At 58.9% G+C, this 101,471-nt stretch carries 79 protein-coding genes, 1 tRNA gene and 1 pseudogene (1 of these 81 running past the window's edge); 50 read left to right on the forward strand and 31 right to left on the reverse strand.

Annotated features, from left to right (window positions below):
• A protein-coding gene (locus tag JOD69_RS08620) for a cytochrome P450 (protein WP_240506944.1) crosses the window boundary here: on the reverse strand, nt 1-1,065 show its 5' portion. Its footprint begins 138 nt before the window's first position; the window shows 1,065 of its 1,203 coding nt (coding positions 1-1,065); it begins with the start codon at nt 1,063-1,065; its stop codon lies off the left edge, out of view.
• Nucleotides 1,066-1,274: 209 nt separating this feature from the next.
• On the opposite strand from JOD69_RS08620, the gene JOD69_RS08625 reads away from it, so the two are divergent.
• Nucleotides 1,275-2,012, forward strand: a complete 738-nt coding sequence (locus tag JOD69_RS08625) for a TerC family protein (protein ID WP_086134118.1) — start codon at nt 1,275-1,277, stop codon at nt 2,010-2,012.
• 25 nt (nt 2,013-2,037) lie between these two features.
• Entirely contained in the window at nt 2,038-2,463 is a 426-nt protein-coding gene (locus tag JOD69_RS08630; protein ID WP_086134119.1) for a universal stress protein, read from the forward strand.
• Between the two features lie 217 nt (nt 2,464-2,680).
• On the opposite strand, the gene JOD69_RS08635 is transcribed toward JOD69_RS08630, so the two are convergent.
• Nucleotides 2,681-4,756, reverse strand: coding sequence for a TonB-dependent receptor (locus JOD69_RS08635; RefSeq protein WP_210023893.1), 2,076 nt, complete (start codon nt 4,754-4,756; stop codon nt 2,681-2,683).
• 626 nt (nt 4,757-5,382) lie between these two features.
• On the opposite strand from JOD69_RS08635, the gene ftsH reads away from it, so the two are divergent.
• The 9 genes from ftsH (at nt 5,383) to JOD69_RS08680 (ending at nt 16,066) form a co-directional block, all read left to right on the forward strand.
• Nucleotides 5,383-7,299 (forward strand): ATP-dependent zinc metalloprotease FtsH, encoded by a 1,917-nt coding sequence (ftsH, locus tag JOD69_RS08640; protein ID WP_156879779.1) that lies wholly within the window; start codon nt 5,383-5,385, stop codon nt 7,297-7,299.
• Nucleotides 7,300-7,600: 301 nt separating this feature from the next.
• Entirely contained in the window at nt 7,601-8,941 is a 1,341-nt protein-coding gene (glmM, locus tag JOD69_RS08645; RefSeq protein WP_077730577.1) for a phosphoglucosamine mutase, read from the forward strand.
• Nucleotides 8,942-9,012: 71 nt separating this feature from the next.
• Entirely contained in the window at nt 9,013-9,396 is a 384-nt protein-coding gene (gene gloA, locus JOD69_RS08650; protein WP_077730578.1) for a lactoylglutathione lyase, read from the forward strand.
• 127 nt (nt 9,397-9,523) lie between these two features.
• A complete protein-coding gene (gene hfq, locus JOD69_RS08655) occupies nt 9,524-9,769 on the forward strand; it encodes an RNA chaperone Hfq (RefSeq protein WP_077730579.1) in 246 nt (81 codons plus the stop codon).
• Nucleotides 9,770-9,831: 62 nt separating this feature from the next.
• Complete coding sequence (gene hflX, locus JOD69_RS08660; RefSeq protein ID WP_086134121.1) at nt 9,832-11,106, forward strand: ribosome rescue GTPase HflX; 1,275 nt, start codon at nt 9,832-9,834, stop codon at nt 11,104-11,106.
• Nucleotides 11,107-11,313: 207 nt separating this feature from the next.
• Nucleotides 11,314-12,489: an FtsH protease activity modulator HflK gene (gene hflK, locus JOD69_RS08665; RefSeq protein WP_077730581.1), complete on the forward strand. Its 1,176-nt coding sequence runs from the start codon at nt 11,314-11,316 to the stop codon at nt 12,487-12,489.
• A complete protein-coding gene (hflC, locus tag JOD69_RS08670; protein ID WP_086134122.1) occupies nt 12,489-13,349 on the forward strand; it encodes a protease modulator HflC in 861 nt (286 codons plus the stop codon). Before hflK ends, hflC begins: the two co-directional genes overlap by 1 nt.
• A 185-nt stretch (nt 13,350-13,534) precedes the next feature.
• Nucleotides 13,535-14,728 carry an ATP phosphoribosyltransferase regulatory subunit gene (locus JOD69_RS08675; protein WP_086134123.1) on the forward strand — a complete coding sequence of 398 codons (1,194 nt, stop codon included), beginning with the start codon at nt 13,535-13,537 and terminating at the stop codon, nt 14,726-14,728.
• 45 nt (nt 14,729-14,773) lie between these two features.
• Entirely contained in the window at nt 14,774-16,066 is a 1,293-nt protein-coding gene (locus tag JOD69_RS08680; protein ID WP_086134124.1) for an adenylosuccinate synthase, read from the forward strand.
• Between the two features lie 14 nt (nt 16,067-16,080).
• On the opposite strand, the gene JOD69_RS08685 is transcribed toward JOD69_RS08680, so the two are convergent.
• Nucleotides 16,081-16,165: transfer RNA gene (locus tag JOD69_RS08685), tRNA-Leu, on the reverse strand.
• Nucleotides 16,166-16,330: 165 nt separating this feature from the next.
• Here JOD69_RS08685 and rnr point away from each other — a divergent pair.
• Both rnr and rlmB read left to right on the forward strand, forming a co-directional pair.
• Nucleotides 16,331-18,571, forward strand: coding sequence for a ribonuclease R (gene rnr / locus JOD69_RS08690; protein ID WP_086134125.1), 2,241 nt, complete (start codon nt 16,331-16,333; stop codon nt 18,569-18,571).
• Nucleotides 18,568-19,323 (forward strand): 23S rRNA (guanosine(2251)-2'-O)-methyltransferase RlmB, encoded by a 756-nt coding sequence (gene rlmB, locus JOD69_RS08695; protein WP_077730585.1) that lies wholly within the window; start codon nt 18,568-18,570, stop codon nt 19,321-19,323. Before rnr ends, rlmB begins: the two co-directional genes overlap by 4 nt.
• On the opposite strand, the gene JOD69_RS08700 is transcribed toward rlmB, so the two are convergent.
• Nucleotides 19,320-19,520: a hypothetical protein gene (locus JOD69_RS08700; protein ID WP_156879782.1), complete on the reverse strand. Its 201-nt coding sequence runs from the start codon at nt 19,518-19,520 to the stop codon at nt 19,320-19,322. The two genes, rlmB and JOD69_RS08700, sit on opposite strands and share 4 nt — an antisense overlap.
• A gap of 323 nt (nt 19,521-19,843) precedes the next feature.
• Here JOD69_RS08700 and mtnA point away from each other — a divergent pair, with 323 nt between their 5' ends.
• The 3 genes from mtnA (at nt 19,844) to JOD69_RS08715 (ending at nt 23,032) form a co-directional block, all read left to right on the forward strand.
• A complete protein-coding gene (gene mtnA, locus JOD69_RS08705) occupies nt 19,844-20,878 on the forward strand; it encodes an S-methyl-5-thioribose-1-phosphate isomerase (protein WP_086134126.1) in 1,035 nt (344 codons plus the stop codon).
• Nucleotides 20,879-21,110: 232 nt separating this feature from the next.
• The gene (gene serS / locus JOD69_RS08710; RefSeq protein ID WP_086134127.1) at nt 21,111-22,385 is read left to right on the forward strand and encodes a serine--tRNA ligase; all 1,275 of its coding nucleotides are present in this window, start codon (nt 21,111-21,113) and stop codon (nt 22,383-22,385) included.
• A gap of 242 nt (nt 22,386-22,627) precedes the next feature.
• Nucleotides 22,628-23,032 (forward strand): septal ring lytic transglycosylase RlpA family protein, encoded by a 405-nt coding sequence (locus JOD69_RS08715; protein WP_086134128.1) that lies wholly within the window; start codon nt 22,628-22,630, stop codon nt 23,030-23,032.
• Nucleotides 23,033-23,101: 69 nt separating this feature from the next.
• Here JOD69_RS08715 and JOD69_RS08720 read toward each other — a convergent pair whose 3' ends face one another.
• The gene (locus tag JOD69_RS08720; protein ID WP_077730589.1) at nt 23,102-23,425 is read right to left on the reverse strand and encodes a DUF2845 domain-containing protein; all 324 of its coding nucleotides are present in this window, start codon (nt 23,423-23,425) and stop codon (nt 23,102-23,104) included.
• Between the two features lie 103 nt (nt 23,426-23,528).
• Here JOD69_RS08720 and erpA point away from each other — a divergent pair, with 103 nt between their 5' ends.
• Nucleotides 23,529-23,864 carry an iron-sulfur cluster insertion protein ErpA gene (erpA, locus tag JOD69_RS08725; protein WP_077730590.1) on the forward strand — a complete coding sequence of 112 codons (336 nt, stop codon included), beginning with the start codon at nt 23,529-23,531 and terminating at the stop codon, nt 23,862-23,864.
• Nucleotides 23,865-23,991: 127 nt separating this feature from the next.
• On the opposite strand, the gene JOD69_RS08730 is transcribed toward erpA, so the two are convergent.
• The 5 genes from JOD69_RS08730 to coxB all read right to left on the reverse strand — a co-directional run bounded on the left by JOD69_RS08730 (nt 23,992) and on the right by coxB (nt 29,252).
• Nucleotides 23,992-24,348 carry a hypothetical protein gene (locus tag JOD69_RS08730; protein ID WP_077730591.1) on the reverse strand — a complete coding sequence of 119 codons (357 nt, stop codon included), beginning with the start codon at nt 24,346-24,348 and terminating at the stop codon, nt 23,992-23,994.
• Nucleotides 24,349-24,354: 6 nt separating this feature from the next.
• Nucleotides 24,355-26,877 carry a cbb3-type cytochrome c oxidase subunit I gene (locus JOD69_RS08735; RefSeq protein ID WP_077730592.1) on the reverse strand — a complete coding sequence of 841 codons (2,523 nt, stop codon included), beginning with the start codon at nt 26,875-26,877 and terminating at the stop codon, nt 24,355-24,357.
• 10 nt (nt 26,878-26,887) lie between these two features.
• Nucleotides 26,888-28,045, reverse strand: coding sequence for a sodium:calcium antiporter (locus tag JOD69_RS08740; protein ID WP_210023894.1), 1,158 nt, complete (start codon nt 28,043-28,045; stop codon nt 26,888-26,890).
• Between the two features lie 91 nt (nt 28,046-28,136).
• Nucleotides 28,137-28,436 carry a putative quinol monooxygenase gene (locus tag JOD69_RS08745; protein WP_086134129.1) on the reverse strand — a complete coding sequence of 100 codons (300 nt, stop codon included), beginning with the start codon at nt 28,434-28,436 and terminating at the stop codon, nt 28,137-28,139.
• Nucleotides 28,437-28,523: 87 nt separating this feature from the next.
• Entirely contained in the window at nt 28,524-29,252 is a 729-nt protein-coding gene (gene coxB / locus JOD69_RS08750; protein ID WP_168183806.1) for a cytochrome c oxidase subunit II, read from the reverse strand.
• 192 nt (nt 29,253-29,444) lie between these two features.
• Here coxB and JOD69_RS08755 point away from each other — a divergent pair, with 192 nt between their 5' ends.
• From JOD69_RS08755 to JOD69_RS08780, 6 genes are all read left to right on the forward strand, one after another.
• Nucleotides 29,445-29,981 (forward strand): cytochrome c, encoded by a 537-nt coding sequence (locus JOD69_RS08755; protein ID WP_205780781.1) that lies wholly within the window; start codon nt 29,445-29,447, stop codon nt 29,979-29,981.
• A complete protein-coding gene (locus JOD69_RS08760; protein ID WP_133718174.1) occupies nt 29,954-30,349 on the forward strand; it encodes a c-type cytochrome in 396 nt (131 codons plus the stop codon). The genes JOD69_RS08755 and JOD69_RS08760 overlap by 28 nt, the downstream gene beginning before the upstream one ends.
• Nucleotides 30,350-30,494: 145 nt before the next feature.
• The gene (locus JOD69_RS08765) at nt 30,495-31,637 is read left to right on the forward strand and encodes a Do family serine endopeptidase (protein WP_348529950.1); all 1,143 of its coding nucleotides are present in this window, start codon (nt 30,495-30,497) and stop codon (nt 31,635-31,637) included.
• Between the two features lie 175 nt (nt 31,638-31,812).
• Nucleotides 31,813-32,316: a beta/gamma crystallin domain-containing protein gene (locus JOD69_RS08770; RefSeq protein WP_086134131.1), complete on the forward strand. Its 504-nt coding sequence runs from the start codon at nt 31,813-31,815 to the stop codon at nt 32,314-32,316.
• Nucleotides 32,317-32,386: 70 nt separating this feature from the next.
• Complete coding sequence (locus JOD69_RS08775) at nt 32,387-33,568, forward strand: efflux RND transporter periplasmic adaptor subunit (protein ID WP_210023895.1); 1,182 nt, start codon at nt 32,387-32,389, stop codon at nt 33,566-33,568.
• A complete protein-coding gene (locus JOD69_RS08780) occupies nt 33,568-36,639 on the forward strand; it encodes an efflux RND transporter permease subunit (RefSeq protein WP_086134133.1) in 3,072 nt (1,023 codons plus the stop codon). Before JOD69_RS08775 ends, JOD69_RS08780 begins: the two co-directional genes overlap by 1 nt.
• Before the next feature lie 258 nt (nt 36,640-36,897).
• Here the strand turns inward: JOD69_RS08780 and JOD69_RS08785 are convergent, their stop codons facing one another.
• On the reverse strand, nt 36,898-37,644 hold the full coding sequence (locus JOD69_RS08785) for a phosphatase PAP2 family protein (protein WP_086134134.1): 747 nt from the start codon (nt 37,642-37,644) through the stop codon (nt 36,898-36,900).
• Nucleotides 37,645-37,862: 218 nt separating this feature from the next.
• On the opposite strand from JOD69_RS08785, the gene JOD69_RS08790 reads away from it, so the two are divergent.
• Nucleotides 37,863-38,984, forward strand: coding sequence for an AI-2E family transporter (locus JOD69_RS08790; RefSeq protein WP_240502533.1), 1,122 nt, complete (start codon nt 37,863-37,865; stop codon nt 38,982-38,984).
• Nucleotides 38,985-39,378: 394 nt separating this feature from the next.
• Here the strand turns inward: JOD69_RS08790 and JOD69_RS08795 are convergent, their stop codons facing one another.
• Both JOD69_RS08795 and JOD69_RS08800 read right to left on the reverse strand, forming a co-directional pair.
• Nucleotides 39,379-39,921 carry a MarR family transcriptional regulator gene (locus JOD69_RS08795; protein ID WP_205781047.1) on the reverse strand — a complete coding sequence of 181 codons (543 nt, stop codon included), beginning with the start codon at nt 39,919-39,921 and terminating at the stop codon, nt 39,379-39,381.
• A 114-nt stretch (nt 39,922-40,035) separates the two neighbouring features.
• Nucleotides 40,036-40,947, reverse strand: coding sequence for a carbohydrate kinase (locus tag JOD69_RS08800; RefSeq protein WP_086134135.1), 912 nt, complete (start codon nt 40,945-40,947; stop codon nt 40,036-40,038).
• A 293-nt stretch (nt 40,948-41,240) separates the two neighbouring features.
• Between JOD69_RS08800 and JOD69_RS08805 the strand changes: the two genes are divergently transcribed.
• The 16 genes and pseudogenes from JOD69_RS08805 to JOD69_RS08880 all read left to right on the forward strand — a co-directional run bounded on the left by JOD69_RS08805 (nt 41,241) and on the right by JOD69_RS08880 (nt 64,942).
• Nucleotides 41,241-42,416: an N-acetylmuramoyl-L-alanine amidase gene (locus JOD69_RS08805; RefSeq protein WP_086134136.1), complete on the forward strand. Its 1,176-nt coding sequence runs from the start codon at nt 41,241-41,243 to the stop codon at nt 42,414-42,416.
• A gap of 400 nt (nt 42,417-42,816) precedes the next feature.
• Nucleotides 42,817-43,842 (forward strand): 2-oxoglutarate and iron-dependent oxygenase domain-containing protein, encoded by a 1,026-nt coding sequence (locus JOD69_RS08810; protein WP_086134137.1) that lies wholly within the window; start codon nt 42,817-42,819, stop codon nt 43,840-43,842.
• Nucleotides 43,843-44,694: 852 nt separating this feature from the next.
• Complete coding sequence (locus tag JOD69_RS08815) at nt 44,695-47,025, forward strand: DUF3604 domain-containing protein (RefSeq protein WP_210023896.1); 2,331 nt, start codon at nt 44,695-44,697, stop codon at nt 47,023-47,025.
• Complete coding sequence (locus JOD69_RS08820) at nt 46,995-47,984, forward strand: peptidyl-prolyl cis-trans isomerase (RefSeq protein ID WP_210023897.1); 990 nt, start codon at nt 46,995-46,997, stop codon at nt 47,982-47,984. Before JOD69_RS08815 ends, JOD69_RS08820 begins: the two co-directional genes overlap by 31 nt.
• Before the next feature lie 14 nt (nt 47,985-47,998).
• The gene (locus tag JOD69_RS08825) at nt 47,999-48,979 is read left to right on the forward strand and encodes a HupE/UreJ family protein (RefSeq protein WP_210023898.1); all 981 of its coding nucleotides are present in this window, start codon (nt 47,999-48,001) and stop codon (nt 48,977-48,979) included.
• Nucleotides 48,980-49,165: 186 nt separating this feature from the next.
• Nucleotides 49,166-49,822, forward strand: coding sequence for a hypothetical protein (locus JOD69_RS08830; protein WP_210023899.1), 657 nt, complete (start codon nt 49,166-49,168; stop codon nt 49,820-49,822).
• Nucleotides 49,823-50,728: 906 nt separating this feature from the next.
• Nucleotides 50,729-58,546 (forward strand): PKD domain-containing protein, encoded by a 7,818-nt coding sequence (locus JOD69_RS08835; protein ID WP_210023900.1) that lies wholly within the window; start codon nt 50,729-50,731, stop codon nt 58,544-58,546.
• A 36-nt stretch (nt 58,547-58,582) separates the two neighbouring features.
• Nucleotides 58,583-58,945, forward strand: a complete 363-nt coding sequence (locus JOD69_RS08840) for a hypothetical protein (RefSeq protein WP_077730713.1) — start codon at nt 58,583-58,585, stop codon at nt 58,943-58,945.
• Between the two features lie 121 nt (nt 58,946-59,066).
• On the forward strand, nt 59,067-60,050 hold the full coding sequence (locus tag JOD69_RS08845; RefSeq protein ID WP_077730712.1) for an RHS repeat-associated core domain-containing protein: 984 nt from the start codon (nt 59,067-59,069) through the stop codon (nt 60,048-60,050).
• A 2-nt stretch (nt 60,051-60,052) separates the two neighbouring features.
• A complete protein-coding gene (locus JOD69_RS08850; protein WP_077730711.1) occupies nt 60,053-60,343 on the forward strand; it encodes a hypothetical protein in 291 nt (96 codons plus the stop codon).
• A 153-nt stretch (nt 60,344-60,496) separates the two neighbouring features.
• Nucleotides 60,497-61,477, forward strand: coding sequence for an RHS repeat-associated core domain-containing protein (locus JOD69_RS25215; RefSeq protein WP_139841061.1), 981 nt, complete (start codon nt 60,497-60,499; stop codon nt 61,475-61,477).
• 16 nt (nt 61,478-61,493) lie between these two features.
• Nucleotides 61,494-62,075 (forward strand): hypothetical protein, encoded by a 582-nt coding sequence (locus JOD69_RS08860; RefSeq protein WP_077730709.1) that lies wholly within the window; start codon nt 61,494-61,496, stop codon nt 62,073-62,075.
• 91 nt (nt 62,076-62,166) lie between these two features.
• Nucleotides 62,167-63,294: an RHS repeat-associated core domain-containing protein gene (locus tag JOD69_RS08865; protein ID WP_077730708.1), complete on the forward strand. Its 1,128-nt coding sequence runs from the start codon at nt 62,167-62,169 to the stop codon at nt 63,292-63,294.
• Between the two features lie 76 nt (nt 63,295-63,370).
• Nucleotides 63,371-63,865: a hypothetical protein gene (locus JOD69_RS08870; RefSeq protein WP_139841062.1), complete on the forward strand. Its 495-nt coding sequence runs from the start codon at nt 63,371-63,373 to the stop codon at nt 63,863-63,865.
• A 77-nt stretch (nt 63,866-63,942) separates the two neighbouring features.
• Nucleotides 63,943-64,311, forward strand: a pseudogene (locus JOD69_RS08875) (RHS repeat domain-containing protein); the annotation flags it as partial.
• A gap of 274 nt (nt 64,312-64,585) precedes the next feature.
• Nucleotides 64,586-64,942 carry a hypothetical protein gene (locus JOD69_RS08880; protein WP_077730705.1) on the forward strand — a complete coding sequence of 119 codons (357 nt, stop codon included), beginning with the start codon at nt 64,586-64,588 and terminating at the stop codon, nt 64,940-64,942.
• 318 nt (nt 64,943-65,260) lie between these two features.
• Here JOD69_RS08880 and JOD69_RS08885 read toward each other — a convergent pair whose 3' ends face one another.
• The 6 genes from JOD69_RS08885 to JOD69_RS08910 form a co-directional block, all read right to left on the reverse strand.
• On the reverse strand, nt 65,261-66,682 hold the full coding sequence (locus tag JOD69_RS08885) for a sodium:alanine symporter family protein (protein WP_086134144.1): 1,422 nt from the start codon (nt 66,680-66,682) through the stop codon (nt 65,261-65,263).
• 504 nt (nt 66,683-67,186) lie between these two features.
• Nucleotides 67,187-70,507 carry a PAS domain S-box protein gene (locus JOD69_RS08890; RefSeq protein ID WP_086134145.1) on the reverse strand — a complete coding sequence of 1,107 codons (3,321 nt, stop codon included), beginning with the start codon at nt 70,505-70,507 and terminating at the stop codon, nt 67,187-67,189.
• Nucleotides 70,508-71,379: 872 nt separating this feature from the next.
• Entirely contained in the window at nt 71,380-72,147 is a 768-nt protein-coding gene (locus tag JOD69_RS08895) for an alpha/beta hydrolase (RefSeq protein WP_077730701.1), read from the reverse strand.
• On the reverse strand, nt 72,134-73,399 hold the full coding sequence (locus tag JOD69_RS08900) for a glycosyltransferase (protein WP_168183810.1): 1,266 nt from the start codon (nt 73,397-73,399) through the stop codon (nt 72,134-72,136). The genes JOD69_RS08895 and JOD69_RS08900 overlap by 14 nt, the downstream gene beginning before the upstream one ends.
• 5 nt (nt 73,400-73,404) lie before the next feature.
• On the reverse strand, nt 73,405-74,241 hold the full coding sequence (locus tag JOD69_RS08905; protein WP_086134148.1) for an HAD-IIB family hydrolase: 837 nt from the start codon (nt 74,239-74,241) through the stop codon (nt 73,405-73,407).
• Nucleotides 74,238-76,700, reverse strand: coding sequence for a sugar phosphate nucleotidyltransferase (locus tag JOD69_RS08910; protein WP_077730698.1), 2,463 nt, complete (start codon nt 76,698-76,700; stop codon nt 74,238-74,240). Before JOD69_RS08910 ends, JOD69_RS08905 begins: the two co-directional genes overlap by 4 nt.
• Before the next feature lie 221 nt (nt 76,701-76,921).
• On the opposite strand from JOD69_RS08910, the gene JOD69_RS08915 reads away from it, so the two are divergent.
• The 3 genes from JOD69_RS08915 (at nt 76,922) to JOD69_RS08925 (ending at nt 82,814) form a co-directional block, all read left to right on the forward strand.
• The gene (locus tag JOD69_RS08915) at nt 76,922-79,339 is read left to right on the forward strand and encodes a sucrose synthase (protein ID WP_086134149.1); all 2,418 of its coding nucleotides are present in this window, start codon (nt 76,922-76,924) and stop codon (nt 79,337-79,339) included.
• 137 nt (nt 79,340-79,476) lie between these two features.
• Nucleotides 79,477-79,986, forward strand: coding sequence for a MarR family transcriptional regulator (locus tag JOD69_RS08920; protein ID WP_086134150.1), 510 nt, complete (start codon nt 79,477-79,479; stop codon nt 79,984-79,986).
• A 362-nt stretch (nt 79,987-80,348) separates the two neighbouring features.
• Nucleotides 80,349-82,814 carry a mechanosensitive ion channel domain-containing protein gene (locus JOD69_RS08925; RefSeq protein WP_168183811.1) on the forward strand — a complete coding sequence of 822 codons (2,466 nt, stop codon included), beginning with the start codon at nt 80,349-80,351 and terminating at the stop codon, nt 82,812-82,814.
• A 578-nt stretch (nt 82,815-83,392) separates the two neighbouring features.
• On the opposite strand, the gene JOD69_RS08930 is transcribed toward JOD69_RS08925, so the two are convergent.
• The 10 genes from JOD69_RS08930 to JOD69_RS08970 form a co-directional block, all read right to left on the reverse strand.
• The gene (locus JOD69_RS08930; protein WP_086134152.1) at nt 83,393-83,944 is read right to left on the reverse strand and encodes a hypothetical protein; all 552 of its coding nucleotides are present in this window, start codon (nt 83,942-83,944) and stop codon (nt 83,393-83,395) included.
• A 180-nt stretch (nt 83,945-84,124) separates the two neighbouring features.
• Nucleotides 84,125-85,360, reverse strand: a complete 1,236-nt coding sequence (locus JOD69_RS08935; RefSeq protein ID WP_086134153.1) for a patatin-like phospholipase family protein — start codon at nt 85,358-85,360, stop codon at nt 84,125-84,127.
• 54 nt (nt 85,361-85,414) lie between these two features.
• A complete protein-coding gene (locus tag JOD69_RS08940; RefSeq protein ID WP_086134154.1) occupies nt 85,415-85,588 on the reverse strand; it encodes a YqaE/Pmp3 family membrane protein in 174 nt (57 codons plus the stop codon).
• Between the two features lie 252 nt (nt 85,589-85,840).
• Nucleotides 85,841-85,990 (reverse strand): hypothetical protein, encoded by a 150-nt coding sequence (locus JOD69_RS08945; RefSeq protein WP_168183812.1) that lies wholly within the window; start codon nt 85,988-85,990, stop codon nt 85,841-85,843.
• Between the two features lie 266 nt (nt 85,991-86,256).
• Nucleotides 86,257-86,490 (reverse strand): glycine zipper domain-containing protein, encoded by a 234-nt coding sequence (locus tag JOD69_RS08950; RefSeq protein ID WP_077730689.1) that lies wholly within the window; start codon nt 86,488-86,490, stop codon nt 86,257-86,259.
• A 57-nt stretch (nt 86,491-86,547) separates the two neighbouring features.
• Nucleotides 86,548-86,670 (reverse strand): hypothetical protein, encoded by a 123-nt coding sequence (locus JOD69_RS25035; protein ID WP_280858955.1) that lies wholly within the window; start codon nt 86,668-86,670, stop codon nt 86,548-86,550.
• Nucleotides 86,671-86,689: 19 nt separating this feature from the next.
• The gene (locus JOD69_RS08955) at nt 86,690-87,697 is read right to left on the reverse strand and encodes a formylglycine-generating enzyme family protein (RefSeq protein WP_205781048.1); all 1,008 of its coding nucleotides are present in this window, start codon (nt 87,695-87,697) and stop codon (nt 86,690-86,692) included.
• 27 nt (nt 87,698-87,724) lie between these two features.
• Nucleotides 87,725-90,079 carry an arylsulfatase gene (locus JOD69_RS08960; protein WP_086134156.1) on the reverse strand — a complete coding sequence of 785 codons (2,355 nt, stop codon included), beginning with the start codon at nt 90,077-90,079 and terminating at the stop codon, nt 87,725-87,727.
• Between the two features lie 266 nt (nt 90,080-90,345).
• The gene (locus JOD69_RS08965; RefSeq protein WP_077730687.1) at nt 90,346-91,092 is read right to left on the reverse strand and encodes a hypothetical protein; all 747 of its coding nucleotides are present in this window, start codon (nt 91,090-91,092) and stop codon (nt 90,346-90,348) included.
• Between the two features lie 90 nt (nt 91,093-91,182).
• On the reverse strand, nt 91,183-91,758 hold the full coding sequence (locus JOD69_RS08970) for a MarR family transcriptional regulator (protein WP_086134157.1): 576 nt from the start codon (nt 91,756-91,758) through the stop codon (nt 91,183-91,185).
• A gap of 498 nt (nt 91,759-92,256) precedes the next feature.
• Between JOD69_RS08970 and JOD69_RS08975 the strand changes: the two genes are divergently transcribed.
• The 5 genes from JOD69_RS08975 to JOD69_RS08995 all read left to right on the forward strand — a co-directional run bounded on the left by JOD69_RS08975 (nt 92,257) and on the right by JOD69_RS08995 (nt 97,516).
• Complete coding sequence (locus JOD69_RS08975; protein WP_086134158.1) at nt 92,257-93,621, forward strand: lysine 2,3-aminomutase; 1,365 nt, start codon at nt 92,257-92,259, stop codon at nt 93,619-93,621.
• A 560-nt stretch (nt 93,622-94,181) separates the two neighbouring features.
• Nucleotides 94,182-95,006, forward strand: coding sequence for a hypothetical protein (locus JOD69_RS08980; RefSeq protein ID WP_086134159.1), 825 nt, complete (start codon nt 94,182-94,184; stop codon nt 95,004-95,006).
• Nucleotides 95,007-95,104: 98 nt separating this feature from the next.
• Nucleotides 95,105-96,100 carry an HAD family hydrolase gene (locus tag JOD69_RS08985; RefSeq protein WP_077730683.1) on the forward strand — a complete coding sequence of 332 codons (996 nt, stop codon included), beginning with the start codon at nt 95,105-95,107 and terminating at the stop codon, nt 96,098-96,100.
• Between the two features lie 402 nt (nt 96,101-96,502).
• Nucleotides 96,503-97,114, forward strand: coding sequence for a DUF4136 domain-containing protein (locus JOD69_RS08990; protein WP_139841064.1), 612 nt, complete (start codon nt 96,503-96,505; stop codon nt 97,112-97,114).
• A gap of 60 nt (nt 97,115-97,174) precedes the next feature.
• Nucleotides 97,175-97,516 carry a sulfatase/phosphatase domain-containing protein gene (locus JOD69_RS08995; RefSeq protein ID WP_086134160.1) on the forward strand — a complete coding sequence of 114 codons (342 nt, stop codon included), beginning with the start codon at nt 97,175-97,177 and terminating at the stop codon, nt 97,514-97,516.
• Nucleotides 97,517-97,748: 232 nt separating this feature from the next.
• Here the strand turns inward: JOD69_RS08995 and JOD69_RS09000 are convergent, their stop codons facing one another.
• Nucleotides 97,749-98,090 (reverse strand): PadR family transcriptional regulator, encoded by a 342-nt coding sequence (locus JOD69_RS09000; protein ID WP_086134161.1) that lies wholly within the window; start codon nt 98,088-98,090, stop codon nt 97,749-97,751.
• Between the two features lie 80 nt (nt 98,091-98,170).
• Complete coding sequence (locus JOD69_RS09005) at nt 98,171-99,532, reverse strand: APC family permease (RefSeq protein ID WP_086134162.1); 1,362 nt, start codon at nt 99,530-99,532, stop codon at nt 98,171-98,173.
• Nucleotides 99,533-99,801: 269 nt separating this feature from the next.
• Between JOD69_RS09005 and JOD69_RS09010 the strand changes: the two genes are divergently transcribed.
• Nucleotides 99,802-100,158: a DsrE family protein gene (locus JOD69_RS09010; RefSeq protein WP_086134163.1), complete on the forward strand. Its 357-nt coding sequence runs from the start codon at nt 99,802-99,804 to the stop codon at nt 100,156-100,158.
• Nucleotides 100,155-101,261, forward strand: coding sequence for a cytochrome c peroxidase (locus JOD69_RS09015; protein ID WP_086134164.1), 1,107 nt, complete (start codon nt 100,155-100,157; stop codon nt 101,259-101,261). The genes JOD69_RS09010 and JOD69_RS09015 overlap by 4 nt, the downstream gene beginning before the upstream one ends.
• The last annotated feature ends 210 nt before the right edge of the window (nt 101,262-101,471 follow it).

Raw genomic sequence — 101,471 nt, forward strand, 5'->3', positions numbered from 1 at the left:
GAGCCGGGCTCCCAGGCAGTAGTGCATGCCGCCCCCGAAGGACAGCGGTTTTTGCGGAAGTTCGGCGCGTTCGATCAGGAATCGCTCGGGTTCTTTGAACACGGCCGGATCGCGGTTGGCTGCACCGAGATTGATGTAGACCGTCTCTCCTTGCTTGATCGTTACCGCCCCGACGGCGACATCCTGCATGGCAACGCGAGCGGCGATATGAACGGAAGTCTCGTAACGAAGACACTCGTTCACGGCTTGCGGCAGCAATGACGGGTTTCCTCGAAGCAAATCCAACTGCTCGGGATGCCGAAATAGTGTCAATAGCGCATTGCCAATCATATTGGCCGTGGTTTCGTGCCCCGCCAGAAACAGTAGCGCCATATTGGCGATGATTTCATCCTCGCTCAACCGATCTTCGCCTTCCCCGGCCTGAAGGAGCAAGGAAACCAGGTCATTGCCAGGATTTTTGCGACGTTCGCGGCAAATTTCGCGGAAATAGCGGTCGAATGCGTGCGAGGCCCGGTTGGCGGCGTCGATTTCGTCGGCACCGATCGGACTCAATTCGAACACCTTGACCAGTGCTTGGGTGTCGGCGAGGAATCGGAGGCTGTCCTCGAGATGTATATCGAGAAGTGCGCAGATGATCCGGACTGGAAGCGGATAAGCGAATGTATTGACCAAATCGGCGCGGCGGCTATCGATAAAGCCGTCTATCAGCCGATGAGTTTCCCGCTGGGCCAGATAGCGCAGCTCGGGGGCCTGTTTCACGCCGAAAGCTTTGCTGACGAGCGTGCGCAGCCGCGTGTGCTCCGGAGGGTTCATCAGCAGCATGAACCGATTCACCATCTGAAAGGCCGGCTCCATGACGGCGTCCTTTCCGTAGCGGCGGGCGACTCCCGCCAGAAAATCCTTGCCGAAGCGAGCGTCGCGGAGAATTCGGTTGGCATCCTGGTAGCGTGTCGCCAGCCAGATGCCGGGCATGAGCGGACAAATCGGTGCGTCACTGCGCAACTTGGCATAGGCCGGATAAGGATCGGCAAAGAAGGCGGGGGAGTCGAGATTGATGTTGAGCACGGTGTCCAATTCTGTCCAAGAGGTTGTTGGAGACGATCGAAGATACCCGATCCACGACGGATCCATAAACGGGAGATTTTTTCCGGCACAGTTCGCTCCTCGACCGGTTGCTTGCTACTTCGCCGTCACGCGGTGAAAATATCTTCTTTTAAGGATGTTCGAAATTTCCTTCCCTCATCAGGACCACACCTCGGCCGGAAGCAATAATCATGTCAGGACTTTTTGTCGATCCTCAGTTCTGGATCGGACTCGGCGAGATTATCGTCGTCAATATCATTCTCTCGGGCGACAACGCGGTGGTCATCGCTCTCGCCGCGCGTTCACTCCCGGAACAACAGCGCAATCTCGCCATAGTCTGGGGGTCGGTTGCCGCCATTTTGATGAGGGTTGTCCTCACCATAGTCGCAGTGGAAATGTTGCGGCTTCCTTATTTGAAGATCATCGGCAGCGTGCTGCTGTTCTGGATTGCCGTGCAGTTGCTATTGCCCGAGGGCGACGGCGGCGAGGGTGTCGACGACCACGATAATCTTATCGCTGCGATCCGGACGATCTTGATTGCCGATCTGGTCATGAGCCTCGACAACGTTATCGCAGTTGCCGCGGCGGCGAAAGGCAACGTACTGCTCCTGATACTCGGTCTGGCGATCAGTATTCCCCTAGTGATTTTCGGCAGCACCGTCATTCTGCGCTTGATGGACCGATTCCCGGTAATCATTGTGCTCGGGGCCGCTTTGCTCGGTTTCGTATCGGGCGAAATGCTGGTCACCGATCCGGCGTGGCCTGGGCCGGAGGGCCATTGGCTGCATGACGTGATCCCCTTTGTCGGTGCCGTTCTAGTGGTCTTGGCCGGCAAGTGGTTGGCGCAGCGTAAAGCGACGACGGTACCGCACCGAGTAGTGGATCTCGCCGCCGAAGACGAGCAGCCGAAATCGGGCAAAACGGGCTGACGCCACCTATTCCAGGAGAATACGAATGTTAAGAGTATTGGTTCCGGTCGATGGCTCCGAAAATTCGATCCGCGCCGTCGATCACGTGCTCAAAAAGGCAGCCTGGTACAAGGAGTCGCTGGAGATCCATCTCCTTAACGTCCAGCATCCGCTGCACGGGGAGGTACGTATGTTCCTCGATGCCGAACAGATCCGCGCTTTTCATCATGACGAGGGAACCAAGGCGCTAGAGTCGGCTCGTAAGATCTTGGATGGAGCCGGGCTTCCCTACATCGTTCATATCGGTGTCGGCAATCCGGCCGAGGTGATCGTACAGTACGCCAAAGAGAAGGCGTGCGATCAGATCGTCATGAGCGCCCGCGGCCTTGGTTCGGTCGCGGCTCTGCTCATGGGGTCGGTAGCGACCAAGGTCATCCATCTGAGCGAAGTGCCGGTTTTGCTTGTGAAGTAACCCCGTAGATGCGTGATCGCTCCGCCGCGTCATAATATGGATTGTGCGCGGCATGAACGGGTGCGGGCGCTCGTGACGTTCTCGCCTATCCAGGTTTCAAAGTGACTTGACGATCAGCCCGTTAGACTACAGGGCGACGGGGCTTGCAACCGAACGCGTCGGATTGCAAACCCCGTTATTTCATTTTGTCGATATCGAGTACTATCCGGCCGCTACGTTAAAACCGGTATTCCACGCCACCGAAGAAAGCCCGTCCATCGCCCGGATAAAACTGCGCCGCATCGCGTCCGTCGGCATTGGCGATGACGCCAGTGGTTGCCGCATATTTTTCGTCGGTCAGGTTCTTCGCCTCGAAGTAGGCGGAAAATCCTTGTTTGGTCCTGTAGCCAGCTCGGAAGCCCATGAGGGCATAGGCGTCGGAGGACAGTGTGTTGGCCAAGTCGACCGGGATGCGGGTAGCGGACCACTCCACGTTGGGGCCGGCGTAGAAGCCGGACGGATGCTCATAGCGGAGTTCCGCTCGCAAGTAGTGTTCCGGAATGCCTGGTAGGCGGTTGTTGCCGTAGGTCGGGTCGTTGTCGAAGCGGAAATCGTTCCACATGTAAGCCTGACGCAGAACGATGTTTTCTATGGGGCGGACCTCGAAACCGAGTTCGATACCTTGGTGTATGGTCGTGGAGTCGGCGTTTCGGGTGATCGTCGCCGTTCCGCTCGGATCCGCCGGATCACGCAGCTGCAGCAATTCGTTCTCGATCCACGCATGGTAGTAGGACAGGTCCCAGTTGACCATGCCCTCCTGTCCGCGCGTCCCGATTTCTACGGTGCTGCCGCGTTGAGCCGAAAGCTGAAGCGGGGTATTGCCAGATTGAAGGGTTAGTTCGCCGAATGACGGGGGCTCGAAGCTGCGGCTGAAATTCACATAAGCTTGGCTATTGGCCGTGAATTCCCAGCGCGCGCCGATTTTCGGGCTGACCCCGAAGAAATCCTGGTGGTCGCTTTGATCGCCATTGCTCAGGAAGCGATCGGTATATTCGCGTGAGGCATAGGACAGTTGAAGGCCGGTAACCAGGGCCAATTGATGCAAGATATAGTGTTGGTTTTCGCCGTAGAGATCGATGTTGATGGCGTCTTGCGTACTCTTGGCCCTTCTGGCGCCGCGGTGGCCGCCGACGTTGACGAAACGGTCGTCCTGGGTTCGGCCGCCGGTCGGATATAGACCCAGGATGAAAATATTCTTGCGGCCGAACAAGTCGTTTTCGTTGGTGTAACGGATGTTCATGCCGTAATCGTCGGAAACCTGGTCAAGAACCTGAAAAATAGGGTGATAAAGATCCTTGTAAGACCAGAAGCTGCTGATGTCGATGCGCTGCTTGTCGTCCCATCGCCAGGTAGTGGTATTGCCGAGCCGCATCAGCCTGAAGTCGCGCTTCTGCTGGCCTCTGAGGCTGCTTGGATTGGCCTGGGTCGGATCGTCTTCCAGTTGCGCTTTGGTTAAGCTTCCTGGTAGGTTCGATTGGGTGTTGACATAAGTGACGTAGAAGCGCGTTTCCAGGTTCTCATTGAAGCGATAGCCGAAATTGCTGAAGATGCGCTCGTTCTCCTGCTCGCTCCAGTTGCGAAAACCGTTGGTAGAAAAGAAGGTTCCGGAGATATAGTAATCAGCATCGCCGATCACTTGCCCTGAGCTCACCTGGGCACGGTAAGTGTCGAAGCTGCCGGATTCGAAGCGTAGCTGTAGAGGCGACGCGGTGTATCCGGTCCGGCTCACGAAGTTGATCGCTCCGCCAAGGGTGGTAGAGCCGTACATGAGTGCGTTAGCGCCGCGGTAAACTTCCACGTATTCGGCAGCCAGAGGCTCTACTGCCTGCATGTCGAAGCCTCCGTCGGCGAGGTTTAGCGGAACTCCGTCCTGAAGGAGTTTGATGCCGCGGCCGTGAAAGGTGCGTTGAATGCCGGAGCCTCGGATCGAGACCCGCGATTCCTCGGCACCGAATCGCGGTTGCACGTACACGCCGGGAGAGTAGTCGAGAACATCCTTGAGATTGGCGGCACGGCCCTTCTGATAGCTTTCCGCATCGATAATATCGACGCCTCCGGGAACCCGGTTAATCTGCTCGCGCGCGGTTTCGATATTAGGTACGGTGAGAGCTTGAGGTGCCGTATCGGCTTCGCCGGTAATCGTTAAAGTTGGTAACTGAGTGGGCTTGGTGTCATGATCGGCCCATGCTTTTCCCCCGATGGTTGCTCCGCTGCATAAGAGTGCGAGAGTCATCTTTAAATAGTGATTGCTCATCATTTTCGGACTTGTTGTTTTAGTTTTTTGAGACGGCTGTTAGCGTAAGCACTATTTGAGCCAGTCCGTCTTCAGGCCGAGAACTGGAGGATAGTTTGTCGGAAAGGTCGATCGGGGTGTGTGAAATCACGCATTCCTGGTCGGCGAAGTGAGGCAAATGACATGCTTGGGGTGGCGCGATAAGGGTTGGAAGTGCTCTGGCAATTTCTTGTTTTTTGCGCCCATGGCTGTCGTTGATGGAGATTGCAGGCCGATGTCGGTGACATTAATTGGTCAGCCAAAAAATTTCTTGCAGTACCCGCTTTGGGGTAGGGCATTTGCCGCATCGAGGTTTTGATGATGGGTGCGGCGGCGCTGCATCGGTGTAATAAATTTCTCACGCCGGTATTCGCGTGCGGTGCCGATGGTTGCGAGAGCTCGGGCAGTTCTCGGCAGAAAAATTGCAGAATGAACCTTCTTGAATATGCGCAGTCGAAAAGTCAGTGAAGAGGGAGGTAGATGTAGGCTTCTACGATTGTCCTTGCCCGTTTGAAGCATTTACACCGGGCGATATCCTGATAGTATTTGTAAACTATTTCAAAAAAATGGTCGGATTTATCCGACGAGGAAGTTAGACCGTGAATGACATGTTGAAGAACATAATTCTGTGGGTAGTCATCGCCGTCGTTTTGATGTCGGTTTTCAATAATTTTGGCTCCCGAAAGTCGGTCGATTCGACTATGTCGTATTCGCAGTTCATCTCGGCGGTGAACGAGGGGCAGATTAAGCAGGTGACTATCGACGGGCAAATGATCCGGGGCATGCTCGGGACCGGCGAGAAGTTCACTACTTACAGTCCTGGCGACGACCACTTGGTTGACGACCTGCTGAAGAACCATGTCGAGATCAAGGCTCAGCCGCCAGAATCTCAATCATTATTGATGCAGATCTTTATTTCGTGGTTCCCGATGTTGCTGCTGATTGCTGTGTGGATTTTCTTCATGCGGCAAATGCAAGGCGGTACCGGAGGAAGGGGGGCCATGTCCTTCGGTAAGAGCCGAGCTCGGCTGATCGAAGAAGATCAAGTCAAGGTGACGTTTGCCGACGTAGCGGGCGTTGAGGAGGCCAAGGAAGACGTTCAGGAGATGGTCGATTTCCTCAAGGATCCGAGCAAGTTTCAGAAGCTGGGCGGCAAGATTCCGCGCGGGGCTCTGATGGTCGGTCCGCCAGGGACCGGTAAGACTTTGCTGGCCCGAGCGATCGCCGGAGAGGCTAAGGTTCCGTTCTTTTCCATCTCGGGCTCGGATTTTGTCGAGATGTTTGTGGGCGTGGGTGCGTCCCGCGTGCGCGATATGTTCGAGACGGCGAAGAAAAATGCGCCGTGCATCATCTTCATTGACGAGATCGATGCGGTAGGCCGCCATCGTGGTGCCGGTTTAGGCGGTGGCCACGACGAGCGCGAGCAGACGCTCAATCAGTTGCTCGTCGAAATGGACGGTTTCGAAGGAAACGAAGGTATTATCGTCATCGCGGCAACCAACCGCCCCGATGTTCTGGATCCGGCGCTCTTGCGTCCTGGGCGCTTTGACCGTCAGATCGTCGTTGGACTACCTGACGTTCGTGGTCGCGAGCAAATCTTGAAGGTGCACATGAAGCGAGTGCCGATTGCCGACAACGTGGAAGTCGAATATCTGGCACGCGGCACCCCTGGATTTTCCGGCGCTGATTTGGCCAACTTGGTCAATGAGGCGGCTTTGTTCGCCGCCCGCAAGAATAAGCGCAGCGTCGACATGGAGGACTTCGAGAAAGCCAAGGATAAGATTCTTATGGGCGTAGAGCGCAAATCCATGGTAATGACCGACGAGGAGAAGCAGCTCACCGCTTATCACGAGGCAGGTCATGCGATTGTGGGACGGCTGGTTCCGGAACACGATCCGGTGTACAAGGTCAGCATCATGCCGCGCGGCCGGGCGCTGGGAATTACTATGTTTTTGCCGGAGCGTGACCAGTACAGTGCGAGCAAGCAGAAACTGGAAAGCCAGATTTCGAGTTTGTTCGGAGGACGTATAGCGGAAGAGCTCATTTTCGGCAAAGAAAAAGTGACGACCGGCGCTCAGAACGATATCGAGCGGGCTACCAATCTCGCGCGCAGCATGGTTACCCGATGGGGGCTCTCGGAACGTTTAGGGCCGTTGGCGTATAGCGAAGAAGAAGGCGAAGTATTCTTGGGACGCTCCGTCACCAAGCATAAAATGGTCTCCGAGGAGACGGCGCATCTGATCGATGAGGAAATTCGCTCGGTAATCGATCGCAACTATGAGCGTTCGGAGCGCTTGTTGCGAGAAAACATGGAAAAATTACATCTGATGGCTGAAGCCTTGATCAAGTACGAGACAATCGATCGTTTCCAAATCGACGACATTATGGAAGGCAAGGTTCCGCGTCCGCCGCAAAGCTGGGGCGAGGCGCCTCCGAGCGGTGGTGCTGCGGCGGGTTTGGGTGCTAAAGAGACTCCCAAGGCAAAAGGAGCTGGAGGCATCGGTAAAGCAGCGGAACAGCACTGATTCTGTTTGGTAGGCTTATTGAGACCCCCGGCACCGTGCTAGGTGCGGGGGGTTTTGTTTTTGTATGGATCGCCTACACTAGCTGACGAGCTTTTACGTTCAGTTGTCGGATAGAACTTGTCCGTTGGAATGGAGGGTAGTCGCTATGAAACTAAGGACATAGACGGCGCGGATAATTGCGTAATTTCCATGCTTCTTGAAAGCGGAAGGTATTAGTGTGTCCAAAAGGTGTCGACGGATCGGCTACTGCATAGAGCGTAAAATCAAAAATAATTGAATCTTTAGATTTGAAGGACGGCGAATGAAAAAATCGTACTTTGGTACAGACGGAATTCGCGGCAAAGTAGGGGAATATCCTATTACACCGGACTTTATGCTGAAGTTGGGTTGGGCGGCAGGCCGCGTGTTTTCGCTGGATCGCTACCCTTCCAATGTTCTGATCGGAAAGGACACCAGAATTTCCGGCTACATGTTCGAATCTGCTCTCGAGGCGGGGCTTGCGGCGGCGGGGATTAATACTCAGTTGCTCGGTCCCATGCCAACCCCGGCAATCGCTTATCTTACGCGGACGTTTCGAGCCCAGGCCGGGATAGTCATCAGCGCCTCGCACAATCCGCATTACGATAATGGGATTAAGTTTTTTGGGCCCGATGGCATGAAGCTTCCGGACGAGGTCGAGCTCCAGATTGAGGAGCAATTGGACAAACCCATGACGACGGTGGAGTCTTCAAGGATAGGCAAAGCGTCTCGCATCAGTGATGCGGTCGGGCGTTATATCGAATTTTGCAAAAGCACTATTCCGTCCCGCATCGAATTTACTGGATTCAAAATTGTTGTCGATTGCGCCCATGGCTCGACATATCACATCGCGCCCCATGTATTCGAGGAAGTTGGTGCGACGGTTGTCGCTATTGGCATTCAGCCCAATGGCTTGAATATAAACGACGGCGTCGGAGCTACCAAACCCGAGCGACTTAGCCGTGCGGTATTGGAAGAGCAGGCGGATTTTGGGATCGCCTTGGATGGCGACGGCGATCGGCTGATCATGGTCGATCATAAAGGGGAGATCGTCGATGGCGATGAACTCGTTTACATCATCGCTAAGTCCCGTATGGAGTGCGGTGGGTTAAGAGGGCCGATAGTCGGTACTCTGATGAGTAACTTAGGGTTAGAGCATGCGCTGGATGCGTTGGGGTTAGAGTTTAAGCGCGCTGCGGTAGGAGATCGTTACGTGATGGAAATGATGCTTCAGCATGACAGCGTGCTCGGTGGTGAAAGTTCAGGTCATATCATATGCCGGGACCGGATTACGACCGGCGATGGTATTGTTTCTGCTTTGCAGGTTATGGCAGCGATGCACGAGGCGGGCAAATCGCTTAACGAATTGAAGAGCGACATGGTCAAATACCCTCAGTGTTTGGTGAACGTGAAGGTGCGGGACAAAGTCAATTTGGATGAAATCGAGCCGGTTCAGAAGTTGAAAAATGAAATTCAGCGTGAACTTGGCAGCAAGGGGCGTATTTTGCTCAGACCGTCGGGAACCGAACCGCTAATTAGGATTATGGTTGAAGGGCAAGACGCTCATGTTGTTCGTGCTACGGCCGACCGTCTCGCAAATGCCGTCTCTTCGGCGCTGACCTAGAGATGTGTTCGTGGCGGTTATTAGATGCGCGATGATTTCATTAGCAAAAATTGAGTCGAGGTAGTCAGTCGATGCGTATCTTGCACGCGATGATTCGGGTTGGAGACTTAGAACGGTCGATTCGCTTTTACACTGAAATTCTCGGAATGAAACTATTGAGAAAGGAGGATTTTCCTGATGGAAAATTCACTCTGGCATTCGTAGGGTTCGGTGACGAACGCCACGATTCGGTGATTGAATTGACTTACAACTGGGGTGTTCATGGCTATAACTTGGGCGATGCCTTTGGGCATATCGCGATCGAAGTCGAGGACATCTACGACGCTGTCGAGCGTATAAGACGCGCTGGCGGCGAAATTTTACGCGAAGCCGGCCCCATGAAGTACGGCACCACGGTCATTGCCTTCGTGGCGGATCCGGATGGTTACAAAATTGAATTAATCGGAAAAGAATAAAGGGCTATTGCGCTTATTTTTCATATATTAATGGCAGCTACAGTCAGGTATTGTGCCTGGCGAAAAAATGAGAGATTTGTTTTAATACTGGCTGAGCGTCGGTCTTATAACAATAAGGAGAAAGAGGATGTCAAAAGGGCAAAATTTACAAGATCCGTTCCTAAATGCGCTTAGAAAAGAACATGTTCCGGTTTCGATCTATCTCGTAAACGGGATCAAGTTACAAGGTAAAGTGGATTCTTTCGATCAGTACGTGATCATACTCAAGAACACTGTAAGCCAAATGGTTTACAAGCATGCCATTTCCACGATTGTCCCTGCGCGTCAGGTCCGTCTACCCCATGCGGCGGAAGGATTGGAAGACGAGGGTTAATCGACAGTTCGGTTCAAGCCGTAAGATGGTGATGTCGAAGTTGGTCTGGGAGAAGAGTTTACTTGTTTGAGAGGCCGAAGTCCGGCGAGCGTGCCGTGCTTGTTCATTTGGCCGCTCAGGACGAGACCGAAGCTCTTGTAGAACTTCAGGAACTCGCCTCATCAGCCGGGGCGGAGTTTGTAGCTACGGTGACAAGCAGGAGACACACGCCCGATCCTCGTTATTACATCGGAAAAGGGAAACTTGACGAGTTGGCCCGGATTGTCCGGGAGAACGAAGCAGAGCTGGTTCTTTTCAACCATCCTTTAACGCCCAGCCAAGAGCGTAATTTAGAGAGAGAGCTTTCGGTCAGGGTTGTCGATCGCACCGGATTGATTCTCGATATCTTCGCTCAGCGGGCCCAATCCTTCGAAGGCAAACTCCAGGTTGAATTAGCACAGTTGCGGCACCTATCTACTCGTTTGGTGCGTGGCTGGACTCACTTGGAACGTCAAAAAGGGGGTATCGGCCTCCGTGGTCCTGGGGAGACACAGCTTGAGACGGACAAGCGTTTAATTGCTGATCGAATACGGCTGATTCAAAAACGGCTGGAGAAAGTCGAGCGGCAACGCAATCAGGAACGCTCCGCTAGACGGCGGGCGGAGTTGCCGGTTGTCAGTTTGGTGGGATATACAAATGCCGGCAAATCGACTCTCTTCAACGCGTTGACGGGGGCTGGCGTTTATGCGGCAAATCAGTTATTTGCTACGCTCGATCCCACCTTGCGACGCTTGCAGTTAACGCCGAGTTTGACGGTAATTCTAGCTGACACGGTCGGATTTATCCGGCATTTGCCACATGAGCTGGTTGCAGCATTCCGTTCGACTTTGAAGGAAGCGGTGGACGCAGATTTATTGCTTCACGTTATTGATGCGAGTGATGAGCGGTCTGACGAAACCATATCGGAAGTCAATCGGGTTCTGAGCGAAATCGGAGCTGATCGAGTAAGACAGATTCAGGTCTTTAACAAGATCGATCGGGTTGCGGATATTGAGCCGCACGCTGAGAGAAACGCGAGCGGAGATGTCGCAAAAGTATGGTTGTCCGCCAAGACAGGTGCTGGTCTGCCTTTGCTTCACGACGTTTTAGAGGTTCTTTTTCGTCGCGAAGTGATTCACCGCAGAATTCACTTGGGTCCGGAAAACGCCGGATTGAGGGCACGGTTATATAACGCAGCGCAGATCTTGAGAGAAGAATCGGACGGAACCGGAGGGTGGGATTTGGAAGTCGAGCTTCTCAAGCGGGATGTGAAGTTATTGCATGAGCTCGACGAGCTGCAGGATTCAATTAGTGCTTAATCATCTCGATCTGGTAACAATAATGCCGGGGCATAGCATGCTTCTACCGTGAAGCACTGGGCCAGTGGAGAGCGTTCCGGCTTCCTCTCAAATGCTCGTTTTTGTATATCCAACCATTTTCCTAGATAATTCTAATATTCATGCCGCAGTAGCGGCTTTGTTATAGCTCTAGAAGAGCATCAAGTTCTGTACTATAGGAGTCATCCAATGTCCTGGAACGAACCGGGCGGTAATAAAAAAGATCCGTGGAGCGGGCGTGATCAGCAGGAGACGCCTCCGGACTTGGAAGAAGTCATGCGCGGATTACACGAAAGGATAGGGAGGTTTTTCGGTGGCGGTGAAAATGCGCCCATGAGGACGATCGGTTTATTTCTCCTGATTGCCTTGGCTGTATGGGGGCTAACCGGTATTTATCTCGTAGACGAAGGGAGTCGCGGCGTCGTTACGCGTTTCGGCAAATACGCTGATACCACCATGCCTGGGCTGCATTGGCACATGCCTGCGCCAATAGAGCACGTTCAGGTGGTCAATATGGAGCAGCAACGTTTTCTGGAAGTAGGGTATCGCTCCGGCGGGCGTCAGCAATCTTTGGGGTCCGTGCCCAGGGAAGCCCTTATGCTCACGCAGGACGAAAATATTATCGATATCCGATTAGCGGTTCAGTATCAGATCAAGGATGCGAAAGATTATCTTTTTAATGTTGCTGATCCGGACGAAACCTTGAAGCAGGTTATTGAAAGCGCCGAACGTGCGGTTATCGGGAAGAGTACGATGGATTTCGTGTTGACGGAGGGACGGGGCAAGGTTGCCGACGAGATCAAGAACGAAATTCAACAAACGCTGGATCAATATCAAACCGGAATCAGAGTGAGCAATGTGAGCTTGGTGGATGCTCAGGCTCCGGAAGAAGTCCAGGCAGCATTCATGGACGCGATCAAGGCAAGGGAAGATGAGCAGCGCCTGAAAAATGAAGCGGAAGCTTATGCGAATGAAGTCGTGCCAAGAGCAAGGGGTGCCGCGGCACGTGTCTTGGAAGAATCGGAAGCGTATAAACAGCGCGTAATTGCCAGAGCAGAAGGTGACACGAGTAGGTTCAAACAGTTGCTGGCGGAGTACGACAAGGCTCCGGAGGTTACGCGAGAGCGCCTCTATCTCGATACGATGGAGGAAGTGCTTGGACGCACGGGTACGTTATTGATCGATGTCAAGAACAGCAATAATTTGTTGTATCTGCCTATAGATAAACTTCAAAAAGCTGCGTCGCCCCTGATGCCGCCCAGAGATGCCGACAATGCCACGATTACTACTCCGGAAGTATCGGACAGCGGGGCCCCTAGAACTATCCGATCAACCACTCGAGGTCGTGAAGGAAGGGGACAATAATGATTAGTAAAAATACCCTAATTCTTGCGTTTGTTTTTATTTTGCTGGTAATTACTGCTACCTCCATATTTACTGTATCGGAGACGGAAAGAGCCTTATTGCTGGAGTTTAAGAAAATCGTTCGAACAGACTTCGAGCCGGGGTTGCATTTCAAGCTTCCATATCAAGAGGTGAAGAAATACGATGACCGAATCCTCACATTGGAGTCCAAGCCCGAGCGGTTTCTCACCTCTGAAAAGAAAAACGTAATCGTTACTTGGTTCGTGAAATGGCGGATCGAAGACGCGACGAAATTCTATAAGGCAGTCGGTGGGGATAAGGCAGCGGCAAATATTCGTCTCGATCAGATAACGAAAGACGCATTGCGGAACGAATTCAGCAAGCGAACTATCCGCGAGGTGGTTTCCTTAGAGCGTGGCCAGATCCGCGATCTACTGATTAAGACGGTGAACCCTGTAGTAGATGATTTGGGAGTCGAGGTTATCGATATTCGTGTGAAAGGAATCGATTTGCCGGATGAGGTAAGTTCATCGGTCTACCGACGGATGGAAGCCGAACGCGCCCGGGTTGCGAGAGATTTCCGTTCGCGTGGTGCGGAGGCAGCCGAACGTATTCGTGCGGAAGCAGACCGTCAGCGGGAGGTGATACTTGCTGATGCCTATAGAGACTCGGAGATCAGGCGTGGTGAGGGCGATGCCACGGCATCGGAGATTTATGCTCAGGCATATAGCAGAAATCCAGAGTTCTTCGAGTTTTATCGAAGCTTGTATGCTTACAGGCAAGTGTTCAAGGACGAGAACGATATGATCGTGTTGGAGCCTGATTCGAAATTCTTCCAGTACTTCAAAAAGCCAAAGTAACCGGACTGTTGCTCCCGCATATTTTCTATTGCCCCTTTGTCCAGTCGACAGGGACAAAGGGGCGGACCGTTTGCCGTTGGCAAAGGATTCTCACACACTGCTAGGGTCAATATGAGCCTCGCGGTAACATAACTGTCGCCTAATCCATCCAGATTTTTTTCCGTTTGCTGAGCTCACCGAATTCGATGCTAACCGAAGATAATTGGCTGTTGCCAGAAGGTATTGATGAGGTCTTTCCGGAAGAAGCCGAGCGTTTGGAGCAGCTACGTCGAAAGATCATCGATCTGTTCGCCAGCTGGGGCTATCGGCTGGTGATGCCGCCGCTGATTGAATTCATTGAATCGCTTTTGACTGGATCGGGCAACGATCTTGATTTGCAGACATTCAAGATCATCGATCAGATCAGTGGTCGATTAATGGGGATACGTGCTGATATGACGCCTCAGGTTGCGCGTATCGATGCGCGCAACCTTGGCACCGATACGCCGACACGGCTCTGTTACATGGGAACGGTGCTGCACACGCAGTCGGATCATCTCGAAAAGTCCCGGAGCCCATTGCAGGTTGGGGCCGAATTGTACGGACATGCGGGTAATGCCAGCGACATGGAGGTTATCTGCTTGATGTTGGAGATGCTTGCCATTGCAGGTATTGAAAACGTACATCTGGATCTGGGACATGTAGGCATCTATCGGGAGTTGGCACGTCAGGCCGGTTTGAATGCGCAGCAGGAGGCGGAGCTGTTTGAAATTCTTCAGCGGAAAGACTATCCGGAATTGGTAACTTTATTACATTCGCTGACGGTTAGCGATTCTTCCACCGAGATGTTGGAAGCGCTGATCGATCTAAATGGACATGAGGGTGTCATAGAGAAAGCTAGAAAGCGATTGGCAACCGCCAATGAGTCGGTACATCGCGCTTTGATGGATTTGGAATCCATTTCGAAGAGTTTGACAAGCTTGTTCCCGGCCTTACGAATCAATTTCGACCTTGCGGAATTGCGTGGTTATCACTACAAAACGGGTGTCGTATTTGCCGCTTTTGTGCCGGGTTACGGCAGAGAAATTGCACGTGGCGGCCGTTACGATGAGATCGGAAAAATTTTCGGGCGCGCTCGTCCGGCGACGGGTTTTAGCGCCGATTTGAAGGTTCTGGCACGATTGGCCAACGGAAAAGACGATGATACGCCTAGTTTGCGCATTTTTGCGCCCGCCGTAGACGATCCCGATTTGCACGAAATAGTGCGTAATTTGCGCGGCGCCGGGCAAACGGTCATTCAGGCGTTGTATGGACAAACTGGCGAGGCTCGCGAGATGGCATGTTCACACTACCTTCAAAAGCAGGGGCTAACTTGGGAAGTCTTTCCCGTTAGCGATTGAGCCCAAAATTACCTCGAAAAATGAAACGCTAATCTGGAATCAAGAATGGGTAAAAACGTCATAGTCATCGGCACCCAGTGGGGCGATGAAGGTAAAGGTAAACTTGTCGATTTGCTGACGGAGCGTGCAGATGCAGTCGTCCGTTTCCAGGGTGGTCACAACGCAGGGCATACCTTGGTAATCGACGGCCAAAAGACGGTATTGCATTTGATACCTTCCGGCGTTTTGCGGGAATCGGTGAAATGCTTGATAGGCAATGGCGTGGTGTTATCGCCCCGCGCTTTGTTGGAAGAGATTGCGCTGCTGGAGAAAGCCGGTATTCCGGTTCGGGATAGGCTTACGATCAGCGAAGCCTGTGCCTTGATATTACCCATTCACGTCGCGTTAGATGTAGCGCGTGAAAAATCTCGTGGCGATAAGGCTATCGGTACGACAGGAAGAGGTATCGGTCCCGCTTATGAAGATAAAGTGTCGCGGCGAGGGTTACGCGCCGGCGATCTTATGTATCCCGCCGTGTTTGCCGAAAGGTTACGCGAACTCCTGGATTATCATAATTTCGTACTCAGCGGGTATTACCGGCAGTCTCCGCTCGATTATCAGCAAGTGCTGGACGAAACGATGGCATTGGGTGAGCAGATTAAACCCATGCTGGGAGATGTGGCGGGTATGCTGCATGCTTATCGTGATGAGGATAGAAATGTCCTCTTCGAAGGCGCTCAAGGCGCAATGCTGGATATCGATCATGGCACTTATCCTTATGTGACCTCGTCTAATACTACGGCGGGCGGCGCAGCATCCGGTAGCGGAATGGGCCTGCTGGATTTCGATTATGTATTGGGTATCACCAAAGCCTATTCGACACGCGTTGGAAACGGACCTTTTCCGACGGAACTGTCGAATGAGATTGGCAAGCATTTATCCGCGAAAGGCGCGGAATTCGGTGCTACTACTGGACGAGCGCGTCGCTGTGGCTGGTTCGATGCCATCTTGATGAAGCGTTCGGCGAAACTCAACAGTCTGAGCGGGTTGTGCCTGACGAAATTGGATGTTCTGGATGGGCTGGAAAAGATCGGAATTTGTACGGCTTATCGATATAAAGGAGGGGAGATTCGTACGGTACCAATCGGCGCCGATAGTTATGCTCAGTGCGAGCCCGTTATCGAGGAGCTTTCAGGGTGGCAAGAGTCTACTGCCGGCATTACCTCGTATGAGAACCTTCCGGCAAATGCGAGAGCCTATATTGACCGGATTTCAGAATTGGTCGGTGTGCCAGTGGATATTCTCTCGACCGGTCCTGATCGCAGCGAGACGATAATTCTGAAGAATCCCTTCGATTGAGGGACGACTAAGGATGGTGCCGAGGAGAGGACTTGAACCTCCACGGGTCTCCCCACATGAACCTGAATCATGCGTGTCTACCAATTTCACCACCTCGGCAAGAGGCGAGTCGAGCGACTCAATTGAGTCGCGAATTTTGTTACTTATCGGTTAAATTGTCAATACCGAAAGTTTTGAAGGGAATCATCGATCTTCGAAGAGGTTGTCGGACCGAGGGCTGTCCGAATAGCAAAACTAAACATATAGAAAATAGGAAAATTATCGATGACCAAGTCCGCCCCTACGATCGCTAGAGGGTTTAAGCTCGAGGATCCCTTCGCCGAGCGGGAGGCAGGAAAGTATGAGCGTCCCATTCCCAGCCGGGAGTTGATCCTCGAGGTGATGAAAGAGCAAGGGATTCCTTTAAGAGTCGAGGACGTTGCCGGCGTATTGGGCGTACAAGAGGATGAGGACGTTGAATCGCTCCGTCGCCGCCTCAATGCCATGGAGCGGGACGGGCAGATACTGAGAAACCGCCGCAATTATTACTGCATCGTAAACCACAAAGATCTCATCGTTGGGCGGGTCATCGGCCATCCCGATGGGTTCGGCTTTCTTCGGCCCGACGAGGGCGGCGATGATCTTTTTCTCTCGCCCAAGGAAATGCGTTCGCTCATGCACGATGATCGCATCGTGGTGTGCATACGCGGCGTCGACCGCCGCGGGCGGCGAGAGGCCGGGGTTGTGGAGGTGTTGGAGCGGAATACGCACAATATCGTGGGTCGGTTGTACCTGGAGCAGGGAATCTCATTCGTCGTCCCAGACAATAAGCACATCGCTCACGACGTTCTTATTCCTGAGGAGCATAGAAATGGAGCGCTCCCAGGTCAGATCGTGGTCGCCGAGATCATCGAGCAACCTACCCGCCAGCGTGACCCCATCGGTCGAATCAGGGAGGTTCTGGGGGATCACATGGCCCCCGGTATGGAGATCGAGGTGGCGATTCGCAGCTTCGATCTGCCGGCCGAGTGGCCGGAAGCCGTGTTGAACGACGTTGCGGGGCTAAGTACGGAAGTCGCGGAAGATGATAAAGCCGGTCGCGTTGATTTGCGGCGGCTGCCGCTCGTAACCATAGACGGGGAGGACGCCCGCGATTTCGACGATGCCGTGTACTGCGAAAGAACGCCGAAAGGATGGAAACTTTTCGTCGCTATCGCCGATGTTTCCCATTATGTCCGGCCGGGAACGGCTCTCGACGACGAAGCAAAAATCCGTGGCAACTCGGTGTATTTTCCCGATCGAGTCATTCCCATGCTGCCGGAGGTGCTCTCAAACGGTTTGTGCTCGCTCAACCCCGAGCAAGACAGGCTGTGCATGGTCTGCGAAATTTACATAAACACCGATGGCGCCATCGTCCGTTCACGTTTCTACTCGGGGCTGATGTACTCCCATGCGAGGCTCACTTACACGGAAGTCGCCCGCATGATTGTCGACGGCGATAAGATACTGAGGAAGAAGTATCGCGCTCTCGTGCCTCACCTGGAGGAGTTGCATTCGCTCTACAAAGTGCTGCGGCGGGCAAGGGAGGCACGGGGGGCGATGGATTTCGACACCCAGGAATCCTACATCGTATTCGGAGAGGGCAAGAAAATCGCGCAAATCGTGCCGCGCGAGCGCAACGACGCCCATCGCCTGATCGAGGAATGCATGATTACCGCGAATATTGCCGCGGCGCGATATCTGACCCGTCAAAAACTCCCCCATGTGGTTCGAATTCATGAGGGTCCCACCGCCGAACGATTGGCCGATCTGCGTGCCTTTCTCGGAAAAGTCGGTCTGAACCTCGGTGGCGGCGATAATCCTGGACCTAAGGATTATTTCGAAGTGTTGGACAATATCACCGGCAGGGCCGACGAGCACCTGATCCAAACTGTACTGTTACGCTCGCTGGCTCAGGCCGTTTATAGCCCGGAGAAAAAAGGCCATTTCGGGTTGGGCCTGGATGCCTATACCCATTTTACGTCGCCCATCCGGCGCTATCCGGACCTGCTGGTACACCGGGCTATTCGCCACTCGCTCGAAAAGAAAAAGATAGAAGAATTCTACTATTCCCATAACGACATGGTACTGATGGGCGAGCATTGCTCGTACACCGAGCGGCGCGCCGACGAGGCGACTCGCGACGTCGTCGCCTGGCTTAAATGCGAGTACATGCTCGATAAGCTGGGAGAGGAGTTCGAAGGCGTCATTTCCGCCGTTACGCCATTCGGTTTTTTTGTGGAGCTAAAAGACATCTTCGTGGAAGGATTGGTCCACGTTTCGACTTTGGACAAAGACTACTTTCACTACGATCCGATCGGTTATCGGTTGGAAGGGCAGCGGAGCGGTGTGACTTATAGGCTTGGCGACAGCGTTCGTGTGATTGTGGCTCGCGTGGATCTGGATGAACGCAAGATCGACCTCGAATTGGTGAAACGCTCCGAGTCTTCGTCGCGCCGGACACGGAAGAAAAGACGCCGGTCATGAAGAATCGGCGTCGCATCGCGGGTCTTCATGCGGCGGAAGCTGCTCTCGAAAACGCCCCGGACAAAATCATCAGCGTTTGGATAGACCATCGGCGGGAAGATGGTCGCATTGCCGCCATCGAACGGAAATTGGCTTCCCTTGGAATTTCGGTTCAGCCGGCCGGACGAAATCAACTTGACTCGTTAGCCGAAAGCCGAAGCCATCAAGGCATCGTTCTCGAGCTGAAGCTGGCCGCCGAACTCGGAGAGTCGGAGCTTCAGGATGCGCTGGCGAATCTTTCGCGGCAGCCTTTTTTTCTCGTTCTGGATCATGTGCAGGATCCGCACAACCTCGGAGCCTGTTTGCGTACCGCGGACGCCGCTGGAGTACAGGGGGTCATTATCACGAAAGATCAGTCTGTGGGGTTGACGCCGACCGTGGCCAAGGTCGCCTCCGGCGCTGCTGAAACGGTGCCGATTTACCGCGTAACCAATTTGAATCGAGTCCTGGGCTGGTTAAAGGAGGCGGGGCTGTGGATCGTAGGGGCTGCGGGCGAGGCCGAGCGATCGCTATACGAGATCGACCTGGCCATTCCATTGGTCTTGGCGATCGGAGCCGAAGGAAAGGGTCTACGTCGCTTGACGCGCGAGTCCTGTGACTTTTTAGTCAAAATTCCAATGTTCGGCCAAATCGAAAGCCTCAACCTATCGGTTGCGACAGGCGTACTGCTTTTTGAAGCCGTACGGCAGCGAGCACAGGCAAAGAGGACTTAACGATTCGAGTCCTTCTGACCAACCTCGATCGTCAGGCTGGGCGTCGAGGGCTTGAATCCTTGTCCGGTCATTTCGACGTTGGCATAAATCAGCGGAGCCAACACCAATACCGCCAAGCCCAGAAGTTTTGCGCCTCTTTTCGCCGCATGCCGCGGTTCCAAGTGCATCCAACACCAGAGGTAGATTTCGAGTACCATAGTCGGACCTTTACGGGTGTTAGTCTTGACAAATTCAGGCTAATGTGACTATGACCATCTTGCAACCGAGAATAGCCGCTCGACGATGCGGCAAAAACGCGCACCTTAATTGCCTTAAAACGCGTTGCAAATGGTATGCCTCTTTAGGACTTATCACCAAGTCTCGGTGCGCACGCGCGAATTCTTTGTTTGTCGGCTGGACCATCTTAAAATGCATGGACGTTTAGCCGCACCGGCCCGGCCCGACAACACCCGCGAGTCGGGGGTTCTTTGACAATCGCCTGATTTCAATAATCCAAATGCCTTCATCTTCTGCACCCATAATGTCTAACGATACGGTCCGTGCCCTGCAGTGGAGCGAGCGCGGGCTCCGCGTGCTGGATCAGCGCAGGCTGCCGAGCGTGGTCGAATACGAGACATTCGACAGCGCTCAGGGCGTGGCTGAGGCTATCTTTTCGATGCGCGTGCGCGGAGCCCCCGCCATCGGTATCGCCGCCGCCTATGGTGTCGTGTTGGCGGCGCGTCAACGGTATCGCGAAAATCCGGATAACTGGAGAGAGGCGATCGAAGCGGATTTGGCCAAGTTGGCCAGTTCGCGTCCCACTGCCGTGAATCTGTTCTGGGCCCTTGACCGTATGCGATCGGAAATCGGGGCTGTCGAAGGTGACCCGGAGCCGCATCTGTTGCAAGCCGCGCGCACCATTCATGATCAGGACATCGCTGCCAATCGAACGATGGGCGACTTGGGAGCCTCCCTGCTTGTCGGAGCCAGCGGCGTTTTGACCCACTGCAATACGGGTTCACTTGCGACCGGTGGGTACGGTACGGCGCTCGGAGTGGTTCGAAGTGCCTACCGACAGGGCGTTACGAATATCTTCGCGACCGAAACCCGTCCGTGGCTACAGGGGGCTAGGCTGACTGTCTGGGAGCTGGAGCAGGACGGCATACCCGCGACTTTGATTGCCGATTCCGCTGCCGCCTATTTGATGAAATCGGGTGCGATCCAGTGGATCGCAGTCGGAGCCGACCGCATCGCCGCAAACGGAGATACCGCCAACAAGATCGGCACCTATGCCTTGGCCGTTGCCGCTCGCCACCATGGCGTGAAATTCATGGTGGTTGCGCCGACGTCCACCATCGACTGGCGGACAGAGTCCGGCGAGAGCATTAGGATCGAGGAAAGGGCCCAGAGCGAACTGCTGAACGAATATTTCGCGCGGCCGAGCAGTGTTATAAAAGCGTGGAATCCAGTGTTCGACGTGACTCCGGCCGAATTGATCGATTGCATCGTCACCGAGCGGGGTATTGTGCGGAATCCGAATCGTCAGGCCATGAAAGTGCTGGCGGATGCCGGATGAGTTCGTATTTTCGGCTGTCCGTGCGCTGACAAGACGCGAAGCTAGCGGGTTCGATCGAAGCTACTTGTCCGTCTCTTCTCGTGAAATAGCTTATCTGAAGACTCAAGCAGTTTGATACCCGCCTTCGCTATGCACCACGGCGCCGATGAATCCGTTCGAATCTCCGGCGGGTTCGCCCGCGCCGTAGATAGTTTTTGATCCAGATTCACCCAAATCTCACCAAGGATAACCGATGTTAGATCCACGTCTTTTCCGCACTCAATTGGATGAGGTCGAAGCGCAATTGGCGCGGCGCTCGTTCAAGCTGGACACCGAAGTATTTCGCGAGTTGGAAAACCAGCGCAAGGAAATACAGGGCCGCACTCAGGCGTTGCAGAACGAACGCAATACGCGCTCCAAGCTGGTCGGCCAGGCCAAGGCAAGAGGAGAGGATATCCAGCCTATACTTGCGGAGATGCAGCATTTGGGGGATGACCTCAAACGGATGGAAGGGGAATTGGAAGGCATTCAAGCGAAGTTGGAAGACTTGCTGCTCGGCATACCGAACATTTTGGATGCCGACGTTCCCGATGGCCGGAGCGATGCGGACAACGTGGAGATCCATCGCTGGGGCGAGCCGTCGCAGTTCGGATTCGAACCTGGCGACCACGTCGATTTGGGAACGCGGCTTGGAGGTCTCGATTTCGAGGCGGCCGTCAAAATTACGGGTTCACGGTTCGTCACCCTGAAAGGTCCTCTGGCTCGTTTGCAGCGGGCCTTGACCCAATTCATGCTCGATATTCATACGCAAGAGCACGGTTACACCGAGACCTACGTGCCGTTCATGGTGAACGCGGAAAGCTTGCGCGGCACGGGGCAGCTTCCGAAATTCGAAGAAGATCTGTTCAAGCTCGTTCGCGAACCGGCGTTCTATCTGATTCCGACCGCCGAGGTGCCGGTTACCAATTTGGTCCGCGACGAAATCTTGGCCGCGGAAACGCTTCCTTTGAAATTCGTTGCCCATACGCCGTGTTTCCGCAGCGAAGCCGGCTCCTACGGCAAGGATGTACGCGGCATGATACGCCAGCATCAATTCGAAAAAGTCGAGCTGGTGCAGATTGTAAGGCCCGACGATTCGGCGCGTGCCCATGAGGAGCTAACCTCCCATGCGGAGGAGATTCTCAAGCGCTTGAAGCTGCCGTTTCGAAGAATGGTTTTGTGCGCCGGCGATACGGGCTTTTCATCGGCCAAAACCTATGATCTCGAGGTTTGGCTGCCGGGACAGAATGCCTACCGTGAAATCTCGTCGTGCAGCAATTTCCGGGATTTCCAGGCGCGACGCTTGAGAGCGCGCTGGAGGAATGCCGAAACGGGTAAACCCGAGCTGGTTCATACCCTGAACGGTTCGGGACTCGCTGTCGGCCGCACCCTTATTGCCGTGATGGAGAACTATCAGGATGAAAAAGGACGGATCAGAGTTCCGGAGGTCTTGCTTCCGTACATGGGTGGGGTTGAAGCAATCGGCTGAGCGAAAAACTGAGAAGCTCTCAAAACAGTCATATTTGAATTCGAATGCCCGCGCCGTTGAAACAGGAGCGCGGGCTATTCATTTTCAGGTTGGTTGCGCGACGGGATCTGCGCCAAGGCGTGAGCCGCATCGCAGAACGGCGCATGACGATATAACCATTTCGATAAAAACTTGGCCTTTTTAGAAGCATCGTTTATTATGAAACGGCATCGTTCCTAAAATAACCAATATGGAGGTGAAGGATGCAGAAGCTTCGACTGATTGCTAACTCCCTTCTGTCGATCTATCTGGCGTCTTCCTGTACTGTTGGTCATGCCAGAACGGCAAGTCCAAAAAGCCTTGCAAGCTCTCAAAAAGGCATTGCATCGTACTACAGCGATCGTTTCCACGGCCGGCGGACGGCCAGCGGCGAGCGTTACAACCGGAACGGCCTCACCGCAATGCATCGGTCGCTACCATTCGGTACCCGGCTCCGGGTGACCAATCTCAGCAATAACCGCAGCATAGAGGTGCGCGTGAACGACCGCGGCGATCCCGCGAACAAGCGTCTGCTCGATCTCTCGCGGCGCGCGGCCAAGGAACTCGGATTCATAAGAGCGGGACTCGCTCAAGTGAAGCTTGAGGTGATCCAACCGGGAGACGGTTGATTTGCTCCTCATCCGTGATGAGGGCAATTTTTATTTTTCGCCGTAGGAAAACGGTTTTGAGCGTGCCGGTTATCGGCCGTAGCCCAAGGATTCTATATCCACCAGACGGCCGTTCTCGAATCGAAGCAGCTGCACGAACCGATTCGGACCGAAGTCGTAGGTCCATTCGTCGATCATGACCGGCACGTATTGCCCCAACTCCAAGCCCGAACCGTACAATTTCACATACCTGAGCTCGATGCGGGAGTCCGTGAATACGGGCTCGCCGCACTTGCGAAGCACCTCGAGCTTGTAATCTCCAGTGTCTACCAGTAGAGAGCCGCAGCGTAGGGCCCAGGCGGACGGTGCGGATAAGCTCAGATACAGACCGAGAAAAAGAATCCTTTTTTTCATAAATGACCATCAAGTTATGGATAGCGGTTATTCTTGACCGAAACTCTCGGAAAAAATCATATAATGGCGTTTGATCGATAAGCGTACCGAGGTTACGAGTTGTATGAGCGAAGAGCCTATTAAATTTACTGACAGCGCTGCGGCCAAGGTGAGCCAACTGATAGCCGATGAAGGAAACGATAACCTGAAGCTGCGGGTTTACATTACCGGCGGCGGCTGCTCAGGTTTTCAATATGGCTTTACTTTTGATGACGCGGTCAATGAAGACGACACGCAAATTGTGAAGAACGGTGTCATTGTCTTGATCGATTCCATGAGCATCCAATATTTGACCGGTGCCGAGATCGACTATACCGAGGACTTATCCGGATCTCAATTCGTTATTCGGAATCCCAATGCGGCCACAACGTGCGGTTGCGGTTCGTCCTTCTCGGTTTAAGCGTTCTCGTTCCAAAAACTTTCGCAAAGTGCCGGTAGGGGACCAATTCCACGCGTATTGGGTCGTCCGCTTCGTGGCTGCCAAGCACGCCGATGGATTGCAGACGAACGGGTGCTGGAAATCAGGGCTAACATATCGGCACCAGCATTACCGGAAACGTTACCCATACGATCGCCAGCAGTGCCAGCCCCCCGAAGGAGACGGTCATCCAGTCGATGAAAGCGGGTGTCGCGGACTGCGGGCGGTGCCGGTGAAGATTCCGCCAGGCGGGGACAAGTATGATCAGAATCCCCGCGATCGCCATCACCGTAGCAATGGTGACCATCCATGCAACGATGCCCACCCCGAGCCAGCTTAAATTCTGAACCCCCCGTGCACACACCAGGGCAGTGGCGATGTAGACAACCCCGAAATGGGCACCCCAGATCAAGACGCCCGAGAGCATCCGAAGCGTGTTTGTGACGAAGTGGAGTGCGGCAGCCATGGCGGTTCACCCCAGGAAGCGCGGAGACAGATGGACCACGGCTAATGCAATCAGGCCCTGAACGACCGTGTAATGCCAGAACAGCATGGTGTTGTCGAAAGTGGCCCGGCGTTCGCGGTTTATGAGTCCGCACACCGAGCGGGCGAAGGTATAGAGGCCCATGATGACCACCACGGTAACGAAAAATCCCTGAATCGAGATGACGGTATAAACGATCGCGGCATAGCCGGAATCGGTCGGCCGCAGGCCTATCTGCCATTGGCCCCACAGCTCGGCCACCAACGCACCGACGAGCAGGGGGACGGCTAAAAGCATGGCCAGGCGCACCGTCCAGAACCTGTTCGATTTCAATGCGCGGCTGGCGTAGGCAATGGCAGCACTGCTGAATGCCGAAAGGCCTCCCGCCGCGAGCGGATAAGCCACTTCCGGCAGCGATTCTCCGCCCTTGGGCCAGAACCCCGGCGCTACGGTCCACAGGAAATAATACGAGAAGATCAGGCAGGCGAAGAGGGAGGCCGAGACTATCATCAGCACGACCATGGCCCACCGGGAATGCGACATGGGGCCGGTCACGTAGACCGGCAGCTTGATGCCGCCGCCGATGTCCACGGGAGGGTGGCTGGGGCCGGGGTCGGTTTCCCATGCCCACCGGATGATCATGGCGATGGCGAACACGCCGAAGAACAGTGCAGGCACCACTACCTTCACCGTCAGGAGCAGAAAGAACGCCGCCGTTCCGAAGGCCGCCAACACCGGGAACCAGCTCCCTGCCGGCATCTGCAAAATGTACAGAGGCCGGGCATCGATGGGACTGGTGACGACGGTCTCGCGCGCGCCGGTAGGCGCGCCCGGCAGGTAATAGCGGCCGGCCTCGACGTCCTCCGCCAGATTCGGCTGATCCCAAAGCGGCTCGCGGCTTTCGACGATGGGAATGCTGCGCATGGCGTAATCGCCGCCGGGCAGCCATTCGAGGGTGCCTGCATCCCAGACGTTGCCCGCCTTTTCCGGACGGAAGGGTCGGAAGTTGCGAATGAGATCGACCAGGAACACCAGAACGCCGGCACCGATGAGGAAAGCGCCGAAAGTCGAGATCAGGTTGAGGGTGTCCCAGCCGACTTCCGCCGAATAGGTATAGACCCGCCGCGGCATACCCAGCAGCCCGGTGATGTGCATCGGGAAGAACGCCGTGTTGAACCCGATGAACATCAATCCGCACACCCAGCGGCCCAGTTTTTCCGAGAGAGGCTTCGTGCTCGCATAAGGCGCCCAGTAATAGAACACGCCGAATAGCGGGAACACCATGCCGCCGAACAGCACGTAGTGCAGATGCGCCACCACGAAATAGGTATCGTGCACCTGCCAGTCGTAGGGCACGATCGCCACCATCACCCCGGTCAGCCCGCCCAGCACGAAAATGAACAAAAAAGCCAGGGTGAACAGCGCCGGCACCGTGAGTTTCAGGCGTCCGGCCGCAATGGTGGCGATCCAGGCGAACACCTGTATGCCGCTCGGAACCGACACCGCCATGCTGGCCGCCGAGAAATAGCTCATGGAGATCTGCGGCAGTCCCACGGCGAACATATGGTGCACCCACAGGGCGAAGCTCAGGAAACCCGTGCCCACCAGGGCCAGCACCACCAATCGGTATCCTACCAAGTGCTTGCGCACCATGGTGGGTATGATCATCGAGACGATTCCCGCGGCCGGTAGGAAGATGATGTAGACCTCCGGGTGACCGAAAAACCAGAAGAGATGCTGCCAGAGCAAGGGGTCGCCGCCTTTCTCCGCTACGAAGAACGGCCACTCGAAGCTGCGCTCCAGCTCAAGGAGCGCGGTGCAGAGGATCACCGCCGGGAAGGCGACCATGATCATCCCGGCGAACACCAGCATGGCCCAGCAATAGATCGGCATCTTATCGAGGCTCATGCCGGGCGCGCGGTTGAGCAGCACCCCCACCACGATCTCGATGGCCGCAGCGATGGCCGTGATTTCGATGAAGCCGATGCCGAGCAGCCAGAAATCGGAGTTGTCGCCGGGCGAGAATTGATAACTGGTCAGCGGCGGATACATGAACCAGCCGCCCTTGGGCGCCAAGTCGAAAAACAGGCTGCAGAAGAACGCCAGCCCACCCGCGAAATAAGCCCAGAAGGCGTAGGCCGACAGCCGCGGGAAGGGCAGGTCGCGCGCCGCCTGCATGTTGGGCAGGATGAGAACTCCCAGCGCTTCCACCGCCGGCACGGCGAACAGGAACATCATGATGGTGCCGTGCATCGTGAAGATCTGGTTATAGGTGTCCTGCCCCAGAAGATCGTTTTCCGGCACCGCGAGCTGGGTGCGCATCAGGAGCGCCAGCACGCCGGCCAGCAAGAAGAACAGAAAGGCCGTGCCGACGTAGAAGATGCCGATGTACTCGTTGTTGACGACGGTGATGAAGTTCCAGCCCGATGGTGGCCGCCAAATCTTTTTGAGCAGGGAAAGCTCTTCGTCCGGGCGGGGCACAGGGTTCGGAAATTCCTGATTCCGGTCCATCCGTGTCTCCTCAGCGCAATCGATACAGCAGGAATATCCCGCCGAGATAAGTCAAGAGCACGGCCAGCGAGTCGTAGCCCATGCGCAGGATCGTCCGATCCCGGCGCTCGACCAAACCGGCGATGTACAGCGTCGTCACGACAATCCCTAAAAGGGCCGCGAAAGATGAAAACCGTCCCACCTGGTTCAGCACCGGGCCGTCCGGATAGACGGCATCGATCAAAAAAATCATGCCGACGTTGAACAGATTGGTGCCGAAGATATCGGAAACCGCCATCAGATAACGCCCTAGGTGCATCGCCGCCAGTACGGTGCTGACTTCCGGCAAGGAGGTCGAAAAGCCGACAAAAACGGCGCCGAAGAAGCTCGAGCCCAGCCCGCTCTGCTCGGCGAGGGTTTCACCGGAACGCGATAGCGCATAGCCCGCCACCAGAATCGCCAAACCGGCAAGCACCGTCTTGCCGAGAATTTTTCCAAACGGACGTTCGGGTTCCTCCTCCGTTTCGTCGCGTTGGGCCGGATGTCCTCTGTGCTGTCCCTCAAGTCCCTGATGGGGACGCTTCGGAGCGCGTCGTTGATGCCAGCCCAGCCCGTCCGGCCGCCAGGGAAAGCGGCCCTGAGATTTGGCGAGCATCCAGATGGACCCGAAGTAAAAAAGGAGAATGCTCCACGCCCAACCGCCGATGCCGAGGAACGCCGTGTCGCCCACGATCACGGCCGCGGACACCAGAGCGAGCAGCAGTACGCCCAGTGCCCCTTGCAAGATCACGACCGGATCGGGAATCACCGAAGTCAGAGCGTCCCGCCCGATGACGGCGTCGGCCAGCGCCAGGATGACGACGTTGATCGCGAGACTGCCGAGGATGTTGTTCACTGCCAGCGGCGCATTGCCGGCGGCGGACGAGGCGACCGTGACCGCGACCTCGGGCAGCGAAGTGATGCCGCCCAAAAGGATCAATCCGGCTGCTGCATGGCCGATGCCGGTATGCTCGGCGATGGCATCGGCATAGTGCGAGACCTTGGTGCCGGCAATCCAGACGATGCCTGCCGAAACCGCGAACATCACGATGTTGAGCCAGAGCGAATAATTCTTGAAATCGAAAGGCATCAGCTCGGGTTCTCCAAATAAGCCGTCGGCCGATGCGCGTGGAAGCGCCGCGGCCGGCATCCGTGAAATCCACTCGAAGATTCAGCTCTTGCGCAGTCCTCCGTTAAAGCGGTACCGGCGGTGCTGCCGTCGCATACACCGAGCGGCGCATCTAACCAACCTTGTGCCAGAGAGTAAGCTCCATCGGCTCGGCCAACAGCGTTTCGGCCAGAGTAATCCAATGCTTGATATGTGGCGCTTCGAGGTGCCTTCTGAGGTCCTCCTCGCACACCCAGTTCTCATGAAAGAGAAAAAGCGAATCGTCATCGGCAGCCTGGTGCATGTCATAGTTGATGCAGCCTTTTTCCGAGCGGGTCGGGGCGAGGAGGTTCATGAGCTCCCGCTTGACCTGCGCCTCCATGCCGGGTTTGGCTACGATTCGAACGATAACCGTCACGGGTTTGCTTGCCATGTTTCGCTCCTTTATCGGAGTGCCGGTTGCGATCCATGATTTCAGGGACGCTGCGGACGGAGATGTTCGACAATCCCGGAACCGCGTTCATCTCCGGTTCTCCGAATAAGCCGCCGGCGGACGCGCGGGCTGACGCTGGGCGTTAAGCCAGGCATCGAAATCCTCCGGCGTTTCGACCACCGCCAGGAAGGCCATGTTGGCGTGCTGGGCGCCGCAATACTCGGCGCACTGCCCGCGCCACAGGCCCGGCCGGTCGGGTCGGATACGCAGCGTGGTGATACGGCCGGGAATCATGTCGACTTTTCCGGCCAGGTTGGGCAGCCAGAAACTATGGATGACATCGGCGGTGCGCAGTCTGAATTCCACGAGCCGACCGGCCGGAAGGTGGATCTCGTTGGCGGTGGCGACATCGACATGGCCCGCCTCGGTCAGGTAATTCACCCGCCACCAAAACTTCTCGCCGACGACCTCGATCCGCAGGGCCGGAGGTTCCGACAGGGTGACGATATCCCCGGCGATTCTCAGCGTATAGACCAAGAGCGCGGACAACAGGACCACGGGAAACGCGAGGCCGCCGATAAGGACTGCTCGGCGATGGCCCAGCAAGCGGCCGGCGCGTTCCGATCCGGACATCGAATAAACGGTCAGCGCCATGACCAAAACGAAAATGACCGCGGCTCCCCAGTACAGCAGCCAGCCGATGGCATCAATTTCGGATGCGGTCGGCGAATGCGGATCGATGGCGGATTGAAGGCCGGCACCCGCGGATGCCGGCAGCGTTGCCAGGAGCAAGGCCGAACCAAGACGGGCGGTCATGGCATGGCGGAACGCGGGCCGTCCGGCCGAACGCATCGACAGCCGGCACTAACCGCAGTGCGGAGAGTCGAAAATGCTATAGCGTCGGAAGACGTTCCATTCCCGATGGTCATCGGTCACTCCCCTGGCCGAATATCGAGCCGTGCGGCTGGCGCCGTTCTCTCGAATTTTGGAGCGTACTCACAAGAGACCATGGCACCTTCCCGAAAGTTTCTGATCCATGCGCTCATCACTCTCGTCATCCTGGGTGGATTCGGAGTATTGGGCGCGGCCATCGTCGTTCTCACCGGCGTGTACAACGTCGCTGCCATTTATCAACACACTTGGCCGGTTTACGAGATGCTGGATTTCGCATTGGATCGGTCGGTCTCGGCCCGCCTCGGCGGCATCGCGGCGCCGCCCCTGGACGATCCCCTCCTGGCGGAACGCGGCTTCCGCATTTACCGGGACAAATGCGCGCAATGCCATGGCGCGCCGGGTGTGCCTCCCGACGATGCGGGCAAGGGGATGCTGCCGCTGCCCAACAATCTGGCACAAACGGCGCGCGAAAAATCGGCTGAATACATCTATTGGGTGGTTGCCAACGGAATCCGCATGACCGGCATGCCTGCCTGGCAGTATCGCCTCGACGAGGAGGAGCTGTGGGCGGTGGTGGCGTTCGTAGAACGGTTGCCGGAGTTTTCCCCGAAGGAGTACGCGGAATGGGATCGAAAGACCGGCGGGCGATAAGAAGAATCAAAGGAGCGGGCGGACTCTTCGCGGCACTGGCTCTTCTGAATGCCTGCGGCCGCGCCGATCAGCCCTTGTTCGTCACCGGCGGAGACCCGGCCCGAGGGCGGATCGCCTTGCAGCAATATGCCTGCGCGACCTGTCACATCATTCCCGGCATCGTCGGCGCCAAGGGTCTGGCCGGGCCGCCCCTGACCGCTTGGGCCAATCGCATCTACATCGCCGGCGTTCTGCCCAACACTCCGGACGACCTGGTTCTGTGGCTTCGGGACCCGCAGCGGATATCGCCCGGCACGGCCATGCCCGACTTGGGTGTGACCGAGCATGACGCATGGGACATGGCGGCGTATCTCTTCAGCCTGAAATGATCCCGCAGGCGGTCGGCGCTCTAGCTCGAGAATCGAGGATGCACGCGCAGGCGGAAGAGAGAAAATCCGCCCGAGAACTTTTACGGTATCGAACGACCTAAAAAGTGACGTCCCGACTCGAGAAGCACACTGCGGGAGGAACTCCATGGAACGGCTTGGCCGACTTTGCGCTCTTGGCGCCGTTCTGATCATGATGTCGGCGGGATGCGAGCCCGTACCGGCACCGCGACTTGCGCAAGCGCCGGCAGCGGCCTACCAGGCGTCCAATCCCGGCGCCGCCATAGGACAAAGCGGCAGGCCGACTCTGGCGCCCATGCTGGAAGCCGTATTGCCCGCCGTGGTCAATATTTCGACGACCTCGACGGTGAACGTGCAGGAGAATCCGCTGTTCAACGATCCGTTTTTCAGACGGTTCTTCGACTTGCCGAACATGCCGCCGCGCCAACGGCAACAGCAGAGCCTCGGCTCCGGCGTGATCGTGAACGCCGAAAACGGGCTTATCCTCACCAACCACCACGTCATCGCCAATGCCGACCAAGTGACCGTGACCCTGCAGGACGGAAGGGATTTCGAGGCTACGGTGGTGGGCGCCGATTCCGAGACCGACGTGGCGGTCGTCAAAATCGACGAGAAAAACCTTACGGCTCTGCGGTTCGGCGACTCGCAATCCTTGCGGGTCGGAGATTTCGTGGTGGCTATCGGCAGTCCTTTCGGCTTGAGCCAAACCGTGACTTCCGGCATCGTCAGCGCGCTGGGTCGTTCCGGTTTGGGCATCGAAGGCTACGAAGACTTCATCCAGACCGACGCCTCGATCAATCCCGGCAATTCCGGCGGCGCCCTAGTCGACCTGAATGGGGAACTGGTCGGGATCAATACCGCCATCGTCGGCCCGGCCGGGGGCAATGTCGGCATCGGTTTCGCGATCCCGAGCCATCTCGCCCAAGCCGTCATGCAGCAGATCGTCCAGTACGGCGAAGTTCAGCGAGGTCAACTCGGGATCGGAGTCCAGGATTTGACTCCCGAGTCGGCGAAAGCCTTGGGCCTGGAGCGGAGCGGCGGCGCCGTGATTGCCCAGGTTCAGCCGGATTCGCCTGCCGCCCAAGCGGGGCTGCGTCCCGGCGACGTCGTGGTGGCGGTCGATGGTGCTCCCGTGGCCAATGCCAGCAGCTTGCGCAATATTATCGGCCTGCTTCGAGTCGGTTCCGAAATCAAGCTGGATTTCCTCCGAAATGGCCAAAAGCGGACGGCGACGGCCCGGATAGCCCAACCACCGGCCCGGCGGCGGTGAGGAAACCTCGGAGCGGCTGTCTCAATGGTTATGGACGAAACTCTATTTCACTCGCGGAGACATGGACATGGGCAGCATCTTGCGATTCTTGGGCAGCGCGATCGGCATCATCTTCCTGATCGGGTTATTGGTCGTGATCGGGATTCTTATGCTCATTTTCTGATCGGAGCGTCGCATGCGGAAATTTAGGCGCCTTCGGTTCGGGATTGTGGCCGGGGCGCTGTCCGCCGTGGCGGGCCTGAATGTGACGGCCAGGGAGTCCGTGCCTCCCTCCGCGCCCGATACCCGCGCTCGCCCGCCGATTACGGAGGAGCCCAGCGCTTTGCTGACGGTCCTGATCGTGCCCGGATCATTCAGCGCCGAGCGGGTCGCCGACGGTTGCTGGGTACAGTTCTACACGGGCGACCGTTTTACCGGAATTCAACTGAACATCGTCGGCCCGGTCGAGATGCGCACCATGAAAGGTCCGTTCGGCGCCCGCTGGACCGGCCTGGAAAGCGTCATAGTCGGACCGCGCGCCCAGGTAACCGCCTTCGACGACGAAGACTTCGAAGACCATAGCCTGTCGTTCGAACCAGGACAGCAAATCCCCGACTTGGGGGAAAGACGGGGACGCAGCGGGCTGGGGATTTTCGAAGATATCAAGTCGCTGCGGGTGACTTGTTTGCCGCGCCGCTGATGCGGCGAATGGCACGGCGTTCGGCGCATGAAACGGAGAGCGCGTTCGGCAGGGGGGGCGATGGCGGATCTTGGTAGGACTCGCCGTTCTGGCTGTCTTGGCGTTGGTCGCTTATTGGCTCTGGTCGCAGATTGTCGGTAAACGCGGACCGGCTGAACCGTTCGAGATCCCTCCCGTCACCGTGACGGCAGCCCGTGCCGAGCCGGAGATCTGGCGGACCGAGTTGGACGCCATCGGCAACCTCGTCGCCGTGCACGGGGTGCAAGTGACCACCGAGGTGGCGGGCATGGTGGAAACCATCGGGTTCGAATCGGGCGCCGAAGTGGAGCAGGGCGCGACCCTGGTGCAATTCAAGACCGATGTGGACCTGGCGCGGCTGGAGCGCCTCGAGGCCGAGGCCGAACAGGCGCGCCGCGATCTGGCTAGGTTCCGCGAACTGGCGCAGCGGCGCTTCGTATCTCAATCCGAACGGGAGCAGGCGGCGACCCGGGTGGAAACCTTTGAAGCCCAGGTTAGGGAACAGCGGGTCCTGATCGGCAAAAAGCGGATCGAGGCACCGTTCAGCGGGGTTCTCGGACTCCGTTACGTCAATCTGGGACAATATCTTGAACCCGGACAGGCCGTGGTCGATTTGCAGTCGATCGCCCCCATCTACACGGATTTCACCTTACCCGGACGTCATTACGGCGTTATCGGACCGGGACTGCCCGTCCGGGTGCGGGTCGACGCCTACCCCGATCAGGTTTTCGAAGGCGAAATCAGCGCGGTCAGCCCGCAGATCGACCGGGAAACCCATAATTTCAGCGTGCGCGCTACGCTCCCCAACCGCGAACGCCTGCTCCGGCCGGGCATGTTCACCGACGTGGTCGTGACGCTTCCCGATGAGCGCCGGGTGCTGGCAGTTCCCAACACGGCGATCAGCTACAGCCCGTACGGCGACGTCGTGTTCGTGATACGGGAAGGGGGCGGGGCGGCTCCGGCACTGCCGGCCGGCGGTGCCGACGATAGCGGAAATCCGGACGATTCGGCGGTTTCTTCCGCTCGGGCTCCGGACCAGCGTATCCATCGGGTCCAACGGGTTTTTGTCACCACCGGCGAGCGCCGGGGTTTGCGCGTCGAAATCTTGAAAGGCGTCGCGCCCGGCGACCGGGTGGTCACATCGGGTCAGCTCAAGCTCAGCGACGGGGCGCGGGTGCTCATCTCGGACCGGGACGTACTGCCGGAAGTCGACCCCATACCGAAGGGACCGTGATGGGCGGCTTTACCGATCTCTTCATCAAGCGGCCGGTGCTGGCCTCGGTGATCAGCCTGGTGATCCTAATGCTGGGATTGCGGTCGATTCTAACCCTCAATGTCCGCGAGTATCCCGAGACCTACTCCTCGGTCATCACCATTTCGACCCCTTATTTCGGCGCCGACGCGGAACTGGTCAGAGGATTCATCACCACGCCCCTGGAACAGGCCATCGCCACCGCCGAGGGCATCGACTATCTCGAATCCACCAGCGTCCAGGGGACCAGCACCATCCGGGCGCGGCTTTTGCTCAATTACGATCCCAACGCCGCGGTGGCCCAGATCATCACCAAGATCAACCAAGTGCGGAACCAGTTGCCGCCCGGCAGCGAGGACCCCATCGTCACCGTCACTCCGGGCGAGCCGACCGCCGCCATGTACATCGCCTTTTACAGCGAGGTGCTGGAACGCAACCAGGTGACCGATTATCTCAACCGCGCCGTTCGGCCGCGCCTGGAGACCCTGGTCGGCGTTCAGGAGGCGCCGGTCCTGGGCGGGCAGACGGTGGCCATGCGCATCTGGCTGGACCCGAAGCGCATGGCGGCATTCCGGGTCACGCCGACAGACGTCCGCGCGGCGCTCGAGGCCAACAACTTCATCGCGGCGGTGGGATCGACCAAGGGAGCGACCCTCTCGATCTCGCTGGATGCCGCGACCAACCTGCATTCGGTGGAGGAGTTCGAGCGGCTGGTGGTGCGGGAGGACAACGGCGCGCTGATCCGGTTGCGGGACGTGGCGGAGGTGTCCCTGGGTGCCGAATCGTACGAAACCTCGGTGTATTTCGACGGGGTTCCGGGGGTGTTCATCGCCGTGGAAGCGGCGCCCACGGCCAATACCCTGGACACGGCGGCGCGCGTGCGCGAAGTCTTTCCCGATATCCAGCGGCAATTGCCCGCGGGCATCCGCGGCGTCATCGTCTACGACAGCACCGACTTCATCCGCGACTCGATGCGCGAGGTGCTGGTTTCGCTGGCCGAGGCGCTGACCATCGTGACCGGGGTCATCTACCTGTTCCTGGGATCGGCCCGCGCTGCGCTGGTGCCCGCCGTGGCCATGCCGCTGTCGCTGGTGGGCTCGCTGTTCCTGATCCTGGTCATGGGGTTCACCATCAATCTCCTGACCCTCTTGGCGCTGATCCTTGCCATCGGCATGGTGGTGGACGACGGCATCGTCATCGTGGAGAACGTCCACCGCCACATGGAGGAGGGCAAGAGCAGGTTCGAGGCCGCCCTCGAAAGCGGGCGCGAACTAGCGGCGCCCATCGTCGCCATGAACATCGTGGTGGTGGCGGTGTATGCGCCCATCGGCTTCATGACGGGGCTCACCGGAAATCTCTTCACCGAGTTCGCCTTCACGGTGGTCGGGGCGACGCTGATCTCGGGCGTCGTCGGCCTGACCCTGTCGTTCATGCTGTGCTCCAAGCTGCTCAGGCGGGAAACCGGGAAACGCGGGCTCAGCCGCCGGGTGGACGCAGGCTTCGGATGGGTGGCCGAGCGTTATGGCCGTCTCCTCCACGCCACCCTGGAGCAGCGCTGGCTGGTGCTGCTGTTCGGAGGCGTCGTACTGGTCGCCTGCTTTTTTCTCTATACCGCCGCCGAGGACGAACTGGCGCCGACCGAGGACCAAGGCTTTCTCATCGTGCAGGCCACCGCCGATCCCAACGTCTCCATCGACCACCTGGAACGCTGGACCAGCCGGGTCGGCGAGATCATTCAGGATTTCGACGCCACCGACCATTCGTTCGTCATCAACGGCGTGGTGCCGGGGGGAGGCGGCGTGGGCAGCGCCTATCAGGCTTTCGCCGGCATGTCCATGCGAGACTGGGAAGAGCGGGAGCAAACGCAGTTCGACATCATGCCCGAATTGCAGGATCGGGTGAACGGCGTCGCCGGCCTCCAGAGCGCGGTGTTTCCGCCGCCCGCGCTGCCGGGCGCCGGCGGCGGAACCCCGGTACAGTGGGTCATCGGTACCACCGAGGAAACCGAGGCGCTCTACGATGCGGTGCAGCGGGTGCTGGAGCGGGCGCGGCAAAGCGGCAAATTCGACTTCATCGAAACCGATCTGCATTACGACCGGCTCCAGGTGCAGGTGGAGATCGACCGTGCCAAGGCGGCCGATCTCGGCATCGACATGCAGCAATTAGGCGGCGATCTTTCCACGCTGCTGAGCGCCGGCTATGTCAATTATTTCAGCGTCCGTGACCGCAGCTACCGGGTCATTCCCCAGGTGGAACGCGTCTATCGGCTTCGTCCGGAGCAGCTCGAGAATTATTATCTCCGCGCCCGGAACGGCAGCCTGATTCCCGCCTCCACCATCATCCGCCTGACGCAAACTGTACAGCCGCGGGAACTGGCCCGGTTCAACCAGCTCAATGCAGCGACGCTGTCCGGGGTTCCGGCGCCGGGAGTGACGCTCGGCGAAGCGGTGGAGTTCCTGAGGACGACCGTGGCCGAAGTCTTGCCCGGCGGATACGTCACCGACTGGAAAGGGCAGTCGCGGCAGTACGTCCAGGAGAGCGCGGAACTGGTCACCGCGTTTTTCCTGTCGGTGATCCTGATCTATCTGGTCCTTGGCGCGCAGTTCGAAAGCTTCCGCGATCCCGCCATCATGCTGGTGAGCGTGCCCATGTCGCTGGCCGGGGCGCTGCTGTTCATGGCGCTCGGGGTGGTCACCGTCAATATCTACACCCAGGTGGGCCTGTTGACCCTGATCGGCTCCATCATCCGCCACGGGATTCTCCTGGTGGAATTCGCCAACGAGGTCCAGCGGCGCGAGGGGCTGGACCGCCGCCGGGCGATGGAGACCGCGGCGGCGATCCGGCTCCGCCCGATCCTGATGACCACGATCGCGACCCTGGTCGGCATGATTCCGCTCTGGTTCGCGTCCGGACCCGGCGCCGAAAGCCGCTTCGCCATCGGCTTCGTGCTGGGCGCCGGCATGGCCATAGGCACGCTGTTCACGCTATTCGTGGTGCCGGCCTTTTATACCGTTATCGCCAGCGAGCGGGCCGGATCGAGAGAGGAAGGTTAAGGAAGCTCTGATTGGGCGCCGGTAGGCTGTTCACCCTGAGCCGAGTCGAAGCGCCTGTCCCGAGCGGAGACGAGGGGCCTGTCCTGAGCCTGTCGAAGGGCTAACCCACCATCGATGGGTTTCGCTTCGCTCTACCCATCCTACGATTAATGTTCATTCGAATGCCGAATGGATTAAGTCCTTCGACAGGTTCAGGACCGGGCCGAACGAGAGCGACAACTTCGTACTTCGACGCCCGTGGTTGGACAGGCCGGAGGCTTATGCTTCGGTCTCCGTTTCCTCCACAATCCGCTCCCTCTGCAGCCAGCGGGCCACCAGCCACCAGATCAATGCCCAGGCGGCTCCGATCATCCAGCCGGCGGCGACGTCGGACGGCCAGTGGACGCCCAGGTACACCCGGCTGAAGCCGACCAGCAAGCAGAGCACGACGGCCATCGTCAGCACGAAAAACTTGGTGCGCCGATCGGGCAGCACTCGGGCGAGCAGGGCGCCCAGAGTCAGATAAGTGGCGGTAGCCAGCATCGCATGGCCGCTGGGAAAGCTTGCGGTGTAGACGTATGCGCCATGGGGTACGAGATCGGGGCGGGGGCGGTCGAAGCCGAGCTTGAGCAAGGTGTTGACAAGCAGGCCGCCGACGACGGCGATAGCCAAGAGGAGCACGGTCCGGCGTTTTCGCAACAGGGCGAGATAGCCCGCGACGCCTAGCGTGATGAATACGATCACGCCGACGCCGCCCAAGGCGGTGAAATCCCGGAACATTTCCTCGACCCATCGCGGGCCGATCGGGTCGGTCGGGTCGGCAGGATTCCGCAATGCCAGCAGGATGGCGGTGTCGACGGCACGCGTCTGACCTTCGGCGACCTCGTCGGCGAGTTCGATGAACCCCCAGATTCCCGCCCCGGTTAGGAGCATCAGCACAAGGGTTCGAAACTCGCGAGCAACGGCGGACCCTGCGGCGCCGAGTAGCGGTCTGAGCGCGACGATGAATCGTTGAGACATGGACATGGCGAACGCTTGTATCTCGATTGATGATCATGATTTGGACAATTCCATGGATTCTCCGGCACGGCGGGGCGGGGATAATTCCACTTTCCGCTTGGTCCTTATTAGTAAGTCCCCGTAAAAGTGCCTTTCATTCGACCGAACCGGCGGGGAGCCCGCAATATGCTGTCGGCAGCTCGGGATAGTACCGGTCGCCGGAGTTATAGGTATCCGCGGCTTTGATGGGAGGCGGCTCGATCGAGTTCTACGGCAAGGCCGGAATGCCGGCAAGGGACGTAATGATGGATCATGAGACCAGCGAGACACGGACTCCCAGTGGACTGCTGACCAAGCGGACGCTCATCGTCGCAGTCGCGGGTACGGCCGTCATTGCGCTGCTTCTGGCGGTTTGGCAGGTGTCGCAGATCCTCTTGCTGGTTTTCGCGAGTCTCCTCCTGGCCCTGTTCCTCCGCACGCTCGCCGAGTTCATCACCCGGCATACGCCTTTGTCCATGAACTGGTCGCTGACGGTGGTGGTCTTGATACTGCTGGGCTTGCTCGTGCTGATCCTGGCGCTGTACGGACCCGCCATCGCCGACGGTTTTTACCAGTTGTTCCAGCAGTTGCCGGCGGCGCTGGACCGGCTACGGAACACGCTCGAGCAATATCCGTGGGGAACCGCGGTGATCGATAGGCTATCCAGGGCGGGTAGTACCCTCACAGATCCCGAGCAGCTATCGAAAATCGCCGGGATTTTTTCGACCGCATTCGGCGCCTTGGGCAGCCTCTTCATCGTGATCGTGCTGGGGCTTTATTTCGCCGCTGATCCCAAGACCTACATCGACGGCACGGTTCATCTGTTTCCCAAGGGGCGCCGAGGACAGGTTTGGGAGGCATTCAACCGGATGGGGAATGCACTCCGCTGGTGGCTGATCGGGCGAATCGCAGCCATGCTCGCCGTGGGGGTGTTGATCGGCGTCGGGCTGATGGCGCTGGGAGTGCCGTTCGCGTTTATTTTGGGTCTTGTCGCCGCCGCCCTGGATTTCGTACCCAATATCGGGCCGCTGATTGCGGCCGTGCCGGCGATGATGGTCGGTCTCACCCAGGGCGGCCCGACGGTACTCTATGTAGCCATCCTCTATTTCGTGGTCCAGGGATTGGAAGGTTATCTGATCACGCCCTTCATCCAACAGAAGATCGTTTCCCTGCCGCCGGCTCTGCTGCTGACCGCCCAACTCATCATGGGCGCAAGCTTCGGCATCCTAGGACTTCTGCTCGCGCCGCCGCTGGTGGTGGTCATCATGGTGCTGGTGCAGATGCTGTATATGAGGGACGTATTGGGAGAATCCGTCGAGATGCCCTAAAGGCGTCTGGGCGGTTCGATTGTGATTCCTGTCGTACGGGCCATTCCCACGCATGTGGGGAACAGATCCGAATGAGGCTAGAGCGTTTTTCATCCCGGTGTACGGCTTCGTGTCGGGCGGGAAGAACGTAGGTCGGCAATCCCTTGCCGACTTATCGGCTCGGCAAAGGATTTTGTTGGAAGGGGCGTCCTGGCGCTCCCAGGACGGCCGTTTGCGATTGGAAGGGGGACTTTGGTGCTCCCAAAGTTCCCGTTTGCGATTGGAAGGGTCGCGACTAAAGCGACCGTTTGCGATTGGGAAGAGATTGTCGACCTACCTATCGGGCCCTCTGACACCGAATCGGAAAATGCTCTAGCCGCGGATCGATCGTGCGCTGTCCGGAAAATGTTTCGGTTCAGCATCCGATCTCGTTGCTGTTTTCGGCAAGCAATGCACGTTCTTCTTCGCCGATCTCCGAATCCGCCGACGGCTTGGCCTTGTTCGCCGATACGTCCATCATGCCGGCGACCCGTTGCAGGCTGGAGAGAATGAGGGTTTGCTCCCAGTCGTTCAATTGCCGGAAGGCGGCCACGAAGTTGACGTGCAGCAGCGAGGGCGCATGCCGGAGTGCCTCCCGGCCGGCGTCGGTGAGGGTGATGGTCAGGCGCCGCTTGTCTTCCGCGCTGCGCTCGCGCCGGATTTGGCCCTTCAGTTCCAGGCGGTCCAGGATAGACGTGATGGTTCCCTGGCTGAGGCTGACGGCCCGGCTGAGCTGGTGGGCCGTCAGCGCTCCGCGCTTTTCCAGGGCACGCAGCACCAGCAGCTGCGAGCCGGTCAGCCCAGCTTTCTGCAACTGCTTGGATTGCAAATCGAGCGCCTGTACGATGCGCCGGAGTTCCACCAGGACCTGCTCGTGAATTTCCATGGGAGCGCCGGTGAGCGGTTGAGCCTGTTTCACGCCACTGTTCCTGCGAGTCGGTAAATGTGCGGGCTAGCTTCAGGCGGATGACATGCCGTCCGAAGCCGTCGACGATAGTTTTGAAGCCGGGCGCGTCCGGCTACCGTTTCGGGATTATATCTTCCATGATTCGCGCAGCCTTCGATAAAAGCTCAGATCGCGTTTGACCGCGCCCCTGACGCCGCAAATGAATCCGGCCAATTCCTGGGCCCGTTCCAGCGCGTCCTGCAAGGGCCAACGCCACATCAAGCCGACCAGCAGCGCGGCGCTGAACGCGTCTCCCGCGCCGACGGTGTCCACGACCTTTATCGACGCGTCGGGACGCACCCGAGCCGTATTTCCGTTGGCGCAGACGGCGAATGCTCCCGATTCGCCCAGGGTCACCGCCACGTATTCCGCGTCGCAGAGGGCTCGCAAGGCTTCGGCGCGCTCTTCGGGAAGCTTGCCGGACAAGCCGTAAATATCGGTTACCGTGTCCAATTCCTGCGCGTTCAATTTAATCCAGTTCGCCCGTTCCAGCAGGGTCCACAAATGCTCGACGCTCCACCAGGGCGAACGGAGATTGACGTCGAGGAATATCGGGGGACGATGGCGCTTGATGAGATAATCGAGCGCCTGGCGTGAGACCTGATTTCTCACGGCGAGGGTGCCATGGTACAGGATGGCGCCTCCCGACGGAAATTGAGGGACGTCGTGCGCTTCGATGAAGTCGTAGGCCCGCTCGGGTTGAATGCGGAACACGGGTTCCCCCTTCTCGATGTGCACCCGCACGGCTCCCGTCATGCGCTCGGGGTCGATTTGCACGCCCCGTTCGTCCAGATCCCAGTCGTGAAGCGCCTCGCGAACAAGTTTTCCACCCTCGTCCTCGCCGATACGGCTTATCAGCAAGGGTTGTATGCCCAGTCCCCGGAGGTGGCAGGCTACATTCAGCGGAGCCCCCCCCAGCACAACCGAGCCATCGGGAAAATGATCGAGCAGCAGTTCGCCGAAGAGGACCGGTCTCAGTGATACAGTGAATTCGGTCATGTCTACTTTGATGTCAAAATAAAATAAAGCTGAACGCCCTGTTCCGGCCGTCTAGGCTACCGGGCAAGGCGCGCTAATCAGTAGTTTTACCTATGGGAGTACGATAAATCGGGTTGACAGGTTCGTGCAAACATTTTGAAATCAAAAAATAGGGCGGGTATGTTGCACGTCTCCCGCTGCGGGAAGCGCTCCACGGCTGATTGTGGATACGGCCGACGCCTGAGCGTTTCGAATCGTTACGAAGAACAATCTCTGCTACCCGCCGAGTTAGTAAAAAATCTATTCCCGGAATCATGCCGCGACTTGTGGATAGAGCGGGCTGTTTCGTCTTGCTGATGGTCCTCGCAGCGTCGGTATCGGCCGAACCGGTCCGGCTCACGGCATTGCGAGCTGCGGATAAGGCGGATCGGGCGCGTTTGGTTTTTGAATTTACCGGTAAACCCGAGTACCGGGTGATCCGCTGGGCCGAGCCGAGGCGGCTGCTGGTGGATATTACCGATGCCAAGCTCGGAGTCAGCGTAAAGCAGCCGCCAGCGTCGCATCCTTTTTTGGGAAAGATCCGCACGACATCTCACAAGGAAAGGCTTCGATTGTCGGTCGACCTGAAGCGCCCAGTTTTGCACAGGGCGTTTATCAGCCCCGCCGGAAAGGGAGTCCGGCTGATCGTCGAACTGATCGAATCCGAGCCCCCCAAAGCCGGTGCCGCGACCAAAACCGCGAAGAAGACAGCACATGCGCCGGTCCGCCGAAGTTCCAGGAAGCCCAAGATCCGCGTGATCGCGATCGATGCGGGTCATGGCGGCAAGGACACCGGCGCCGTCGGTCCCGGCGGCCGTCGGGAAAAGGACGTGGTGCTGTCCATGGCGCGCAAGCTGAAAGACATGATTTACGCGGAACCGGGCATGAAGCCCGTGATGATCCGGAAGGACGACCGTTTTCTCAGTCTGCGCGAACGTCTGGTGAAAGCCCGAGAGGCGCAGGCCGACCTGTTCATATCCTTGCATGCCGATGCCTACGTGCATGGCCTGGCTCGGGGCATGTCGGTGTTCACGCTGTCCCAGCGCGGGGCCAGCAGCGAGGCGGCGCGCTGGCTGGCGGAACGGGAAAATGCGGCCGACTTGATAGGCGGCGTGAGCTTGCGGGACAAGAACGGCACCTTGGCGAAAGTGCTGCTCGACCTGTCCCAGTCCGCCACCGCCGAGGCGAGCGCGCGAGCCGCATCCGCCGTGCTGTGGGAACTGAAGAAGAGCTTCCCCATGCACCATCCGGAAGTCCAGCGGGCGGGATTCGTCGTGCTGAAATCGCCGGATATCCCGTCGATTCTGGTCGAGACCGGATTCATCACCAACCCGGAAGGCGAGAGCAAGCTCGCAGACGCCGCCCATCAGACGAAGATTTGCCGCGCGATCTTTTACGGGATTCGGCAGTTCTTCTCGGCCAAGGCGCCGACCAAGGCCAGCGGGAACTAAAGCATTCTCCGGTTTGGTGTAGCGCGTCGTGGGTGCAGTGTCCGTCGGCAAAGGATTGACGACCTACAACGGTGTCACAAGTAGGTCGGAAATCCCTTCCCGACGTAATTCCATTCGGCATTCGAGATAATATTCATCGTAGGATGGGTAGAGCGAAGCGAAACCCATCGATGGCGGGTTAGCCCCTAGTCTCCGCTCGGGACAGGCTCTGCGTAACCCATCGATTGAAGGTCGCTCGGTGGGTTACGGCGCACGCGAAGCGCAGTGATCGGCCATCGGTCAGTGCTGATGTGCGCCTAACCCACCCTACGAAAATGAATTCCGGATTGAAAGCGATTTGAGAATTAGAGGCATACCCGCGTGTTCGGAAAAACTGCGGCAGCCGCCTCGGGAGGTTTCCATGACTCATACCGAAGCTGGATCCGAATCGGTTTCCAATCTTCCCATCATCGACGTTCACGCCCTGGTAGCGGGCACCGGCGATAAAGAGACGGTGGCGGAGCAGATCAGACATGCCTGCCTCGACATGGGCTTTTTCTACATCAAGGGCCACGGCGTCGATGAGGCGCTTCAGGACCGGCTGGAGCAGCTCAGCCGACAATTTTTTGCACAGGATCTCGAAACGAAGCTGGAGCTCCGCATGGAACGGGCCGGCCGAGCCTGGCGCGGCTATTTTCCGGTCGGAGGCGAGCTCACCTCCGGACGGCCCGACCTCAAGGAAGGTCTCTATTTCGGTGCCGAGCTTGGGGCGGACGATCCGAGAGTCCAGGCCGGCGTTCCTCTGCATGGCGCCAACCTCTTCCCCGCCAACATCCCGCAATTTCGTGAAACGGTGCTCGCGTATATGGCGGCGATGACGCAACTCGGGCAAATCTTGATGCAGGGCATTGCGCTCAGCTTGGGGCTGGAAGCGTCCTACTTCGCCGACCGCTACACCGCCGATCCTCTGATCCTGTTCCGCATCTTCAACTATCCGCCAGAGCCGGCGAACGTGGGTACTCCGCCCAGCTGGGGCGTGGGTGAACACACCGACTATGGCCTGCTGACCATTCTCAAACAGGATGATGCCGGCGGCTTGGAAGTGAAGTCGAAGTCGGGCTGGATCGCGGCCCCGCCTGTTCCCGGAACCTTCGTGTGCAACATCGGCGACATGCTTGATCGAATGACCGGCGGTCGCTACCGCTCCACGCCTCACCGGGTCCGTAATACCGCCGGTCGCTCCCGGCTGTCCTTTCCCTTCTTTTTCGATCCGAATTTCGATGCGGAAGTAAAACGGATCGAGAGTCCCGAATTGGAGCATGTCATAGACGATGAAGAGCACCGGTGGGACCGATCGAGCGTCCACGCCTTTACCGGCACCTATGGCGACTACCTGCTCAACAAGGTCGGCAAAGTCTTCCCGGCACTCGGAGGCAGCGTGATTTGAAAATGGCGTCCTAGAGCATTTTCATACCTACTGTACGGGCACTCGCGAGTAGGTCGGGAATCCCTTCCCAATCGCGCCGAAGCCGCCTTTCCCGACGCCACGTCCCGGCCGAGCGGCTTCGTCGGAAGGGTCGCGACTAAAGCGACCGTTTGCGATTGGGAAAGGATTGCCGACCTACGAATGCTTGAATCCATTCACCCGAGCCGAAGGCGCCAACGACGTCCGCCAAGCCGGTTTTGCCTTACAATCGCGATGAAAACGCTCTAAGTACATTCAGGGAAGTCTTGCGGCATAGGCAACCTGCAGGACAACCCCGCCAATCTGTCGAGATTCCGCAAATATTTGCGGAATGTACTTAGTCTTGACGACCGTCCGCTGTTGTCCGAAACCGTGAGTCCCGCCCGATTTGCGAATGGCGGCTCGTCGACATGAATGCTAGGAGCATTTTTCCTGTAAACCAACTCGGGCCGAATGCCTCACGACCGAGTCAGGAAATATACGAATGTCTTAGCAAAATATTGTCAACCCATAATGCCCACGACCCCGGGCGAATTCTTCTTTTTTAATGGGCTAGACAGGCACTGCCGAATATTCGGCGGGTTTTTCCTTTCAGTTCGCGTAGCAAGCCGCGCGCCCTTGCGACGTGACAGGCTAACTATTCACGTTGCCGGACGAAGTAACCAAAAGGCAAGCCAAGCTTCCTACGTCTTTGCCGCGGTGGATCTGCCGCTCTGTGTCAATGTCGCCGGCACGATTGAAGAGTTTTTCCGGAAGCCGATCATGGATGATCCGGTGCCATTGCACCCGGCTAGGAAACGCCGGATACCCGGCGGATACATGGAGGAGCTTCACATGCAAACCTGCTCTCTGTCGAAGCGCGTCACACTCGCCATTTCCTTGAACGCGGTGCTCTTGGCCTGGCCGACGGTCGGGGAAGCGTTCGAGGTCACGGAACCGGAAGCCTATCGCCCCCGTTGCGACAACTATGATCCGATGCGCCAACCCTTTTTCGGCGTGACCCATCTGCATACCGGCCTCTCTTTCGACGCGAGCATCCGTTTCGTCGACGAACAGGCCGGCAACAATCCGCGCGGAGCCTATGCGTTCGCCAGGGGCGAAAGCCCGATAACGCTCCCGAACATCATCGGAATCCAGGGTGTCGAGATTCCCGAGCTGGGTTTGCCGAACGATCTGCGCAGGCCCACCATAGACCGGCCGATCGATTGGGGCGGCGTTACCGATCATTCGGAGCACTTCGGCGAGATGGGCATCTGCAAGGACCTTCTCGGAACTCCCGACCCCGCCGACCCCGAGGGACGTTTCTCACTGGATTGCCGGATGATCAACGGGTTCTATTGGCAGCCGCTCGGAGGAGAAGTTTCGACTCCGGCCACCGCGCCGTTCAATCAACTCCAGCGGGAACTGGCCTCCAATGCGTTCACGCAGCTCACCATGATGAACCTCGGTCCGGTGAGCCAGATGACGCGGATGCCGCTTTGCGTGAACAACCCGGATGAATGCGATTCGGCGGAACTCGCGGTATGGCAGGAGCACCAGGCGGCGGCGGAGGAGTTCTACGACCGGAGCAGCCGGTGTTCGTTCACCACGTTCAACGCCTACGAGGTGACTTCCACGCCGCTGGGGGCCAACTGGCATCGTAACGTCTTCTTTCGCAACGATAAGGTGGTCAGACGACCCATTACCGCGATCGATATGGGCGTCAGACTTAACGAGAGTCCGACTTCCGGGGGCCCCGGCGGCGTCGGGGAACCGCCCAGCTACGTGGGCAGCATCGTTCCCGACGACCCGGAGGTGTTCCCGGTCCCGCCCGGTCAATTCATCACGTTTCCGCTTCCGGAACGGCTTTGGAACGCCTTGGAGCGGGACTGCACCTTGGGGCAGAACGTTACGGACGGCCGTGCGAGCCGCTGCGAGTTCCTGACCATTCCGCACAACTCCAACCTCGGCGGAGGCATGGGGCTCGTTCCTCCGATGTTTTTCACTCCGTTCAATAAAGAGGATGCGATTCGACGCGCCAAGTTCGAGCCGCTCGTGGAGATCTATCAGAACAAGGGAAGTAGTGAATGCCGTTGGGATCCCCGCTTCAAGGAAGGCGTCGACACGGCGGATGAATTCTGCAATTTCGAGCTGCTGGACACGACCTCCCTATCCGCGGCTTCGGGCGTCGGAACCAGCGGCGGATCGGCGGGAGGATTGCCGCCGTCGGCTTTCAACGAGCGCGCCTTCGTCCGCAATGTCTGGAAGGACGGACTGAAACTGGCGGAGGAACAATTCGAGGGGGTCAATCCCTTCAAGATGGGCGTGGTGGCATCCTCGGATTCGCATAACGGCACCATGGGCTGGCATCCCGAGAACGAAAGGTTTCCGGGGCACCTCGGCATCGACGATGCGGTCCCCGTGCAGCGTCCCTCCACCATCCAAAACAGTTCGGGCGGCCACTCCGTGGCGTGGGCGGAGGAGAATTCGCGCGACTCCATTTTCGAGGCGCTGAAGCGCAAGGAGACTTACGGGACCAGCGGAACGCGGATCGTCCTGCGCTTCTTCGGAGGCTGGAACTTCGACAAATCCATGTGCGGCAAGGATTTCGTGCCGACCGGCTATGCCGACGGAGTCCCCATGGGCGGCGACCTCCCGCCGAGACCCTCCCGTGCCAAAGCCCCGCGGTTCATCGTGGCGGCCTGGTGGGACGATTTCATCCGGACGCCGCTGGAGCAGATCCAGATCATCAAGGGGTGGTATGACGCGGCAGGCGAGCTGCACGAGTCGGTCGTCACGGTAGCCGGCGAAAGAGGGCGTCCCAACCTCCCTCAGGCCGGCGTCACCCCCGATTGCAGTCTCAGGGGCGGAGGAGCCGAGTCGCTGTGCGCGGTGTGGGAGGACAAACAGTTCAAGCCCGACGAGCGTGCGTTTTACTACGCCCGTGTTCTCGAAAAACCCGTGTGCCGCTACAGCACGCTCTGGTGTCAGAACGCGTTCGGTCTGAATCCGCTGCGCCCGCAACAGTGCAGGGATGATCTCCAAAAGCTGCAACAGGGCAACGAAATCGATCAGCTCAAGGCTCAATACGCAGCGTCGTGTTGCAGCAACCAGACGACGGCCCCCATCGTGCAACCGGCCATACAGGAGCGGGCATGGAGTTCACCCATCTGGTACACACCCTAGGTCACAGAGCTCTTCGCTCGCCGGCACTGCATTTTCTGATCATCGGAGCGGTACTGTTCGCGGCGTTCGCACCGCAAGGACGAATGGACCCGCCCGACCGGGCTCGGCTGGTGATTCCCTCGTATCGCGTGGATCTCGCGCGCCGCGAGTTCGCGGAGGCGTACCGGCGAACGCCGACGCCGGAAGAGGACAAGCATCTCCTCGAAACGCTCGTGGACGAGGAGGTTCTTTACCAATATGCCCTGCGTTTGGGGCTCGACAAACAGCCGGTGGCGGAGCGGCGACTGGCTCAAATCGCGGCTTTCGTGGAGCAGAATCCGGAGGAGGCCAAGTCGCCGGCGGAGTTGGCCGGGGAAGCCGAGGGACTCGGTCTCCACCACGGAGACGCCGTGGTCCGGCGAATCCTGATCGACGGGGCGAAGCGCCTGATCCGCGCCGCCGTGCGGGTGCGCCGGCCGACCGAGGAGATGATGGAAGCGTATTTGCAGAACAATCCCGAACCCTTCATGGTTCCCGCGATGACGCGCATCACCCAGGTTTCCGTGAACCGACTGGCGCATGGTTCGGACACCGAAGCCCGTGCTCGGGCGCTGCTCAAGAGAATGAAGCGGGGCGCCGACCCTTCGGCAGCGGCTTCCGCCTTGGGCGACAAGGCTTTCGGACCGCCGTCGCTGCCTTTGCTGACTAACAAGGATCTGGCGCGGCGTTTCGGGTACCGTTTCGTGGAAGCTCTCAGTACGGAGCCCGAAGGCGCGTGGAGCGGTCCGATACCCTCTCGCTACGGCTTTCATCTCGTTTACGTGCACGAGCGCACTCAACCGTATCTACCCCCTCTGGCGGAAGTCAAAACGCAGGTGCGACGGCGTCTTGTGGAAAAGCTTGCCGACGAATGGCTGGCTTTTCGTTTGCAGCAGCTTCGGGCCGAGTTCGACATCGTCGTGCCCGGTCGACAGTCATGATGGGAAGGCACGACATGTTTTGGCCCAGGCTTCTGTTGCCGGCGGCGATCCTGTTTTCGGTCCCGGCCGAGGCGCATTTGTTCGCCCCCGCTTTGCTCGAACTCCAGGAGACATCCGGGGATCACGTGGAGATACGCTGGAAACAGCCCATCATGCGGGTCATGGGCAGCGAACTCCGTCCCGTGCTCCCCGGTGAGTGCAACGGTATCGGAAGACCGGCGGTGAAGCAGGCGGGAACGGGCATCGAAGCGACCTGGGAGATTCAATGCCCAGAGGGGCTGGTGGGCAAATCCGTGGAGGTCGAGGGCATTCCGTCGAGCAGGGCGGACGTTCTCCTCCGGATACGGCTCGCCGATGGCCGCTCCATGCGCCATGTGCTGACCGGAGACGAACCCGGTTTTACGATTCCCGCCCGCGAAAGCAGGCTGTCGGTGTTGGGTTCGTATGCCAGGCTGGGTGTCGAGCATATTCTCACGGGTTTCGACCATTTGCTCTTCGTGCTGGGCCTGACGCTATTGGTCGGCGGCGGCAGAAAGCTGCTTTGGACCATCACGGCGTTTACGCTGGGACACAGCGTCACCCTCGGGCTCGCCGTTCTGGGCTTCGTCAAGCTTCCGCCCGCGCCGATCGAAGCGGGGATCGCCCTCAGCATCTACGTGCTCGCCGTGGAACTGGCAAGGCCGGGAGAGACCGGCCTGCTGCGGGCCTATCCCTGGCCCATGGCCGGACTGTTCGGACTCCTCCACGGGCTCGGGTTTGCCGGGGCGCTGTCGGAAGCCGGCCTGCCCGAAGGCGAAATTCCCTTGGCCTTATTCGCCTTCAACGTGGGGATCGAACTCGGTCAGATCGCATTCGTCGTTCTCGTACTCTTCATGTGGAGGTTCTTGCGGAAAATGCCGCTCGCCCGGTACTCGTTTGCGCGGCTGATGCCCGCCTACGCCATCGGTTCCCTCGCCGCTTTCTGGCTTCTCGAGCGAAGCTGGGCGGCCGTATAGATCAGGATGAAGCAATACAGCATCTGTCGTCGATGATTCTCCGACAAAAATATCGTGTTCGACCCCAAAACCATGGCAGGAGCATAACGGACAGCAAGCGTATTACGGTTATGGAATACCGCGCTTCGTTCTTCTACCATGTCCGCCTGCTCTCCTAACCCCGTGACGCAGGCTAACGAGGCGCATATGAAAGTTTTTCAGCCAGAATTCCGACTCTATGCGCTATTGGTTTGCACGGCACTCGTGACCGCTTGCACCAGCCCAGGTTACAACGATAATCCGTCGCAGCAGATGACCAACGCTCGGATCGGCTGCCTGGCCTCCACAGACTTTTTCGCTGTCTATTTCAGCGTGCATCTCCAACCGCCCGACGAAAACCAGAATGCGAGATTAACGAAAGAGCTGTTCCGCTCGTACTGCCAAGATATACCAACACCCGGCAAGGTGTTTTTTACAGCGGATCTGGTGGGTAACGAACCGAGGAGCATGCCTATCGGCATCCGGATCGTCGAACAGGAGTTTACGGGCGGCGATGAAAGCGATGCTGAAAACTTCAAGGATCTGCGCACCATATCGGAGGTTCTCGCCAAAACCTATTCCAAAGGTGTCATCGAATCGCATTTTGACCTTGATACGAATGGGCATTACGCGATCTACTTGATCAAGGGTGGAACAGATGCCGTTCCGGAACAAGACATACTGAGAATCCCGCTCAATGTCGGCGCCGACTCCGGCGTAGAGCGCTTGACGACACGAATCGTAAGCCTGTTCGGTATCGCATCGGGCCTAGCGCTGATTGGCTTTGCGGCGTCTCGCTTTCGGCGAAGGCGCAAGATTCTTTAGATGGCCCTCCGGGGCCTTTCTTGAACGATGGATCGAAAGACGCGTTACCGATTTTGCAACACGGGTAACGACAATACCTATTAAGGTTAATGACGCGATCAACATCAGGTCTTCTACCACGCATTTGAACGATTCTCCTAGAACCGGCTGTTGACGGCTTAGAAGGAGTAGAAAAGCCGTATAAATTCTGACCGTCCTACCTTCTACCGATCTCACCGTTTGGTGAAGCCGCTACGCACCCGATTGCACGGCTGGCGGGCCACCCTGGCGACGTTGCTCCTTCTTGTGGGGGCGGCCCCACGGCGTCGTCGCGCCTCGAGCATTTTCATACCGACTGTACGGGCATTCGCGAGTAGGTCGGGGAATCCATTCCCAACGGTTTCGTTGGGCCAACGGGTTCGTCGGCAAAGGATTGCCGACCTACGACCATGCACCCTGTAGGTCGGGAATCCTTCCCAATCGCAAACGGTCGCTTTAGTCGCGACCCTTCCAATCGCAAACGGCGTCTTCGGGAAGGGCGTGGCCGGCGCTCCCGGCCAGGCCGTTTGCGATTGGAAGGGTCATCCCAGCGCTCCTGGGATGACCGTTTGCGATTGGAGCGCCGAAGCCCCCCTTCCCGACGCCACGTCCCGGCCGAGCATCTTCGTCGGCAAAGGATTGCCGACCTACAACTGCGTCACCAAGTAGGTCGGGAATCCCTTCCCGACGTAACGGGCTGATTCAGCCACCGATCAGCCGCAATCCCCCTTGCAACAAGGGCTCGCCCTTCATGTAAGCCTACGCTCACAAAAAGATCCGCCGAGGCTTACAAGCTCTTGGCTTCAACTTCGAAAATGTGTCACTAAACTGTGACAGGATCGACGTGCGCGTCGAACAAGGCCGAGAAAAAACAAAAGGGGAATACGGATGGGGATCGAGCGGCTGTCTCAGTTTAGGGCGGGATTCGTGCTGAGCTTGTGTCTGGCGTTCTGCGGACTGCTTCTCTGGGGAACGTTGACGGTCGCCACCGAAGGGAAGGGCGGATCATCATCTTCCGGCTTCACCATCGGTTCGTACAAGGAAGTCGGCAAAAAGATCCACCGCCGGAAGAATCTCTTCGAGCATACCTATCGGGCAAGCCTCACCTCGACCGCCGCGGTGGACGCGTACCGCGTCAGTGCGCGGCTCGTCAGCCGCGATTCCCGTATCGTGGTGATCGACGGCGATCTCGCGTTCGGCCATGTGCCGGCCGGTGCCACCGTCGTCAGCCGCGACACCTTCACCATTCAAAAGCCTGCCAATGTCAAATTCCGCCCCTCGCTGCTGGAGTGGCGCTTCGGTCATGACTTGCGCCCAGTGGCGGAGGCCGGCCCGGATCAAACCGCCCCGGTGGGCACGACCGTCTACCTGGACGGCAGCACCTCCAGCGACGGCGACGGCGATCCTCTCACTTTTCGATGGACCTTTACCGAAAAACCCAACGGCAGCACCGCGATCCTGTCGGATCGCACCGCGGTGAATCCGACGTTCACGATCGACAAGCCAGGCACCTACACGGTCCAACTCGTGGTTGATGACGGGCAACTGGCGAGCGTCCCGGATACCGTCACCGTCAGCACGGTCAACAGTGCCCCGGTGGCCAATGCCGGTCCCGACCAAACTGCCCCGGTAGGCACGACCGTCCGCCTGGATGGCAGCGCCTCCAGCGATGTGGACGGCGATCCGCTGAGCTATCAGTGGACCCTCACTCTGGCGCCCGACGGCAGCGCCGCGCATCTGTCCGATCCCAACTCGGCCACGCCCGCTTTCACGCTGGACCGGCCCGGCTACTATTCGGCGCAATTGGTCGTCGACGATGGACTGGCCAGCAGCGAACCCGATTTTGTCTCGATCGCCACTCTCAATTCAAAACCTGTCGCCGAGGCGGGCCCCGATCAAAGCGTCTACGTCGGCGACGCCGTCACCTTGAACGGCAGCGGTTCCACCGATCTGGACGGCGACCGCTTGACTTACCGCTGGGCCTTGATCAATCAACCGGAGGGCAGCGCCGCGGCCCTGTCCGACTCCGCGGCGATTCAACCCGTTTTCGCCGTGGACCGGCCCGGCGCGTACGTGGTCCAGCTCATCGTCAACGACGGATCCGCCGACAGCGACCCGGATACGGTCGTCATTACCACCCTCAACAGCCGACCCATTGCGGCCGCGGGTCCGGACCAGGGCGTGCCGGTCGGCACCTTGGTCCAACTCGACGGGGCGGGTTCGCTTGATGCGGACGGCGACGTTCTCAGCTATCACTGGTCCCTGACCTCCGTACCCGAAGGAAGCGCCGCCGCGCTTGCCGCCTCGGACTCCGCGACCCCCGCATTCACCGTCGATCGGCCAGGTTCCTATGTCGCCCAGCTCATCGTCCGTGACGGACAGCTCGACAGCTATCCCGACACGGTGACCGTCAGCACCGTCAACAGTCGGCCCGTCGCCGATGCCGGCCCCGACCAGTCCGCCCTCGCCGGCACCACGATCCACCTGAACGGCGCCGGGTCCAGCGATCCGGACGGCGGTCCCTTGAGCTATCAATGGGCCTTGGTGAGCACGCCGGACGGTAGCCAAGCGGTGTTGAGCGATCCGCTCACGTCCACGACGACCTTCCTGGCGGACCGCCCCGGCGATTACGTGGCCCAGTTGATCGTCCACGACGGGCAGCTTGCGAGCGACCCCGATACCGCGCTGATCCAGGTGGCGCTGCCGCCCAACGTGCTACCGGCCATCACGTCCGCCCCGTTGACCGCGGCGACCGTCGGCCAGAGCTATGTTTACGATGTCGACGCCACCGATGCCGACGGCGATGTCCTGGTTTTCAGTCTCGCCACGGCGCCGGCCGGCATGAGCCTCGATGTCGCGACCGGGGTGATCCAGTGGACGCCGACGGCGGAAGGAACGTTTGCCGTCACCGTCACGGTCAGCGACGGGCGGGGCGGTACGGCCAGCCAGAGCTTTAAGATCGTGGTCAGCGGCGGCAGCAGCGGAAACTTGCCGCCGGATCCCGCCCAAGTGGCCCCGCCCCTCGATCCGACCGTCGCCACCCCGGTGGCCGATGCAACAAAATTCCTGTACACCGGTCCCAACCCGATCCAGACCGGCGTCACCGAGGGCACGATCGAACCGAAGCGTGCCGCCGTGTTCCGCGGGACCGTGCGGGACAAGGCCAACGCCCCCTTGCCGGGCGTGACCGTCACCGTTAAGGACCACCCTGAATTCGGCCAAACACTGAGCCGTGCCGATGGCCAATTCGACCTCGCAGTCAACGGCGGCGGCCTGTTGACCCTCGACTACGCCAAACCCGGTTTCCTCCCCGCCCAACGGCAACTCGACGTGCCGTGGCAGGACTTCGCCGTGTCCGAAGACGTCGTGTTGATCCCGCTCGACCCAGAGGTCAGCGCCATCGATCTGGCGGACACCACTCAACCTTTTCAGGTGGCGCAAGGGAGCGTTATGAGTGACGCCGACGGCAGCCGCCAGGCCACCGTGCTGTTTCCGCAGGGCACCCAAGCCGTGCTGACCCTGCCGGACGGCACCCAGCAGCCGCTCAGTACGCTGCATGTCCGAGCCACCGAATACACGGTGGGCGAGAACGGCCCCAAGACCATGCCCGGTCCCCTGCCGCCGACCTCGGGCTATACCTATGCGGTGGAACTCTCGGCAGATGAGGCGATCGCCGTGGGTGCAAAGACGGTCAGCTTCAATCAGCCGGTGCCGGTCTATATTGACAATTTCCTCAATTTCCCGGTGGGCGAGATCGTGCCGGCGGGCTGGTACGACCGCGACAAGGCCGCCTGGATGCCGTCGGATAACGGCAAGGTGATCAAGATCCTATCGATCGCCGATAGTCTCGCCAGTCTCGATACCAACGGCGACACCCTCGAAGATGATGCCGCGACACTCGCCGCCCTCGGGATCACCGACGCCGAACGCGCCCGGCTGGCCCAGCTTTACCCAGTCGGCAAGAGCCTCTGGCGGGTGGCGGTAACCCACTTCACGCCGTGGGATTTCAATTGGCCCTATGGCCCGCCCGCCGATGCCACCGCGCCGCCCGCGCCGGATGAGACGAAGAACAAGACGCCGCCCGACAAAGACAGCGACGACTGCACGGGCTGCAGCATCAACCCGCAGGCGCAGACGGTGGGCGAGGAGCTTCCCATCACCGGCACGCCTTACACCTTGCATTATCAAAGCCAGCGCGCCCCAGGGTATAAACCGAGCAAGGTCATCGACATTCCCGTGGCGGATACCAATCTCCCGGCGAGTGTCAAGGGTATTGAGCTCATCGTGACCGTCGCCGGGCGCACGTTCACCCAAACGTTTCCGGTAGCCCCGAACCAGTCCTACAGCTTCGAGTGGGATGGCCTCGATGCCTACGGCCGCCCTGTTACCGGGGCCAGTCGAGCCACGATTGGGGTACGCTATCGTTACAATGTTGTCTATTACCCGGCCCGTTCGGCGGAGTTGGAGCGGAGCTTTGCTCGTGTCGCCAGTACGACTACCAGGATAATAGGGACCCGTGGGGTGCCTGCCTTGGCCCTGGAGCGCAGATGGCAAGAAAATCTAGTGCATGCTGTTCCGGCATCCAAGTCACTGGGCACGTGGACGTTAGGCGTCCATCACGCCTACGATGTAACTGACCGAACGCTCTGGCTTGGAAACGGGCAACATGCCAAAGCCGATGATGTTGCAAATATCATCACTCGAGTGGCCGGCACTGGAATTGCCATCACGAGTGGCGACAATGGGCCCGCCACCCAAGCGGGATTGTATTGGCCATGGAGCCTTGCCGTGGGTCCAGATGGATCCTTTTATGTCTCGGATTTTGCGCATAATCGGATTCGCCGCATCAACGCGAACGGTATTATTACCACCGTAGCTGGAGGGGGCCTTCCGGGATTCAGTGGCGATGGCGGACCCGCGACGGAAGCACAGCTAAACGGTACGGTGGGCATCACTTTTGGGCCCGATAACAGTCTATTCATCGCCGATAGCTACAATAACCGCATCCGCCGAATCGGCCCCGACGGCATCATCAGCACCGTGGCCGGCAACGGAACACGGGGTTTCAGCGGCGACGGCGGACCCGCGACCGAGGCGCAGTTCAATGAGCCCTGGGGGATCGCCGTTGGCCCAGACAACAGCCTCTATATTACAGACTCCGGTAATGACCGCATCCGCCGAATCGGTCCCGACGGCATCATCACCACTATGGGCGGCAACGGAACACGAGTGTTTAGCGGTGATGGCGGGCCGGCCACAGAGGCAAGCTTCTATCATCCTCAGGGCATCGCTATCGCCATAGATGGCAGCCTCTACGTCACAGACACGGGCCATTACCGCATTCGCCGAATAAACACCGATGGCATCATCAGCACCGTGGCGGGCAGTGCGTTCGCTGGTTGGAGCAGTGCTTATGATGGTGGTCCGGCGATTAAGGCGGGGTTAACCCTGCCCCAAGATATCGTGGTCGGGACCGATGGCAGCTTCTACATTGCCGATGCACGGCGGGTCTTACGGGTAAAATCCGACGGCATCATTAACAGGATTGCAGGAGGAGGGACTGGTGGCGATGGCATACCGGCCACGAGAGCCTCCTTCTCGGCGCTTCGAGGAATTGCTTTTGGCAAGGAAGGCAGTCTTTATGTCGCGGACGCGGGTAAACATATCGTCCAAGCAATTAAACCGCCTTTCCCAGGGATAGACCGAAACGATCTTCTTATTCCATCGAGTGATGGTGCCGAAATCTATCATTTCGATTTTCGCGGCAAGCACCTTCGTACTCTTCATGCTTTGACGAATGCCGTCCTGTACAGCTTTACTTATGACAGTACGGGCCAGTTGTCTGAGATCCTGGACCGCGATGGCGGCATTACGCATATCGAGCGCGACTCGGCGGGCAACCCCACGGCCATTGTCGTCCCGGATGGCCAGCGCACCGAATTGACCCTCGACGCCGATGGCCATCTCGCGACGGTTGTGAATCCCGCCGGCGAAACTCACGCGATGAGCTACACCGCGGATGGCCTTCTCACCGGCTTTACCGACCCGAAGGGGCACACGAATACCTTTACCTATGATGATCGGGGACGGCTGATCCAGGATGTCAACGCCGGGGGCGGCGGTTGGACGCTGCTCCGGTCCCAAGGGAGTTCGGGGTATAGCACTGCCATGACCACGGCCGAGGGACGGACCACCACGTTTGGCGTGGAGTATCTTGCCACCGGCGATCGCCGGCAGCTCAACGCCTATCCGGACGGCACCGTATTGGACCGGCTGTTCAAGACCACCGGCGAGGACACCACCACGGATTCGGACGGCACCGTCACGACCGTGCTGGAAGGCCCCGACCCACGCTTCGGCATGTTGTCGCCACTGGCCAAAGCCACCACCGTGAAGACCCCTGGCGGGCTGACAGCCTCCCTCGGCGAGAGCCGCAGTGTCACGCTGGCCAATGGCAATGACCTCTTAAGCCTCACCAGTTTCACCGAGACTCAAACGGTGAACGGTAAAACGTCCCGAACGGTCTTCGACGTCCTCAGCCGGACCTTCACGGCCACCTCGCCGGTGGGACGGACCTTCACCACCATCGTGAACGACCGAGGCCGACCGGTGAGTCGTCAAGTCCCTGGGCTGGAGCCGGAGCAGTTCGTCTATGATGCCCGCGGACGGCGGCAAGAGGCGATCCGCGGCCAGGGCATAGACGCACGCACGGTGCATTACGACTACTACGCCGACGGCCCGAGCCAAGGCTGGCTCCACACCGTCACCGATCCGCTCGGTCGAACCGTGAGCTACGAGTACGACCTGGCCGGCCGGGTTACCCTCAAGACCCTGCCCGACGGCCGGTCCGTGCAGTTCGGCTACGATGCCAACGGCAATCTCACCTCGCTCCTGCCGCCGGGCCAGCCCGCGCACCTCTTCGACTACACGCCCCTCGACCAGACCGAGCACTACACCCCGCCCACGGTCGAGGCGGCGGACCCGGCCACCCACTACCAATACAACCGGGACAAGCAACTCACCCAGATCACCCGACCCGGCGGCGAGACCGTGACCTTCGCCTACGATGCGGGCGGACGGCTCCAGACGGTGACGGCGCCCCACGGCGAGACCACCTACGCCTACGATTCCGCCGGGCGCCTGCAAGCCCTGACCGCACCGGGAAGCCTCGGGCTCAGTTATGCCTATGACGGCGCGCTCCTCACCCAAACCGCCTGGACCGGGTCCATCGCTGGCACGGTCGGCTACGCCTACGACACCGACTTCCGGATCAAGGACATCAAACTCAACGGCGCCGATCCCATCGCCTACGGCTACGATGCCGACAGCCTGTTGATCTCGGCCGGTGCCCTGACCCTGACGCGCCATGCCCAAAACGGTCTCTTGACCGGCACAGCGCTCGGGACGGTCACCGACAGCCTCACCTACAGCGGTTTCGGCGAGGTGCAAGGCTACACGGCCAATGTCGACAGCAGCCCCGTCTTTTCGACTGGCTACACCCGAGATGCCCTCGGCCGGATCACCCAGAAGACCGAGACCGTCAACGGCCAGACCGATACCACCGTCTACACTTACGACCTCGCGGGCCGCTTGACTGAAGTCAGGAGAAACGGGACCGTCCAGGCGACCTACGGCTATGACGCCAACGGCAACCGGACCCACCTCAATGGGCTCGAAGTCGCCAGCTACGATGCCCAGGACCGGCTCACGAGCTACAACGGGACCGCCTTTGCCTACACCGCCAACGGCGACTTGAAAACGAAAACGGTGGGCGGGCAGGTCACCGGCTTCAGCTATGATGTGTTCGGCAACTTACGGCAGGTGACCCTGCCGGGCGGTACGGTGATCGACTACCTGATCGACGGACGCAACCGACGGATCGGTAAAACGGTGAACGGCACCCTGGTCCAAGGTTTCCTCTACCAGGACGGGCTCCGCCCGATCGCGGAACTGCATGGCCAGAACCAGATCGTCAGCCGCTTTGTCTATGCCGATAAGGCCAACGTGCCGGCCTACCTGATCCGGGGCGGCAGCACCTACCGGATCATCTCGGATCACCTTGGGAGTCCCAGGCTCGTCGTCAACACGGTCGACGGCACCGTCGTCCAGCGGCTGGACTACGACGCCTGGGGCCAAGTCGTCCTCGACACGAATCCCGGCTTCCAGCCGTTCGGCTTTTCCGGCGGCCTCTACGACCGCGACACCGGCCTGGTCCGCTTCGGCGCAAGGGATTACGATCCGGAAACAGGACGCTGGACGGCCAAGGATCCGATTCGGTTCGAAGGAGGCGATGCGAATCTGTATGCCTATGTTCTGGATGACCCGATAAATTGGATTGATGCTCTTGGGCTGGCAGGCGAAAAATTGCCGATCTCTCCGGGCAGTCTAGTGCTAGATTTACTATTTCACGTCAATGAATTAGGAAACGGTGAGCTTCCGGTTCAGCCCCCTGCTGGACTGCCACCTGATTGGATATTGAAGCCAACCAAAAAGGGAGGTGGACTCCAATGCATTAATCCAAACAACCCTCACGAGCGGTTCCGATTTATGCCAGGAAATCCTAATAGTCCAAATCCGGCTCAACAGAAGCCATATTTCAAATACACGAAAGATGGTACAGCTTACGATATTAATGGGAATCCCGTTAATACGAATTCCCCGGAAGCTCACATTCCTATAAACGAGTTTAAATTCCCATTCCCATGATTCAAAGAGAAGAATGGTCGTAAGAGGGTTTTTGCCATGATGGACAGAGAAAAATGGATTTCAGGGATCTTATCAGTCATTGGTAACATCGCAAATGCAGAAAAGCAGTATAGAGCATGGGTCCTTCATGAGAATATCTGTTTTCCCTCGTTAGATGAAATCTATTGCCAGATTTTTGATGACTACGATCTTGATAACCTAATTGATAACTATGCGGATCAATTTGGATTAACAAGCCAACAAAAAGTAAGCCTCAATAGATTAAGAAATCTTCTAAATAGTTTCGATTATGAGGCAATAGAAAATATTGATATAAAAGTTTTACTTGATAGCCAAGAGTGGAGTGTCATTACCCACTCTGCCTCTGAAGTTTTACACGAACTGAGCCAATGTATATGAGCTCGGGAGGAATGATCTGTGCAATTTGGCGAGCCAGCTCGCATAGGATGCGCCGAGGCACGAACCGCATCGATCGCGAACTTACGGTCATGACGCCAACAGCGACCTGTAAACGAAAACGGTGGGTGGCCAGGTCACCGCCTTCAGCTATGATGCGTTCGGCTACTTAAGACACGTCACCCTGCCGGACGGCACGGTGATCGACTACCGGATCGACGGCCAACACCGGCGCATAGGCAAGCAGGTGAACGGGACTCCGGTCCAAGGCTTCCTCTACCAGGACGGGCTCTGCCCGATCGCGGAGCTGGACGGTGAGAACCAGATCGTCAGCCGCTTCGTCTATGCCGATAAGAGCCACGTGCCGGCGTATTTGATCCGGGACGGCCACACCTACCGGATTATTTCCGATCACCTCGGCAGCCCCCGACTGGTCGTCCACACCGCAGACGGCACCGTGATGCAGCGGCTCGACTACGACGCCTGGGGCCAGATCATCCTCGATACGAACCCGGGCTTCCAGCCCTTCGGCTTTGCCGGCGGCCTCTACGACCGCGACACCGGCCTGGTCCGCTTCGGTGCGCGGGATTATGATCCGGAGACGGGGCGCTGGACGGCGAAGGATCCGATACGGTTCCGCGGCGGCGATAGTAATCTCTATGCCTATGTTCTGAATGATCCGATCAATTGGGTTGATCCTTTAGGGCTTGTTAACACCGATCCTGCCAGCCCTTTTGGCCCATTCGGTCCGGGAGGTGGGGGTGGCGGTGGTGGCGGCAGTGGTTTTGGCGCCGGTTTAGGGGGAGCTAAATTTGCGCCCCCTGCAAGTGCGCCAAGCGGTAGAAATGGATTTCCGTTACAAAATGCTCCATATCAACAAACTCGTAATCCGGATGCAGTTGTCAATGGTCGCCGGTATTGCGGACATGCACTAGATCAGATGCAGAATCGTGGTTTAACACCATCAGTTATTGAAGACACAATTAAGAATGGCCAACGTTCGCCAGATCCTATTCCCGATCGAACGAGAATTTACAACTCAGACAATAACATCACCGTAATAGTTGAGGGTAATGACGTTGTTACCGTAATTCCAGGGAAGCGATAGCTGTGAATGAACACGATATCCGGCAATTAGCATTAATGCATAAGCAGATTGACTCCTATACCAAAGGGACAATTGGCTTGAGCGCTTTGATAGGTGATCTTATTTTTTTGAGAGATGCACTATCGAAAGTGGAGTCAGATTGGGAGCATCAATTTACAAGTTGTATCTCAGATTTGGAGTCGGCATGGTCATATGCGCTTGAAAAAAATAATGGTGTTCTGGACTCCATTAGCGAAAAGGTTGTAAATGAAGCTCTTTTCAAGTTGCGTCAACTACTGGAACAGCCCGCATAGGTTGCGCTGAGGCACGAAGCGCATCGGTCGCGGAACTCAACGGCCAGAACCAAGTTGTCAGCCGCTTCGTCTATGCCGATAAGCCGGCGTAGATACTGTTATACGGGTCAAGCGCCATGAAGCCCGCGTAGGATGCGGTGACGCAGGAACCGCATCGTTCGAGTTCACGATCGATGCGCCTCCTTCGTCGGCACATCCTACGCGGGCTATGCCTACACCGCCAACGGCGACTTGAAATCGAAAACGGTGGGCGGGCAGGTCACCGGCTTCAGCTATGACGTGTTCGGGAACTTACGGCAGGTGACCCTGCCGGACGGTACGGTGATCGACTACCGGATCGACGGGCGCAACCGGCGCATCGGCAAGCAGGTGAACGGCACTCGGGTCCAAGGCTTCCTTTACCAGGACGGGCTCCGCCCGATCGCGGAACTGCATGGCCAGAACCAGATCGTCAGCCGTTTCGTCTATGCCGATAAGAGCCACGTGCCGGCGTATTTGATCCGGGACGGCCACACCTACCGGATTATTTCCGATCACCTCGGCAGCCCCCGACTGGTCGTCCACACCGCAGACGGCACCGTGATGCAGCGGCTCGACTACGACGCCTGGGGCCAGATCATCCTCGATACGAACCCGGGCTTCCAGCCCTTCGGCTTTGCCGGCGGCCTCTACGACCGCGACACCGGCCTGGTCCGCTTCGGCGCAAGGGATTACGATCCGGAAACAGGACGCTGGACGGCCAAGGATCCGATTCGGTTTGCCGGTGGGGACACCAACCTATACGGATATGTATTGAATGATCCGATAAATTCTATTGATGCCGAAGGCACATTATCCCCAGCGGCAGCCATTGGTATTATTGCTACTGGCTATGCAATTTATAACGTCATAGATAATCTTATGACCGCACAAAATGCAGCAAAGAAAGCAAATGACGCAGGGAAACAAAGACATCAAGAGCTAGATAAGTTATTAAAAGGGGAGCCAAACAATGCTGAAAAAGCAGACGATAAATACCAAGATGCCACAAAGCAGCTAGCAAAAGATGCATCAGAATTCGGTGTTGCTAGCAAGAAGCTTGAATTCAATTTCGGTAACAAATTGCCAAAGATAGCCTCAAAGCGCTGCCCTTAATCTAAGCAATTAATTAATGAGCATGACAATTAACTCGAATTCTATCGCTAAGGTTTTGATCGTAATTGGGGTCGCGTTTCTAGTTAACTACTTTTCCAACCATATCTTAAGATATGGTTGGAAAATGTGGATAGGAAAAGAGATTTGTTGGCGTAACATAAAGCTATTTGTCGATGATGATTATTTTGTTTTCCCAAATACTGATTCATCTTTATTTTCAATTTCGAATGATCAGCCTATATTAATCGGTAAATTTGACACATCTAAAACAACCTTCCCTAATGAAAGCTATATTATGATTGGAGATGCAAAATTTGATATTGACCGATTATCAGAAGCATTAAGTAAGTTGTGTGCAAGAATAAACTGCGAGAACTATAAGAAATACTCCTATATTGAGAATGGCGTGCCTGTAACATGCATTCAGTTCGAAGGTACTTCAGAGACTTTGGATAATCGGCAGTTCCACGTATTTTGCAAAGTGCAAGCAAGCAAGATTTTAGTTGAGTATCACGGAAGTCAAGACAATTTTGATGAGTTCAAAACACAACAACAGCAGACTATAAAAGCTATTGCAACGAGCGTAATCAACCCGTAAAAGGGTTAGCCCGCGTAGGGCGAAATAGCGTACTCGCGTATCCCAATCGCAAACGGTTGTCCGGGGAGCGCCCGGATAACCCTTCCGCCGTATGAGAGCGGTCCATTCGGCGCATTACGCTGACGCTAATACGGTATCTACACGAGCTGAAGTCAGGCAGAACGGAGCCGTCCAGGCCACCTACGGCTATGACGCCAACGGCAACCGGACCACCGTCAACGGTGTCGAAGTCGCCACCTACGACGCCCAGGACCGGCTCACGAGCTACAACGGAGCCGCCTACGCCTACACCGCCCACGGCGACTTGACATCGAAAACGGTGGGCGGGCAAGTCACCGGCTTCCGCTATGACGGTTTCGGTAACTTAAGGCAGGTGACCCAGCCGGGCGGCACGGTGATCGACTACCGGATCGACGGCCAACACCGGCGCATCGGCAAGCAGGTGAACGGGACTCCGGTCCAAGGCTTCCTCTACCAGGACAGGCTCCGCCCGATCGCGGAACTGCATGGCCAGAACCAGATCGTCAGCCGCTTTGTCTATGCCGATAAGGCCAACGTGCCGGCCTACCTGATCCGGGGCGGTAACACCTACCGGATCCTCACGGATCACCTCGGTAGCCCCCGGCTCGTCGTTAACACGGCCGACGGCACCGTGATGCAGCGGCTGGACTACGACCCTTGGGGCCAGGTCATCCTCGACACGAACCCCGGCTTCCAGCCCTTCGGCTATGCCGGCGGCCTCTACGACCGCGACACCGGCCTGGTCCGTTTCGGCGCGCGGGATTATGATCCGGAGACGGGGCGCTGGACGACGAAGGATCCGATAAGGTTTGCCGGCGGGGACACTAACTTATACGGATATGTCTTGAATGACCCGGTGAATTGGATCGACTCGGATGGGCAACTTTTTCAGCAAATAGCGGCCGCTGTCGTTGTTATTGCTGCTGGAAAAGCAATTTATGATTTTATCGACGCGTACTCAGAAGGTATGCGAGACGCGGAACGCGTGAAGAAGGCTAAACGTGACGACGATGAAGTGATGAGCAACATTCTAGCGGGCAAACCAATCCCGAAGAATTATTGCCCAAATGCAACCTCTGATGCGATTAAGGACCTGACGAAATCAGCAGCAGACGCTGCGCTGAAAGGCGCACAGGTTCCTGGGACATATGCTGGAGGAGCTCTTGCTGACCCCGTCCCAACATTCAAAGACCCTTAAAGATCGCAACCAAATTTCTTGCTCTATGAAAATTCGGCGGAGTTTCGTTCTTCTTGTCGCAGTGTGCATAATTTCGTTGGCATCGTTTGACATCGACAGGAGTGCTTTATTTGTCCAGAAATATTTGAGGATATATGACACGATTTTCGTTGGAAGTGCTATTGTTAATCGTCCAAAAAACTGGGTAGTCTCATATTCAAAGGAAAAGAGCTCGAAACGCGGATTTATTTACGGTATTTTTCCTGCTATTAATGCTGACGAAGCGGTTGATGAAGTTATTTATGTTTTCGAGAAGGTCAGCGAACCTAATAAGAAAGTAATATTTTCTGAGCTTGGTCCTTCAATGGTCAGAAAAGCTAACGATGTAATGGTTATGCTTGAAAAGGAGCCAAGCCATAACCCTTATACTCGTGTTCAGGTGTTCGGATTTGATGCTATTCTTAAAAAAAATAATAGGAATTCTGAGAAGCAATATACAATTAACATTCCGGATCTTTCGGTATTTATCGTTACGGAATGTTTAGAAGATTTGCCGGAGTTTAAAATCACTGGTCAGAAGAATCTGCATTGAATGCGGTGAGCCACGAAGTGCCCTTCGATTAAACTCCGCATAGGCATCGATCGCGAACTTATACCTACACTGCCAACGGCGACTTGACATCGAAAACGGTGGGCGGGCTGGTCACTGGCTTTACCTATGACCTGTTCGGCAACTTAAGGCACGTCACCCTGCCAGCCGGCACGGTGATCGACTACCGGATCGACGGCCAACACCGGCGCATCGGCAAGCAGGTGAACGGGACTCCGGTCCAAGGCTTCCTCTACCAGGACAGGCTCCGCCCGATCGCCGAACTGGACGGTGAGAACCAGATCGTCAGCGCCTTCGTCTATGCCGATAAGGGCAACGTACCGGCGTACCTCATCCGGGGCGGCCACGCCTATCACATCATTTCCGACCACCTGGGGAGCTCCCCGCTCGAGCATTTTCATACCTACTGTACGGGTACTTGCGAGTAGGTCGGAAATCCTTTTCCGACGGTACAGTTGGGCCAACGGGTTCGTCGGCAAAGGATTGCCGACCTACGACTGTAGCACCCTGTAGGTCGGGAGTCCTTTCTCGACGCCACGCCCCGGCCGAGCGTCTGTCTATTTCAGCGTGCATCTCCAGCCGTCCGACGAAAACCAGGATGCAAGATTAACGAAAGAGTTATTCCGCTCGTACTGCCAAGATATACCAACACCCGGCAAGGTGTTTTTTACAGCGGATCTGGTCGGTAACGAACCGAGGAGCATGCCTATCGGCATCCGGATCGTCGAACAGGAGTTTACGGGCGGCGATGAAAGCGATGCTGAAAACTTCAAGGATCTGCGCACCATATCGGAGGTTCTCGCCAAAACTTATTCCAAAGGTGTCATCGAATCGCATTTTGACCTTGATACGAATGGGTATTACGCGATCTACCTGATCAAGGGTGGAACAGATGCCGTTCCGGAACAAGACATACTGAGAATCCCGCTCAATGTCGGCGCCGACTCCGGCGTAGAGCGCTTGACGACACGAATCGTAAGCCTGTTCGGTATCGCATCGGGCCTAGCGCTGATTGGCTTTGCGGCGTCTCGATATCGGCGAAGGCGCAAGACTCTGTAGATAGCCGTCCGCGGCCTTTCTTGAACGAAGGATCGAAAGACGCGTTACCGATTTTGCAACACGGGTAACGACGATACCTATTAAGGTTAATGACGCGATCAACATCAGGTCTTCTCCCATGCATTTGGACGATTATGCAAAGGCAAAGGTTTGCATAAGGTCGAACGCCGCGCATTGATCAATCTCATCGTAATCTGCCGGCACTCGGCCAATTCCTGCGGACCAGCAAATACCGGTGGCGGCGAGGCCACATTCAGGTCTGATCGGCCGTTCTTGCTCGTTTACCGCTTTGGGCGAAACTTGCGCGCCGCCGTTCGGTCAGGTGCGGGGATCTCCCGATGTTGCCCGAGCAGACCGTCGCGCCTTAGGCGAAGACCTGGCGGCTGTTTCAGGCGCCGCGCTACTCTCAGGCCGGCTTTCCTGTTTGAAATAGCGGTTGGTTTCTGCCTTGATGACTTTCGACAGCAATAGGAGGCCGATCAGGTTGGGAATGGCCATCATGCCGTTCATCAGGTCGGAGAAGTTCCAGACGAATTCCAGGCTGGTGGTGGCGCCAACGATTACGGCGGCAACGAAGAAGATGCGGTAGATGCGGATGGAGCGCGGCCCGAACAGGTATTCCACCGCTTTTTCGCCGTAATAATTCCAGCCTATCAGGGTGGAGTAGGCGAAAAGCGCCGTGGCGAGCGCGACGATGAAGGTCCCGGTACTGCCCAGCGTTTCCGCCATGCTGGCGCTGGTCAGTTCTCCGGCACTGACGTCTTGCATCCATGGGTTCGCGGTGAGGATCACCAGGGCGGTCATGGTGCACACCACCAGGGTGTCGATGAAGGTTTGCGTCATGCTCACCAGCGCCTGCTTGACCGGACCGTCGGTGCGCGCGGCCGCTGCCGCGATGGGCGCCGAACCGAGTCCGGATTCGTTGGAGAACACGCCGCGTGCGATGCCGTAACGCATGGCGGTGGCGAGGGTAGCACCCGCGAAGCCACCACCGGCCGCGATCGGATTGAAGGCGTGGTAAAAGATCAGGTACAGCGCATGCGGAATTTCGGCGGCATTGAGGACCAGCACCACCAGCGCGGCGCCGATGTAGCCGACGATCATGAACGGAACCAGCAGCGAGGTGAACCGGCCGATGGAGCGGACGCCGCCCAGGATCACCAGTGCCGTCAGTACCATCAGCACCAGCCCCGTGGCGAGTGGAGTAATGTGAAAGGTGCTTTCGAGTATCCTGGCAGTGGAATTGGCCTGCGTCATGTTGCCGATACCGAAGGTGGCCAGCGCGGTAAAGACCGCGAACAGTCTGCCCAGCCAAGGCAGGCCGGCACCCTTTGCCAGATAGTACATCGGCCCGCCGCGCATGCCGTACTCTCCCTTTTCGCGGTACTTGACCGCCAGCACCGCCTCGGAATACTTGGTGGCCATGCCCACCAGACCCGTCAGCCACATCCAGAACACCGCGCCGGGACCGCCGAGGGTGATGGCCGTGGCAACACCGACGATGTTGCCTATGCCTACCGTGGCCGCAAGCGCCGTCATCAGCGCGGCGAAATGGCTGATATCGCCGGCGTGGCCGTGATCCTTCGCGAAGATAAGGCTAAAGGCTCGGGGCAGGGCGCGGAACTGCACGCCGCGCAGCAATATCGTCAGGTACAGCCCGGTTCCCACCAACAGGGCGAGCATGGGTGGTCCCCATACCCAGCCCGATAATGTGGCAATCAGCGTTTCGATTTCGCGCATGGATTTTCCTTGAAGGGTTTCGGACAGTATACGGAGGAATGCCGTTTCAAGGCTTATTCCATCCGACACTCAAGTGAACATTAGAGCGGCTGTCGGATTGGTTTACGGCTTGTGGGAGCGTTTTCCGAATCGGTGTAAGGGATTCGGATATGTAGGTCGGCAATCCTTTGCCGACGAACCCGTTGACCCAACTGCACCGTCGGGAAGGGATTCCCGACCTACTCGCGAGTGCCCGTACAGTAGGTATGAAAATGCTCTAAGGCCATTTGCAATCAATCATCACGTACGAATGGAAACTGCTCTAATCGCAGGGTGAGTTAGCCCCTCGGCTTCGCTCGGGACAGGCCCTTCGACAGGCTCAGGACAGGCTCCGCGTAACCCACCGGTTCGAGGCCGCTCGGTGGGTTACGGCCTCGCGGCCTAAACCCACCCTAAAAAAATCCTTATTGAAAGCGATGCGAGCACGGCGGCGGTCTTCGTTCTGACCATCGCCGTTAGGGGCGATCAGCGTCGGGTCCAGGCCAGCGGCAGGCGGACGACGAACTCGCTGCCTAGGCCGGGGCCTTCGCTCCTCGCTTCGACCGAACCGCCGTGCAACGCGACCAGGTGGCGCACTAGGGACAGCCCGAGGCCGAGCCCGCCTTGCGACCGGTCGATGGAACGGTCCGCCTGGGTGAACAGATCGAAGACATGAGGCAGCATTTCGGCCGAGATGCCTATGCCTTCGTCGCGGATGCTCACCACGGCGTCCGGCCCTTGCCGCTCCGCCAGGAGCCAAACGTGTCCGCCCGCTGCCATGTACTTGGCGGCATTGTTAAGGAGATTCGACAACACCTGAGTGAGCCGCACCGGATCGGCGTCGAGGCACACGGGTTCCGGCGGGAGCGAAACTTCAAGCGTGTGGTTGCCGGCCTCGATGAGTGCCTGGCTGGTCTCGACGGCATGGCCGACGATGGTCGCCAGATCGACCCGCTCTTTTTTCAGGGCGATCTTGCCTTGGGTAATGCGCGATACCTCCAAGAGATCGTCCACCAGCCTGACCAGGTGATTCACCTGCCGTTCCATCATCGTGAGCAGCATCTGGGTGCGTTCCGTCGCGGGGTTTGTGCCGTCGGACTTCCGCAGTACGTGCAAGCCGGTGCGGAGCGGCGCCAGCGGGTTTCTGAGTTCGTGGGCCAGCATCGCCAGAAACTCGTCCTTGCGGCGATCGGCCTTGCGCAGGGTCTCCTCAATCAGTTTGCGCCGAGTGATGTCGTTGAAAAGAACCGCCACTTTTCTTTCGGATGGCGCGCCAATCCGAAACGCGTACACGTCGTAATGGCGATGAAGTTGCGCGGCGAAATTTTCGAAGCGCATCGGTTGGCCCGTCAGCGCGATCTTTCCGAAGATCTCGAACCAGTGTTCCTCGAGCAACGGAGCGATTTCCCGTATTCGCCGGCCGACCGCGTCCCGAATTCCGCTCTGCCGCTCGAAAGCCGGATTGACGATGAGGAACCGGTAATCCACGGGTCTCTCGCTTTCGTCGAACAACACCTCGATGGTGCAGAAGCCCTCGTCCATGCACTCGAACAGAGTGCGGTATTTCTCTTCGCTCTCGCGTAACGCTTCCTCGGCCCGCTTGCGATCGATGAGGTCGGCGGCTTGCCGGGCGAGAATATCCAACAGGCGCAAATCCCGCTCGGACGGCTGGTGCGGGCAGCGCCAGTGCGTGGAAATCATGCCCACCAGCTTGCCGCTCCGCGAGAACAGGGGCGTCGTCTGGCAGGCATGAATTCCGGTTTGCAGATATGTCGCGAGATCCTCGGTGCCCTGCATGAAATCGCAGTTCTCCAGGTCCGGCGCGATGACGCGCCGGCCCGTGCGCAAGGCCGCGCCGCATGTCGAATCCGAGGAGTCAGCGCTTACCCATTCCCAGAACTTTGCCGCTTGCGGATTGAACCCGCGGAACGCCAGCAGCCGAAGCTCGCCGCCGCGGCCGCGCTCGGGGTAGAGCATCTGCATGCTCGCGTATTCCGAGTGCATGATGTGCGCCGCCGCGTCGATGATTTTTTCGTAGAGGGCCTGGATGTCGTCCTCGTGAAGAAGAGCTGCGCTGATGCTCTGCAGGAGCTGAGTGTCCTGCAATTCCGCCTCGAGCTGGGCCCGGTTCTCGCGCAATGCTTCCTCGGCTTGTTTGCGCTCGGTGATATTGCTGGCGGCACCGAACCATTCGACGATATCGCCATCCGCACTCATCAGCGGAACCGCACGCGAAAACGTCCATCCCAAGCTGCCGTCCGCTCGTCGGACGCGATGCTCGAGCTCAAAAATGCTCTTGGTCCGGATGGCTTCTCCGATGGCGGCGACGACCTGCGGCTGGTCGTCCGAGGGAATGTATTTCTGAAGCCAATTTCGGCTCGGCTCTTCCGTGTCGGCTAGGAAATCCCGGCCGTAAAGCTGATACATCTCGGTCCAATCCGAGCTCATGCGATAGATCGTCTGGGAACTGGCCATCACCAGAGCGCGGAAACGCTCTTCGCTCTGGCAAAATGCTTCCTGAGCCCGCTTGAATTTCGTCGTCTCGCGCAGCGAAAAGACGAGGCCCGCAGTCGCTCCGTCGTTACCCTTGACGGGCGTCAGGCTCCAGTCCCAATAGGTGGTGCCGCGTTCGGGCTGATCGGGGAAAACGAAGGGCCTGTCCTTGTAAAACACTGCATCGCCGGAATCCCGGACTTTTCGGAAGATCGCCTCGTTTTCCGCGTTGGGATACAAGGCGAAATGGTTGTTGCCCACCATGTCCTCCGGTCTCATCCGGCAGGTTTCGGCATAAGCCGGATTGACCCAGACGAAGTTGAACTGCCGGTCGAGAAAGACCAGCATCACATCGGTGGCCCGCATGACGCTATCCAGCAGGCTTTGCTCCCGCCGCAACGACTCCTCGACCTGCTTGCGTTCAGTGATGTCCTGGATCGTGCTGAGGAGAAGCGTTTGGCCGCCGATGCCGACCCAATCAACATTGAGCGACAGAACGAGCCTGGTCCCGGATCTGGACTTGTGCGTGATCTCCACGTCGCGTAGTGCCGCGCACTGCCGGAGTTCGGAGGCTATCCGGCCTCGTAACCATACGTCCGGGATGCCCAGGTGCCCGCTGTTTTTGCCCAGCACCTCTTCCCGGCTGCACTCGAAGATCTTCAGAAACGCATCGTTGACGGCCACGAGGGTCCGTTCGGGCATCTTCGTCAGCGCCATGCCGAAGGGGGCCTTGTCGAAGATGGCGGAATAACACTCCTCGCGCTCGCGGGCCGCGTCGGCCTCACGCCGGATGTGTGCCGCATCCGGGCGGGCCTCGGCCCCGGTTTCACTCCCCCCTGCGTCGACGGGCGACGTCTCGGCTCGAGGTTCTTGTTCCGCCCGGACTGGCTCGGCTACATCTTCGACGTGGTGAATGATATAGAGAACATCGCCATTTTCATCGAGCACCGGCGTGTTCGAGGATTTCGAGAAACGGCCCTCGAACCCGCCGCCCTGTTCGGGCCTGCGGATATCGTGCTGCCGCATGGCCTGGGCGTCGGGGAGGCGGTGCCGCAGCACGCGTTCAAACGAGGCCCGGCTGTTCGCCTCCGGCCCGAACGGGCTGTCGGGATTGTCGGGGAAGACTTCGAAGACCGGCCGCCCCACGATCTCCTCGCGCCGCTTCTTGGTTGCCCGCAGATAGGCGTCGCTAGCCGCCAGGATGGTGAAATACGGGCTGTCGGGTGCCAGCACCAAAATACAGGCCGGGACGGACTGGAAAAGGACCTGGAAGTCGGGGCGCGATGCCGGTATATCGCGCTCAGCCGTGCTCATGCTTTTCCCTCCTGCCGTTTCAGCGGACAGGGTTGCGGCTGGCAACGCCGGGTGGACAGCTGCGCGACCGGCCGCACCGCGAGCATGTCCGCCCCGGCCGGACGCGGTCGCCGTGCGCCGAAACCTCGATGCATCACGTACGGCGTTCCGCCAGCGAGCGGGAAAGCCGGTGCAATGTCCGGCTGCATTGGGGCCAGGCCGGGGATAACGCGGCCCGGGACCCGGGGCGGTAGGGAAGCATTAAAGTTGAACATCACGGGAGCTACTTGGCACTAAGTTGCGGCGCACCCGCCGGATGGCTTTTCAAAAGTGCCCGAGGGCGAACAGGAAGAAGTGGAGGATCTGGAGCGGGGCCATCCAGTTCGGCTTTATTTCAGAGGCGTAATGGGTGCGCGCACATAGACCCGTTTCGGATGTCTTGCGGACGGCGACCGAACTATAGCCTATAGCCCACATCTTGAAACATCTTGGATTTTGAGGCGTTCCCTCGGCTCATTGGACGCGCCCATCGAAGTCGTAATCACCTTCATCAACCCTATAGAGGACCTCGAAAAACCGCCTTCCCGGCGGTTTTTCTCTTCGCCAAGCCCAAACGCGGTTTGGGCTTGGCTTACGTTTTCAACTGCTTACGCGGCTGAAAACGACGGGGCATCCCTGCCCCGTACGAGCACCTCGAAGTTTTTCGAGGTGCCCTATAGCGATATTCATCTGAACGGGCGCTCATTTTCGCATTAGGCAGGACGCAAAAAAAGAGCCGATGGCTTTACGGTAATTGAACGGACGAGCATGGGGCGGGGAGTTCGCGTCACGGTTACATCCGCCACACGTGGCAGATTCGAGGCCTGCCGTCGCAGTTCAGGTTTTTTGTGGCGTTACTCTTGAGTCGGTAAGCCGCGTTCAGTTTCCAAAAACCGTTTGATATGCGGAAGAACGAGATCGCTGCGGACGAAGCTTTCGGTATGCTTGAGACCGGGCAACGGGACGAAGGCGGCGTGAGCGATGTGTTTGGCGCATTCCCGGACGGCCGGATATCTCGCATCTTCCTCCCCGACGAGGAGCAGGCACGGCATGGCCATGGTCGGGAGGACGTCTTCCAGTGCCGGCCGCTCTTGCGCAGCGGCCGCGAGCGCCCGCAGGTCGTTGGCCAGCACAAGTGGCCTCAGTTCCGGCGGGATGCGCTGTTCCAGGACGGACTCGAGAGCGGTGAGGAAAGCTCCGGGGTCCGCGCCGTCGATGTGCCGGAAGGCGTCCCAGCTTTGGTCGGCATAGGGATGCGCTCCGACGACGAGCAGGGCGTCGACGCGTTCGGGCGCGTATTTCGCCATGCCGAAGCCAATCCAGCCGCCCATCGAAAAGCCGAGGAAGTTCGCTTTCGGGATCTTTAAGGCATCGAGCACGGCGACGACGTCCGCCACCCGGTTCGGCAGCGCATAGGCAGCCGGGTCGTGCGGCTTGTCGCTGGCGCCGTGGCCGCGGGCGTCGAGCAGAATGCACCGGTTATCGCGGCACAGTGCCCGGACATACCCGAACTGGCGCCACGCCTCGGAACTGCTGGTAAATCCGTGGTGCAGCACCAGCGGCGGTCCTTCGCCTTCCGCCTGGTAATGGATGCGAACGCCTTGGCTGTCAACGTAAGGCATGGGCGTCGTCCCGAATCGAGCGATAAACGTCCGCTATGGCGGACGCGACCGACGGCCAGGCGTAGCGGGTCCGGGCTCTTTCGGCCGCGGCGGCGCGCATGCGGCGGCGTTCGTTCTCGGGTGCCAAGAGGGCGTCGAGAATGCGGGCGGCGAATGCGGGAGGGTCCGCGGGATCGGCCAGATAACCGTTCACGCCGGGTGTAACGATATCGGTGGGTCCGCCGTGTGGCGTGGCGATCACCGGGGTTCCGGAAGCGAAGGCCTCGACCAGCACCAGCCCGAAAGGCTCATAAGGGGAAGGGCAGAGGAACAGGTCGGCCGCCGCGTAATACTGAAACAGTTCCTGATCGGTCAGGCGGTGAAACCAATGGATGGCGTCCGTGATCCGAAGCTCGTTCGCCCGCCCGAGCAGGGCGTCGCGATAGGCCGATTCGTCCGCCGAGGGGTTTTCCGGGCCGATCGGAATCAGGAAAGTCACGGTTTTGCCGGCGTCCCGCAGGGTTTTGACGACCTGGGGAATGGCCTCGATCAGTTCGAGAAAGCCTTTGCGGGGATCGAGCCGGCCGACCGTGAACAGCAGGTAATCGGAGCTGAAGCCGAGCTGGCGTTGAAGCTTCGTTTTTTCCAGGCACAGGTGGAATACTTCCGTGTCCACGCCTCCCGGAACGATGCGGACCTTCTCGGCGCTTGCTCCGTAGCGCCCGGTCAACGCGTCCCGCTCGGTCCGGCTGAGCGCGATGACGGCATCGGCCGCGTCCAGGATCTTTTTTTCCGCGCGGATTCGAACATCGTAGCGGAACTTCGAGCCGTCCGGGGTGGGATCGGGTACGCGGTCCCGTTTCAGGAGCCCCAGGGAGTGGCTGGTAAACAGCAAGGGCTTGCCGAGAGCGAGACTCGCCATGAGCGCGCTTGCGCCGCCGTCCCAATAGTGGCCGTGGATGGCATCGGCATGCCTCAGCCAGGTGGTCTGCCTGAATAGCGTATGCTCGACGAATTCCGCGAGATGGGGGCCCATGTCCTCCTTGCGGAGAAAGCCATCCGGCCCCATCGGATAGCGGAAAATCGTGGCGCCGTCGCAAATGTCCTGGCGCACCGCTTTCCCGCCCCAGCGGCGGGTGTAGACCCGAACCTCGTGTCCCTGGCGGGCGAGCTGTTCCGCCACGCGAGCCTCGTAAATGCATTGTCCGCCCGCATCCGGTTCGCCGGTTACGGCCAGGGGGTCGCTATGGGGGCAGAAGAAGGCAATCCGCATCGCTGCTACCGTTGGGTGTCTCGTTTGGCTTTCGAGCCGCTCGCAGCGAGCGGCCATAATCCGTAGTGGCGAAGTCCTTGGATGATGCCGTCGCCGTAGAACGCGTCGGCGATAAACAATCGGGCGCTATCGTTACGCTTTTGCTGCTCGGAAGCCTGAGCCCGGACGTCTGCCGGAGTATTGCCGACCAGAACGCCGCACACGCCCGAGAGCAGCGCGTCGAGATCGTTCCCGGAATCGCCCGCGAAGAAGATGCGGTCGCCGGCCAAGCCATAGCGCTCGGCGACGTACCACAAGGCGTGGGATTTCCCGGCATTGGCGGGAATGATGTCGAGCAAAGCCCGTCCGGAGGATTCCTCGATGCTGGAAATCATCTGCAAATCGTTTCTCACCGCCCGGACCCGATACATGATTTCCGCCAGCAGCTCCCGGCTGACTGGCTCCGGGTAATAGAAGCTGAACTTGTGCGGTCCTTGCTTTTGCGGCTCCTGAGGCGCCAGGCGCGAGATCCTGTAAAGCGACCGGCGCAAGGCTTCGCGGTCTAGCGGCGGTCCGAGCCGGCTTTGCCATTCGCGATCCTGCGCGCCCGTCTGATCGTAAACCTCGGTGCCGACGTTGCAGATCCACCAGGTCGGCTGCGGCAGCCGGAAAACGGCCTGTCCCTGTTTGGCCAGAGCCAGATAGCGTCCGCTGACGACGCAGATAGGGCAGTCGGCTTCGAGCAGAGTCCGAAGAAGCGCCTGGGTCCGCTCCAGGCAGCCGGAGTCCGGAAGTTTGCCGGTATTGGGCAGCAGCGTGCCGTCCAGGTCGGACGCGAATAAGAACGGAACGCCCGCGCTCATGGAATCAGACTCCGTACGCGCTGGCTGACCTCTTGTTCCAGTTGCACGAGCCGCGCGGTGTTGGACGCTTCCATGCTGATTTCCAATTGCGGGGCGTCCGCGCTCGGCAATACGTAAACCCAATCGCCGTCCAGATCGAGCCGCACGCCTTCGGGGGCGGCATTCATGCGAGCTTCCGGTCGTTGACTCAGTTCGCGCATCACGCGCCCGATGTGATCCCAGGGACAGTGTAGAATCAGGCGCCGGCAATGGCTGATCGGGATCTGGCGCTCGAAATCGTGCAGGGTCAGGTGTTCCCTGCCGAGGAATTCGAGCAGCCGAAGAGACGCCGCAACCGCGCCATAGCCGAGATAGAAGTGGACGAAATGCAGCCAAACGCCTTCGGATTGCATGGCTTTCTTGACGGCATTCAGTTGGGCCGCCGGCTCCTTGTGCGTAATGATCAGTCGCCGCACTCTGGCGTCCGCCAGCTCGGCCAGAAATTTCGGATGATCGGGCGGCAGGAAGACCGGCTCCTCGGGCGGAGCGCCGATGATGAAGGCTGCGGTCAGGAGCTCCTGCGTCCGTTCCGCCCGGTGTATCGTTCCCAATTCGTCGACCAAGGTCAGTTGTTCGCCGCTTCGCTCGATGATCAGGGCGATCTTCCGGTTGAGCCTGGCGATCTCCGCGATCGGTTCGTAGGGTATGGCGGAGACATCCGAATTTTCTCTACATTCGCTCTCGAGATGATGCAAGCCGTTGCTGCCGAGCAGGTCGCCGAGTATCCGCGCCAGATTGCCTTCCCGGCAGTAATGGAGTACGCGATCGACCCAGGGTTGGGTGGCGGATCGGCTGAGATGCTGGCGAAGGTGTTCGGCATATCGTTCGTCGACGCGGCCGGGATAAGTCAGGTTACCGACGTTCTCGATGGACACCTTGGGAAACTCGGCCCGGTAGAACATCGCTTCGATCTTGCGGCGCGCGCTGCGCAGCAAAGGCAAACCGTCGGTGTCGAAAAGCTCGATGACGGCCACGCTGGGGTGCTCGTCCGAAATGCGGATATGGACGCCGCCGCTCAAATGGCGGCCGAAGCAGGTGATGAAGCGCGTCTCCGGCAGGCTGGCCTCTTCCAGGTCGTCGATATTGACGCCCACCGCCAGAAGACCGGAGATGAACGCCCGCTTGATCAGCCGGGAGAATGGGTGCGCATCGCGGGCGACCGCCACTCGGGCGCCGCGCTGAATCCAGCTGCCGAAGGCCTTGCCCAGCGCCGCCGCATATTCCGGCGTGATGTGGAGATTGGCCAGGCCGCTGACGCCGCGCGATCCGAAAATCGAAGGACGCAGCAGCGATTCCCAGACCAGGTTTTCGCGTATCGTCGTGTTGCTGTTGATTTCCTTGTCGGGCCAGATCGAAACGCCGGGTATGACCACGACCTGGCGTCCGAGATGGCAGCGGGAGCCGATGATCGCGTCGTCGCCGATCTCGCAGCGGGCCTCGATGACGGTGCTGCCGCCGACGATGCAGTTGCGCAGGTCGCTCGACTCGCCGACGAACGAGTTTTTCATGACGATGCTGCGGTTGACGGTCGCCCTCGCGTCGATTTCGACGTCCGGCGCGATGACGGAATACGCGCCGATTTTGACGCCGGATCGGATCCGTACGTTGTCGCCTATCCAGCAGGGCGAGCCGAGCTCCGCGTCCTTGGCGATCCGCGCGCCGTCGCCAAGCCATATCCGTTCTCCGATGAGATTTCCGCCGAGCGGCAGACGGACCTTTCCGTCGAGCAGGTCCCAGTGCGACTGTTTGAGCTGATCCAGGGTGCCGATATCGCTCCAGTAACCTTCCGCGACATAGGCGAACAACGGAATCTCCTGTTCCAGGAGTTTCGGAAAAAGGTCGCTGGCGAAATCGTATGGAATGTCCTCGGGTATCGCCTCCAGGATTTCCGGTTCTATGAGGTAAATGCCGGTGTTGACGGTGTCGCTGCACAATTCGCTGAGGCCTGGTTTTTCCAGGAAACGGACCACGCGGTCGTCCTCGCCGGTTACGACGACGCCGAACTCGCCGGGGTCCGACACCCGTTTCAGGCACAGGCTGACTTTTGCGCCCTTGGCCTTGTGAAAGGCCCAAAAGGCTTCGAGATCGAAATCCGTCAGCGCATCGCCGGCGATGACGAGAAACGTCTCGTCGAGGAAATCCGCGCCGAGCTTGACCGAGCCGGCCGTTCCCAGCGGCTTGTGTTCCAGGGTGTAGTGCAGGTTCACGCCGAAATCGCCGCCGTCTCCGAAATGGTCGCGGATGGCGCGGGGCCGGTAATGCAGTGTTGCCAGCAAATCGGTGAAACCGTACGAGCAGAGATGCCGCGCGATGTGCTCCATGATCGGCTTGCCCAGCACGGTGACCATCGGTTTCGGTATGTTCTCGGTAATGGGTCTTAGCCGTACTCCCTGACCCCCGGCAAGAATGACTGCTTTCATGAATGATCTCCCGCACCGAGTTGGATCGATTTCTGATGATGGCTCATAATTTGATTTCAAAATGTTTGTTGGGATTTGTCAACCTCGTTGATTGCGGATGACAAGATAACCATATGTTAATGATATGGTGGGTGCGGACGAGGCTCCAGAATTGACAGGAAGTGCAAGCTGAATAATTATTTGACATCAAAATAAAAGAGACCGGATCAGTGGAAACGCTTATGACTGAAAAAACGCGGGGCGACGATTTGATCGTGCAATTGCGCGCGTTTCTGGACGCCAGCCCCACCGTGGGCCATCGGGTGCTCCATCAAATTCGAAAACTGGAGCGCGGTTTTTTGCAGCGTTCCGATCTCTGCGACGCTTTCGCCGACGTTTGCACCGCGGAAGATGCGCCCGAGGGGCTAAAGCAAACGCCCTTGGCAAAAACCATACGCTTTACTCAGGAGGCCGCGCTTAACGACGCCTGGGTCTATCTTGCCATCCGGCTTCGCATCGCCACCTGGCGCTATGTGCGCATCGCGCTCGAAGGGCTGACGGTCGAGGAGGTGACGGTGCAGGACTTTCTGCGTTTCAAGGAAGGCTTGGCGACGAGGCAGCACGATATAGACGAATGGCTGCTGGAAATCGATTTCGGGCCGTTCTCCCGCGAGTTTCCAAAGCTCCAGGAGGCGAGATCGATAGGCCGCGGCGTGGAGTTCTTGAACAAACATCTGTCCCGGCAACTGTTCGACGAATTGGGCGAGGGCGGCGAACGCATCTTGAATTTTCTGAGCATTCACTCGTTCCGTGGCCAGACCCTGATGCTCAACGAGCAGATCAGGAGCGTTCGCGACTTGCGCAGGGCCTTGCGCCAGGCCGACGACATGCTCGCCGGCCACGAGCCTTCGGCGACCTGGGAGGAAGTGGCGGCGGCCTTGCGCGCCCTAGGGTTCGAGACCGGCTGGGGGCGCGAGGTCTCTCGCATCCGCGACACCATGAGCCTGCTTCAGGATCTCCTCGAGGCGCCCGATCCGCGTGGATTGGAAACCTTTCTCGCGCGTTTGCCCATGGTCTTCTCGCTGGCGATCATTTCGCCGCACGGCTATTTCGGTCAGGCCAATGTGCTCGGCCGTCCCGACACCGGCGGGCAGGTGGTCTACATCCTCGATCAGGTGCGCGCCCTGGAGACCGAAATGCGTTCCCGCCTGTTCGAGCAGGGGCTCGACATCGAGCCGCAAATCGTGGTGGTGACGCGGTTGATACCGCAGGCGGAGGGGACCAGCTGCGACCAGCGGCTCGAGCCCATTTCCGGAACGTGCAACGCCCGGATACTCAGGGTACCTTTCCGCAACGTGTCCGGCGAGATCGTGACGCACTGGATTTCCCGGTTCGAGGTCTGGCCTTATCTGGAGCGTTATACCCTGGACGCGGAGCGCGAGCTGCTCGCCGAACTGGGCGGGCGTCCCGACTTGATCGTCGGCAACTACTCGGACGGCAATCTGGTTGCGACCCTTCTGTCGCAACGCCTGGGCGTGACCCAGTGCAACATCGCCCATGCCTTGGAAAAGACCAAGTATTGCCATTCCGATCTGTTCTGGCAGGATAACGAATCCCAATACCATTTTTCCTGCCAGTTCACCGCCGACCTGATCGCGATGAACGCGGCCGACTTCATCATCGCCAGCAGCTATCAGGAAATAGCGGGTACCCGCGACAGCGTGGGGCAGTACGAGAGTCACGCGGCGTTTACCATGCCCAAGTTGTTTCGGGTCGTGAACGGGATAGACGTCTATGATCCGAAGTTCAACATCGTTTCGCCGGGCGCCGATGCGGCGGCTTATTTCCCCTACACCGCCGCCGACCGGCGCCTGCCCCATCTGCATGCAGAAATAGAGGAGCTGATCTACGGCGAGGCGGAGAAGGCCGACGCACGCGGGGTCCTGCATGAGCGGGACAAGCCGCTGCTGTTCACCATGGCGCGGCTGGACCACATCAAGAACATCGCCGGACTGGTGGAATGGTTCGGCGCTTCCGAGAAGCTGCGCGGGGAGGCCAATCTGCTGGTGATTTCCGGTTACGTGGATCCGGAACGTTCTTCCGACACCGAGGAAATCGGACAGATCCGGCGCGTGCACGCCTTGTTCGACCGGTACGGGCTGGACCGGCAGGTGCGCTGGCTGGGCCTCAGACTGCCCAAAAACTTGGCCGGCGAGCTTTATCGCTACGTGGCGGACAGCCGCGGGGCTTTCGTCCAGCCGGCCTTGTTCGAGGCCTTCGGACTTACGGTGATCGAGGCGATGGCTTCGGGCCTCCCCTGTTTCGCCACCTGCTTCGGCGGGCCTTCGGAGATCATCGAGGACGGACTATCCGGCTTTCACGTCGATCCGAATCATGGCGATGCGGCGGCGGAACGCATCGCGCGTTTCTTTGCCAGAGCGCGCAACGAGCCGGAATACTGGGCGCGAATCTCGGAGGGAGCGCTCGCGCGGGTTGCCCAACGCTATACCTGGCAGCACTATGCCGAGCGGATGATGACCTTGTCCCGAGTCTACGGCTTCTGGCGCCACGTGACCGACTTGGAGCGCCGGGAGACCCAGCGTTATCTTCAGGCTTTATACAGCCTGCAATTCCGCCGTCTGGCCCAAGCCATGGCCTGATTTCGAGCACGTTTTAGCCTATGGGAATTAAAGAACAATTTGTAGGTCGGCAATCCTTTGCCGACAAGTCCGTTGTGTCGGCAAGGGATTGCCGACCTACCTCGGGCGCTACGCCAAACTGGAAAATGTTCTAGCGTATGGAAATTAACGAACAAGTATTGATAGAGCTCCGGCGCATCGTCCGTGCGCTCGATCTGCAATCCAAGCAGTTGCAAAAGGTGGGACTGACCGGCTCTCAGTTGATGGTTTTGCGCGCCTTGACGAAACAAGGGCCTTTGACGGCCAATCAACTCAGCCAGGCGGTCAATCTGAGTCAAGGGACGATCACCACGGTGCTCGACCACCTCGAACTCAAGGCCCTGATCCGGCGCGAGCGCAGCGCGGAAGACAAGCGGCGCCTGACCATCACCCTCACCGACTCCGGCCGGGAGGCACTCCGGCATGCGCCCTCGCTGCTGCATGTCGACTTCGTGGCCGCTTTCCGGCAATTGAACGACTGGGAGCAGACTCTCATCCTTTCCAGCCTGCAACGGGTCGCCGGCATGATGGATATGTCGCGCGTCAAGCCCAAGCCGGTTCACGATGCCGAATGCATCGAAGCGGGTTTGCGGTTCCTCACCGACGATGCCGAGGATGCGGGATGCTGACGAGCCGGCTGGTGGGGCGGCCTCTGGCCGCGGGTTAATCCGGGGCAGGGATGCCCCGGCGCGGCGACAAGCCGCGTGAGCCCAGGCCGGGCGTGTACCGGCCTGGGCGGCGGCCCGAAATACCAGGAGGGTATTTACGGGCCTGATTAATAAATTCCGCTCCCGAACATTATTGATCGGCCCCTGTTCAAGATCGTACGAGGTACTGCAACCCAAAACGCTTTGCAACATGTAGCGTCCGGCATCACGCCGTCACGTCAAACGCATTAATTCGAACCAATAAACGCTATCAAAATGGGGGGTACTTAATGGGTCCTTCAAAAAGAACCCTATATCGATCCGTAATCGATTTGTCGCTGGGGATGCTTGTTTTTTGGCTGGCCCAATCTGCGCTGGCTCAGGAGACGGCTCAGCCGGCGCCGGGCGAGGCCGAGGCGGCGAAACCGGCTCTTTCGGCAGAAGAAGCCTTGAATCCGGTCGATCGCATCAAGGCCGGCCGACAAGAGGTGGCGTCCGCCATGGAGTCGGTCCGAAAAGCCATGGATGCGGGATCCGCATCCGGATCGGACAGGGCGGCCGTACTGAACCAGCAGCTGGAAACCCTGAAACAGCTCGATTCCGTCTTCGAGCGGCAGCTCGCGGCGCAGCAGGAAATCGAGACGCTGACGGTCGAGGAGCGGAAATACCTGGAAGCTGCGAAAACGCTCGAGACCAGCGATGATCCGGTGCCGGTGAGCGAACTGGATAACGCGTCGTCCGAGTTGAGCGCACAAACGGCGCGGCTGTCCGCGCTGAGAGCCGCCGTCGATCAGGCTAACGCTCAGGTCGAGCAGGCGCGGGCGGCTGTGGCCGGGAAGCAAAAGGAACTGGCCGCCGACGAGGGCGAGAAGGCCGCTTCGTCAGACGGGGAGCTCGATTCCCTGCGTTTGCAATCGGCCCGGTGGGAACTTAAGCAGGCCGAGGAAACGCTGCGGCTCGGTGAATTGAACCTGGAAAGGGAAAAACGAAAGCTGACCGTTGCCGAAGCATCCGTGAAGCTGCTCGAACGGCGCCTGAGCCTATTGGCCGGCCGCGTACAATTCACCGACAAGGAGCTCGAGGAGCGGCTGCAGCAAATCGAGAAGGAAGAACTCGAACTGAAGCGCGAATTGAGAAGAATGGATGGCCAGCAGATCGCCAACGAAAGTCGTCTGCACGATGCGAGGCAGCGTATGGCGAACGCGCCCCTGGACAAACTCGGGGAGCTGTCGGAAGAGGTCGAAGCGCGGCGTTTGGCCAAGGAATCCTTGGAAACGAAGATTTCCGGTTTAAACAAGCGTGTGGAGCTGATCGGAACGTGGAATACCGCCTGGCGGCGGCGTCACGCCGTCATCAACGGTTTCGGCAAGCCCGTGGAATGGGTGAAATGGAAGGAGGAAGCGGTCGACGCCTTGGCCGCGCTCGATCAGACCGAACGCGCCGTGATTCTTTTGCTCCAGGACTGGAAAAAGCAACTGATCTCGATCGAAAACAAGCTTTCCAATTCGGAGCGCGACGGCGGAAGTTCCGCGCGCTGGCTGGAACAGCAGCACCAATCGGCGGAATCGCTGATCGACCACTTGCGCGATCAGGATGCTTATCTCGAAAAGACTCGCGGCCTGCTCCAAAAAGTCGTCGAGTCGGTCAACGACCGTACCGAGCACCGAAGCTGGCGCGAGCTGGCGGAGTTGGTCCTGGATACGGAATTGAACGGCAACCGCGTGCGCGACTGGGGTTTGGCGCTGGTAGCAGTGTCCGGGCTGTTCAGCCTGCTGGTGTTCGTTCGGAATTTTCTCATCTCAGCTTTGCAGCGTTATCTCGAGCGTCGGCAAAACGTTCTGATCGGCGAGTTCTTTGCCGGCGTCCGGCAAACCCGCACGGTCTTTTTGCTCATGGTCTCGGTGTTTGCGTCGACGCTGCTGCTGCGCCTGGATCCGACGCTCAGCGGCATCATACGCAAACTGACCATCGTCACGCTGCTCTTCCAGGTTTCCACCTGGGTGAGCTACTTCCTCAGAGTTTGGGTCTTCGACTATTTGGGCAAAAAAACCAAGCGTGACCAAACCAGCCTGGGAGCGCTGTCGATTTTCAATTCGCTCAGTCAACTGGCGGTCTGGTCGCTGGCGCTGCTGCTCGCGCTGCAAAATTTCGGCGTGGATATCACGGCGCTGGCGGCCGGTCTCGGAATCGGCGGCGTCGCGGTCGCGCTGGCGCTGCAACGGATACTGGGCGATCTGTTGTCCTCGCTGTCCATCGCTTTCGACAAGCCCTTCGTGGCCGGCGATTTCATCATTTTCGATCAGCTCATGGGAACGGTTGAGCACATCGGTATCAAGACCACCCGCATCCGCAGTCTCGACGGCGAGCAGATCATCTGCGCGAACAGCGATCTGCTGAATACCCGGATTCGCAATTTCAAACGCATGCGGGAGCGGCGCGTGGCGTTTCAAATCGGGCTCGTTTACCACACGCCGTACGAAAAGCTGGTCAAGGTCCCAAGCCTATTGCGGAATGCCGTCGAGGCCCAGGCCAACGTCCGTTTCGACCGCGCCCATTTCAAGGCTTACGGCGAATTCTCCCTGCTGTTCGAAGTCGTTTACTACGTTCTGAGCGCCGATTACAACGATTACATGAACGTGCAGCAGGGCATCAATCTGATGATTTTCGAATCGTTTCAGAACGAGGGATTGCAGTTCGCGTTTCCCACCCGTGCCTTGTACCTGCAAGGCGTACCCCAAACCGGCGAAGCGGCGCTGTCGGCCCTCAAGTCCGGCGAAGGGAAAACGACCGCACAGCTGCGCGCGGGTTAATCCGGGGCAGGGATGCCCCGGCGCGGCGACAAGCCGCGTGAGCCCAGGCCGGGCGTGTACCGGGCCTGGGCGGCGGCCCGAAATACCAGGAGGGTATTTACGGGCCTGATTAATAACGGCTGGGCGATTCGGCGCTGCCGGCCAGCAGTACCCGATGCCGAAGCCGCCGGATCGCCGTCCAAAGCCGAGGCTGCCAGCTTTTCGCGGCTATGGACTCGTTCGTATCTCTTAAGCCTGTGCTCGGTAGCAGGTATCTTCGTCGGCAAAGGATTGCCGACCTACGACCGTAGTACCCTGTAGGTCGGGAATCCCTCCCAATCGCAAACGGCGTCTTCGGGAAGGGCGTGGCCGGCGCTCCGGGCCAGGCCGTTTGCGATTGGAAGGGTCATCCCAGCGCTCCTGGGATGACCGTTTGCGATTGGAGCGCCGAAGCCCCCCTTCCCGACGGTGCGGTCGGGCCAAGGGGTTCGTCGGCAAAGGATTGCCGACCTACGAATGCTTGAATCAATTTACCGTAGCCGAAGGCGCCAGCGACTTCCGCCACGCCTGTTTTGTCGTACGAGCGAAATGAAAACGCTCTATCGAGCGGGATGATAGAGCAGGCTCGGATCGTGCAGGGCGTTTCCGATAATCAGGCTGGTGTGCCAGGTCGGGCGGTATCGCCGCGTATCGGCCAGATACCGGAGCGATACGCGGGTATCCTCGTCTTCTCTGGACAACACCGCGACTCTCCCGGTCCTGGCCTGCTCTTCGGTCAGCGTCCATGCATCGCCCAGGCAAGCCCCGACGGCCTTCTTGCCTTCTTCGAAACTCTGCCGGGCAGCGGCTTCGTCGGTTTTGTTCCACAGGCAGTAATAATGTTCGTTGCCGCTCCATTTCCACACCTCGCAGGCCGTATCGGGAAAAATGCTTTCCGCATCCCAGCGGTCGCCGAGGCGGTGTATGCTCTTCGCGCCCTTGATGTTTTCGAAGCGATTGTCGGCCGCGGCGATGACCGTTTTCAGGCGGGAACAGGCGTCTCCTTCGGTCGCGGTTTCCCGCCCGCCGGGCTGGCTCGCGCATGAGGCGGCCATTACGGCAAGCATCGGCAGAATCGCGCGCAAGCCAAAAGCACTGATTCGTACGCCCATGTCGTTCTCCTTTCCTAGAGCAGTTTCCATTCGTACGTAAGTATGGGCTTAGTGCGGGAGCGGGCCGAAAACCAATCCGACAGCCGCTCCAAAATCAATCGATCCGACCGCGACCGGAGCGCCCCGGTGCCGTCCGTTCGACTTGAATTCCGATACCGTCGCGGCTTCCGAGCATTCCGCTCAAGGCGGCTCGGTGCGCCAACTCGAAGGATTCGTACCCATGCGTTCCCCGAGGTCCGCCAGGGCGTTCATCGTTTCCTTTACGAACACGCCCGGTTTCGGCGGCGTCCAATCGGCGGGAACCGAGATGACCCGGATCTCGACATCGGCGCCTCTCTTCAATTTCGAAATCTCGGCCAATGCGTAAAGATGGCGTAGCGCGTTGACGGTAGCCGACTGGGTCGCCAGGTTGGTGCTGCGGCGCATGATGGCGGCCCAGGTCTGCCGGGTGATTTGCGGCAGAAAACGGAACTGGTTGTTGAGGATGACCCAGTAACGCTGCTTGGGGATCGGCAGGTCCGGGTAAGTCTTCTTCCAGACCGCCGAAAAGCTGTCTTCGTCGTGCGTTCTCGCGCCATACAGGATATTTCCGGTCACGCCTCCATCGACATACAGCCGGCCGTCGATCTCGCGCGGCGGGAAGACGCCGGGCACCGCGGCCGACGCGAGGAGGATGCGGTGCACCCGATCCACGTCACCGGTCCGGAGAGCACTTCTCGCTTCCTCGACCACGTCCCAGGCGCGCATGTCCCCATCATCGAGATTGGTGGTATTGACCAGCAGCATACGGTTGCGCCTGCCTTCCCGAACGATGCGGTTCAGAAACTCCGAATCGATCGCTTCCGCGATATCCCGCTCCAGCCCCGGAATGCGGGTGAACGACGCGTAGCGCGGCAGGAAGAACAGAAGCCCTCGAAGTTTCACGATGTCCGGACGCGGTTCGCGGTACATATTCAGGACCTGATCGATGGTCCGCTCGGTTCCGAGAAAAGCGAACGGCGCGATCAAGGCGCCGGTGCTGACGCCGGTCACGACGTCGAATTCGGGACGTGCCATGGGCCCCTTCGGAACCCGTCCCCAGCCCTTGAGAAAGCCGGCGCCGAAGGCTCCCCAGTCTCCGCCTCCGGAGATCACGAGAGCGTCGATTACAGGCGGTTCGGATCTGACACCCAGGACATAGTCGTCGTACTCCTGCTTGGCCCGCGTGACGAGCCGCGGCGTGAATCCCTTGATTTCCGCGTTGACCAGACGGTCGCTGGCCTCTCGGGCGCTGAGCAGTTCCTGCTGCGAAAGCGACGGACGCAAGGCGGGACCGCAGCCCGCAGCCAGGATCAGCAGGACGAACAGCAGGCACTTGAAAAGGTTTCGGACACTCATGATCGCGAGCACGACGCGACCGACGATCAGGCTAGCCATCCTGCCAATGCCGGCGTTTTGGCGGATAACTCGCCGGTCGGCGGCCGTTTCCGGTCAACGAGTGAGGATGATGTAAAGAGCGTGAATGACGCCTGGGACGAAGCCCAGCATCGTCAGCAGAATATTCAGCCAGAAGGCGCCTGCAAGCCCGACTTCCATGAAGACGCCCAGCGGCGGGAGAAGAATGGCGAAGATAACCTTGAAAACATCCGTGAAGGTGACCGTCATGATAAGACCTCGCGTTGAAGTTCTGGAGGATTGAATGCAATCCGGTCAAGGCAATGCGAAGGGACTCTTTCGTTTTGACCGAAGCGGCGCCGAAAAAATTGCGTTCCAGCGTGCCTGAATCGGAACCCGAGCCGGCGCCAAAGCTTTCCCGGATGTATCGGTTAGGCTGACTATCAGCGTCCCGGCTGGCAAGGGCTCGAATTTTCGCTATCGCTGCATCGCTTTCCGACGAAGCGAGTGAAACTAGCCCCGTTATCCTGCGGCGCCGATAGCCGACGAAACGGCGCGAAGGATGACACGGTCGAAACGCTGCACGATACCGGCATCGAAACGGATGTTGATCCGCCAGGGCATATACGGCCGAATCCGATCCTTGCCAAGAAGGCAGTGTCTTGCGGACATGGGGGCTTTGCGCTTGCGGCCATTATTGGTTGTCGAATGAAGGAGCGGAAATACGGGCATTAACGTATCTGTCGGAGCACGACGGGTTTCGCGCCGGACTCGCTTTCCTTGATCTTGCCCGATTCGAAGGGTATGGCTAATGCCGATGGACGTTCCTCGTCAAAGGTCGACGATCATTCGTTCGATCCTGTCCACATCGATATTCCAGTCGTCGGCGGCGCGGTGTTTTCCATCTTTCCCGGCATGCGTCCCGAGTGGCCCGGCGGTTACGGATTGGTTTGCGGTTGTGGCTGGCGTCCCTGCTGATAACCCTGCTCGTAAGCCCGTTGTTCGGACTGTTTGTGCTTGTCGTAGAGATAACTGCCCACCAGTCCGGTGCCCGCGCCGATGGCGGCGCCCAGGCCGGCGTTGCCGGCGATGGCACCGATCGCCGCGCCGGCGCCGGAAAACAGCGCCGCCGACAGGAGGATGGCTTTGGGAAAAAAGGTTGAGATTTGCATGACATTAGGCTCCATGGGTTGAAAAGCAGAAACTTCGGAAATCCGTGGTTGGGCGCATCATGCCGCCGCCCCCATTCTCGCCAGCAGACCCAGCAGGATGAACACCCCGACCAGAGCCGGCGTCAAGGCGACCAGAAACCCCGGCATACAGCCCGGACGATCGCCGACTCCGGCGATCACGCCGAACTCCAGGCTTCACTTACGGCTCGGTTTGGCCGGTTCTGCCTGTCGCCCGCACGATGCAGCGGAAGCCCACATGGCAGGTGGAGGTATCGACCGGTTCCGGGAAGCGGGCCGCCGGGCGGTAGCGGCGGCAGTAATTCTCCGCGCAGAGATGGGAACCGCCCTTGAGCACCTTGCGCGGAATCCGGATCACGGGCTCACAGGGATCGAAGCTAGCTTCCTCCCGTCCGCCGCGCGGATTCCTGGGAACGCAGCAGGCCGCTTGCCGCGCGGACGGGTGGCCGGGTTCGTACCAGTCGGCGGTCCATTCCCAGACATTGCCGATCGTGTCGTACAGGCCGTATTCGTTGGGCGGAAAGGCTCCCACCGGGGAGGTGCCCTCGTAGCCGTCGACGACGAGGTTTTCCCAGGGAAACCGCCCCTGCCAGTAATTGGCCAGCATCCTGCCCTCCGGCGCCAGTTCCTCGCCCCAGGCATAAGCTGCGCCGTCCAGCCCGCCGCGGGCGGCCCGTTCCCACTCGGCTTCAGTCGGGAGCGCCTTGCCTTCCCAGCGGGCAAAGGCCTCGGCGTCGGCAAAAGTGACGTGGACTACCGGATGCCGCTCCAGCCCTTGGAGGGAACTCTCGGGGCCTCGCGGATGCCGCCAGTCGGCGCCTTTCATGTAGGACCACCAATTTCCGATGTCGCGGAGATTCACCGGCCCCGGCGGCTTCACGAACACCAGCGAACCGGCGTAGATCATGTGCGGCAAGGCGCCGGGGTAATCGGCCGGATTCGGCGGGATTTCGGCGAAGGTGACATGCTCGGTGGCGGCCACGAAGCGGGCGAACCGCTCGTTGGTCACCGGAAAGCGGTCCATCCAGAAACCGTCCACCGCTACCCGGTGCGCCGGGGCTTCCTCGGGATAATGCCGGTCCGATCCCATCAGAAACGTGCCGCCGGGGATCCAGACCATATCGGGGAAGGGCGGCTCGGGGGCAGGGGAGGCGAAGCGGATCGCCGTCTTGGCTTCGGTGTGGATCATGGTTGAAATCCTTGTACCGTATGCCTTTCACTGCCGGGTGATGATCGCCCGCAATTCCGCCTCCTTGTCCTCGATCAGTTCGCCCGACACGTCCACCGTTACCCGGTTCAGCTTGCCGCTGAAGGCGAACGGCACTTCGTATCGGGAGGTCACCGGAGACGCCGCGTCGTGGCCGCAGGTCAGCCCTTCGCCCAGGCTGATGAGAAGCGGTACGGTGACGGGAAGTTCGGCCTGTCCGACGAGTTTGCCGTCGATGTAGAGCTGGCCGCGGCCCGGCGCGCCTTTGCCTTGGGCGAGGTCGGGCCGGCCGGTGGGTTCGAACTCGAAGCGCAGCTCCGCCTTTCCCTGCGGTACCTCCGCGTCGGATTCGACCGCGAACTCCTCGGTGCCGACGTAGTTGTGCACGTAGCACAGCTTTTTGTCCTTGACGAAGAACGAGTACCCGCCGGTACTGCCGCCGTGGGCCAGCAGCACACCCTCGGCGCCATCGTGGATTTCTACCTCTGCGCTAATGCTGTGCGGCCGGTTGAGGACCTTCACCGCCACGTTATCGGGTACGGGCGAGGTATCGGGATAATAGATGTACCGCTGCCTGCCCCGGGTAAGCTGGGGACGTTCCTCGGCGAATCGCTGGGTGCCGCGGCTGTCGAGGGGCAGGACCTTGTATTTGCCCGCTTCGACATACCACATGGCGATCATTTCGATCAGTTTGTCCCGGTGCTGATCGGCCAGATTGCGGGTTTCGGAGAAATCTTCCGCCACGTGATACAGCTCCCAGCCGTGGGCATCCAGTTCGCGCAGTTTTTCCTCGGTAATCTCCATCTGTCCGAAGGACATTCCGGACTCGGCAAAGGAGGGCCCCGGAACGGGGCATACGGCGCGCCAGCCGTCGTGGTAGATCGATCGGTGGCCGAACATCTCGAAATATTGGGTGACGTGGCGGTTTTCCGCCTTCCCCTCGTTAAAGGTATGAGCAAAGCTCACGCCCTCGATGGGCGATTGGGCGACGCCGCGGATTTCCGCCGGCGGCTCGATTTGCAAGGCATCCAGTACCGTCGGCAGCAAATCGATGGCGTGAGCGTATTGCGGGCGGATTTCCCCTTTTGCCCGGATCCCTTTCGGCCAATGCACGATGAAAGGATCGCTGACGCCTCCACGGTAGGTTTCCCGCTTCCAGCGCTTGAACGGGGTGTTGCCCGCCCAGGTCCAGCCCCAGGGGTAATGATTGAAATACTTCGGGCCGCCCAGATCGTCCAGCGCCTTGAGATTGGCTTCCAAGGACTCCGGCACATTGTTGAAGAACTTGTTTTCGTTGACCGAGCCGGTGGGGCCGCCCTCGGCGCTGGCGCCGTTGTCGGAGATCACCATCACCAGGGTGTTGTCCAACTCGCCAAGGCTTTCGATGAAATCCAGCAGCCGGCCAATGTGATGGTCGGTATGCTCCAGAAACCCGGCGAAGACTTCCATCATGCGGGCGTAGAGCTTTTTCTCGTCCGGCGTAAGGCTGTCCCAGCGGGCCACGTCGGGGTCGTGGCGGGATAGTTCGGTGCCCGGCGGAATAAGGCCCATGTCGAGCTGTTTTTGGTGGACCTTGTGCCGGTAAGCTTCCCAGCCGTCGTCGAACTGCCCCCGGTAGCGGTCGGCCCATTCTTTCGGCACGTGGTGCGGAGCGTGCATGGCGCCGCTGGCGAAATACAGGAAAAACGGCTTGTCGGGAGCCGCCTGCTTGGCATCGCCGATGAAACGGATGGCCTGATCCGCCAGGTCTTCGGTGAGGTGGTAGCCTTCTTCCGGCGTTTTGGGCGGTTCGACCGCGTGATTGTCGTGGACCAGGTCCGGGTAATACTGGTGGGTATCGCCGCCCAGGAAGCCGTAATACCGCTCGAAGCCCCGTCCCAGCGGCCAGCGGTCATAGGGCCCGGCGGCGCTGATCTGCTCCGCCGGGGTGAGATGCCATTTGCCCACCGCGAAGGTGTTGTAGCCCTGGCGCTGGAGAATCTCCGACAGGAAGCCGTTTTCGAAGGGAATGATGCCGTTCGCGCCCGGATAGCCCATGGAGCCCTCGGTGATGCAGGCCATCCCGTTGGAATGGTGGTTGCGCCCGGTCAGAAGACAGGACCGGGTAGGCGAGCACAGCGCCGTCGTGTGCATATTGCTGTAGCGAAGGCCGTTCGCCGCCAGCCTGTCGAGGTTCGGCGTCCGGATGGGCGAACCGTAACATCCGAGCTGGCCGTAACCGGTGTCGTCCAGCACGATGAACAGCACGTTCGGCGCTCCCGGTTTCGCCCGCAGCGGCTCCGGCCATGCGGGTGAGGAGGTCTCGGGCGTGCGACCGACGACGCCGGGAAAAGCGGTTCCGGATTTGTATTCCTTCAAAGACATGTCGTACCTCCACTTGCAATGCCTTGCGGGCGGTTTGGTCGATTTTGGGGACAGCGTTAATCCATCACGCGGTAGCTTTCCGCCCCGAGGTGTGAAATGCGAACGGCCCTAAGAAGACGACGAAATTGATCGGCACCGGTCACTGTTATCCATGGTTTCGCTCCTTGAGCCGGAAGTGCTGCGATCAAACGTTTATTTTTGTTAACGTCGACTGTAAATGACATCTGTACGAGCACGTAGTCATCTTCGACGCGGATGGCACGGGCTCAGTGCGCCTGGATAGGAACCCGAGCCGGCGTCAGAGCTCGTCCGGATGTATCGGTTAGGCTGACTATCAGCGTCCCGGCTGGCAAGGGTTCGAATTTTTGGAAATACAGCCAACCTGCCACCCACCCGCCGGGATTCAGCACCCCTTCGGGCAGGGCTCGCCGCATCATTTCGAGACTGGGCAAGTCGGACCCTTGCCAGTAATTCGAGTGGCGCGGGTTATAGGATTCATCGTGAGGAAAAGGACCTTCATGAGCAGGAACGGTGGGATAGAGCGGTTTTAGGTAAGGTGCCACATGGAAATCCCGAAAACCGAATTCCGGATCCACGATCGGTGGGTAGGCCACGGGAGTCAGCATCGGCAGCGTGCCGGGAACAACCGGCCCCCTGTCTTTCGCTTCGACCGGAAAGACTGGCAAGGCGGAGAACTCGTTCCCGGTGGGCGCCGCACGCACCTTGAAGTCGCTGTAGCGGATCAGTAGCGCGCTTTCACCGCGGTTGTCGATTTTCAAGTGTACGGGTGTGGTCTTGAACTCGATGGCTTTGGCTCCCGGCCACGATTCCGGCCGGGCGACGATCCGAACCGGGGAGATGTCGGACGCCACTTCTTTCTCGACCGGGCCGAGTTGCGCATAGTCAGGGATGGGTTTGACCACTGCCGCGTCCCGGCACGACATCAGCGGGACCGAGATCATGAACGTCGCTATCGCGGTGACGAGCACCGGATGCCGGCTCGGAAGTTCCATGTCCAAGACCTCTTTATTTTTTCGGGACTTACGAAAATTAGTCTCGATCCCGGCGGGAAAGTTCGAGCACGGATCGGCCAAGGCGCATCGCTAGTCCGCCGTCTTTCGAGGCTTGCGCCGGCGCATCGTCGTTCTCGTCTCCGATTCGTGACCGCTTACGCCCAAAGGCTGCATGGCGGCTTGTTCGTCGCTGATCTGCATGGCCTCCACCAAAAGGTCCAGGTTTCGGGTCAGCGAGATCAAAACCGGATCCGGCAATTCGGTCAGAGCCTGTAGCAACAGGCCTTGCCGGGGTTCGGGAGTTTGCTCCACGAGGGCTTGCCCCGCTTCCGTCAAATAAAGGCGTACCACCCGTTGATCGGGATTGGTTCGTTCCCGCCGGATCAGCCCTTTCTTTTCCAGCTTGACCAGCAAATTGCTTACGGTGGATTGATGAACCGACATGGCTCGCGCCAGTTCCGACACTTTCATTCCGGCGTTATTCGACAACTCCGACATCGCCCAAAGCTGGGCGTAGCTGACTCCGCAGCACGATTCCACCCACTGCGAATGCTGTTGCACGGCACGGAAAATCAGGCGAAAGCGTTTGAGCGCTTCGTGGGGCCGTGCCGTCGGTTCGGCAATTTCCGGCGAATCTTCTTGCGGTTTGTATTCAATCGTTTTCATGTGTCCGTCATCAAAATCTATTTGGCGTGCTACGGCCTATTGCCGCTGCACGCTTCGCTTGGAAGCGCCGGTTCTCTTTGCGGGCTTGCGGGAGAGAATGGTCGGAGTACGGACGGCGGTCCGGGACTCCCCGGATTCGACGGGCATCCCGACGTATATTTGCACAAATCATTTTTGTGCAAATATACTTACCCCCCCGTGAGAAGCTCCGACCATGTGCCGACGTGATGTGACAGTTTATTGCCCTCTGACGCACAGGACGTCGGGACATCGGGTTTCTCACGTTCTTACCAAGAGAGTCGTCTTCGTTAAGCGGGGGATGGTCGGAATAAGGGGGGACACCTTATCGGGTAGCCCGAATGCCGCGTTACCCGGTCGAAATCTTCCGTTGGCGGCTTTGAAGCCTCAGTCCTCAGCGAGATGGAAACGCTCGAGTCCAGTGCACGTCTCAGTACCTGCTCCTTAACAACTATACCTAATTCTCGGCGGAAATATCTTATGAGTATCTCTCCCAAGAAAATCTTTACGGGATTCGATTCGACACGCTACACGGCGTACAACCTCGGCAATTTTCGCGAAATCCCGCAAATGGCACGGCTCAGTGAGGAGCAATTGTTCGAAATCGAAGTCGTGGGGCGAGTGCTGCCCTTCAAGACCAACAATTTCGTGGTCGACGAGCTGATCGACTGGGATAACATCCCCGACGATCCGATGTTCATATTGACCTTTCCGCAGCGCGACATGCTGTTGCCGCACCATTACGAGGAAATGGCGGAACTCGTGAAAGCCGGCGCGAGTCCGGCCCTGATCCGCGAGGCGGCGGACCGTATCCGCTTGGAGCTCAATCCCCATCCGGCGGGCCAGTTGGATCTTAACGTCCCTCATTTGAACGGCGAACCTTTGCACGGCATGCAGCACAAATACCGGGAGACCGTGCTGTTTTTTCCGAGCCCGGGCCAGACCTGCCACGCCTACTGCACGTTCTGCTTTCGCTGGCCGCAGTTCGTGGGACTGTCCGGCTTGAAGTTCGCGAGCCGCGAAGCGGAACATCTGGTCGCCTATCTTAAGGCGCACCCGGAAGTGACCGATGTGCTCTTCACCGGCGGCGATCCGCTGCTCATGTCGGCGCGGCGGCTGGCCGATTACCTGGAGCCGCTGATCGCGGCGGATCTTCCCAATCTGCGGCATATCCGGATCGGCACCAAGGCGCTCTCCTATTGGCCTTACCGCTTTCTCACCGACGCCGATTCCGACCACATGGTCGCACTGCTTCGGAAAGTGGCCGCCAGCGGCAAGCATCTGGCAATCATGGCGCATTTCAATCATCCACGGGAGCTGGAACCCCAGCCGGTCCGGCAGGCGATTCAGCGGCTACGCTCGACCGGCGCGGTGATCCGCACCCAATCGCCGGTGCTCCGCCACATCAACGACGACCCGGCGCTATGGGCGCGGATGTGGAATGCCCAGGTCGACCTGGGCTGCGTTCCGTATTACATGTTCTTGGCGCGCGATACCGGCGCTCAGCATTATTTCGCCGTGCCCCTGGTGCGTGCCTGGGAGATTTTCCGGGAAGCCTACCAGCGGGTGAGCGGCCTCGGCCGTACGGTGCGGGGTCCCAGCATGTCCGCCTGTCCCGGCAAAGTCCAGGTGCTCGGCGTCACCGAGGCGGCAGGCGAAAAGATCATCACGATGCGGTTTCTTCAAGGCCGGAATCCCGATTGGATTCATCGTCCGTTCTTCGCCGAGTACGACGACAAGGCGACATGGCTGGACGAACTCAAACCCGCGTTCGGTCAACCGCAGTTTTTCTTCCAGGACGAACTGGAACGGATCTATCGTGAATGCCAGTTCGCTTCATCGTAGGTTTAGAGAACTGAAATCGACAGGGGCCCGGACTGCCGCAGGCCTGTTTCAGGGTCTCGTTCGCGGCAACGGTCCAGGCGGTCGGGAGCGGATTATTCGCCTTGGATATAGCTCGACTGCGCTGTCGACAAGGAAAATCGGACTGATGCAACATAATTCCATTCGACATTCGAGTGAAAATTAATCGTAGGATGGGTAGAGCGAAGCGAAACCCATCGATGGTGGGTTAGCCCTTCGGCTCCGCGTCACCCACCGATTGAAGGTCGTTCGGTGGGTTACGGCGGACAAGAAGCGCAGTGATTGGCGGTCGGTCAGTGCTGATGTGTGCCTAGCCAATCCAACGAAAATGAATGCCTGACCGAAAGCGATTGGGAATAAGGAAGCTGATTTATTAACCCGGCCTATAAATATAGGCCGGGTTAATCCGGCGCGGCGACAAGCCGCGTGAGCCCAGGCCGGGCGTGTACCGGGCCTGGGCGGCCCGAAATACCAGGAGGGTATTTACGGGCCTGATTAATAACCGTTGAGCCACGCAACAGAACTGGATAAGGAGATCCTGCATGACCGTCAACCCCGGCTTTTTTTCGTCTTACAAACCCTTGCCCCTTGTGGCGGCCTTGGCAGCGGTCCCAAGCTTCCACAGCGCGGCGGCGGAAAGCGACGCTAGCCAAAATCCCTGGGCCTTCAACCTCACGCTCTACGCATGGCTGCCCGGCGTGGACGGCAAGTTTTCCGCGGGGCCGTTCAACAAGTCGGTCGACTCCACCTTCATCGACATCGCCGAGGAGCTCAGGAACTTCCCGCTGGCCTTCATGGGACGGCTCGAAGCGCATTACGAGCGGCTGGGGTTCTATCTGGACGGCAATTACGTGAATCTGGATTTCGAGCCCCGGTTCGCTCGTGGCATCAGCAGAGGCTTGTCGAGCCAGTTGGGCGTCATGGAGTATGGTGCCATGTACCGCGTGTTCGGCCCGGCCGCCTCGGAACGCATCGCCCACTGGGACGAGAAACCGCGCTCCAACATGCTCGAGCTCTATGCCGGCGGACGCACCCTCTGGCTGGACAATCAGGTCGAGTTCAGGGGCATCGGCAGCGCCTCGACCGGCAAGAGCTTCACCAGTCCGGTCATAGGCGCGCGGTTCACGGTGCAACTCAGCCCGAAATGGTTCGTCCTGGTGGACGGCAACGGCGGCGGCTTCGGCGTGGACAGCATCGACTTCGCCGGGTCCGTGCTGGGGCTGGTCGGCTACCGCACCACCCTGTTCGGCATGCCTGCCTCGATCGAGGCAGGCTACAAGGCCTTGCGCCTGGACGTGAGCAAGCGCATCATCGAAACCGATGTGACCCTGAGCGGTCCGTTCCTCGGGCTGACGGGCTATTGGTAGACATCGAGACGGGTAGTTTGGGCATGCACCCATGTCCGACACGGATGGACTGAAGACTGATTGGAGAAGCCGCCCATGCTCATCGTTCCTTCCGGCTCATGTTTCGGCCGTTCGTTCTTTTCCTGGGTCTGATCCTGTTGACGAATGGAGCCGCCCTTGCCGTGCGGAAAGCCGCCGACCCGCTGCCGTCCTGGAACAACGGCCAAACGAAGCAAGCCATCCTGGCGTTCGTAAAGAAGGTGGCCGACAGGAAGAGCGCCGATTACGTTCCACCTACCGAGCGCATCGCCGTGTTCGACAACGACGGCACCCTGTGGGCCGAGCAGCCGCTGTATTTCCAGGGACTGTTCGCGCTGGACCGGGTGAAGGTGCTGGCCCCGCAGCATCCCGAATGGAAGGAGCGGCAGCCGTTCAAGGCCGCGCTGGAAAACGATCTGGCGGCACTCGCGGCCCGCGGCGACAAGGGGCTGGTCGAAGTGGTCATGGCCACCCATGCCGGCATGACCACGACCGAGTTCGCGGCCATCGTCGAGGACTGGCTGGCAGAGGCCCGGCACCCCAAGTTCGGGCGGCCTTACACCGAACTGGTCTACCAGCCCATGCGGGAACTGCTGGCCCACCTCCGCGCCAACGGTTTCAAGACCTACATCGTCTCGGGCGGCGGGATAGATTTCATGCGGCCTTGGGTCGAAAAAGCCTACGACATTCCGCCCGAACAGGTGGTGGGGAGCAGCATCGAGACGAAGTTCGAACTGCGCGACGGCAAGCCGGTGCTGGTAAGGCTGCCGGAGGTGGATTTCGTCGACGACCGGGCTGGCAAGCCGGTGGGCATCCACAAGTTCATCGGGCGACGGCCCATCGCCGCCTTCGGCAATTCGGACGGTGACCTTCAGATGCTTCAATGGACGGCGGGTGGCGAAGGGGCGCGGCTCATGGCGCTGGTCCACCATACCGACGCCGAGCGCGAGTGGGCCTACGACCGCGAGTCGTCCGTCGGCCGGCTTGACCAAGCGCTAGACGAGGCGAAGACTCGCGGCTGGATGGTGGTGGACATGAAGCGGGACTGGAAGCGGGTGTTTCCATTTTCCGAGTGAGCCGAGTAATTCCATTCGGCATTCGAGTGAATATTCATCGTAGGATGGGTAGAGCGAAGCGAAACCCATCGATGGCGGGTTAGCCCCTAGTCTCCGCTCAGGACAGGCTCCGCGTAACCCACCGATTAGAGGCCGCCCGGTGGGTTACGGCCTCGCGGCCTAACCCACCCTACAAAGTTGATTCCCCATTGAAAGATTGAAAGCAATTTTGAATAAGCGTTCGATGCGCACGCGTTCAAGGCCTGGACTGAGATCAATAACTCGTGTGCGGGTGTATCCAAGCGGGTGCGGTCTGCTATTACAGGACCGAGGTCCGTTAGAGGCTGATGTCGGGTTTGGCTATAACTTTCAAGCGGAATGCAAGACAAAGAATTAAGGAGTACAGGGATGGTCGAAGCTGGAATGAGACCGGCAACAAATCGTCCGAATTCAAGACTGGGTTTGAGTCTGTTGTGGCTTGTAGCGGCGCTGGTGGCCGCCTGCGCGACGACGCACCTCAAGGATTCCTGGAAGGACCCGCAGTTCAGCGATGTGCCGTTTCGCAAGGTCCTGGTCATCGGCGTCAGCCGCAGCGATGCGAACCGACGTCTGTTCGAGGACGGTTTCGTACAGGCGTTGCGCACATCCGGAACCGAAGCCTCGGCGAGTTATTCGCTGCTGCCGGAAGAAGGCCCCCTGCCGAAAGAGAGAATCAAGCAGGCGGTTGCAAAAACCGGCGCCGATTCGGTGTTGGTCACACGGGTCCTCCGGGTGCAACGCAAGGTGGACGTCAGCCCCGGTTACGTCGGACCCGGTCCAGGATTTTACGGCTGGTACGGGGCAACCTGGGCGGCCGCGCCCGAAATCCACGCGTATGACGTTATGACCATCGAGTCGACGCTGTGGGACATCAAGCGCGAGCAAGCGGTGTGGTCGGGAATCAGCGAGTCGATCGACCCGAAGGATGTCACCAAAGTGACCCGGGAGCTGGCTGAAGCGCTGATCGCCAAGATGAAGGAAGACAAGGTGTTGTGACCGACGCCGAAGCGGTTCCCTCTCGAATCGAGGACACCGCCCCCCTTGGCCAGGAAGCGTATGGAAACCTGCGACGAGTTCCGTAACGAGAAGAACTCCAACCGGGAGGGCGCCTTCCGCATCCCGCTGCTGCTGCGCTGGCCCGGCAAAATCCCGGCGGGCATGGTCTCCAACGAAATCGTCCAGCACCACGACTGGCTGCCGACGTTTCTCGCGGCGGCTGGCGAGCCGGATGTCGTGGAAAAGTGCAAGAAAGGCCACCAGGCGGCGGGCAAGACCTTCAGGGTCCATATCGACGGCTACAACCTGCTCCCCTACCTGACCGGCCAGAAGGCGGCCAGCTTCACTATCGATCAGGCCCTGGCGAAAATGAGCGAAGTCGCCAGCGGCGCCGGGCGCTAAGCGTCCGCGGCTCGTGAAACGGCCCGCGGACACGGCCGAAGATCGCGAGAGAGACGCTCATGGGCGTGGCCGCGCTGCTGTTGCTCGCGGTTAAGGTCAGCATCCTTCTCATCGTCTTCGGCCTTGGCCTTTTCCGCAAATCCCAAGGGCGCTGGGTATCTGTTCCGTAGACCGGTGCGGCTGGTTCGGTGGCTGCTGCTATGAACCTGGTCATGCCGCTGTTCACCCGATGTTACTCGGACGGATCGGGCCTTCCGGCCGGTCCGAGATCACCCAGCACTTCTTCCACCAGTTCCCGCAGCTTGGGTTTGACCTCTTTCAAGGCGGTCCGGCCCTGGTCGGTGATCCGGTAGTACTTGCGTGCCTTGCCGCCCACCACGGTTCGCTCGACGCTGAGATAGCCCGCCTTCTCCAGGCCATGAAGAATGGGATAGAGCGTGCCGGGGCTCAGGCGATAGCCGTGGCGCTGAAGTTCCTCCAGCATCGCTGCGCCGTAGAAGGGCTTCTCGGCGGCGTGGTGAAGCAGGTGGACTCGGACGAAGGCCAGGAATATGTCGTAATACAATTTGCTCATTCGTTTTCGATCATCGACCCAGCCCGCCGGCTGCCGGAAGGTGAAGCGTAGCGGCGTCTGGAGTGAGTCGGGTGCGGTGCCTAGCCGGATGATCGGCGTGATGCGCTGGAAGCGTCATGCCGCCGCTTCGCGACCGCGTGCCAGAGGAGACCGGCGGCAATAAGTCCTAAACCGGTCAGCCAAATCTGCCGCTCCACCCAGAACGCCAGGAACAGACACGCCAGTAATCCCAGTCCTGCGACCCAGGGCGGATAAAGCCGCTGCTCGGCAGGCAGCCGCAGCGCCGCGGCATTCGTTAGGGCATAGTAGATCAAGACGGTGAATGCGCTAAATGACCACGTCGTTTTGACATTGCCGATCAGCACGAGCCCGCCGATAACCACACCTACCGCCAGTACGGCCCAGTAAGGCGTCGTCTTGGCTTCATCGAGGCGTTCAAAAATAACCGGCATATCGCGGCGGCGGCCCATCGCCAGCAGCACGCGCGACAGTCCCAGAATCAGGTTGAGCAGCACGCCCAACATGGCCGTCACGGCACCGATCGCCAGAATGTGCGGGCTGAAAGGGATGGGAAACTGCCGCGCGGCCACGGCCAGCGGTGCGGCTTGTGTGCTCGTCGCATCCGTCGCCGCACCGCTCAGCCCCTCGGCTCCAGCGGCTCCGACGCCGACCGCCGCCACGGCGATATAGAGCACCATGGTCACGATCATGGTGAGGATGATCGCTGTGGGAATCGTGCGCTTCGGTTCGTGCACTTCCTCGCCCAAGGTAGCGATACGTCCATACCCCGTGTAAGCCACGAACATCAAGGCGGCCGCGTGAAACAATGCGCCGAGAGGGCCGGTCTCGTCCGCTCTGGGCGCGAAAAACGGCGTGAAGTTGGCGCCCGATGTGACCGACAAGCCGGCCATGACGAAGAAAAGCAGACTCAGCAGGGTCACCGAGACAATGACGACGTTGGTCACGTTTGAACGGTGGATGCCGCTCAGCGCAACCAGCGTGAGCGCTATCACCGCCGCCAGCGCCAGAAGGACCAGATAATCCTGCGAGAGGCCCAAGGCCCCCAGCGTGTAACCGGCGAAACCCAGAGCGGCGGTGGCAGCGGAGGCGGACTTGGCAATCAGGAACATCCAACCGGCGGTGAAGCCCAGCCAGGGATTGAGGTATTGATAGCCGTACTCGTATGTGCCGCCGCTGACGGGATGGCTGGCGGCGAGTTGGGCGCTGCTGAGTCCATTGCAGATGGCAACCAGGGCCGCCAGCACGATAGCCAGAATGGCGGATGGTCCGGCGATGCCCGTCGCAATGCCGATGCTCACGAATACGCCCGTGCCGACCATGGCACCCAGGCCCATCATGATCGCACCGAACAATCCCAATCGCCGTTGGAGTCGAGGCGAGCCAGGGGCCTGTTTTGCTTGACGGATCCGTGGTTCGCTCATCGTTTCACCTCTCGCCAGCGCCGGCGACCGTCAGGACCATTCCGTATCGAACGGATCGCGCGTCGAGTTCAGCACGGTGAGACGGGTCAAACGACTTCATGGGATGTTCTCCGATTACATTCAGGTCCGAGGCGAAATCATACTATCGAAATCCGTTATCGGATATCGATAATATATCGTGCCGGGGTTGTGCGAGGCCCCGACAAGCGATATCTGTCTAAGGAGATAAATCGCTTTCTTGGCGGACACCACGAACGGAGGGATGGACGATGAAGGTACTCATCATTTTCAACAGGCCGCCCTATGACGGCACCGACGTGACATGGAATGGGCTGCGGCTGGCGGGGAAACTGCTTGAAGCCAGTCAGGATGTGCGTATTTTTCTGATGAACGATGCCGTCGACATGGCGCGGGACGCTTGTAAAGTTCCGGAAGCTTACGACCAGGACCTCGTCATGATGCTCAAACAGTTGATCGCAAGAGGCGTGACCGTGAAAGTTTGCGGAACCTGCATGGCCCGATGCGGCATCCATAAAAACCAGCCTTACTACGAAGGCGCACGCCAGTCCACCATGGCCGAGCTTGCGGAATGGGTGGTCGATAGCGACAGGGTCATCACCTTATGAACAGCCGGCTCAACCATCGCGACGGCGGTCCCGTGAAAGGACGCCGCTCCGTTTCATCGTTGACCCGCCGGACACCGGGCATCATCTGGGCAGCGGGTCTTCTCGCAGTTACGGTTCAGGCTCAGGAGGCGGGGCAGCCTTTGATGGAAAAGGCCAGGCAGCTGTTCGAACCGCTCCCCAAGGATATGGCGACCGAGGAGTTTCCGACCGATCCCGCGCGTGTCGCACTGGGCCGGAAGCTGTTTTTCGATCCCCGGCTTTCCCTGGACGGCACCGTGAGTTGCCAGACCTGCCATCGTCCCGGCCTGTACGGAACCGACGCCTTGCCTAAATCGATCGGCGCCGAGCATCGCCTGAACGCCCGCAACGCGCCCACCGTGCTCAATGCCGCGCTCCAGTTCAAGGCCCTTTGGATCGGCGACCGCGCCAACGTGGAGGACCAGGCCATGAAATCGCTGACGGGACAGACCAGTTTCGGCAATCCCGATCCTGCGGCCGTGATCCGGAAGCTCAAGGCGCTGGGCTACGAAGCCGAGTTCAAACAAGCCTTCCCGAACGATCCGGAGCCGGTGAAGCCGGAGAACTGGGGCAAGGCCATCGGCGCCTACGAGCGCACCCTGGTGACGCCCTCGCCCTTCGACGCCTATCTCAAAGGCGATGCCAAGGCCCTGACGCCTCAAGCGCGGAACGGCTTGAAGACCTTCATCGACCTCGGCTGCGTCTCCTGCCATAACGGCGTGGCTGTCGGTGGCTCTGCGTTTCAGAAATTCGGAATACTCGGGGATTACTGGACGGAGACCGGCAGCCCGTCGATCGACGAAGGTCGTTTCAAGGAAACCAAAAATCCCGCCGACAAGTATCTCTTCAAGGTCCCTGGCCTCCGCAACGTGGCCATGACCCCGCCGTATTTCCATGACGGCTCGGTGGCTACCCTGCCGCAGGCGGTGCGCGTCATGGGCAAAGTGCAACTCGGCAAAGAACTCACCGACCAGGAAGTCAGCGACCTGGTAGCCTTCCTGAACAGCCTGACGGGCGAGTTGCCCAGGGAATTTGCCACCGAGCCGGTACTGGCGCCACAGGCCTTCTCGGCGACGCCGCCATGATTCGCAGGAAGACTCCTGCTGAACCGCTTAAAGCGTTTTCATCGCGCTCGTACGGCAAAACAGGCTTGGCGGACGTCGTTGGCGCCTTCGGCTAGGGTAGATCGATTCAAGCTTTCGTAGATACCGTCTTAGAAATCACGATGCAAGCCCATGATTGGGATCGAACGGTCGGCCGGACTTAAGGACGCCGTAGGCCAGGACGAGGAGCTT

Source organism: Methylocaldum sp. RMAD-M, from assembly GCF_017832375.1.
In the GTDB taxonomy this organism is placed as follows: domain Bacteria; phylum Pseudomonadota; class Gammaproteobacteria; order Methylococcales; family Methylococcaceae; genus Methylocaldum.

What these genes read in the sequence shown, in the direction of transcription:
- JOD69_RS08925 (WP_168183811.1), top strand. Translation starts at nt 80,349, where the DNA reads ATGCTTGTTTTTTGGCTGGCCCAATCTGCGCTGGCTCAGGAGACGGCT.
- JOD69_RS08800 (WP_086134135.1), bottom strand. Translation starts at nt 40,947, where the DNA reads ATGACCGAATTCACTGTATCACTGAGACCGGTCCTCTTCGGCGAACTG.
- JOD69_RS08835 (WP_210023900.1), top strand. Translation starts at nt 50,729, where the DNA reads ATGGGGATCGAGCGGCTGTCTCAGTTTAGGGCGGGATTCGTGCTGAGC.
- JOD69_RS08785 (WP_086134134.1), bottom strand. Translation starts at nt 37,644, where the DNA reads ATGTCCATGTCTCAACGATTCATCGTCGCGCTCAGACCGCTACTCGGC.
- JOD69_RS08815 (WP_210023896.1), top strand. Translation starts at nt 44,695, where the DNA reads ATGCAAACCTGCTCTCTGTCGAAGCGCGTCACACTCGCCATTTCCTTG.
- JOD69_RS08715 (WP_086134128.1), top strand. Translation starts at nt 22,628, where the DNA reads ATGCAGAAGCTTCGACTGATTGCTAACTCCCTTCTGTCGATCTATCTG.
- JOD69_RS08950 (WP_077730689.1), bottom strand. Translation starts at nt 86,490, where the DNA reads ATGCAAATCTCAACCTTTTTTCCCAAAGCCATCCTCCTGTCGGCGGCG.
- JOD69_RS08945 (WP_168183812.1), bottom strand. Translation starts at nt 85,990, where the DNA reads ATGTCCGCAAGACACTGCCTTCTTGGCAAGGATCGGATTCGGCCGTAT.
- hflK (WP_077730581.1), top strand. Translation starts at nt 11,314, where the DNA reads ATGTCCTGGAACGAACCGGGCGGTAATAAAAAAGATCCGTGGAGCGGG.
- ftsH (WP_156879779.1), top strand. Translation starts at nt 5,383, where the DNA reads ATGTTGAAGAACATAATTCTGTGGGTAGTCATCGCCGTCGTTTTGATG.
- JOD69_RS08940 (WP_086134154.1), bottom strand. Translation starts at nt 85,588, where the DNA reads ATGACGGTCACCTTCACGGATGTTTTCAAGGTTATCTTCGCCATTCTT.
- JOD69_RS08765 (WP_348529950.1), top strand. Translation starts at nt 30,495, where the DNA reads ATGGAACGGCTTGGCCGACTTTGCGCTCTTGGCGCCGTTCTGATCATG.
- JOD69_RS08700 (WP_156879782.1), bottom strand. Translation starts at nt 19,520, where the DNA reads ATGGTACTCGAAATCTACCTCTGGTGTTGGATGCACTTGGAACCGCGG.
- JOD69_RS08735 (WP_077730592.1), bottom strand. Translation starts at nt 26,877, where the DNA reads ATGGACCGGAATCAGGAATTTCCGAACCCTGTGCCCCGCCCGGACGAA.
- JOD69_RS08930 (WP_086134152.1), bottom strand. Translation starts at nt 83,944, where the DNA reads ATGGGCGTACGAATCAGTGCTTTTGGCTTGCGCGCGATTCTGCCGATG.
- JOD69_RS08780 (WP_086134133.1), top strand. Translation starts at nt 33,568, where the DNA reads ATGGGCGGCTTTACCGATCTCTTCATCAAGCGGCCGGTGCTGGCCTCG.
- JOD69_RS08975 (WP_086134158.1), top strand. Translation starts at nt 92,257, where the DNA reads ATGAGTATCTCTCCCAAGAAAATCTTTACGGGATTCGATTCGACACGC.
- JOD69_RS08995 (WP_086134160.1), top strand. Translation starts at nt 97,175, where the DNA reads ATGGAAACCTGCGACGAGTTCCGTAACGAGAAGAACTCCAACCGGGAG.
- JOD69_RS08745 (WP_086134129.1), bottom strand. Translation starts at nt 28,436, where the DNA reads ATGGCAAGCAAACCCGTGACGGTTATCGTTCGAATCGTAGCCAAACCC.
- JOD69_RS08990 (WP_139841064.1), top strand. Translation starts at nt 96,503, where the DNA reads ATGAGACCGGCAACAAATCGTCCGAATTCAAGACTGGGTTTGAGTCTG.
- JOD69_RS08935 (WP_086134153.1), bottom strand. Translation starts at nt 85,360, where the DNA reads ATGGCTAGCCTGATCGTCGGTCGCGTCGTGCTCGCGATCATGAGTGTC.
- JOD69_RS08810 (WP_086134137.1), top strand. Translation starts at nt 42,817, where the DNA reads ATGACTCATACCGAAGCTGGATCCGAATCGGTTTCCAATCTTCCCATC.
- JOD69_RS08740 (WP_210023894.1), bottom strand. Translation starts at nt 28,045, where the DNA reads ATGCCGGCCGCGGCGCTTCCACGCGCATCGGCCGACGGCTTATTTGGA.
- JOD69_RS08985 (WP_077730683.1), top strand. Translation starts at nt 95,105, where the DNA reads ATGTTTCGGCCGTTCGTTCTTTTCCTGGGTCTGATCCTGTTGACGAAT.
- JOD69_RS09010 (WP_086134163.1), top strand. Translation starts at nt 99,802, where the DNA reads ATGAAGGTACTCATCATTTTCAACAGGCCGCCCTATGACGGCACCGAC.
- JOD69_RS08960 (WP_086134156.1), bottom strand. Translation starts at nt 90,079, where the DNA reads ATGTCTTTGAAGGAATACAAATCCGGAACCGCTTTTCCCGGCGTCGTC.
- JOD69_RS08840 (WP_077730713.1), top strand. Translation starts at nt 58,583, where the DNA reads ATGATGGACAGAGAAAAATGGATTTCAGGGATCTTATCAGTCATTGGT.
- JOD69_RS08805 (WP_086134136.1), top strand. Translation starts at nt 41,241, where the DNA reads ATGCCGCGACTTGTGGATAGAGCGGGCTGTTTCGTCTTGCTGATGGTC.
- JOD69_RS09000 (WP_086134161.1), bottom strand. Translation starts at nt 98,090, where the DNA reads ATGAGCAAATTGTATTACGACATATTCCTGGCCTTCGTCCGAGTCCAC.
- JOD69_RS08680 (WP_086134124.1), top strand. Translation starts at nt 14,774, where the DNA reads ATGGGTAAAAACGTCATAGTCATCGGCACCCAGTGGGGCGATGAAGGT.
- JOD69_RS08915 (WP_086134149.1), top strand. Translation starts at nt 76,922, where the DNA reads ATGACTGAAAAAACGCGGGGCGACGATTTGATCGTGCAATTGCGCGCG.
- JOD69_RS08865 (WP_077730708.1), top strand. Translation starts at nt 62,167, where the DNA reads ATGAGAGCGGTCCATTCGGCGCATTACGCTGACGCTAATACGGTATCT.
- mtnA (WP_086134126.1), top strand. Translation starts at nt 19,844, where the DNA reads ATGTCTAACGATACGGTCCGTGCCCTGCAGTGGAGCGAGCGCGGGCTC.
- JOD69_RS08820 (WP_210023897.1), top strand. Translation starts at nt 46,995, where the DNA reads ATGGAGTTCACCCATCTGGTACACACCCTAGGTCACAGAGCTCTTCGC.
- JOD69_RS08625 (WP_086134118.1), top strand. Translation starts at nt 1,275, where the DNA reads ATGTCAGGACTTTTTGTCGATCCTCAGTTCTGGATCGGACTCGGCGAG.
- JOD69_RS08910 (WP_077730698.1), bottom strand. Translation starts at nt 76,700, where the DNA reads ATGAAAGCAGTCATTCTTGCCGGGGGTCAGGGAGTACGGCTAAGACCC.
- JOD69_RS08860 (WP_077730709.1), top strand. Translation starts at nt 61,494, where the DNA reads ATGAGCATGACAATTAACTCGAATTCTATCGCTAAGGTTTTGATCGTA.
- hflC (WP_086134122.1), top strand. Translation starts at nt 12,489, where the DNA reads ATGATTAGTAAAAATACCCTAATTCTTGCGTTTGTTTTTATTTTGCTG.
- JOD69_RS08760 (WP_133718174.1), top strand. Translation starts at nt 29,954, where the DNA reads ATGGGATCGAAAGACCGGCGGGCGATAAGAAGAATCAAAGGAGCGGGC.
- erpA (WP_077730590.1), top strand. Translation starts at nt 23,529, where the DNA reads ATGAGCGAAGAGCCTATTAAATTTACTGACAGCGCTGCGGCCAAGGTG.
- JOD69_RS08965 (WP_077730687.1), bottom strand. Translation starts at nt 91,092, where the DNA reads ATGGAACTTCCGAGCCGGCATCCGGTGCTCGTCACCGCGATAGCGACG.
- JOD69_RS08900 (WP_168183810.1), bottom strand. Translation starts at nt 73,399, where the DNA reads ATGCGGATTGCCTTCTTCTGCCCCCATAGCGACCCCCTGGCCGTAACC.
- JOD69_RS08730 (WP_077730591.1), bottom strand. Translation starts at nt 24,348, where the DNA reads ATGGCTGCCGCACTCCACTTCGTCACAAACACGCTTCGGATGCTCTCG.
- JOD69_RS08895 (WP_077730701.1), bottom strand. Translation starts at nt 72,147, where the DNA reads ATGCCTTACGTTGACAGCCAAGGCGTTCGCATCCATTACCAGGCGGAA.
- coxB (WP_168183806.1), bottom strand. Translation starts at nt 29,252, where the DNA reads ATGACCGCCCGTCTTGGTTCGGCCTTGCTCCTGGCAACGCTGCCGGCA.
- JOD69_RS08970 (WP_086134157.1), bottom strand. Translation starts at nt 91,758, where the DNA reads ATGAAAACGATTGAATACAAACCGCAAGAAGATTCGCCGGAAATTGCC.
- JOD69_RS08790 (WP_240502533.1), top strand. Translation starts at nt 37,863, where the DNA reads ATGGGAGGCGGCTCGATCGAGTTCTACGGCAAGGCCGGAATGCCGGCA.
- gloA (WP_077730578.1), top strand. Translation starts at nt 9,013, where the DNA reads ATGCGTATCTTGCACGCGATGATTCGGGTTGGAGACTTAGAACGGTCG.
- JOD69_RS08755 (WP_205780781.1), top strand. Translation starts at nt 29,445, where the DNA reads ATGGCACCTTCCCGAAAGTTTCTGATCCATGCGCTCATCACTCTCGTC.
- JOD69_RS08905 (WP_086134148.1), bottom strand. Translation starts at nt 74,241, where the DNA reads ATGAGCGCGGGCGTTCCGTTCTTATTCGCGTCCGACCTGGACGGCACG.
- JOD69_RS08720 (WP_077730589.1), bottom strand. Translation starts at nt 23,425, where the DNA reads ATGAAAAAAAGGATTCTTTTTCTCGGTCTGTATCTGAGCTTATCCGCA.
- rlmB (WP_077730585.1), top strand. Translation starts at nt 18,568, where the DNA reads ATGAAGAATCGGCGTCGCATCGCGGGTCTTCATGCGGCGGAAGCTGCT.
- rnr (WP_086134125.1), top strand. Translation starts at nt 16,331, where the DNA reads ATGACCAAGTCCGCCCCTACGATCGCTAGAGGGTTTAAGCTCGAGGAT.
- JOD69_RS08630 (WP_086134119.1), top strand. Translation starts at nt 2,038, where the DNA reads ATGTTAAGAGTATTGGTTCCGGTCGATGGCTCCGAAAATTCGATCCGC.
- JOD69_RS08675 (WP_086134123.1), top strand. Translation starts at nt 13,535, where the DNA reads ATGCTAACCGAAGATAATTGGCTGTTGCCAGAAGGTATTGATGAGGTC.
- JOD69_RS08830 (WP_210023899.1), top strand. Translation starts at nt 49,166, where the DNA reads ATGAAAGTTTTTCAGCCAGAATTCCGACTCTATGCGCTATTGGTTTGC.
- JOD69_RS08955 (WP_205781048.1), bottom strand. Translation starts at nt 87,697, where the DNA reads ATGATCCACACCGAAGCCAAGACGGCGATCCGCTTCGCCTCCCCTGCC.
- JOD69_RS08885 (WP_086134144.1), bottom strand. Translation starts at nt 66,682, where the DNA reads ATGCGCGAAATCGAAACGCTGATTGCCACATTATCGGGCTGGGTATGG.
- JOD69_RS09015 (WP_086134164.1), top strand. Translation starts at nt 100,155, where the DNA reads ATGAACAGCCGGCTCAACCATCGCGACGGCGGTCCCGTGAAAGGACGC.
- JOD69_RS08635 (WP_210023893.1), bottom strand. Translation starts at nt 4,756, where the DNA reads ATGAGCAATCACTATTTAAAGATGACTCTCGCACTCTTATGCAGCGGA.
- glmM (WP_077730577.1), top strand. Translation starts at nt 7,601, where the DNA reads ATGAAAAAATCGTACTTTGGTACAGACGGAATTCGCGGCAAAGTAGGG.
- JOD69_RS08825 (WP_210023898.1), top strand. Translation starts at nt 47,999, where the DNA reads ATGTTTTGGCCCAGGCTTCTGTTGCCGGCGGCGATCCTGTTTTCGGTC.
- JOD69_RS08770 (WP_086134131.1), top strand. Translation starts at nt 31,813, where the DNA reads ATGCGGAAATTTAGGCGCCTTCGGTTCGGGATTGTGGCCGGGGCGCTG.
- JOD69_RS08890 (WP_086134145.1), bottom strand. Translation starts at nt 70,507, where the DNA reads ATGAGCACGGCTGAGCGCGATATACCGGCATCGCGCCCCGACTTCCAG.
- hfq (WP_077730579.1), top strand. Translation starts at nt 9,524, where the DNA reads ATGTCAAAAGGGCAAAATTTACAAGATCCGTTCCTAAATGCGCTTAGA.
- JOD69_RS09005 (WP_086134162.1), bottom strand. Translation starts at nt 99,532, where the DNA reads ATGAGCGAACCACGGATCCGTCAAGCAAAACAGGCCCCTGGCTCGCCT.
- JOD69_RS08880 (WP_077730705.1), top strand. Translation starts at nt 64,586, where the DNA reads ATGCCTATCGGCATCCGGATCGTCGAACAGGAGTTTACGGGCGGCGAT.
- JOD69_RS08980 (WP_086134159.1), top strand. Translation starts at nt 94,182, where the DNA reads ATGACCGTCAACCCCGGCTTTTTTTCGTCTTACAAACCCTTGCCCCTT.
- serS (WP_086134127.1), top strand. Translation starts at nt 21,111, where the DNA reads ATGTTAGATCCACGTCTTTTCCGCACTCAATTGGATGAGGTCGAAGCG.
- JOD69_RS08920 (WP_086134150.1), top strand. Translation starts at nt 79,477, where the DNA reads ATGGAAATTAACGAACAAGTATTGATAGAGCTCCGGCGCATCGTCCGT.